The sequence below is a fragment of the Kribbella sp. NPDC051587 genome (assembly GCF_044453945.1).
Taxonomy (GTDB): Bacteria; Actinomycetota; Actinomycetes; order Propionibacteriales; family Kribbellaceae; genus Kribbella.
On sequence record NZ_JBITDE010000014.1, the window covers coordinates 113714 to 229056 of the forward strand.

The 115343-nt window shown below is 67.6% G+C and carries 99 protein-coding genes (2 of these 99 running past the window's edge); 52 read left to right on the plus strand and 47 right to left on the minus strand.

Annotated features, from left to right (window positions below; all coding sequences use genetic code 11):
* Nucleotides 1-36, plus strand: partial view of a fatty acyl-AMP ligase gene (locus ACIA49_RS35290; RefSeq protein WP_396382514.1) — the 3' portion only. Its footprint begins 1551 nt before the window's first position; only the last 36 of its 1587 coding nucleotides appear in the window; its start codon lies off the left edge, out of view; its stop codon occupies nucleotides 34-36.
* Nucleotides 37-143: 107 nt separating this feature from the next.
* On the opposite strand, the gene ACIA49_RS35295 is transcribed toward ACIA49_RS35290, so the two are convergent.
* Both ACIA49_RS35295 and ACIA49_RS35300 read right to left on the minus strand, forming a co-directional pair.
* Entirely contained in the window at nucleotides 144-665 is a 522-nt protein-coding gene (locus ACIA49_RS35295; RefSeq protein WP_396382516.1) for a GNAT family N-acetyltransferase, read from the minus strand.
* Complete coding sequence (locus tag ACIA49_RS35300) at nucleotides 652-1818, minus strand: hypothetical protein (RefSeq protein ID WP_396382517.1); 1167 nt, start codon at nucleotides 1816-1818, stop codon at nucleotides 652-654. The genes ACIA49_RS35295 and ACIA49_RS35300 overlap by 14 nt, the downstream gene beginning before the upstream one ends.
* Nucleotides 1819-2326: 508 nt before the next feature.
* On the opposite strand from ACIA49_RS35300, the gene ACIA49_RS35305 reads away from it, so the two are divergent.
* The 3 genes from ACIA49_RS35305 to ACIA49_RS35315 are packed head-to-tail and all read left to right on the plus strand — an operon-like array spanning nucleotide 2327 to nucleotide 4383.
* The gene (locus ACIA49_RS35305; RefSeq protein WP_396382518.1) at nucleotides 2327-3064 is read left to right on the plus strand and encodes a class E sortase; all 738 of its coding nucleotides are present in this window, start codon (nucleotides 2327-2329) and stop codon (nucleotides 3062-3064) included.
* A 16-nt stretch (nucleotides 3065-3080) separates the two neighbouring features.
* A complete protein-coding gene (locus ACIA49_RS35310; RefSeq protein WP_396382519.1) occupies nucleotides 3081-3740 on the plus strand; it encodes a ferritin-like domain-containing protein in 660 nt (219 codons plus the stop codon).
* A 13-nt stretch (nucleotides 3741-3753) separates the two neighbouring features.
* Complete coding sequence (locus tag ACIA49_RS35315; protein WP_396382521.1) at nucleotides 3754-4383, plus strand: ferritin-like domain-containing protein; 630 nt, start codon at nucleotides 3754-3756, stop codon at nucleotides 4381-4383.
* Between the two features lie 93 nt (nucleotides 4384-4476).
* On the opposite strand, the gene ACIA49_RS35320 is transcribed toward ACIA49_RS35315, so the two are convergent.
* The 5 genes from ACIA49_RS35320 to ACIA49_RS35340 form a co-directional block, all read right to left on the minus strand.
* A complete protein-coding gene (locus ACIA49_RS35320) occupies nucleotides 4477-5457 on the minus strand; it encodes a ferritin-like domain-containing protein (RefSeq protein ID WP_396382522.1) in 981 nt (326 codons plus the stop codon).
* Between the two features lie 228 nt (nucleotides 5458-5685).
* Nucleotides 5686-8853 carry a S8 family peptidase gene (locus tag ACIA49_RS35325; protein ID WP_396382524.1) on the minus strand — a complete coding sequence of 1056 codons (3168 nt, stop codon included), beginning with the start codon at nucleotides 8851-8853 and terminating at the stop codon, nucleotides 5686-5688.
* 126 nt (nucleotides 8854-8979) lie between these two features.
* On the minus strand, nucleotides 8980-9165 hold the full coding sequence (locus ACIA49_RS35330; protein ID WP_396382526.1) for a hypothetical protein: 186 nt from the start codon (nucleotides 9163-9165) through the stop codon (nucleotides 8980-8982).
* Between the two features lie 105 nt (nucleotides 9166-9270).
* On the minus strand, nucleotides 9271-10071 hold the full coding sequence (locus ACIA49_RS35335; protein ID WP_396382528.1) for an endonuclease/exonuclease/phosphatase family protein: 801 nt from the start codon (nucleotides 10069-10071) through the stop codon (nucleotides 9271-9273).
* A 104-nt stretch (nucleotides 10072-10175) separates the two neighbouring features.
* A complete protein-coding gene (locus ACIA49_RS35340) occupies nucleotides 10176-10526 on the minus strand; it encodes an ester cyclase (protein WP_396382530.1) in 351 nt (116 codons plus the stop codon).
* Between the two features lie 165 nt (nucleotides 10527-10691).
* Here ACIA49_RS35340 and ACIA49_RS35345 point away from each other — a divergent pair, with 165 nt between their 5' ends.
* From ACIA49_RS35345 to ACIA49_RS35415, 15 genes are all read left to right on the plus strand, one after another.
* Nucleotides 10692-10967 carry a hypothetical protein gene (locus ACIA49_RS35345; RefSeq protein ID WP_396382531.1) on the plus strand — a complete coding sequence of 92 codons (276 nt, stop codon included), beginning with the start codon at nucleotides 10692-10694 and terminating at the stop codon, nucleotides 10965-10967.
* Between the two features lie 200 nt (nucleotides 10968-11167).
* The gene (locus ACIA49_RS35350) at nucleotides 11168-11716 is read left to right on the plus strand and encodes a M23 family metallopeptidase (protein ID WP_396382532.1); all 549 of its coding nucleotides are present in this window, start codon (nucleotides 11168-11170) and stop codon (nucleotides 11714-11716) included.
* A 235-nt stretch (nucleotides 11717-11951) separates the two neighbouring features.
* Entirely contained in the window at nucleotides 11952-12662 is a 711-nt protein-coding gene (locus ACIA49_RS35355) for a flavodoxin family protein (RefSeq protein WP_396382534.1), read from the plus strand.
* A 25-nt stretch (nucleotides 12663-12687) separates the two neighbouring features.
* Nucleotides 12688-13377 carry an RNA polymerase sigma factor gene (locus ACIA49_RS35360; RefSeq protein ID WP_396382535.1) on the plus strand — a complete coding sequence of 230 codons (690 nt, stop codon included), beginning with the start codon at nucleotides 12688-12690 and terminating at the stop codon, nucleotides 13375-13377.
* Nucleotides 13374-13607 carry an anti-sigma factor family protein gene (locus ACIA49_RS35365; protein WP_396382536.1) on the plus strand — a complete coding sequence of 78 codons (234 nt, stop codon included), beginning with the start codon at nucleotides 13374-13376 and terminating at the stop codon, nucleotides 13605-13607. The genes ACIA49_RS35360 and ACIA49_RS35365 overlap by 4 nt, the downstream gene beginning before the upstream one ends.
* A 26-nt stretch (nucleotides 13608-13633) precedes the next feature.
* Nucleotides 13634-14827 carry a cation:proton antiporter gene (locus ACIA49_RS35370; protein WP_396382538.1) on the plus strand — a complete coding sequence of 398 codons (1194 nt, stop codon included), beginning with the start codon at nucleotides 13634-13636 and terminating at the stop codon, nucleotides 14825-14827.
* 175 nt (nucleotides 14828-15002) lie between these two features.
* Nucleotides 15003-15176 carry a hypothetical protein gene (locus ACIA49_RS35375; RefSeq protein WP_396382539.1) on the plus strand — a complete coding sequence of 58 codons (174 nt, stop codon included), beginning with the start codon at nucleotides 15003-15005 and terminating at the stop codon, nucleotides 15174-15176.
* A 169-nt stretch (nucleotides 15177-15345) separates the two neighbouring features.
* Entirely contained in the window at nucleotides 15346-18138 is a 2793-nt protein-coding gene (locus ACIA49_RS35380; protein ID WP_396382541.1) for a X2-like carbohydrate binding domain-containing protein, read from the plus strand.
* A 306-nt stretch (nucleotides 18139-18444) separates the two neighbouring features.
* Nucleotides 18445-21726, plus strand: a complete 3282-nt coding sequence (locus ACIA49_RS35385; RefSeq protein ID WP_396382542.1) for a LamG-like jellyroll fold domain-containing protein — start codon at nucleotides 18445-18447, stop codon at nucleotides 21724-21726.
* A gap of 29 nt (nucleotides 21727-21755) precedes the next feature.
* The gene (locus ACIA49_RS35390; protein WP_396382543.1) at nucleotides 21756-27878 is read left to right on the plus strand and encodes an RHS repeat-associated core domain-containing protein; all 6123 of its coding nucleotides are present in this window, start codon (nucleotides 21756-21758) and stop codon (nucleotides 27876-27878) included.
* A 239-nt stretch (nucleotides 27879-28117) separates the two neighbouring features.
* Nucleotides 28118-29143, plus strand: coding sequence for an AraC family transcriptional regulator (locus ACIA49_RS35395; RefSeq protein WP_396382544.1), 1026 nt, complete (start codon nucleotides 28118-28120; stop codon nucleotides 29141-29143).
* A gap of 62 nt (nucleotides 29144-29205) precedes the next feature.
* On the plus strand, nucleotides 29206-30606 hold the full coding sequence (locus ACIA49_RS35400) for a SidA/IucD/PvdA family monooxygenase (protein ID WP_396382545.1): 1401 nt from the start codon (nucleotides 29206-29208) through the stop codon (nucleotides 30604-30606).
* Between the two features lie 46 nt (nucleotides 30607-30652).
* Nucleotides 30653-32008, plus strand: a complete 1356-nt coding sequence (locus ACIA49_RS35405; protein ID WP_396382546.1) for an APC family permease — start codon at nucleotides 30653-30655, stop codon at nucleotides 32006-32008.
* Nucleotides 32005-32433, plus strand: a complete 429-nt coding sequence (locus tag ACIA49_RS35410) for a hypothetical protein (RefSeq protein WP_396382547.1) — start codon at nucleotides 32005-32007, stop codon at nucleotides 32431-32433. The genes ACIA49_RS35405 and ACIA49_RS35410 overlap by 4 nt, the downstream gene beginning before the upstream one ends.
* A 66-nt stretch (nucleotides 32434-32499) precedes the next feature.
* Nucleotides 32500-33966 (plus strand): SDR family oxidoreductase, encoded by a 1467-nt coding sequence (locus ACIA49_RS35415; RefSeq protein ID WP_396382549.1) that lies wholly within the window; start codon nucleotides 32500-32502, stop codon nucleotides 33964-33966.
* Nucleotides 33967-34023: 57 nt separating this feature from the next.
* Here ACIA49_RS35415 and ACIA49_RS35420 read toward each other — a convergent pair whose 3' ends face one another.
* The 6 genes from ACIA49_RS35420 to ACIA49_RS35445 form a co-directional block, all read right to left on the minus strand.
* On the minus strand, nucleotides 34024-34410 hold the full coding sequence (locus tag ACIA49_RS35420) for a hypothetical protein (RefSeq protein WP_396382551.1): 387 nt from the start codon (nucleotides 34408-34410) through the stop codon (nucleotides 34024-34026).
* The gene (locus tag ACIA49_RS35425; RefSeq protein ID WP_396382552.1) at nucleotides 34407-35786 is read right to left on the minus strand and encodes a DUF4331 domain-containing protein; all 1380 of its coding nucleotides are present in this window, start codon (nucleotides 35784-35786) and stop codon (nucleotides 34407-34409) included. Before ACIA49_RS35425 ends, ACIA49_RS35420 begins: the two co-directional genes overlap by 4 nt.
* Nucleotides 35786-36058: a twin-arginine translocation signal domain-containing protein gene (locus ACIA49_RS35430; protein WP_396382554.1), complete on the minus strand. Its 273-nt coding sequence runs from the start codon at nucleotides 36056-36058 to the stop codon at nucleotides 35786-35788. The genes ACIA49_RS35425 and ACIA49_RS35430 overlap by 1 nt, the downstream gene beginning before the upstream one ends.
* 154 nt (nucleotides 36059-36212) lie before the next feature.
* Nucleotides 36213-36677, minus strand: coding sequence for an SRPBCC family protein (locus tag ACIA49_RS35435; protein WP_396382555.1), 465 nt, complete (start codon nucleotides 36675-36677; stop codon nucleotides 36213-36215).
* Between the two features lie 72 nt (nucleotides 36678-36749).
* Complete coding sequence (locus ACIA49_RS35440; RefSeq protein ID WP_396382556.1) at nucleotides 36750-37760, minus strand: DNA topoisomerase IB; 1011 nt, start codon at nucleotides 37758-37760, stop codon at nucleotides 36750-36752.
* Nucleotides 37757-38104: a hypothetical protein gene (locus tag ACIA49_RS35445; RefSeq protein ID WP_396382558.1), complete on the minus strand. Its 348-nt coding sequence runs from the start codon at nucleotides 38102-38104 to the stop codon at nucleotides 37757-37759. The genes ACIA49_RS35440 and ACIA49_RS35445 overlap by 4 nt, the downstream gene beginning before the upstream one ends.
* A 185-nt stretch (nucleotides 38105-38289) precedes the next feature.
* Here ACIA49_RS35445 and ACIA49_RS35450 point away from each other — a divergent pair, with 185 nt between their 5' ends.
* Nucleotides 38290-38799 carry a hypothetical protein gene (locus ACIA49_RS35450; RefSeq protein ID WP_396382560.1) on the plus strand — a complete coding sequence of 170 codons (510 nt, stop codon included), beginning with the start codon at nucleotides 38290-38292 and terminating at the stop codon, nucleotides 38797-38799.
* Between the two features lie 19 nt (nucleotides 38800-38818).
* Here the strand turns inward: ACIA49_RS35450 and ACIA49_RS35455 are convergent, their stop codons facing one another.
* Complete coding sequence (locus ACIA49_RS35455) at nucleotides 38819-41302, minus strand: S8 family peptidase (protein ID WP_396382562.1); 2484 nt, start codon at nucleotides 41300-41302, stop codon at nucleotides 38819-38821.
* Nucleotides 41303-41652: 350 nt separating this feature from the next.
* On the opposite strand from ACIA49_RS35455, the gene ACIA49_RS35460 reads away from it, so the two are divergent.
* Together ACIA49_RS35460 and ACIA49_RS35465 are read left to right on the plus strand one after the other, a co-directional pair.
* A complete protein-coding gene (locus ACIA49_RS35460; protein ID WP_396382664.1) occupies nucleotides 41653-42978 on the plus strand; it encodes a PLP-dependent aminotransferase family protein in 1326 nt (441 codons plus the stop codon).
* 118 nt (nucleotides 42979-43096) lie between these two features.
* Nucleotides 43097-44014 (plus strand): NADP-dependent oxidoreductase, encoded by a 918-nt coding sequence (locus ACIA49_RS35465; protein WP_396382563.1) that lies wholly within the window; start codon nucleotides 43097-43099, stop codon nucleotides 44012-44014.
* A 520-nt stretch (nucleotides 44015-44534) separates the two neighbouring features.
* On the opposite strand, the gene ACIA49_RS35470 is transcribed toward ACIA49_RS35465, so the two are convergent.
* The 3 genes from ACIA49_RS35470 to ACIA49_RS35480 all read right to left on the minus strand — a co-directional run bounded on the left by ACIA49_RS35470 (nucleotide 44535) and on the right by ACIA49_RS35480 (nucleotide 47474).
* Nucleotides 44535-45287 carry a ZIP family metal transporter gene (locus ACIA49_RS35470; RefSeq protein WP_396382564.1) on the minus strand — a complete coding sequence of 251 codons (753 nt, stop codon included), beginning with the start codon at nucleotides 45285-45287 and terminating at the stop codon, nucleotides 44535-44537.
* Between the two features lie 308 nt (nucleotides 45288-45595).
* On the minus strand, nucleotides 45596-46105 hold the full coding sequence (locus ACIA49_RS35475; protein ID WP_396382565.1) for a GAF domain-containing protein: 510 nt from the start codon (nucleotides 46103-46105) through the stop codon (nucleotides 45596-45598).
* An 82-nt stretch (nucleotides 46106-46187) separates the two neighbouring features.
* Nucleotides 46188-47474, minus strand: coding sequence for an FAD-dependent oxidoreductase (locus ACIA49_RS35480; protein WP_396382567.1), 1287 nt, complete (start codon nucleotides 47472-47474; stop codon nucleotides 46188-46190).
* Nucleotides 47475-47555: 81 nt separating this feature from the next.
* Between ACIA49_RS35480 and ACIA49_RS35485 the strand changes: the two genes are divergently transcribed.
* Together ACIA49_RS35485 and ACIA49_RS35490 are read left to right on the plus strand one after the other, a co-directional pair.
* Nucleotides 47556-47891, plus strand: a complete 336-nt coding sequence (locus ACIA49_RS35485) for an ArsR/SmtB family transcription factor (RefSeq protein ID WP_396382569.1) — start codon at nucleotides 47556-47558, stop codon at nucleotides 47889-47891.
* A complete protein-coding gene (locus ACIA49_RS35490; RefSeq protein ID WP_396382570.1) occupies nucleotides 47884-48294 on the plus strand; it encodes an arsenate reductase ArsC in 411 nt (136 codons plus the stop codon). The genes ACIA49_RS35485 and ACIA49_RS35490 overlap by 8 nt, the downstream gene beginning before the upstream one ends.
* A 20-nt stretch (nucleotides 48295-48314) precedes the next feature.
* On the opposite strand, the gene ACIA49_RS35495 is transcribed toward ACIA49_RS35490, so the two are convergent.
* Nucleotides 48315-49505 carry an alpha/beta hydrolase-fold protein gene (locus ACIA49_RS35495; RefSeq protein WP_396382571.1) on the minus strand — a complete coding sequence of 397 codons (1191 nt, stop codon included), beginning with the start codon at nucleotides 49503-49505 and terminating at the stop codon, nucleotides 48315-48317.
* Nucleotides 49506-49649: 144 nt separating this feature from the next.
* Here ACIA49_RS35495 and ACIA49_RS35500 point away from each other — a divergent pair, with 144 nt between their 5' ends.
* Entirely contained in the window at nucleotides 49650-50714 is a 1065-nt protein-coding gene (locus ACIA49_RS35500) for a hypothetical protein (RefSeq protein ID WP_396382572.1), read from the plus strand.
* Between the two features lies 1 nt (nucleotide 50715).
* On the opposite strand, the gene ACIA49_RS35505 is transcribed toward ACIA49_RS35500, so the two are convergent.
* The 3 genes from ACIA49_RS35505 to ACIA49_RS35515 are packed head-to-tail and all read right to left on the minus strand — an operon-like array spanning nucleotide 50716 to nucleotide 55191.
* A complete protein-coding gene (locus tag ACIA49_RS35505; RefSeq protein ID WP_396382574.1) occupies nucleotides 50716-52044 on the minus strand; it encodes a hypothetical protein in 1329 nt (442 codons plus the stop codon).
* Nucleotides 52041-53987, minus strand: coding sequence for a hypothetical protein (locus ACIA49_RS35510; RefSeq protein ID WP_396382575.1), 1947 nt, complete (start codon nucleotides 53985-53987; stop codon nucleotides 52041-52043). The genes ACIA49_RS35505 and ACIA49_RS35510 overlap by 4 nt, the downstream gene beginning before the upstream one ends.
* Nucleotides 53980-55191, minus strand: coding sequence for a patatin-like phospholipase family protein (locus tag ACIA49_RS35515; RefSeq protein WP_396382576.1), 1212 nt, complete (start codon nucleotides 55189-55191; stop codon nucleotides 53980-53982). Before ACIA49_RS35515 ends, ACIA49_RS35510 begins: the two co-directional genes overlap by 8 nt.
* Before the next feature lie 268 nt (nucleotides 55192-55459).
* Between ACIA49_RS35515 and ACIA49_RS35520 the strand changes: the two genes are divergently transcribed.
* Genes ACIA49_RS35520 through hypB form a run of 10 tightly spaced genes read left to right on the plus strand, consistent with a single transcriptional unit; the run spans nucleotide 55460 to nucleotide 71067 of the window.
* Nucleotides 55460-56689, plus strand: a complete 1230-nt coding sequence (locus tag ACIA49_RS35520) for a neprosin family prolyl endopeptidase (protein ID WP_396382577.1) — start codon at nucleotides 55460-55462, stop codon at nucleotides 56687-56689.
* 19 nt (nucleotides 56690-56708) lie between these two features.
* A complete protein-coding gene (locus ACIA49_RS35525; RefSeq protein ID WP_396382579.1) occupies nucleotides 56709-56930 on the plus strand; it encodes a hypothetical protein in 222 nt (73 codons plus the stop codon).
* A 42-nt stretch (nucleotides 56931-56972) separates the two neighbouring features.
* Nucleotides 56973-59315 carry a hypothetical protein gene (locus ACIA49_RS35530; RefSeq protein WP_396382580.1) on the plus strand — a complete coding sequence of 781 codons (2343 nt, stop codon included), beginning with the start codon at nucleotides 56973-56975 and terminating at the stop codon, nucleotides 59313-59315.
* A gap of 8 nt (nucleotides 59316-59323) precedes the next feature.
* Nucleotides 59324-61327, plus strand: a complete 2004-nt coding sequence (locus tag ACIA49_RS35535; RefSeq protein ID WP_396382581.1) for a hypothetical protein — start codon at nucleotides 59324-59326, stop codon at nucleotides 61325-61327.
* A 28-nt stretch (nucleotides 61328-61355) separates the two neighbouring features.
* The gene (locus tag ACIA49_RS35540; protein ID WP_396382583.1) at nucleotides 61356-63545 is read left to right on the plus strand and encodes a hypothetical protein; all 2190 of its coding nucleotides are present in this window, start codon (nucleotides 61356-61358) and stop codon (nucleotides 63543-63545) included.
* 9 nt (nucleotides 63546-63554) lie between these two features.
* On the plus strand, nucleotides 63555-65816 hold the full coding sequence (locus ACIA49_RS35545) for a hypothetical protein (protein ID WP_396382585.1): 2262 nt from the start codon (nucleotides 63555-63557) through the stop codon (nucleotides 65814-65816).
* A 20-nt stretch (nucleotides 65817-65836) separates the two neighbouring features.
* On the plus strand, nucleotides 65837-68965 hold the full coding sequence (locus ACIA49_RS35550) for a hypothetical protein (protein ID WP_396382586.1): 3129 nt from the start codon (nucleotides 65837-65839) through the stop codon (nucleotides 68963-68965).
* Nucleotides 68962-69888 (plus strand): hypothetical protein, encoded by a 927-nt coding sequence (locus ACIA49_RS35555; RefSeq protein ID WP_396382587.1) that lies wholly within the window; start codon nucleotides 68962-68964, stop codon nucleotides 69886-69888. The genes ACIA49_RS35550 and ACIA49_RS35555 overlap by 4 nt, the downstream gene beginning before the upstream one ends.
* A 44-nt stretch (nucleotides 69889-69932) precedes the next feature.
* Nucleotides 69933-70262: a hydrogenase maturation nickel metallochaperone HypA gene (locus tag ACIA49_RS35560; RefSeq protein WP_396382588.1), complete on the plus strand. Its 330-nt coding sequence runs from the start codon at nucleotides 69933-69935 to the stop codon at nucleotides 70260-70262.
* Between the two features lies 1 nt (nucleotide 70263).
* Nucleotides 70264-71067 carry a hydrogenase nickel incorporation protein HypB gene (gene hypB / locus ACIA49_RS35565; RefSeq protein ID WP_396382590.1) on the plus strand — a complete coding sequence of 268 codons (804 nt, stop codon included), beginning with the start codon at nucleotides 70264-70266 and terminating at the stop codon, nucleotides 71065-71067.
* Between the two features lie 4 nt (nucleotides 71068-71071).
* Here the strand turns inward: hypB and hypE are convergent, their stop codons facing one another.
* The 5 genes from hypE to ACIA49_RS35590 all read right to left on the minus strand — a co-directional run bounded on the left by hypE (nucleotide 71072) and on the right by ACIA49_RS35590 (nucleotide 76512).
* Nucleotides 71072-72154: a hydrogenase expression/formation protein HypE gene (gene hypE, locus ACIA49_RS35570; protein WP_396382592.1), complete on the minus strand. Its 1083-nt coding sequence runs from the start codon at nucleotides 72152-72154 to the stop codon at nucleotides 71072-71074.
* Nucleotides 72147-73271: a hydrogenase formation protein HypD gene (gene hypD / locus ACIA49_RS35575; protein WP_396382594.1), complete on the minus strand. Its 1125-nt coding sequence runs from the start codon at nucleotides 73269-73271 to the stop codon at nucleotides 72147-72149. Before hypD ends, hypE begins: the two co-directional genes overlap by 8 nt.
* Entirely contained in the window at nucleotides 73268-73552 is a 285-nt protein-coding gene (locus ACIA49_RS35580; RefSeq protein WP_396382595.1) for a HypC/HybG/HupF family hydrogenase formation chaperone, read from the minus strand. Before ACIA49_RS35580 ends, hypD begins: the two co-directional genes overlap by 4 nt.
* A gap of 17 nt (nucleotides 73553-73569) precedes the next feature.
* Nucleotides 73570-75831 carry a carbamoyltransferase HypF gene (hypF, locus tag ACIA49_RS35585; RefSeq protein ID WP_396382596.1) on the minus strand — a complete coding sequence of 754 codons (2262 nt, stop codon included), beginning with the start codon at nucleotides 75829-75831 and terminating at the stop codon, nucleotides 73570-73572.
* Between the two features lie 174 nt (nucleotides 75832-76005).
* Entirely contained in the window at nucleotides 76006-76512 is a 507-nt protein-coding gene (locus ACIA49_RS35590) for a helix-turn-helix domain-containing protein (protein ID WP_396382598.1), read from the minus strand.
* A gap of 223 nt (nucleotides 76513-76735) precedes the next feature.
* Here ACIA49_RS35590 and ACIA49_RS35595 point away from each other — a divergent pair, with 223 nt between their 5' ends.
* From ACIA49_RS35595 to ACIA49_RS35635, 9 genes are all read left to right on the plus strand, one after another.
* A complete protein-coding gene (locus tag ACIA49_RS35595; RefSeq protein WP_396382599.1) occupies nucleotides 76736-77806 on the plus strand; it encodes a hypothetical protein in 1071 nt (356 codons plus the stop codon).
* Nucleotides 77807-77809: 3 nt separating this feature from the next.
* Complete coding sequence (locus ACIA49_RS35600; RefSeq protein ID WP_396382600.1) at nucleotides 77810-79621, plus strand: nickel-dependent hydrogenase large subunit; 1812 nt, start codon at nucleotides 77810-77812, stop codon at nucleotides 79619-79621.
* 1 nt (nucleotide 79622) lies between these two features.
* Nucleotides 79623-80486, plus strand: a complete 864-nt coding sequence (locus tag ACIA49_RS35605; RefSeq protein ID WP_396382602.1) for a NifU family protein — start codon at nucleotides 79623-79625, stop codon at nucleotides 80484-80486.
* Nucleotides 80483-81151 (plus strand): DUF5947 family protein, encoded by a 669-nt coding sequence (locus ACIA49_RS35610; protein ID WP_396382603.1) that lies wholly within the window; start codon nucleotides 80483-80485, stop codon nucleotides 81149-81151. Before ACIA49_RS35605 ends, ACIA49_RS35610 begins: the two co-directional genes overlap by 4 nt.
* Complete coding sequence (locus ACIA49_RS35615; protein WP_396382604.1) at nucleotides 81144-81776, plus strand: DUF6084 family protein; 633 nt, start codon at nucleotides 81144-81146, stop codon at nucleotides 81774-81776. Before ACIA49_RS35610 ends, ACIA49_RS35615 begins: the two co-directional genes overlap by 8 nt.
* Complete coding sequence (locus ACIA49_RS35620) at nucleotides 81773-83056, plus strand: hypothetical protein (RefSeq protein ID WP_396382605.1); 1284 nt, start codon at nucleotides 81773-81775, stop codon at nucleotides 83054-83056. Before ACIA49_RS35615 ends, ACIA49_RS35620 begins: the two co-directional genes overlap by 4 nt.
* Nucleotides 83053-83553 (plus strand): hydrogenase maturation protease, encoded by a 501-nt coding sequence (locus ACIA49_RS35625; RefSeq protein WP_396382606.1) that lies wholly within the window; start codon nucleotides 83053-83055, stop codon nucleotides 83551-83553. The genes ACIA49_RS35620 and ACIA49_RS35625 overlap by 4 nt, the downstream gene beginning before the upstream one ends.
* A gap of 83 nt (nucleotides 83554-83636) precedes the next feature.
* Nucleotides 83637-83852, plus strand: coding sequence for a HypC/HybG/HupF family hydrogenase formation chaperone (locus tag ACIA49_RS35630; RefSeq protein WP_396382607.1), 216 nt, complete (start codon nucleotides 83637-83639; stop codon nucleotides 83850-83852).
* Nucleotides 83852-84601, plus strand: coding sequence for a DUF6390 family protein (locus ACIA49_RS35635; RefSeq protein ID WP_396382608.1), 750 nt, complete (start codon nucleotides 83852-83854; stop codon nucleotides 84599-84601). Before ACIA49_RS35630 ends, ACIA49_RS35635 begins: the two co-directional genes overlap by 1 nt.
* Here ACIA49_RS35635 and ACIA49_RS35640 read toward each other — a convergent pair.
* From ACIA49_RS35640 to ACIA49_RS35650, 3 genes are all read right to left on the minus strand, one after another.
* Nucleotides 84512-84880: a helix-turn-helix domain-containing protein gene (locus ACIA49_RS35640; RefSeq protein WP_396382610.1), complete on the minus strand. Its 369-nt coding sequence runs from the start codon at nucleotides 84878-84880 to the stop codon at nucleotides 84512-84514. The two genes, ACIA49_RS35635 and ACIA49_RS35640, sit on opposite strands and share 90 nt — an antisense overlap.
* A 70-nt stretch (nucleotides 84881-84950) precedes the next feature.
* Nucleotides 84951-85211: a muconolactone Delta-isomerase family protein gene (locus ACIA49_RS35645; RefSeq protein ID WP_164602147.1), complete on the minus strand. Its 261-nt coding sequence runs from the start codon at nucleotides 85209-85211 to the stop codon at nucleotides 84951-84953.
* 37 nt (nucleotides 85212-85248) lie between these two features.
* Nucleotides 85249-85953: an SDR family NAD(P)-dependent oxidoreductase gene (locus ACIA49_RS35650; protein ID WP_396382611.1), complete on the minus strand. Its 705-nt coding sequence runs from the start codon at nucleotides 85951-85953 to the stop codon at nucleotides 85249-85251.
* Between the two features lie 80 nt (nucleotides 85954-86033).
* Here ACIA49_RS35650 and ACIA49_RS35655 point away from each other — a divergent pair, with 80 nt between their 5' ends.
* The gene (locus tag ACIA49_RS35655; protein ID WP_396382613.1) at nucleotides 86034-86387 is read left to right on the plus strand and encodes a winged helix-turn-helix transcriptional regulator; all 354 of its coding nucleotides are present in this window, start codon (nucleotides 86034-86036) and stop codon (nucleotides 86385-86387) included.
* Between the two features lie 104 nt (nucleotides 86388-86491).
* On the opposite strand, the gene ACIA49_RS35660 is transcribed toward ACIA49_RS35655, so the two are convergent.
* The 3 genes from ACIA49_RS35660 to ACIA49_RS35670 all read right to left on the minus strand — a co-directional run bounded on the left by ACIA49_RS35660 (nucleotide 86492) and on the right by ACIA49_RS35670 (nucleotide 89454).
* On the minus strand, nucleotides 86492-88060 hold the full coding sequence (locus ACIA49_RS35660; RefSeq protein WP_396382615.1) for a cellulose binding domain-containing protein: 1569 nt from the start codon (nucleotides 88058-88060) through the stop codon (nucleotides 86492-86494).
* 69 nt (nucleotides 88061-88129) lie between these two features.
* On the minus strand, nucleotides 88130-88957 hold the full coding sequence (locus tag ACIA49_RS35665) for a PHP domain-containing protein (RefSeq protein ID WP_396382616.1): 828 nt from the start codon (nucleotides 88955-88957) through the stop codon (nucleotides 88130-88132).
* A gap of 17 nt (nucleotides 88958-88974) precedes the next feature.
* Nucleotides 88975-89454, minus strand: coding sequence for a TspO/MBR family protein (locus ACIA49_RS35670; RefSeq protein WP_396382618.1), 480 nt, complete (start codon nucleotides 89452-89454; stop codon nucleotides 88975-88977).
* Between the two features lie 64 nt (nucleotides 89455-89518).
* Here ACIA49_RS35670 and ACIA49_RS35675 point away from each other — a divergent pair, with 64 nt between their 5' ends.
* On the plus strand, nucleotides 89519-90706 hold the full coding sequence (locus ACIA49_RS35675) for an NAD(P)/FAD-dependent oxidoreductase (protein ID WP_396382620.1): 1188 nt from the start codon (nucleotides 89519-89521) through the stop codon (nucleotides 90704-90706).
* 3 nt (nucleotides 90707-90709) lie between these two features.
* On the opposite strand, the gene ACIA49_RS35680 is transcribed toward ACIA49_RS35675, so the two are convergent.
* The gene (locus ACIA49_RS35680) at nucleotides 90710-91129 is read right to left on the minus strand and encodes a hypothetical protein (protein ID WP_396382622.1); all 420 of its coding nucleotides are present in this window, start codon (nucleotides 91127-91129) and stop codon (nucleotides 90710-90712) included.
* Between the two features lie 55 nt (nucleotides 91130-91184).
* On the opposite strand from ACIA49_RS35680, the gene ACIA49_RS35685 reads away from it, so the two are divergent.
* Complete coding sequence (locus tag ACIA49_RS35685) at nucleotides 91185-91862, plus strand: phosphatase PAP2 family protein (protein ID WP_396382624.1); 678 nt, start codon at nucleotides 91185-91187, stop codon at nucleotides 91860-91862.
* Here ACIA49_RS35685 and ACIA49_RS35690 read toward each other — a convergent pair.
* On the minus strand, nucleotides 91859-92686 hold the full coding sequence (locus ACIA49_RS35690; protein WP_396382625.1) for a saccharopine dehydrogenase: 828 nt from the start codon (nucleotides 92684-92686) through the stop codon (nucleotides 91859-91861). The two genes, ACIA49_RS35685 and ACIA49_RS35690, sit on opposite strands and share 4 nt — an antisense overlap.
* A gap of 149 nt (nucleotides 92687-92835) precedes the next feature.
* Between ACIA49_RS35690 and ACIA49_RS35695 the strand changes: the two genes are divergently transcribed.
* Nucleotides 92836-93027, plus strand: coding sequence for a hypothetical protein (locus ACIA49_RS35695; RefSeq protein ID WP_396382627.1), 192 nt, complete (start codon nucleotides 92836-92838; stop codon nucleotides 93025-93027).
* Nucleotides 93028-93095: 68 nt separating this feature from the next.
* On the opposite strand, the gene ACIA49_RS35700 is transcribed toward ACIA49_RS35695, so the two are convergent.
* From ACIA49_RS35700 to ACIA49_RS35750, 11 genes are all read right to left on the minus strand, one after another.
* Nucleotides 93096-95834: a bifunctional YncE family protein/alkaline phosphatase family protein gene (locus ACIA49_RS35700; protein ID WP_396382628.1), complete on the minus strand. Its 2739-nt coding sequence runs from the start codon at nucleotides 95832-95834 to the stop codon at nucleotides 93096-93098.
* A 3-nt stretch (nucleotides 95835-95837) separates the two neighbouring features.
* Nucleotides 95838-97190, minus strand: a complete 1353-nt coding sequence (locus ACIA49_RS35705; RefSeq protein ID WP_396382629.1) for an ABC transporter permease — start codon at nucleotides 97188-97190, stop codon at nucleotides 95838-95840.
* Nucleotides 97187-98116, minus strand: coding sequence for an ABC transporter ATP-binding protein (locus tag ACIA49_RS35710; RefSeq protein WP_396382631.1), 930 nt, complete (start codon nucleotides 98114-98116; stop codon nucleotides 97187-97189). Before ACIA49_RS35710 ends, ACIA49_RS35705 begins: the two co-directional genes overlap by 4 nt.
* Nucleotides 98117-98227: 111 nt before the next feature.
* Entirely contained in the window at nucleotides 98228-99136 is a 909-nt protein-coding gene (locus ACIA49_RS35715) for an alpha/beta fold hydrolase (RefSeq protein ID WP_396382632.1), read from the minus strand.
* A gap of 63 nt (nucleotides 99137-99199) precedes the next feature.
* A complete protein-coding gene (locus ACIA49_RS35720; protein WP_396382634.1) occupies nucleotides 99200-99973 on the minus strand; it encodes an SDR family oxidoreductase in 774 nt (257 codons plus the stop codon).
* 72 nt (nucleotides 99974-100045) lie between these two features.
* The gene (locus ACIA49_RS35725) at nucleotides 100046-101086 is read right to left on the minus strand and encodes an enolase C-terminal domain-like protein (RefSeq protein WP_396382636.1); all 1041 of its coding nucleotides are present in this window, start codon (nucleotides 101084-101086) and stop codon (nucleotides 100046-100048) included.
* Nucleotides 101083-101805, minus strand: a complete 723-nt coding sequence (locus ACIA49_RS35730; RefSeq protein ID WP_396382638.1) for a FadR/GntR family transcriptional regulator — start codon at nucleotides 101803-101805, stop codon at nucleotides 101083-101085. Before ACIA49_RS35730 ends, ACIA49_RS35725 begins: the two co-directional genes overlap by 4 nt.
* Nucleotides 101802-105032 (minus strand): discoidin domain-containing protein, encoded by a 3231-nt coding sequence (locus ACIA49_RS35735; protein ID WP_396382640.1) that lies wholly within the window; start codon nucleotides 105030-105032, stop codon nucleotides 101802-101804. Before ACIA49_RS35735 ends, ACIA49_RS35730 begins: the two co-directional genes overlap by 4 nt.
* An 87-nt stretch (nucleotides 105033-105119) precedes the next feature.
* Nucleotides 105120-106595, minus strand: a complete 1476-nt coding sequence (locus ACIA49_RS35740) for a cytochrome bc complex cytochrome b subunit (RefSeq protein ID WP_396382642.1) — start codon at nucleotides 106593-106595, stop codon at nucleotides 105120-105122.
* A gap of 125 nt (nucleotides 106596-106720) precedes the next feature.
* Complete coding sequence (locus ACIA49_RS35745; protein ID WP_396382643.1) at nucleotides 106721-107986, minus strand: serine/threonine-protein kinase; 1266 nt, start codon at nucleotides 107984-107986, stop codon at nucleotides 106721-106723.
* Between the two features lie 90 nt (nucleotides 107987-108076).
* Nucleotides 108077-108661, minus strand: coding sequence for a TetR/AcrR family transcriptional regulator (locus ACIA49_RS35750; protein ID WP_396382645.1), 585 nt, complete (start codon nucleotides 108659-108661; stop codon nucleotides 108077-108079).
* A gap of 77 nt (nucleotides 108662-108738) precedes the next feature.
* Between ACIA49_RS35750 and ACIA49_RS35755 the strand changes: the two genes are divergently transcribed.
* The 3 genes from ACIA49_RS35755 (at nucleotide 108739) to ACIA49_RS35765 (ending at nucleotide 112022) form a co-directional block, all read left to right on the plus strand.
* Nucleotides 108739-109689, plus strand: a complete 951-nt coding sequence (locus ACIA49_RS35755; protein WP_396382647.1) for a zinc-binding dehydrogenase — start codon at nucleotides 108739-108741, stop codon at nucleotides 109687-109689.
* A gap of 115 nt (nucleotides 109690-109804) precedes the next feature.
* Nucleotides 109805-111190, plus strand: a complete 1386-nt coding sequence (locus ACIA49_RS35760; RefSeq protein WP_396382649.1) for a hypothetical protein — start codon at nucleotides 109805-109807, stop codon at nucleotides 111188-111190.
* A gap of 10 nt (nucleotides 111191-111200) precedes the next feature.
* The gene (locus ACIA49_RS35765; protein WP_396382650.1) at nucleotides 111201-112022 is read left to right on the plus strand and encodes a hypothetical protein; all 822 of its coding nucleotides are present in this window, start codon (nucleotides 111201-111203) and stop codon (nucleotides 112020-112022) included.
* Here ACIA49_RS35765 and ACIA49_RS35770 read toward each other — a convergent pair.
* Entirely contained in the window at nucleotides 112019-114154 is a 2136-nt protein-coding gene (locus ACIA49_RS35770; RefSeq protein WP_396382651.1) for an RICIN domain-containing protein, read from the minus strand. The two genes, ACIA49_RS35765 and ACIA49_RS35770, sit on opposite strands and share 4 nt — an antisense overlap.
* A gap of 149 nt (nucleotides 114155-114303) precedes the next feature.
* Between ACIA49_RS35770 and ACIA49_RS35775 the strand changes: the two genes are divergently transcribed.
* Complete coding sequence (locus tag ACIA49_RS35775) at nucleotides 114304-115299, plus strand: LacI family DNA-binding transcriptional regulator (RefSeq protein ID WP_396382665.1); 996 nt, start codon at nucleotides 114304-114306, stop codon at nucleotides 115297-115299.
* Here ACIA49_RS35775 and ACIA49_RS35780 read toward each other — a convergent pair.
* Nucleotides 115296-115343, minus strand: the end of a protein-coding gene (locus tag ACIA49_RS35780; RefSeq protein ID WP_396382653.1) for an indolepyruvate ferredoxin oxidoreductase family protein. It continues 3429 nt past the right edge of the window; 48 of the gene's 3477 nt are visible here — the last part of the coding sequence; its start codon lies beyond the right edge, outside the window — the gene reads right to left on this strand; it ends in the stop codon at nucleotides 115296-115298. The genes ACIA49_RS35775 and ACIA49_RS35780 overlap by 4 nt on opposite strands.

The window sequence follows — 115343 nt, forward strand, 5'->3', positions numbered from 1 at the left end:
TCCGCAACCCGCGCCTGGTTCCTCGGCAACCACTAGCTGCAGCAGCGCCCTCCGCCCGGCGCGAGCGGGAACCTGGCTCAGATCCTCGGGGCGGGCCGGCCGTCCGGGACATCTCGCATCTCCTGGGTGAGTGCCCTGAAGCCTCAATCGTCCAGCGCGCGCATCATATGGATCTTCGTGATGGCGATGCCGTCGACGATCACCGCGCGGGGCTCGCTCCCCCAGACCTGGAAGCCGCACGAGCGGTAGAGGTGTTCAGCCGCGTAGTTCCCCGCTGACACTGTCAATCCGATCTGCAGGAGATCCCGGAGGCGGGCTTCGGCGAGAACACCCTGCACCAACTGCCGGCCGATCCCGCGACCACCGAGGCAGCCGGCGACCGCCATACCGAACAGCGTCCCCTTGTGACGTTCCTGCTGGCGTGCGGGCACGAACAAGCCTGCCGTCCCGACGAGAACGCCCGCCGCATCGAACGCTCCGAGAACAATGTCGCTGCTCAACCGCGCCACCCACGCCGACAACGGCATCGCGAGCTCCTCGCCGTACGACGAAGTAAACGCTGACGGCGTACGGCGCAGTGCCTCGAGGCGGAACGCACGGTACGCCACTGCATCGCCCGCACGCAGCTGTCGCACTGAGATCTCGACCTCGTCAGCGGGCGGCATCGACACAACCCTTCGCGACGACGTTGGTGGCGGACGGACCTAAGGCGGCGCGGCCCATCACGGCTACTCCGGCCCCCACAGCAGCGCTGACGCCGGCCAGCGCAAACGACTGAGGGACGCCGTAACGCTGAACAACGGCACCGGCGATCGTCGAGCCCACGGCGCTACCGGCAGCTATCCCGCTCACCAGCCACGAGTAGCCCTGCGTGAGCGAATCGCGCGGGGCGAGTTCGTCGAGCAGGGTGTAGGCAGTGATCATGCGGGGCGCAGCGAATATGCCGACGAGAGCCAGCAATCCACCCAGGATCGCCGCCGAGCCCGCGACGGCCAGCAACGAAACGGCGACCGCCGCAGCGATCGCCAGCCGGACATACCGTCGGCCGGGAGTGGCCGTCCACCCGACCGCGCCGTACCAGAGCCCGCCGATCATGCTGCTCGAGGCGATCACCGCCAGCAGCACTCCCCCTGCCCACGATTCCCCTTGCCGTTCGGCATAAGCCGGTACGGCGACGTTCAGCATCCCGGTCACCACGCCGGCGAACAGCAGTGTCGTCGTGAGAACGCGCATCCCCGGCACCCGTAGTCCTGCCCCTCGGGGGCCTGTCCCCCGCGGTCGCCCGTTGACTGATCGAGACGCCGCTGTGGTGGCGAACGTCGCGGTGCCAACCACTGCGGCGATCCCGGCGACACCGAGCACCGCGGGCGGCGACGCGACCACGACCAACGCCGGCCACAATGCGCGCATCGAACCGCCGAGCGTCGAACCGGTCGCCCCGACCAATGCGGCGAGGGCCAGCACCAGCACGACGTTCGCCCCGGCGAACGCGGCGAGGACCAGACCGGCGAGGGCGGCCGCCTGGGTCGATACCAGAGGGATCAGGATCCTCGACTGTCCCCAACGATCCACCGCTCTTCCCCGGAACGGGGCGCTGACCGTCGTCCCGACCATCAGGGCGGCCAGCACCGCACCCGAAGCCTCGTACGACCTGAGTCGTTCATTGATCAGGACCACCACACCGATCGGCAGCATTCCGTTGGGCAGCCGGCCGATGACCATGGCGGTCGCCAGCCGGCCCACCTGCGGAGCCCGCAGCACTACGAGATATCCACCCATGGCCACCCGGGCCCGAGCGGCAACGCATCCTGAGTTCACCAGCGCCTCCAGAAATCACCGCAGCCACACAGAGCTGAGTGACCTCAGGGCTTTTGTCCCGTCAGTTGCGACGCCGAGGTACGGCGCTGGCACCGCTCGGTCGCGGACCTCCCGCAGACTGCGCGGCAGCGGAACCCTAGGCACATCGCCGTGAGCCTACCAGCCCTTACCTTGACCAGCCAAGGTCATCGTCCGGGCCGGCGGAGCCGGGCGATACCCACAGGCGGGATCATCACAGAAGCCGCGCAGCCGGATGACATTCGGTGATCAGCGACCATCCGGCCGTTGGAGGGCTCCGAAGTCTTGGATCAGGCGACCCGGAACGCCTGACCAAGTGGCCCCAGATCTCCTGAGTGGATCGCCGGGCCACTGAGCTCGCCTTGCCGGACCGAGGAGTATCAGCCTCCGCTCCCGGCCGGCAAGGCGAGGCCCATCTTCACCCGACGGCGAAGACGACCCGAGGTCGAACACCTGATTCCTCACCTATCCGGTTCTCCGAGGGCACCGAATGACCCCTCGAGACCCCGGTGAGGAGGCGGTCGGCGCCATGAAGACCTGGAAACCGGTCTATCGATGGCTGGCAGCGAGTACGGGCTTTGCCGCGTTGGTTGCGGTGGGAGTCGTGGTGTTCGGGCCAGATGGTGACAAGGCGGTGTCCGGCAGCGCGGCACCGACAGCCAGTACGACGAGTGCGGCGCCGGCCACGAACGAGCCGGACGCGTTGGTGAATCGGATGCTCGATCAACTGCGAGACGGCAAGCCCGTCGAGCCCCAGTTCGCGCCTGGAGAAGGCAATCCGGCGGCTGGTGTCCCGATCGAGGCCATCAAGGCCAAGCCGGGTGAGCAGTTGCGGCTCGGCAAGCTCGTGATTCCGCGACTGAAGCTGGACACCGTGCTGAACAACGGAGTCGACGAGGCAGCCCTCGTCCACGGCGTCGGGCACTGGCCCGGTACGCCGTTGCCCGGTAGCGCGGGGAACTCGGTGATCAGCGGACATCGCAGCACCAACGAGAAGCCGTTCCTTTATCTCGACAGGCTCCGGCCGGGTGACCCGATCGCGGTCACCGCCGGTTCGCGAACCACGACGTACAAGGTCTTCAAGACCACGATCGTGCCGCAGGACGACTACGTGAAGTTCGTCCTTCGCCAACCAACCAAGTCCAACGACAAGGTCATCACCTTGTTCGCCTGCAATCCCATCACCGCCCACTACCAGCGCATCGTCGTCCAGGCGCGCGCCGGTTGAGGCACCAAGGAGAGTCATGGGTATCAAGGCAATTTTCGGGGGCCGTCCGGTTCTCGAGTTCGCCGACGAGCACAGCCGGCGCAGTTTCCTGCGCAACGCGGCTCTGATCGGCGTCGGAGCGACGTACGTCGCGTCCCGGATCGGCGATCCGATCGCCTTCGGGACCGCCGATCGTGGCTACACGGGCGAGGCCGCGAAGAGCGATCTCGACATCCTGAACTACGCATTGACGCTGGAGTATCTGGAGTCGGCGTTCTATACAGCGGGTTTGAAGGCGAAGCTGCTGAAGGGTCGTGAGCTGGAGCTGATCGAGCCGATCCAGCAGCACGAGGCCAACCACGTCACCGCGGTCCGGACGACGATCATGGACCTCGGCGGCAAGCCGGTCTCACAGCCGAAGGTGAAGTTCCCGGCCGGCACGTTCGCGAGCCGGGCGTCGTTCCTGAAGACCGCGGCCACGTTCGAGGAGCTCGGCGTGAAGGCGTACCACGGGCAGGTGCCGCTGGTGAAGGACGGCGCGATCCTGGCCGCGGCGGCGTCGATCGCCGGCGTCGAGTCGCGGCACGCGGCGATCATCGCCCAGATCAGTGGCGGGAATCCGTTCCCGGCACCGATCGAGGCACATCTCGGGATGGCGCCGGTCCTGAAGGCCGCGATGCCGTTCCTGGCGAAGTGACGAGGAGCAGACAATGACTGACACCATTCGTGATCTGGTCCACGGGAACTCCTCGCAGGTCGAGGCCGGCGCCGCGATCGGCGCGCTGAACCACGGCTTCCAGCTCTCCGCGGCCAAGGACTTCACCAGTGACATCGACGTCCTGAACTACGCGCTGACGCTGGAGTATCTGGAGGCCGAGTTCTACCGGCAGGGCAACAAGGCCGGGCTGCTGTCCGGCAAGGAGAAGCAGTACCTGATGCAGATCGGTGCTGACGAGGCGTCGCATGTCGCGACCATCACCGCCACCATCCAAAAGCTCGGTGGCAACCCGGTCGGTGCGCCCGCGGTCGACTTCGGTGGCTCGTTCGAGTCCCGGAAGAGCTACCTGACCACAGCGCACGTGTTCGAGAATAAGGGCGTCGGAGCGTATCTGGGCGCGGCCGGGTTCGTGAAGGACAAGATGATCCTCCAGGCCGCGGCCGGGATCTTCGGCGTCGAGGCCCGGCACGCCGCGGTCGTCGGCAACCTGCTCGGGCTCAAGGCCGAAGGCGGTGTCTACCTCGGCTCCACCGAGGTCGGCGTACCGAAGGCCGAGATCCTGAAGGCGGTCGCGCCGTTCCTGCAGGATCCGGACAAGGTGGTTGCCGCGATCACCTACTGACGCTCCCCCGCCGGGGCCAAGCGTCCGGCCCCACTCGGCGGGTCGAAGAGGTTGGTGGCCGGCCGAGTGAGGACGGCCGGCCACCGGGTCACATCAGTTGGCGCGGCTCGTGTTGATCGCGCCGTTCACACCGGCTGGGAAGAACCCACCCTTGGTGGCCTTCTTCGGCGTCAGGTAGACGACGTTCAGGACCTGGTCGGCGCCGCGGCTGAACGCGATACCGTTCGCGTCCGTCGGGACGATGTTGGTCCGGCCCCGGTACGTCGTGCCTTGGTCGAGGTCGGTCTTTCCGTCGAGGCTGTCGCGAGCGTTCGAGATCGCGACCGACGGCGCCTCGAGGCCCTTGGCGACCAGCGAGGTGCGGATGTTGGCAGCGTGGTAAGCCTCCACCGCGAGGATCCCGGCAGCAGCCTCGAGGTAGGTCTTGTTGCTGATCAACGGCGCCGCACCCTTGTACGCCGTCACGCCGACGTCCTCGAACACGTAGGCGGCGAGCAGGAAGTTGTTCTCGTTGGCATAGGCATCGAACTTCTGGCCCGGCTTGATCAGCCCCGCCGCGGTCGCCGCCGCCGTGAAGGCCGCGTCGATGTCGATCGCCGGCCGCGCGACCGCCGCCGTGCCGAGCGCCTTGCGCAGGAACCTCACGTGCGCCAGTTCGTCGGCCGCGATCTCATCGGCGTACGCCTTGACCGACTTGGTCTGGAACTTCACCTTACGGCCCCCGCGGACGCCGCCGGGCTTGCCCTTGCCGTAGACCTCGGCCGCGGACAGGCCGTAGCCGCGGACCGCACGCAGGTAGAACTCCGCTTCCAGGTACTCCAGGTTGAGCGCGAAGTTCAGCACCGCGCCGTCGCTGGGCTGAGCGCCCTTGTGCTCCTCGCCCAGGTTCAGGTCGAGGTCGAGTCCGTTGCTGTCGGCCGACGCGGCGTTGAAAGCACCACTGGCGAGCAGCCCGCCACCGGCCAGGCCCGCACCGGCGCCGACGACGCCGGCCGCGCGCAGGAACTTGCGCCGGTCGACGCCGTTCTCGGCGCTGCGATCGATCGCATTGCGAATGAACAGTTTGTCGAACATCTCATCTCCGAGTTCGAGTTCCGCCCGGCCAGGCGGCCGGGACGGTCTGCCGACGCACGCCTGCAGCAGACGAACCGTCGGCTCTCCGTCTTCGGCGCGGGGCATCGCCCGGATGGGCCAATTCGTGATGTTTACGCAATCGACGAAATCAGCTGCTCGTCTCCCGAGCGCCCTCTCAGACCGCGCCGAGCTCGCATGGGGCCTGCGGTGCATGCCTGGTACGTCGGTTCAGCCGAGTGGATAGGCGTCGATGACGGTCTGGTCAAGGCTGTTGCCATAGGCATCGATCAGCCGGGATCTGAGGGAGATCCTCGCGGCGTTGTCCGGCGTCGCGAAGGTTGCTTGGTACCTGCCGGCGCCGAGGGTCTGGACCTTGGCTGGTCGCCAGGTCTTGCCGCCGTCGCCGGAGACCTGGATCTCCAGCTTCTTGATCTGCGGGAGCGGCGTGCGGGGCTGGGGGTCGATGACGATCGGGAGCACGCTGATGGGCGTGCGCCGAACGACATTGTGACGGTCGACGTTCGCTTGGTAGCGGACGCCGAGCAACGGCAGCGTGGTCGCCGCGGCCGTCCTGGCCGAGCAGAAGGTCCAGATCACCTCCGTCCGGGTGCTGAAGGTCGAGGAGGTCTGCCGGGTCTGCGAGGTCTCGAGCCGGTACGACGCCTTGTCCGCGGGCAGCCCGGCGATGTCGATGTACCCGAAGGCCGGTGTCTGCGCGATCTTGATGCCGTCGCGGAACAGCGAACTGACGGCCGAGTCGGTCGGCGTCCGGCCGCTGTTGCCGTCGGCGTCACCGGTCGGTGCGATCTGGATCTGCAGCCGGTCCTGCGATCGGCGGGCGAGGGTCGGCGCGGGCACGAACGGGGCGGCGTTGAACCGCTCCGCGGACGACGTACCCGCTCGATAGGCCCGCTGGCCGGAGGCGACGCCGGCGAAGGTTTCCGGATCGATGACTGCTGTAATCCAGGAGAGCCCGGGCTCCAGGTATGCCCTCGTCGTGACCGGAGCGTCGAACGGGACACCAGGGCTGATGAAGCCCGCGCCGTCCGGTGTTCCGGCCGCGAGGACTCGTTGGACCGGCCGTTCGGAGGTGGCATTGATGGTCTGATCGACGACTGCCAGGTCCTTGGTACGGACCGTGCGGTCGAGGCCGGTGGGGAATCCACCGGCGGTCAGGTCGACTACGCCGTACAGGTAGGGCGTGTTGCGGAAGTCTCCCGCCGCGCCGGGCTCGCCCCATTGCGACGCGATGTGCCCGGTCATCGAGGCAGTGGAGGCACCGAGCTGGGCCAGGTGGAGATGGGACAGGTCGGAGGTCAGCTCGTTCAAACTGGTCTGGCGGGCCGGGTCGGAGGTGGTGCGGACATAGCCGACATCTCCGACGATCAGCCCGGCCTCCGGATCCGGAAGGCTGAGGTTGACGGGCTTGGTACGGCGGGCGTCCATGACGACCGTGGTGTCATGGGTCAGCTGCAGGCTCGGTTGCACCATCAGGTAGGAGTCCTCGCCGGTCTGCTGCCGGCCCTCGAGCAGGTACTCGCCCTTCGGCAGCCGCAGCATCTCCCTCGCACCCGCGAGCGACGAGACGACGTCCTGGTTGAGCCCCCACACTTCCGTGCGTCCCGAGTCAGCGAGTCCGCCGTCGGGTCCGACGTGCTTGATGGTGAGGTTGTACCGCTCGGCTTCTTTGACGACACCAATGGCCGATGTCACGCTTACTCCGTCGCCGGTCGCGGCGATCCGGCCGGAGTACTCCCCGACCGGGCCACTGTGATCCGTATTCGAGGTTGCCTGTACTGAGGCAGTCCCACCCGCGGCAACGGTAACGGTGCTCTCGCTCAGGGCGAGTGCACCGGCCGGGGCCGGAGCGCCGGTCGGGTCGTTCAGGGACGCGGTCAAGGTGAGCGTGACCGGCTCGTTGCCGAGGTTTCGGTAGGTCAGCGTCCTGGTCAGCGGGGTGTCGTCGTCATGCGGCCACAGTGCGGTACCGAAACTGACGTTGCCGGGCTCGGCGACGACGGTCTGCTTGATGCCATGGGCAACATCTACTCGGCCCGCGCCTTGCTCGTACGCCGTTTGACCGGCGATCGGCCGGGCCGATCCGATCAGTGTGCCCTTGAGCTCGGCGGCTTTCCAGTCCGGGTGCTCCTGCGCCAGGATCGCGGCCGATCCGGCCACGTGCGGCGTGGCCATCGACGTACCGTTGAGGCGGAGGTAGTCGTCGCCGACAGGTTCGCCGATGGTGGAGTCCTTCGCTTTCGCCGCGACGATCGAGACCCCCGGGGCGGTGAGGTCGGGTTTCACGGCGCCGCCGCTGGTTCCACGGCTGGAGAAGTCGGCCAGCTGGTCCTGTTTGTCCACGGCGCCGACGGTCAGTGCGGCCTCCGCGCTGCCCGGCGATCCGACGACGGCCTGACCATCGTTGCCGGCGGCAATCACAAAGAGGGTGCCCGTCTGTGCGGTCAGGCGGTTCACCGCCTCCTCGAGCGGGTCGATTCCCGGCGTCCCTGGGCTGCCAAGACTCAGGTTCACCACCTTCGCCCCGATCTCGTTCGCGGCCCACTCCATCCCGGCCAGAATCGCGGAGTCCTGGCAATCGCCGTTGTCGTCGCAGACCTTGCCGTCGTACAGCTTGGCGTCGGGGGCGACGCCCCGGTAGCGACCGCCCGAGGCGGCCCCGGTCCCGGCGACCGTGGAGGCGACATGCGTGCCGTGGCCGTAGTGATCGCCGTCCGGGGCATCGGTGAAGTTCTTCGCGCCGACGACCTGGGTGCCCAGGTCCGGATGCGACACGTCGATGCCAGTGTCCAGCACTGCCACCGACACGCCCTTGCCGGTATAGCCGGCCTGCCACGCCGCTGGGGCACCGATCTGCGGGACGGACTGATCCAGCGTGACCTTGCGTTTCCCGTCGAGCCAGATGTGGTCCGTCCCGGCCGATGCCGCCAGGAACCCAGCGGCAGCCGTCTTGTCGACCTTGACCGCCGCCGCACCAATCGACGGCAGCTCACGCGTCACCGTCAGCCCGCGCAGACTCGGCTGGTGTCCGCGAGACTTGATCAGCAACGGGATCGACGAACTCGACGCGTCGTCGGGCAATCCATCCACGTCGAACAGCCGCCGGTCCAGCCGCCCGGTATCGACCGCGGGCTGGACGTCGGAGGGAACGACGTACAGGTGGGCCTTCGAGCGGTGCACGCTGAACCTCACGCCACGGCGGCCGGCACCTGGCTCGACCGCTACCCGCCCGTCTCGCAGTACGACGATGTCTCCGGTAATCAACGTGATCTTGCGGACCGGGTTGTCCGGTCGCGTCACGGCCTCGGCCGGACCCGAATGGCCCGCGCCTACCAGCGCGAGCGAGATCACGACGCGCACCATCGATCGAAACACCACCACAGAACCTTCCGTCCGGCTGACCAGTCATTTGGTAGATGTCCGGCACCACCGACGGCGTCTCACCCGTACTACGCGACTCGGTCAACCTCGTCGTACCGGGCCGATCGCGGGCGTAGGGCGTTTCTAGCGTCGTTGCCGATAGGTCAGGAACAAGCTGGCAGCCACACAGGCGGACACGACGACGCGAGCCCAGTTGACCCAGTGAGGGTCGCTGATTGCGATGGCCAAAGAGACCAGGCCCAGCACGGCGGTGAGAAGGCTCAGCGCCAGATACAGCCGTGCGCGGTTCGCCGGGCGCTCGCTACTCATCTCCTGACCCTAACCGCGGTCCATGACGGCATCTACGTCTTTCGGGCAGCTCCGAAGACCTCCAGTCACACCGTGGTGGAGTCACACTGCCCGTTGGGGACGGCGCTAGTTCAGCGTCAGGTTGGCCCAGAGCTTCTTGTGGTCGGAGTTGGGAGTCGAGACCACGTCCGAGGAGTTCGCGGTGAAGGCGGAGGCCTTCATGAAGACGTAGTCGATCTTGTTGCCACCGTCGCCGGTCGCGGGGCCGCCGCGGGTACAGCACCCGTTCGCCTCGGTGTGGGTGCCGGTGGCGCCGCCGCCGTAGGCCGGTCGGTACATCACGTCGAGCGCGTCGTCGGTCGGAGTCAGATTGAAGTCGCCACCCACGAAGGCCGGGTGTCCGGCGGCCGCGTAGTCGGCGAGGATGCTCGCGACCTCGTCGACCTGGGCTCCGCGCGTTCCGTCACCGTGGAAGTCGATATGGGTCGAGCAGGCGATGAACTTCTGCGGTGACAACATCGCGCAGACCATCTTGCGCGGCTCGTTGTCGTGCGGGTTCGGCAACGTCCAGACCTTGTACCAGTCACGCGTCCCGCGGGTCACCAGCGCGATGCCGTAGTCAGTACCGTCGTCGCACTTGTGGGCAGTCGGCACATGCACGACCTGGTAGTCGCGGTCGGCCAACTGGTTGCGGATCCGGTTGGCCTGGCCGGCGCAGACCTCTTGCAGCGTGGCCGTGCGTGGGTTGCGGTTGATGATTGAATCAACCACCTCATCGGCCACCACGAGTCGGCCGTCGTTGCACTTGTTGCCACACAGATTGAAGCTGAGGTTGCCGAACGTGTAAGCGGCCGCGGCCGGTGCCGCGGTAAGACTCCCAGTGACCGCGACCACGGTCAGCACCGAGACAAGCAGACGACGAATCATGACCAAGCTCCCAGGGGCGGAAGGGCTCGTACCGAGCCCATGCTCCCACACACAAAGAACCTGTCACCTCCACTCCGTCTCGGCTTGCCCCCGCCACCACCTCACTAGCCAGGCCCGGCCACCTCTAGCCGGTCGCGATCCAGGTCACCCCAGACCTGAACGATCCGACCGCCACTCACGCGGTAGAACGCGAACTCCTGCAGGGCTCGCGGTCCATCACCCGCGGTGTAGGTATCGACCAGGCGCGCACTCATCCACTCGCCCTCCACCAGCACCTGCTGCAAATGCCAATGGAAGTCCGGATAGCTGTCGATGACGCTCTGCAGACCAGCGCCATAGCCGCCGAGATCACTCGGCACCCCGTTGATCTCGACCCGCTCGGCCACGAATTCACCGAGCTCGCCGAAACGATGGTCGTTGCAGCGTTGAAGATAACGCCGATAGAACTCCTTCACGCGTTCACTCCCTCCAGCGACATCTGCCTGTCCGTCGGTACCCGTCCACATTCCTGGATACCGGCTCACGCGGGATGCCATGCCCGCGAAGCTCGTCGCCACCATGCTCTCGTCGGTCGCTCTCGCCTGTCTCGGCGGTTGATGACTTAGCTGTGGGAGTTTGTGATGAGCCCCGGCGGGAATCGGGCGGTCTGGGTGGTCGTCGTCGTACTGATCGCCTGGCTGGTCGCCTTCATGGGCCGGCAAAATCTCACCCGCGAGACGGCGTCGATGCCGCAGGCGACCGGCGTACCGGTTACGGTGAGGACCATGACCGTGGCTCCGTCAGTCAAAGGCACCACGATGATGCCTGCACTGGCGCGGATGGATGCCGACCAGAACGGCATCCCCTGCGAGACGGTCTACTCAGGTGCCGTGGTCAACGACTTTTGGTTCCAGTGAGGCGGTCCGGCTGGGTGGCGTTCCTGTCCGCGGCGCTGGTCGTCGCGGGCAGCGGCGTGATCGTCCTCACCGCTACTGGCGCTTTCGACCGGTCCGAGTCAAGCAAGCCATCCGGTACGACGCCCGCGCCTAGCGCGCGTACCAAGACAGTCGCTACACCGCCTGACCAGCCACCGACGCCGAAGCGGCCTTCGAGGTCCGTGACTACACCGCCACCGGTCGCCACCAGATACGTGTTTCCGGTTGGTGGTTGCCGGTCGGATGCCTCGCAGAGTCATCATGACTATCCGGCGTCGGACATCTTCGCGGACAAGGGTTGTGAGTTCGTCTCGCCGGTGAATGGGCGGGTCGATGAGGTGACCCGGGTGGACACCTGGAACAAGAAGACGAACGTCGGGCCTGATCGTGGCGGGTTGTCGGTCTCCGTCGTTGGCGTCGACGGCGTGCGGTACTACGGATCGCACTTGTCGGCCATCGGAGCCGGCATCAAGCCGGGCCTCGTGGTGAAGGCCGGGCAGAAACTGGGCCTGACCGGGAAGACCGGGAGTGCCCAGGTGACGCCGCCGCATCTGCATTTCGGAATCAGTTGGCCGACGCCTGCCGGGCACTGGTGGATCCGGCGGGGAGCCGTCCCGCCGCAAACCTTCCTCAACGCCTGGCATTCCGGACGACAGCTCTCCCCTGTGTCATTGGTGGACAAGACCAGACGCGCGTACGGCGTCGACCGCGGCTGCCGGTCGTACTGCTGACGAAGAGCGCGGATGTCGTCGACCAGCACGTCGGGCGCCTCCAGGGCGGCGACGTTGCCACTTAGCGCGCTCTAGTCGGTTCTGACCTGCCGGTCTCCTTGTAACGCCTGGCTCGGTTGCCGGCACTGACCCTTCAAAGACATATCCCGGCTGGGCCGAGTACGCCCGCAGTTGCGGCGCGACCGGGCTACGGGTCGCTCGCCGTGACGACCTCGAAGAGCAAGGAGAAAGCGCCATGCCCGCAACCCGGTACGACGACCTGCGAGCGCTGTTCGTCAACTGCACCCTGAAGCGGTCACCCGAACCCAGCAACACCGAGGGTCTCGTCGACGTGAGCCGGAAGATCATGGAGAAGCACGGCGTCCAGGTCGAGGTGGTCCGCGCGATCGACCACGACATCGCCACCGGCGTCTGGCCCGACATGACCGAGCACGGCTGGACCGTCGACGACTGGCCGGCCATCCAGGAGCAGGTGATGGCCGCCGACATTCTGGTGATCGCCGGGCCGATCTGGCTCGGCGACAACAGTTCGGTCACCAAGCAGGTGATCGAGCGGCTCTACGGCAACTCCTCGATCCTCAACTCCGCCGGGCAGTACGCGTACTACGGCCGCGTCGGCGGTTGCCTGATCACTGGCAACGAGGACGGCGTCAAACACTGCGCGATGAACATCCTGTACAGCCTCCAGCACCTGGGCTACACCGTCCCGCCCCAGGCCGACGCCGGCTGGATCGGCGAGGCCGGGCCGGGACCGTCGTACCTCGACGAAGGATCCGGTGGACCGGAGAACGACTTCACCAATCGCAACACCACCTTCATGACCTGGAACCTCCTGCACCTGGCCCGGATGCTCAAGGACGCGGGCGGGATCCCGGCGTACGGGAACCAGCGCTCCGAGTGGGATGCGGGCTGCCGCTTCGACTTCGCGAACCCGGAGTACCGCTGACCGCGCCAGAGGTAAGGCAGGAGTAATGACAGGAACGCGGTACGGCGGGAGTCTGGTCCGTTACCTTCGAGCTGTGATCGTGGCATTGCCTCCGGACGATGTCCTGGTCGCCGGCCTGAGAGCCGGCGACGAGGAGGTGTTCGCGCGTCTGCTGGACGGCTGGTCCTCCTCGATGCTGCGGCTCGCGCGGACTTTCGTGTCGACGAACGCCAGCGCCGAGGAGGTCGTCCAGGACACGTGGCTGGCTGTCTTCCAAGGCGTCGGCCGATTCGAGGGCCGGTCGTCGCTGAAGACCTGGGTCTACCGAATTCTGGTCCGTACCGCCCGCAAGCGAGGCGACCGTGAGCAACGCACGGTGCCGTTGACGAGCCTGTCTGTCGAAGACGCACCGACCGTCGACAAGGGTCGCTTCCGCGGCCGGGACGACCGGTACGCCGGTGGATGGCTGGTGTTCCCCCAGGCCTGGCCGACCACCGAGAGCGAGGTGCTCGCGCGGGAGGTACGGAGTGTCGTGGCCGCAGCCCTCGATCTGCTGCCAGTCCGGCAGCAGGCCGTACTGACCCTGCGGGACATCGACGGACAGAGCGCCGACGAGGTCTGCAGTCTGCTGGAGATCTCGTCGGCCAACCAACGCGTCCTCCTGCACCGCGCGCGGGCGACCGTCCGTAACCACCTTGAGCGGTACTACGAGGCGACGGCGGGAGGTCCCTTGTGACCTGCGCCGAACTGGTCGAGCTCATCACCTCCTTCCTCGAAGGAAGCTTGGACGACGAGACCGAACAACGGTTCGTCGAGCATCTCGCACTCTGCGACGGCTGCGAGATCTATCTCGAACAGATCCGCCGCACGATCGGCGAGATCGGGCAACTCCCGGCCGGCAGCCTGTCCGATCAGACCCGCGACCGGCTGCTCGACGCGTTCCGCAACTTCCCTCGCGACCAGTAGCACCCTCCGCCTCGAGAGGCGCAATCATGCCGGATGTTCATTTCACCAATCTTTTCGCTGTCGCCCTGGTCGCCCTGCTGGCACCATTACTTCTCGGACTCGTACCGGCGCTGCGGATTCCGGCCGTGGTCCTCGAAATCGTCGTCGGCATCGCAGTCGGACCACATGCGCTCGGCCTCGTCGACGTCGACGTCCCCGTCCAGATCGTCGCGCTGCTCGGCCTCGGGTTCCTGCTGTTCCTGGCCGGTCTCGAGATCGACGTCCACCAGCTCCGTGGACGGGTGCTGCGAACCGCCCTGCTCGGTTACCTGATCACGCTAGCGCTAGGTGGTCTCGCCGGCGCCGGATTCTCCGCGGCGGGCTGGGTCCACAGCCCGTATCTGCTGGCGGTCACCTTGTCTGCGACGTCCCTCGGCCTGGTGGTTCCAGTACTCAAGGACGCCGGTCAGGTCGACGGGCAGGTCGGCCAGTCGACGATCGCGGCAGCATCGATCGCCGACTTCGCCGCTGTGCTCGTCCTCTCCCTGTTGTTCTCAACCGAGGGCGGCGGCGCCGGCGAACGGCTTGTCATGGTCGCGCTGTTCGCGATCCTGGTCGCGGTCGCAGGCTTCGTCGTCTCGACCGCCGGCCGGTCGCAGCGGATCGGAGCAGCGCTCGTCCGGCTCCAGGACACCACCGCAGAGATCCGGGTCCGGGCAGCTGTGGTCCTCCTGGTCGCCTTCGTCGCCCTCGCCGAGCAGTTCGGTCTCGAGACCATTCTCGGTGCGTTCCTGGCCGGCGCCGTCGTCGGACTGGTCGACCGCGACTCCAGCTCGCACCCGCAGTTCCGGGTCAAGCTCGCCGCCCTCGGCTACGGCTTCCTGATACCGGTGTTCTTCGTGACCAGCGGATTGCGCCTGGACCTCCGCGGCCTGCTTGACGATCCAACGGCGCTCCTGCGGGTTCCGCTCTTCCTTGTCGCGCTCCTGGTGGCGCGCGGCGTACCGGCGTACCTGTCGATCCGGACCGTCGGTCCGCGCGCCACCGCGGCCGTCGCGTTGCTGCAGGCAACTTCCCTGCCGTTCATCGTGACGGCCACCCAGATCGGTGTAGCCACCGGACTGATGTCCGCAGTCACCGCCGCCGCATTGACCTGCGCTGGACTATTGTCGGTCCTGATCTTCCCCGCCGCCGCCCTGCTTCTTCTCAAGCAGCCCGCCGACGGAGCGGCGCCGGTGTGAGCCGGGTCGTCACAATGTTCCGTGCTTCCTCACGCCTGGTGGGTGTCAGTTCGAACCCTTCAGGAGGAGGACATCATGCCGAGTGCGAATGCGATCAGTACGCCGGTCGCCATCGACGATCCGCAGATCGTGGCCCGGTACGCCCAGCTGGGCGACTACACCCGCCCGGATTGCCGTGAAGAAAGCCATCACGGCCGCCATCGATCGCATCGCCACCACCGACGAGCCCCTCGCCCATCACCTCCGGACCGCTGTCCACACGGGACTCCTGTGCACCTACGAGCCCGGCCCCACCGACAACCCCCAGTGGATCCTCGCCCCGGCCCACCAATCCCCCGACGCAGGCTGACCCCGACAACGAAGCGCTGGACGAGTTGCCGGTGAGGCATAGCCAGGCTGCGCGGTGGAGTGCAGACTTTCTGAACGCCGTGAATTAACGTCCGGCGATGTCCGGCCGGTCCGGACCGACAGAAAGGTCACCTGCCATGGCCATCTCCCCTGGACGCAGACGCCTTCGCGTGTCTGTGTCGACGCTGATCGTTGCCGCGCTCATCCCGTTAGGACTGTCGTCGACGTCGGTCGCTGCGCCGACAGAGAGGGCGGCGGCCGCGGTTGTGCAGCCCCTGACGGGCCCCGCGGGTGAGGCCGCGCGAACGCCGTACATGGGTTGGAGCAGTTACAGCATGCAGGTCTACTCCCCCACCGGCGGGAGCTGGATCAACGCCGCACAGCTCAAGGCACAGTCGGATGCGATGCACCAGAAGCTGCAGCCGTACGGGTACAAGTACATCAACATCGACGCCGGCTGGAACGACGGTGTGGATGCCTACGGCCGCCCGAAGCCCAACGCGGCGCTGTTTCCGAACGGGTTCCAGGAAGTCATCGACTACATCCACGCCAACGGCCAGAAGGTCGGAATCTATAGCATCCCCGGCATCTCACCCGCCCTCGAACAGGCCAACCTGCCCGTCTTCGGGCATCCGGAGTGCCGGACTGGTGACCTCGCACTCCAGCCACTGCAGCAGGCTGACTATTGGGGCTTCGGGCACCGCATCGACATGGCCAAACCCTGCGCGCAGGCCTACCTCAACTCGATCGCAGACCTGTACGCCGAATGGGGTATCGACTTCCTCAAGTTCGACAGCGTCACGCCGGGATCAGGGCACAACGATCTCTCGCTCGACGCGCGCGCCGAGGTGGCCGGCTGGTCGCAGGCGTTGACCCCGCACGGGATCTGGCTCGAACTGTCCTGGGCACTCGACATCAACTATGCCGACTACTGGAAGCAGTACGCGAACGGCTGGCGGATCGACTGGGACGTCGAGTGCTACTGCCCCGGCCAGGCCCTTACCGCCTGGCCGAACATCAGCAGGCTGTTCCCGAAGCTCGCCGAGTGGTGGCGGCACGGCGGTCCCGGCGGCTGGAACGACCTCGACTCACTGGACGTCGGCAATGGCGCGATGGATGGCCTGACCCAGGACGAACGACGTACGGCGGCGACGCTGTGGGCAGTGTCGGCCGCGCCGTTCTACGTCGGCAACGACCTCACGCAGCTCGACCAGTTCGGTCTGAGCCTGCTGACGAACACCGAGGTGCTCGCGGTCAACCAAGCCGGCCGCCCGGCACAGCCGGTGTCGACCGCGACCGACCAGCAGGTCTGGTACTCGCTGAACGCGGACAGCAGCTACACCGTTGCCCTGTTCAACCTCGGCAGTTCACAGTCCACGGTCACCGCGAACTGGTCCGACCTCGGTCTGGCCGGTGGAGCGCAGGTGCGTGACCTGTGGGCCAAGCAGGATCTCGGCAGCTTCGCGTCAGGATTCACAGCCACGGCGGTACCTGCGCACGGCGTACGGCTGCTGAAGGTGACACCGCAGACAGGCTCGACGATCAGCGTGAACGACGACGACCAGCGGGTCGGGTACGCCGGAACCTGGCAGCGCAACGGTGGTCGGGAGGTCACCACGATCACGGACTCGCTCGCCGTCACGACCGTAGACACCACAGCCGGCGGTACGGCGCCCGCGGCCGGCGTCCGTACCACCGAGGTGAACAACGACAACCCGGCGATCAACTACACCGGCACGTGGAACCGTAGTTGCAGCCGCGGACTCGGCGACTACCAGGACGACGTCCAGTACGCCGAAGCGAACGGCGACGCGTTCTCGTACAGCTTCACCGGGACCGGCGTCGACTACGTGACCGAGAAGCACGCGTCACAAGGCGACGTGGACATCTCCATCGACGGCGTCTTCAAGCAGACCGTCAGCACCTACCAAGCCAGCGGGCGCGGCGCGCAACAGGTCGTCTACGGCATCTCCGGCCTCACCAACGGAATCCACACGATCCGAGGCGTGAAGAAGACAGGCCAGTTCATGCTGCTCGACAAGTTCAACGTCCGTACGCCGGGCGGTGTGCGCACCGTCTCGCTCAACAACAACGACGCACAAATCACCTACACCGGGTCGTGGGGCAACAGCACCGGCCGCGGCTTCGGCGACTACCGCGACGACGTCCAGTACGCCGAAACGAACGGCGACGCGTTCGGCTCCACCTTTGTCGGGACGGGCGTCGACTACGTGACCGAAACGCATGCGTCACAGGGCGACGTCGACATCTACATCGATGGCGCCTTCAAACAGACCGTCAACGCCAGCCAGGCCAGCGGCCGTGGTGCCCAGCAGGTCGTCTACAGCATCTCCGGGCTGACGAACGGCACGCACACCATCCGCGGGGTGAAGAAGTCCGGCCAGTTCATGCTGGTCGACCGACTCGACGTACGGCAGCCCAGTCTTCTCACGCCGGACACCGCGGTCTTCGACAAGAAGACATCCGCTCAGGCGGACGTCGTCATACAGCTCGGCCGACCGGCGAGCGACCTGACCTCCATCCAGCGCGGCGGAACGACGCTGATCAACGGCACCGACTACACCACATCCGGCGCGGTGGTCACGATCAAGAAGAGCTACCTCGCTGCCCAACCCACCGGCTACAGCAACCTGGCCTTCACCTTCAGGAGCGACTACCGCAACGACATCCACGCGGCAACCGCGAACGGCGCCTCCCTCGAGTTCGGCTTCAAAGGCACGAGCGTGACCTGGCTCACCGCCGTAGCTCCCGACCAAGGCGAAGCCGACGTGTACGTCGACAACGTCCTCATCCAGCGGGTCAACCTGCAAAGCGCCTCCCGCGGCACGCTGCAAAGCGTCTTCACCCGATCTGGCCTCAGCAACACCGACCACACCCTGCGCGTCGTGAAGGTCTCTGGCACCCTCCTCCGCAACGACCTGATCCGCTACACGCTCGCCTAGCACCACCCGGTGGTCTGGGACCCCAGACGGCCCCGGACCACCCACCTGCCTGATTGAGCGCTCGTCAGGTTGTCCTGAATGCGTCAACCGTCCGGTTCTGGACATCACATGCGCAGGCATGTTGCGGGTATGCGCAGGATCGGGGAGCGCTTCGTGGACGCGGCGGTGCCGGAGCGTGTTCCTTGGCACGGGGACTCAGATTTCCTTCGTCGCCGGGAGGCCGTCATGCCGGGCAAGTTCGTTCTGTCGCGTCGCAGTCGTGTGGTTGGAACAGGTAGGTCTCGTGGGCCGGATGTCGGTTGGGCGATGGGCTGTGCGCTTGCGCTCGTTGGAGGTTTGCTGGTCGGCACCGCATCGGTGCCGGATGCTTCCGCGGCGACGGTGCTGGATGAGGTCGGGGCGCGCGGTGTTGCCGCCAAGACGGGGCGTCAGGTGGAGGTCGCCACGCTGACCACCGAGACCGGGCAGGTGGTGGCCAATCCGGACGGTTCGTTCACCCGGCACGAGTCGGCGTTGCCGGTTCGGGTACGACGGCCGTCCGGGTGGGTGCCGGTGGATATGACGTTGCGGGCCGGGGCGCACGGGACGGTGGCGCCCGCCGCGGGGCCGGTTGATGTGGCGTTCTCCGGGGGCGGCGAGACGCCGCTGGTGCGGCTTCGCGAGGGTGGGCGTGAGCTGGCTGTTGGTTGGCCGGGCACGCTGCCGCAGCCGGTGTTGGCCGGCGACACGGCGACGTACCGGGAGGTCTTTCCGGGGGTTGACCTCGTGCTGACCGCGTCGACTGTCGGTCTGTCGCAGATCCTGGTGGTCAAGAACGCGGCGGCCGCGGCGAATCCGGCGCTCGGGTCGCTGCCGTATCGCCTGACCACCAAGGGATTGGCGGTTCATTCCACGGCGGCAGGTCTGACCGCGACGGATGCGGCGGGCGAGGTCGTGTTCAGTGGACCAGCGCCGTACATGTGGGATTCGTCGGGCCGCGGGTCCGCCGTACAGCCCGGGGGCCGGGTGACGGCGGTCGGCGCCCGGATCGTCGGGGACCAGCTGTCACTCGTGCCGGATCGGGCGATGCTGACCGCCAAGACCACCCGGTACCCGGTCTACATCGACCCGTCGTGGTCGGGCGTCAAACAGGCCTGGACCCAGGTGTGGAGCAACTACCCGAACACCTCGTTCTTCAACGGCGCGAACCTCGGGACCTCGGAGAAGGTCGCTCGCGTGGGGTACGACGGCACGGACCAGAAGCGCACGCGCTCGTTCTTCCAGTTCGACACCAGCGGCGTGAAGTACAAGCACATCCTCAAGGCCACGCTGCAGACCTTCTCGAACTGGTCGTGGTCCTGCACGGTGCGCGAGGTGCAGGTGTGGGCGACCAATCCGATCTCGTCGGCGACGACCTGGAAGAACCAGCCGACCTGGGCGTACCAGATGGAGAAGAAGAGCTTCGCGAAGGGCTTCTCGTCGTCGAGTTGCCCGGCCGGCGGGGTGGAGTTCAACGTGACCAGCCAGATCACGAACGCCGCGGCCAACGGCTGGTCCAACGTCACGCAGGGACTTCGGGCGTCGACGACGGCGGAGAGCAAGAACGACTCGTACTCGTGGCGGAAGTTCGCCAACAACCCGAGCGTCACCATCGACTACAACACGATTCCCGACAGCCCGGCGAACCTCACCACCGAAGGCTCGGCGTCGTGTGTGACGGGCTCCGATCGGCTGGTTGTCTCCACGGTGACGCCGACGCTTCGAGCGACTCTCCACGACGTGGACAACTCGGTCCAGGCGCACTTCGAATGGTGGACGGCCGACGGTACGGCGCCTGCCGGGCAGTACGTCTCACCGGTCGTCGCGGGTGCGACGCCGACGCTCGTGGCGACCTCCGTCCCATCAGGTGCCTTCGGCAACGGTGTGGTCGGCAAATGGCGAGTGCGCGCTGAGGACGGCATCGACGTCAGCGAGTGGAGTCCATGGTGTGAGTTCGCCGTGGACGACGCGGCGCCTGAGGCACCGACTGCGGTGTCGTCGGGGTTCCCGGACAACGGAACCGGCAACGCAGTGATGGGGACAAGCCTACCGGTCACCTTCGGAGCGAACGGCGAGTCCGACGTGGTCAGGTACGAGTACACCCTGAACGGAACCTCGACCGCCCTGAACCAGACCGCGACACCAGCACAGCCGGGAGGCGAGGCATCGATCGCGGTCCTGCCGGATCGCTACGTCAACTGGGTGCACGTCCGCTCAGTCGATGCCGGAGGCAACCGATCCGCGGTGGTGACCGCGGTGTTCTACGCGGCCCAGGCGCCGGGACCGGTCGCGGACTGGCCACTGGACGAGACCGGTGACGGCACCGTGGCCGTCGACTCCGCTCCGGTCAAGCACAACGCCACTCTGGGTGGCGGTACATCCTGGGGCGACGGCCGGCAAGGCGGTGCCCTGACCCTGAACGGCACAACGGGTTACGCGGCGACGACCGCAGCTGTGGTCAACACGCTGAACTCGTTCTCCGTGTCCAGTTGGGTGCGACTGACCGACACCTCGCACAACGCCGTGGTGGCCAGCCAGGTCGGAAGCCAGGCCGGCGCCTTCACTCTGTCCTACTCGAGCTCCTCCCAGCGGTGGATCTTCAGCCGAACCTCGGCGGACGTCGCCTCTCCGACGTCCGTCAAGGCCATCTCCACCACGGTGCCCGCGGCGGACGGCAGGTGGGTGCACCTGACCGGTGTGTACGACGCTCCGAACACCCAGATCCGGCTCTACGTCAACGGCGTTCTCGAGGCCACCACGGCGTACACAACGCCCTGGAACGCGACCGGCTCGTTCCAGATCGGGCGGTCGAAGGTGAACGGCACGTACGGGGAGTACTGGCCGGGTGACCTGGACCAACTGCAGGTGCACAACCGGGTGTTGCTGCCGGGCGAGATCCAGCAGGTGGCCCGGCGCGACGGTCAGTGGCTGATGGACGAGGCCTCCGGTACGACGGCCGGTGACGCCAACGGGGCGCATCCGGCGAGCTGGTCGGCCAGCGGCGTGTCACGCGTGGCCGGCAAGACCGGCAACGCGGTGCAACTGAACGGCACCACCGGTGTGCTGACGGCGTCCGGGCCGGCAGTCCGCACCGACGGCAGCTTCACAGTGGCCGCCTGGGTGAAGCCGTCCGCGGTCGGCAAGAGCGAAGTAGTGATCAGTCAGGACGGATCGCAGGTGAGCGGTTTCCGCCTCGGATACGCCTGGGACGACCTGTACGGCGGCTACCGCTGGTCGGTGGCGATGCCAGTCGCGGACTCCGCGTCTGCAGAGGTGCACACGGCGGTCGGCCCGTTCGACGAGCCGGTGGCCGGTGCGTGGACGCACGTCGCGGCGGTGTACGACGCGAAGGACCAGACGCTGCGGCTGTACGTAGGCGGTCAGTTCGTGGCCGAGACGTATCACCGCAGCGCATGGCACGCGGCCGGGGCCTCACGTTTCGGAGCGGGCTGGACGTCAGCAGCCGGTCTGCGTGACTTCTTCACCGGCGCGATCGACGACGTACAGATGTATTCCGGTGTGCTCACGGATCAGCAGATCTCCGACCTGTACCTGCCGTCCCAGCTATGACCCACCCGCCCCAGGAAAGGAGTGGCGCCATGCTGGTGCCGTTCACCGGAATAGTCACGGCCGTCGCGTTAGCTGCCGGCAGCCTGGTCGCCGTGCAGCCCGCGCAGGCCGATGTCAGTACGTCGGACGCGTGGCGGCCGAAGGCGCAGACCGAGTTCTCGGTGCCTGGACACGACTACGCCCCCAAGTCGCGTCTGGCCGATCCGAAAGCCGCGTCCGTGCTGCGCCAACCTCCACAAGTGAGTCGACCAGAACCCGGTACGGCGGAGGTGTCGCTCCCTGGCGACGGCACCATGACGCAGGCCGGCCGGTTGCCGGTCCGGGTGGGCGCGACCCAGGTCCAGGGCGCTGCGTCGACGCGCGTTGAGCAGGTGCGCGTCCAGGTCCACGACCGTGAGGCCGCCGCCAAGGTGGGCGCTTCGGGGATGCTGTTCACGGTCAACAGCACCGACGCGCAGGCAAAGAGCAGTGGCCAGGTGAAGGTCGAGGTGGACTACTCGGCGTTCCGTTCGGCGTACGGCGGTGACTGGGCTAGCCGGCTGCGCCTCATGCGGCTGCCGGCCTGTGCGCTGACCACACCGGACAAGGCCGGGTGTTCGGACGGGCAGGTGCTCAAGTCCAAAGCGACCGGCGACAACCGGATCGCGACCGAGATCGCCGCCTCGAGTCAGGACACGGTGCTGGCGTTGTCGTCGGCGCCGTCGGGCAGCGCGGGGAGCTTCAAACCGACCGCGTTGTCGGCGTCGGCCTCGTGGAACGCGGGCGGCTCGTCGGGTGCGTTCACCTGGGGCTACCCGATGGACAGCCCGGACGGGCTCGGCGGCCCGGAGCCCGATCTGGATCTGGGCTATTCGTCGGGTGACATCGACGGCCGGGTCGCGTCGACGAACAACCAGTCGTCGTGGGTCGGTGAGGGCTGGGGCCTGGACGAGGGATTCGTCGAGCGCCGGTACACGTCATGCTCCGATGAGGTGAAGACGACGCCGAAGCCGCAGGATCTCTGCTGGGAGACCGACAACGCCTACCTGGTGTTGGGCGGGACCGCCTCCGAACTGGTCCATGACGACGCCACCGGTACCTGGAAGCTGCGGGATGACGACGGTTCACGGCTGGAGCGGTTGACCGGTGCGGTGAACGGCGACAACGACGGCGAGCACTGGCGGCTGACGTCACGCGACGGCACGCAGTACTACTTCGGGCTGAACCGGCTGCCGGGCTGGGCGGCCGGCAACGAGGAAACCGGTTCGGTCTGGACAGCGCCGGTGTTCGGCAACGACACGAGCGAGCCATGTCATGGGGCATCGTTCGCGACGTCGTACTGCACGCAGGGCTGGCGCTGGAACCTGGACTACGTGGTCGACCCCAACGGCAATGCCATGTCGTACTTCTACGGCAGCGAGACGAACTACTACGGCCGGAACCTCACCGCGACCGCCGGCACCCAGTACGTGCGCGGCGGCTACCTGAAGCGGGTCGACTACGGTCAGCGGTCCACGTCGATGTACTCGGCGCCGGCTCCGATGCGGGTGTCGTTCGCGGTGGACGAGCGCTGCGCGGCGGGTGCGACCTGTGGCACTGGCGACATCACGGCGGCCACTGCTGCGAACTGGCCGGACGTGCCGTACGACCAGAACTGTTCGGTGGGAGCGAAGTGCACAGGGCTGTATTCGCCGACGTTCTGGACACGCAAGCGGCTCACGTCGGTGACGACCCAGCTGTGGGTGTCCGGGACGACGTACCGGGATGCCACGACCTGGTCGTTGGGCTACGCATTCCGTGACCCGGGAGACGGTACGTCGCCGGCGTTGTGGCTGGCGTCGATCACCGCGACCGGCAAGGTCGGCGGGACCGCGTCGCTTCCTTCGGTCTCGTTCCAAGGCGTCCAGCTGGCCAACCGCGTGGACGCCGCGGAGGGCATCCCGCCGATGTACAAGTGGCGGTTGACCGACGTGTACGACGAAGCCGGCGGGCATCTGCACGTGAACTACTCGGCGCCGGACTGTACGGCGGGTTCGTTGCCGACTCCTGACCAGAACACCAAGCGGTGTTTCCCGCAGTACTGGCAGGCCGAAGCGTCGGACACGCTGACGCAGGACTGGTTCCACAAGTACGTGCCGGTCACGGTGCTGGAGGATGACCAGGCCGGTGTGGCCGGGATCGAGCGCACCGACTACGAGTACGTCGGCGGCGGCGCCTGGCACTACGACGACAACGAGCTGACCCCGGCGAAGTACCGCACGTGGGGACAGTGGCGCGGCTACGGCAAGGTCCGGCAGCTGCACGGCAACCCCGGCGAGACCCGCTCGCAGGAGGAGAGCCTGTACCTGCGTGGCATGGACGGCGACAAGCTCCCCAACGGCGGCACCCGCTCGGTGACCGTCACCGACTCCCTCGGCGGCACGATCGTCGACCAGCCCGCGCTGGCCGGGTTCGAACGCGAGTCCCTCACCTACACCGAGGCGGGCGGTACCGTGCTGGAGGGCGCGATCACCGACCCGATCGTCTCCTCCCCCACCGCCACCCAGGTCACCCGCAACGGCACTCTCAAGGCCTACATGGTCAACGAGGCCGCCGAGCGGTCCCGCGAGGCTCTGTCGACCGGCGGCTTCCGCAACTCCGAGACCCGCACCACCTACGACTCCTACGGACTCGAGGTCGAGGAGAACGACCTCGGCGACACCGCCAAGACCGGCGACGAGCAATGCACCCGCACCAGCTATGCCCGGAACACCTCGTTGTGGCTGATCGATTTCGAGGCCCGCGAACAGGTCGTGTCCGTTCCCTGCACCGCGACACCGTCGTACCCGGACGACGCGGTGTCGGAGGACCTGACCTACTACGACGGCTCCACCACTGTGGGGGCAGCGCCGACCAAGGGCGACGAGACCCTCACCAAGGAGCTCGCCTCCTACTCGGGCACCACCCCCGTCTACACCCAGGAGGGACGCACGGTCTACGACTCCTACGGCCGGCCGATCGAGACCTACGACCAGCTGGACCGCAAGTCGTCGGCCGTCTATGCCCCGGCCAGTGGCGCGGCCGTCACCACCATCACGGTGACCAACCCGGCCGGGTTCGTGACCACGACGACCGTCGAGCCCGCCTTCGGTGAGTCGACCGCCGAGGTCGACCAGAACGGACGCCGTACCGACACGACCCGGGACCCGCTGGGCCGAGTCACCGCGGTCTGGCAGCCGGACCGCTCCAAGTCGGGCGGGAAGACCCCGAACACCAAGTACACCTACCTGATCCGCCAAGACGCGCCGTCGGTGATCACCACCGAGGAGGTCCGCGACGACGGCAGCTACGAGGCCAGCTACGACCTGTACGACGGCCAGCTGCGCGAGCGGCAGACCCAAGACCCCGCGGCCGACGGCGGCCGGGTCGTGACCGACAAGTTCTACGACTCACGCGGTCTGGAGGTGAAGTCGAACGGCATGTACTGGAACAGCGGCGCCCCCGGTACGACGCTGCTGACCGGGGTGAGCGACAGCGCCGTACCCGGGCAGGACGTGAGCATCTACGACGGAGCCGAACGCGAAACCGTGGAGATCTTCCGCTCGCACGCGTTCGAGAAGTGGCGCACCACCACGACGTACGGCGGCGACCGCGTCAGCGTGGACCCGCCGGACGGGGACACGGCCACCACCTCCATCACCGATGCCGACGACGCGGTGGTCGAGCTGCGCCAGTACACCGGCGGCTCACCGACCGGTTCCTACGACGCGACCACCTACACCTACAACGACCGTGGCGACGTGGTCGCGACGACCGACCCGGCCGGCAACACCTGGAACACCGCGTACGACCTGCGCGGCCGCGTCACTCAACGGGACGACCCCGACACCGGGACGAGCAAGTTCACCTACGACAACGCCGGTCAGGTGCTCACCAGCACCGACGCGCGCGGAGCCACGCTCGCCTACACGTACGACGCCCTGGGCCGCCGTACCGGTATGTACGACGGGTCCACGTCCGGTACCAAACGCGCGCAGTGGACCTACGACACGCTCACCTCGGGCACAACCGTCAAGGGCCAGCTCGCGACCTCGACCCGCTACGTCAACGGCAACGCCTACACGAAGTCGGTCGACGCCTACGACATCCGGTACCGGCCGTTGACCAACACAGTCACGATTCCCGCATCCGAGGGCGCGTTGGCCGGGTCGTACAAGACCAACACCGGCTACACCACCACCGGGCTGCCGTCGCTGGTGTCCTACCCGGCAGCGGGTGGGCTGGCGGCTGAGACGCTGCGGTACGGCTACGACACGGCCGGCAGGTTGCAGACCGCGAACAGTGGTCTCGGGACGATGCTCACCGCGGCGACCTACACGCCGTACGACGAAGTCTCCCAGTCGACGCTGTCCGCCACGGCCGGCAGGCAGCTCGTCCACACCGCGTTCTACGACGACGCGACCCGGAGCCTGGACCGCGTCCTGGTAGACCGCTCCACGGCCCCCGAACACCTGGCGGACGTGAAGTACACCTACGATCCGACCGGCAACATCACCAAGATCGCCGACACACCACAAGACGGTGTGAGTGATGTCCAGTGCTTCAGCTACGACTACCTGCGTCGGCTCACGGAGGCATGGACCCCTGCTGCCGACTGCAGCACCCAACCCAGCGCAAGCGCGCTGGCCGGAGCTGCGCCGTACTGGCAAGGCTGGAGCTATGACAAGACCGGCAACCGGCTCAGCGAGACCAACCACGACCCGGTCACCGGCACCGCCACCACCTCCAACTACACCTACCCAGCCGCCGGAGGAACCAGGCCGCACGCACTGAGCGGCGTCACCACCGGTACCCGGACCGACAGCTTTACCTACGATGCCGTCGGCAACACCACCGCTCGCACCGTCGCCGGGAAGGCACAGACCCTCACCTGGGACGCCGAAGGCAATCTGGCCACCCTGACCGAGAACGGCAAGGTCACCAGCTATCTGTACGACGCCGACGGTGAGCGGCTCATCGCCCGCGACACCGACGGCAGCACCCTCTACCTCGACAACTCCGAACTCCAGCTCAGCCCCACCGGCACGGTGACAGTCACCCGCTACTACGACCTCGGCAGCACCAGCGCCGTACGGAACGGGTCGGGTCTCACCTTCACCGTCGCCGATCACCACGGCACCAACACGCTGTCTGTCAACGCCGCCGACCTCAGCCAGGAGCAGCGCCGCTTCACGCCCTTCGGTGTGGACCGCGGTACAAGACCTACGACCTGGCCCGACGAACACGGCTACGTCGACGGCGTCGATGACCCGACCGGACTCACCCACCTCGGCGCCCGCGAATACGACTCCGCCCGCGGACGCTTCATCTCGACCGACCCGGTCGCCGACTTCGACAACCCGCAACAGCTCAACGGCTACGCCTACGCCGACAACACCCCGATCACGGCCAGCGACCCCGACGGTCAGTGGCGCGTGCTGCCGGGCGGCCATTACTGCGACGGCTGCGGCGGCTACAACCACGCCCCCAAGAAAAAGAAGAAGAAGGCCACGAAGAAGGCCAGCCACTACTGCGACGGCTGCGACTACCAGCGGTACCTCGCCAAGAAGAAGAAGGAGAAGATCGCGGCGGCCAAGCGGGCCGCGAAGAAGGCCGCGGCCAAGAAGGCCCGCGAGAAGGCGGCCAAGCTCAAGAAGAAGAAGGCCAAGAAGGCCGCCAAGAAGCCCAAGAAGAAGGAGCAACGGAAGCGGCCGAAGAAGGGCGGGCTCCTCGGTGGTGAGGACTACACGCTGGTGAAGGTCGCCGGTGCCGGCTACGCGATCTGCCGGTTCATCCGGGGCACCCCGGCCAACACCTGCGCCGTCCTCGGCTCGGCGATCGCGAAGGGGAAGACCGATGGTGGCGGGTGGTACTACGTGAAGTGGTACGTCGTCGCCCGGGGCAGCTGGACCGTCTACCGGGCCGGCGAGATCTGGAAGAAGGGTGGCGTCACCGCGGGAGGGCAGCTCGGCAAGGTCAAGGGCGAGTTCAAGGCCGACCGAACGGCCACCAGACGAGGCGTCGGCCTGTACTTCCTCTACGAGATGCTCGGCGGCGACACCCGCTCTCCGCATCGCAACGACAAACCCAAGCAGAAGACGAAGTGCGTGGTCTCGTGGAAGGTCTGGGGCCACAACGTCTTCAGCATCTGCTGACCATCTGAACACGTTCCGCGACGGCACCGTCGTGGTCGGAGGATCCTCTTCGGCCGCGGCGGTGCCGCCGTGTTCAGCGGTCCCGGCGCCGGGGCTTAAGGCCCGGTAAGGATGCGGCGGCGGGGGTTGTGGGGTCTTGGGGAACTGAGGATTCTTCGAAAGAATCCTTCAGAGGATGCAGCTCACGCCGTCAGAAGTGACCGCCCCAGGCTCTTCGTGCCCGACCAAGGTGAGGCCCCATGTCAACCGCGCCCCCGGTTTCGCCCTATTCGATCGACTCGTGGACGACGGACGACGTCCGGCCACCGGAACGCGTCGAGTACTGGATGAGCGTCGTCAGCGCGGCCACCCGCTACCGGGTGGATCCGGCCTGTTCCCCGGGCACCTTCCGGGGCCGGGTGCTTCGCATCGGCACGGTCGCCTACACGCTCGGCCGGGCGTCGGCCGACTGTGCACAGGGACATCGCACCGCCGCGATGGCCTCCGCGGATCCGCACGACAGCCGCACGCTGATGTGGACGATCCGCGGTGAAATGCTGGTGCGCCAAGATGGTCAGGAGCTGCGCGTCGGCCCGGGCGCGGCGTTCCTGGCGTCGTCGAACTCGCTGTTCGAAGCGAAGCTCGACCACGCCGACATCGCGCTGCTGACGATTCCCGGGGCGGAGATGGACAACCGCCTGCGCCGCCGGTCGGCGCCACAGATTCTCGACATCAACCGGGGCCTGGGCCGGGTCCTGGCGGGCATGCTGGCCGAGCTGTTCGCTCAGCGGGCGCACTTGTCGGCAGCAGACTTCGATGCGGTCTGCGATCGGCTGGTCGATCTGCTGGGCATGCTCGCCGTCGGCGACGACCGACCGGTCACCGAGGGCGGCCTGGTCGGGGTCGAAGCGATGGCCAGACGCTACGTGCGCGAGCACGCCACCGATCCAGGCCTGACCGGCGCCACGATGGCACATGCCCTGGGCTGGTCGCTGCGGCAGGTTCAACTGGCGCTACAGCAGGCCGGTACGACGCCCCGGGAACTGATCCGGGATGAACGACTCGCGCTTGTCCACGAACGCCTGCGCAGCCCCGTTCACCTCGTCATCGGCGACCTCGCCCAACGGTGCGGCTTCTCCTCCAACAGCGTGCTGAGTACCGCGTTCCGTCAGCGCTACGGCATGAGCCCGCGGGAATTCAGGGCGTATTACCTGGCGAACCAACCGGCGGGAGCGAGCCAGCCACTGCGAAGCGCGATCGCCCACCTGGCTGCCGTACCGCACTGAGGCCCCACAGCGTGGCAGAGTGGGCGGCCGAGTGACTGTGCAGCTGCCGGGGAGGTATGTGAGTGCACACGGCCGCCATCCTGCGCCGGTTCGGGCCTGATCCCGACAACTGGGTACGCCCGACGTCCGCTGATCACGACGTGGTCGTCGTGGGTGCGGGGCAGGCGGGGCTCGGCATCGGGTTCGCGCTACGCCGGGCCGGGATCGCCCGTTGCGCTGTCATCGACACAGCGGCACCTGGCCAGGCAGGCAGCTGGATGACCACCGCACGGATGCACACGCTCCGGACTCCGAAGACCTGGCCACAGCCGGAGTACGGACACGCGGAACTGAGCTTCCGGGCTTGGTACGAAGGCCTCTACGGCCAGGCCGCCTACGACAGTGTCGAAAACATCCCCCGGACTGTCTGGGCGCAGTACGTCGCCTGGTTCGGGCACACCGTCAACGTTCCCGTTCGTCACCAGACCCGGTTGGTCGGAGTCGCCCCAGCCTCGGACCACCTTGTCCTCCGACTCGCGGTGACCGGTACCGACGGCCACGTGGACGAACGGGTCGAGACGACTCGAAAACTGGTGCTGGCCACGGGTGTCGAGGGCACCGGAGGGCCCGCGCTGCCGCCGTACTTCCGCGCGCTTCCCGCGCATCTGGCCGCCCACACAGGCGATCGGATCGACTTCACTCAGCTCGCGGGCAGGAGCGTCGCCGTACTGGGAGCTGGTGCCTCGGCTCTGGACGCTGCGGCCGTGGCGCTGGAAGCCGGTGCACAAGAGGCGCATGTGTTCACCCGCAGGTCTGACCTTTTCGTTCAGGGACCGAGCCGCAACATCGGGCGCAACGTCGGCGCCAAAGAGAACTTTCACCGGCGCACCGACGCCGATCGATGGCGAGCCCAGGTCCTGGCCGCCCGCGTCGGACGCAGTTGCACGCTGGAGTCCTTGACGCGAGCCAGCGCCTTTCCCGGGTTTCATGTCCATCTGTCAGCACCATGGCGGCACGCGTGCGCCGACGGCGGCAAGGTCCGGGTCGACGCGGCCGACGGCTCACATGTCTTCGACTTCGTTGTTGCCGGCACGGGATATCAATACGATCCACGAACCCGGCCCGAACTGGCCGAGCTCGCCCCGCACATCGCCTTGTGGCGAGACCGGTACGAACCGCCCGCCGAGCTCGCCCATGCGGATCTGGCGCGCTTTCCCTACCTCGGTCCTGGCTACGAGCTCGTCGAGAAGGAGCCGGGCACGGCCAGCTTCGTCGGACGCACTCATGCCTTCTCCGCGGCTGCCGGTCTCAGCTTCGGAATTCCTGCGGGAGACGCACAAAGCCTGGCCACCGGGATCCCTCGCCTGGTCGATGCGCTGAGCCGAGATCTGTTCTTCGAGGACCAGAACCACCAACAACCCACCAAGCCACGACTGCCGGACAATCACCGGTCGGTCTACGAACACGCCATCTGGAGCCAGTGAGCGCCTCACGGACAGCGAGGCCAAGGGATGGCACGCTGAAGGCACGATGACGACAACAGCTGATTCACGGTCCCGCGGGCGCAGTCTGCGGCGGGACGCGCTCGGGTTGGGACCGTCCACCGCGATCGGGATCTCCTCCTCCGCGCCGGCGTACTCGGTGGCGGTTGCGGTCGGGCTCCTGGCCGCGTACGTCGGTACCGCCGCTCCCCTGGTCCTGGCGCTGTCGGCCGTCCCGGTCGTCCTGGTGACGCTCTGCTTCCGCGAGCTGAACAGGACCGAGCCAGACTGCGGTACGACGTTTCCCTGGACCGAGAAGGCGTTCGGAATCGGTGTGGGCCGCATGGTCGGCTGGACCACCGTGATGGCCTGCGTGCTCGTCATGAGCAACCTGGCCCAGGTCGCCTCGGTCTACACCTATCTACTGCTCGGCCTGGACGACCTGGCCGACTCCCGACCAGCACAAGCTGCTCTGGGGACCGTGTTCATCGCTGTGATGGCAGTGCTCGCCTACCGCGGTATCCGGATCGCCGCCTGGACGCAGGCGATCCTGCTCACGGTGGAGGTCGTCGCACTGCTCTGGTTCGCCGTCAACGCCTTCCGAGAGGCCGGCACCCTCAGCCTCGCGACGAACACCGGCGACGGCAAGTGGGCCACCGGCGTACTGGTCGCGGTGTTCCTCTACTGGGGCTGGGACTCGTCCTTCAGCGTCAACGAGGAGACCCGCGAGCCGCGCCGTACTCCGGCCGTCGCGGCGCTCATCGCCAACGGCTTCCTGATCGTCCTGTACGTCGTGGTCGCCTGGTCAGCGCTTGTGTACGCAGGGGTCGGCCCGCTGACCGAGATCGCGGACGACGACTTCTTCTCGGTCCTGAGCAACGACCTGCTCGGTACGGCGGGCGGCAAGCTCCTGATCGGCGCAGTACTCGTCTCCGCCCTCGCCTCGACCCAGACGACCATCCTGCCGACCGCCCGGACGATGCTGTCGATGGCCCGGCGCGACGCGTTCCCGGGGCAGTTCGCGCGGATCTCCACTCGCTTCCACACACCCAGCGTCTCCACTCTGGTCTTCGCAGTGGCCAGCGTGCTCATCTACGTCACCCTGGTCCTTACGTCGGACGCAGTGCTCGCCGACGCCGTCGGGGCCGTCGCGGTGCTGGTGTCGCTCTACTACCTCGCCACCGCGATCGCCGTACCGGTGTATTTCACCGGCCAGCTCAAGGGCCGGGTGCTCCAACGGGTAGTCGTCCCACTGCTCGCGGCGGCGTCGTTCGCCGTCGTACTGGTGCTGGCCGTCTCCGACGTGGGTACAGGTCCCCTGGTTGTGGTAGGTGTGACCATGGTGGTGGGCGCGCTGATCATGTACTCGATGAAGCCGCCCGCTGAGGGGGAAGGCAGGGTATGACGCAATCTGGGCCGATCAGGCGGATGCGCAGTGCCGGTATCACGCTCGGACTGACCGCACTCGTCGCCGCATCACTGACCGGGTGCAGCAACGACGGCGACACGGCCGACTACGCAGCGATCTGTGTCGACCCTCAGACGCAGCAGCGGACCGACGACGACCAGTGCAAGGACGACCGCGAGTACCACGGCTCCGGGGCCGGCTTCTTCTGGTTCTACATGGCCACCCGCGGCGGCTTCCTGGTGCCGCCGGTCGGCGGCCGCTACAACACCGGCGACGGCAGCTACACCACCTCGAACCTGCGCAACACCTCTGGCGGTACGGCGACCATCCAGCGCGGCGGCCTCTCGACCAAGGGCGGCAACATCGGCACCATCGCGCGCGGCGGCTTCGGCAAAGCCAGCAAGGGAAGTTCCGGCGGCTGACGTGCCGAAGACCACCGCTGAGCGTTAACAAACCGTAGCGGCGGGCACAGGGCGGTGGTGCAACAGATGAAGCGGCAGTTGGCGTTGGTCACCGGGGTCACTGGGTATATCGGCGGAAGGCTGGTGCCGGAGCTGGTGCGCGCCGGGTTCGCCGTGCGGGCGATGGCACGGAACCCGCAGCGTCTGCGGGATCGGCCGTGGTACGACGCGGTCGAGCTGGCCGATGCGGACGCGGGTGACGCGGATCAGCTGCGGGTCGCCATGGAAGGTGTCGACGTCGCGTACTACCTCATTCATGCGCTGAACACCGGGAGCCGGTTCGAGGCACGGGATCGGCACAACGCGTTGACGTTCGCCCAAGCCGCCCGGGAGGCAGGGGTCCGGCGCATCGTCTATCTCGGCGGCCTTTATCCGGAAGGTGAGGAGCTCTCACCCCATCTGGACTCCCGGCGTGAGGTCGGCGAGATCCTGCTGGCGTCCGGCGTACCGGTCACCGTCCTGCGCGCCGCGGTGATTCTCGGATCGGGATCCGCGTCCTTCGAGATGCTCCGCCACCTGACCGACCGGCTGCCGGTGATGGTCACCCCGCGCTGGCTGAGCACGCGAATCCAGCCGATCGCCGTCCGCGACATCCTGCACTACCTGGTGGGTAGCGCCTCGATGCCGTCCGACGTGAGCCGTGGCTTCGACATCGGCGGGCCGGACATCCTGACCTACCGCGAGATGATGCAGCGCTACGCGAAGGTTGCCCACCTCAACCAACGTCGCATCGTCACGCTGCCACTGCTCACCGTCTCGCTGTCGAGTCATTGGGTCGGTCTCGTCACACCGGTGCCCAGCAGCATCGCGCGTCCTCTGGTCGACAGCCTTGTCCACGAGGTCGTCTGCAAGGAGCACGACATCGCCAAGTACGTCGCGGACCCGGAGTCCGGCCTGATCGGGTTCGATCGCGCGGTCGAGCTGGCGCTGAAACGAGTCCAGGAACTGGATGTCACGACCACCTGGGCATCGGCCTCCACTCCCGGCGCACCGAGTGATCCGTTGCCGAGCGATCCGCAGTGGTCCGGTGGATCCCTGTACGTCGACGAGCGCGAGAGCGTCGTACCGGCAAGCCCGGAGCGGCTCTGGGCGGTGATCGAGGGCATCGGTGGCGGCAACGGGTGGTATTCCTGGCGGCTCGGTTGGTGGGCGCGCGGCCTGCTCGACCGTCTGTTCGGCGGCCCGGGGCTGCGCCGGGGCCGGCGGAACCCTCACGATCTCTCAGTAGGTGATCCGCTCGACTGGTGGCGGGTGGAGGAGGTCGAGGACTTCAAGCTCCTGCGGCTGCGGGCGGAGATGCGACTGCCCGGCCTCGCCTGGCTCGAGCTCATCGTCGATGACGACGACGCCGGCCACACAGTCTTCCGGCAGCGTGCCTTGTTCCACCCGCATGGGCTGCCCGGACACCTGTACTGGTGGGCGATCAAGCCGTTCCACGGCATCGTCTTCGGCAGTATGCAACGCAACATCGCCGAGTCGGCGCGCAAGGGCTGAGCGGTCCGCCGCCGGGCGTGGCCCCTGTCCACTCCCGACGGCGTCACGCCTCTCGTGCTAGCTCGGCCAGTCGGCCTCGGTGACCCGACCGCCGACCACGTCGACGGTCAACTGAACCGGCCCGTCAGGCATCACGTACAGCTCATAGCTGCCCTCCGGGACATCGAAGAACACTGCCGAGTGGACGATCTCGCCCTCGGGTGAGGTCCGGGGAACGACCGCCACATGCGGGAAGCCGTGTCCATGACCGTGGCCGTGGCCGTGACCATGTCCGTGACCGTGGTCTCCTGTTGCACCGACCGGGCGCCGTTCGATCTCGATGTCTTCCAGCTCGGCCGGCATCGTGATCACCATCGCGCCGACACCGTCACCGATGTCGAGCAGGACCGACGAGCCCTTCCCCGCGTGCGGGTTCTCCTCGGCATTCGTGAGTGGTTTGGTCATGATGCGGCCGGGACGCCCGGCTTCGACTGGTATCCCCCGCCCGGCGTCCCCAGGTACGGGAACACCTTCAGATAGTCGGAGTTCGTGTTCGAGGTACCGTCCTTGACCGCCGAGGCGGCCCCGTCAGGCTTGTACGACGGATCGACCAGCGGGATCGTCAACCCGGCCACCGCGCGAATCTCCACCGTGACCACATCGTCGAAAACCCTGCGTCCGTTGGGGAATCCGGCCGCATCGCCGGCTACCAGACCCAGCGGGTTCGGCGTCTTCGCCGGCGGTACGGCGACATTCAGCCGCAGCATGTCGGCCTGAACGGGGCCGGTGTAGTTCTGGAACCCCGGTACGACGCCCTTCGGGATACCGGTCAGCAGGATCGCGGCCAGGTCCGCCCGCGGTTTCTTGTACGCCGCCAGATTCGGGAACACGCCCGGATACAACGCCGGCAGCAGTCCCGCGAGCTCGGGCTTGGTGACGTACTGCGCGTACTTCTTGTCGTCCGACGGCGGCCGGCTGTTCCACTTGTCCTTCTCGGCCATCGGCACGATGACCTCGTTGAACAACGGGTTCCCCAGTCGCGAGACCTGCTTGTACGGCCCGTGCCACACCGGGATCCCGAGCAGGTCGTCGAGGATGCGCGACTGCTGACGGCTCGCCGACGCCCAGACCCCGATGACGGCCTTGGCGTCCATCACATCGGTGGGCTTCTTGCCACCGCGGGTCAGGTCGGTGATCGGGACCTGGAGCGCGATGGTGTGCACGTTCGAGCCCTGCAGCCCGTTGACGCCCATCGCGGCGGCCGACGGGATCAGGTGCGCGGCCTGGAACGGACGCAGCGTGCCGAGGTCGAAGATCGATCCCAGGTCGGCGAAGAACCCGTCCGCGCGCTGACCGGCGAACACCTTGCGGTTCGTACCGATCGTGTGGATCGCCTCTCCCGCGAGCTTGGCGTAGTTCGGCGTACTGCGGATCCCGACGTTGACCGGCGGCGCGGCCAGCTCCCGCGCGAGGATGCGGGAGCGGCCGTTCTCGACCCGGGTCACCGAGTAGTACTGCGGCCGGTTCCAGGTGGTGTCCTTGATCGAGGTGATCGGGCCGGTGTTGTACAGGAACGTCTTCTTGTTCCGGATCTCGGCGTGGAAGCGGAACTGGTAGCTGATGTCCGCCTTCCCGTCCCCCTCGTTCGAGATGTGGATCTGGTACAGCACGTCGTCACCGAACTCGTAGAAGTTCGGCCCGCCGAACGGGTTCTGGAACGGGATGAAGTTGGCGATCAGCGTCACCGTGTCCGGCTTGTCCGGGCTGACGAACGCGTACACGTCGGTGTTGTCGGCCACCGGGTCCTTCGAGATCTCCGGGGCTTCGCGGTGCGATGACATCAGGCGGTCCTCACTCCGGCGAGGCGGGACGCGAGCTCGCGATCGGTGATCAGCACTTCGCGCTCGCCGACCATGATCGCCATCTCGCCCTTCCGCACGTCCTTGACGTGCACGACGAACGACTCCGCGTCCGTCAGATCCGCCGCCCCGAGCTGCGGCGCGGCCTCGGCAGGCCGTTCGTCGAAGATCTTCGGTACGGCGAGCGCTCCGGCCGCGGCCGCGGTCCCCGCTCCCGCGAACACCAGGAACCCGCGGCGTGTTGCGTCACTCATGCTTGTCCTCCCTGCTCACGACCGCCCCGTCGACATCAGGTGCAGATGCGAACCCGTCGCATCTGTTGTGATCTGGATCACAACCACGGTCGCCCTTCCTTCGGAGCCGTCGAGGGCGCGGATAGGTGGCGACTCGATGGGGAAGACCAGGTGGTCAGCTGTCGCTACGGAAATGCGCTGCGACGTTACGGACCGACTTCGCCACGTTGCCGCGGTGACCGGCGGGGAGGCCGATCACCCGGAGCGCCGCGGGAATCTTGGCCGTTCCCAGGTCGAAGGTCTCGCGGACCCTGGTCCGGCCAGGTCCGAGCGGCTCGAGCTCCCAGCGCCAGCGGTGCCCGAAGAAGTGACACCACGCGATCAACCGATCCTGCTCGAACTCGACGACCCGCGACGTCACCCGGTACGGCAGCTTGATCCGCATCGCCATCCCGAACGAGTCTCCCGGCCCGAGAGCCTCCGGGCCCGTCATCGCTCCGCGCACGGTGTGGTCCCCACTGATCACCACATGATTCGCCGGCCGACGGAGAAACTCGAACACCGCACCCGCATCGGCCTCGACCACGGCCTCCGCGGACACCCGGTCCGCACCCAACTCAACTGCGACGTCGTCGCCCATCGATTCCTCCTGTAGACCGAGCCCGTGAGACTGCTTCGGAGCCGGCCCCCGATCAGATGGGCAAGACCCGGCTCAGCCGTCCTTCAGAAGGCGGGCTACCGACGGTTCGAGCTTCTCGCGGACCTTCTGACTGTCGAGGTCGCCGGAACCGGTCCGCTTGATCGCGCGGGCGATCGTGCGACCTTCTTCGTACTGCGAGATTACCCGCGGGTCGACGTACGAACTGCGCGCGACCGCCGGTGTATTACCCAGATGGCCGGAGACCTCGGTGAGCATCTCCCGGACGGCCTTCTTCGCGGCCTTCTTGGTCTCCGGTGGGTCGGCCTCGGCTAGATCGGCTGCGGCGTGCACGGTCGCGGTCCAGGTGCGCAGGTCCTTCACGGTGTACTGGTCGCCGACGATCTCCTGGAAGCGTTCGTTGATCAGCCCCGCGTTGATCTCGTGCCAGCCGTCCTTGTCTCGGTAGACCAGCAACCGCGGGTTGTCATGCCGGCCGCGCTTGAGCGCGGTGACCGCTCGCACGAGCTTGTCGTCCTCCAGCTCGAAGGTCCGCTGGATACCACCCTTGGCCACGTAGTCGAACACCAGCAAGCCCTGGCGGACGCGCACGTCCTTGCGCAACAGAGTCGCGGCTCCGCGGCTGCCCGACTCAGCGGCGTACCGGTCGTTGCCGGTCCGGAAGACGCCGTGGTCGAGCATCCTCAGCGCAGCCGCCAAGACACGCTCCCGAGTCAGGCCCTTGGCCCGTAGATCGCGCTCCACGGCCTCACGGAACTCCGGCAGGCGGTTGGCCAACCGCCGTACCCGGTCGTGTTTGTCGGCGTCCTTCGTACTGCGCCACTCCACGTGGTACAGGTACTGGCGACGACCGGCCTCGTCGGTCCCGACCGCTTGGATGTGACCGTTCGCGTGCGGACTGATCCACACATCCTTCCAGGCCGGTGGAATGACCAGCGCCCGAATCCGGTCCAGTACGGCGGCATCGGTGATCACGTTGCCGTCGGCATCCAGATAGCTGAACCCCTTCCCGCGCCCACGTCTACCGAATCCCGCGCCGTCCGGGTCGCTGCGCCTCAACCTCATCGACGCGTCACCGCACCCCACCCGGCCGCGGCAAGAGCGTCGCAGGCGCCAGGATCCGTTGCCGTCACATCGAGCCGGCAACTGGCCGCCCAGCAACGCCGCTGAGCCACGTCCACCAGGTGGCAGAGGTCGTCGTAGCCCGCCGGATCGACGGTCGCCTCGATCGCGAGTACCAAGCCCGCGAGGTCCGGCGTACAGACATCCAGCAGCAACTCCCGCGCCGCGGCCGTCGTCGCCTCACAGAACGCGCCGCGAACAACGATGCGCGCCGTCCCCGCCTCGACTTCCCAACTGACCGCTCCGAGTCCACTCGAGACCTCGGAAGAACCATCGATGACAGTCATGAGCAGACCCTTCGCCAAGCAGAACACGATGACTCGCACGCTTCCTGACGAGTGACCACCCAGTGCCCACGAACACCCCCTCCGAACCACTCAGTGGCAATTGCACCTTGTTGCAGCTCGACAGCCGCATCCCGGCCACGCAACGGGGTACTTGATGAGACCTTGTGGCAGTGAGGAGACGGCACATGGACGAATCCGGACGAGAGGGACCAGCCGATTGGTCGAGGGCCTGGGAGGAGCAGGGCTACCTGCAGTTTCCGCAACGCCGACGGCCGCTGTGGTGGCGAGCAGCCTTGACCTTCTTCCTGGCAGTCAACGCAGCCCTTCAACTCGCAGCTAACCTGCACGATGCCGAGCCCGTGATCATCACGGTGCTGGCCGGCGCGGCACTCCCCTTCTGGGCCTGGCTGTTCGCTTACACCACCTGGCAGCTGATCACCCGACGTCCGCTGCTCCGCATCGACCACGTCGGCATCCACTACGGAACCAGCAGCCGCCTGCGCATCCCGTGGAACCGCGTCGACACGATCAGCGACCCCATCGGCAAATGGCTCTTCGCTCACGTCAACGTGCGCCCGTACGACGACAAGCCCCGCCGCGTGCCCATCACCCACGTGCACGTCGGCGAACTGCGGCCCTTCGCCATCTGGCTACGTGCCAGGCTGGACGACCAACGAAGGACCGCCGACCGATGACGGCGACGCGTTCCTTCCGTCAGCGAGGGTGCTGGCGGGGGTTGAGTGGGGGGACGATGCGGAGGTCGCTGATGGCGGCTTCGTCGGGGCGGGATATCTGAAGCATGTAGGGACCGGGTTCGAGGCCTTCGGTGTCGAGGAGAAGACGGTCGTCGGTGGTCCGGGCTTGGCGGACGATCTCGCCGGTGCGATCGATGAGCTCGATCCGGAGGTCCTCGCCGGGGTTGTCGAATGCCAGCGCCGGTCCCTCGCCACGGTCTTCGCCTAGTTCGTAGAGGTAGTGCGTCACCGGGTCGGTGAGACGCAGCGGCGGCGGATCGCCCCACCACTTCGGGAACACCTGCACCTCCTCCCACGGTCCGGGGATGATCCGGCTGTCGGTCTCCATCCGGGTGGAGATGCGATAGCGGGTGACCTGGCCACCTTTGACACGCAGGTAGCAAGTCGACTTCGGGGGCGGGTAGAGCGTCACGTGGCGGAGGCCCGACCGGCTTTCGATGACGTTGCGACTTTCGTCGTACAGCGTCACGTCGATCAGTTGGTCGGAGTCGAAGACGGCGACCGCGGGACGGCTGAAGATCTTGCGGTCCGGCACGTCCAGCCGGAAGTAGTCGACGTTGACCGAGCCCTTCGCGCCACCGCCGATGTACGGCGAGAACAGCAGGTCGCGGTGCAGCGTGGCGTCGTACGTGCCGGGACCCCAGGTGCGGGTGAAGAACGGGCTCCATTTGTTGGTCTCGAACAGCATGACCGCCGCCGATTCGAACGAGTCGTTCTTCTCGAACATGTCCCGCGGCAACGTGGCCGGACGTTGTGCCACGCGCAGGCTGTACGCCGTCACTCCGCCGCCGGTGATGCGAATCCGGTAGCCGCCGGGAGGGAGCAATCCGGTCAGAACGACTCCACCCGCGGTGGCCGTTCTGGTCAGGTCGTCGGGGCCTCGGACGTCGGGGTCCTCCCCTTCGACGAGGACGCCGAGCGTGCTGAGGCGTTCGTACCAGTCGACGGTCACGGTCACCGTCGAGAACCGCTCCACCCGGAACTTCCAGTAGTCGGTGTCTCCCGCCTTCGACCGCGCCGTGAACGGGCCGAGCCCTGGCTGCAGCGCACCTCCCGGACCGGTCGGGATGAGCTGGGCCGCGGTTGCCGCGGTGTTGTTCGGCTCGTTGTTGTCGGGGATCGTCGCGCCGATGGCCGCGAACAGCGCGGCGAACGCGTCCAGTCCCTTGGTCACCCGGCCCGTCCCCTGCCAACCGGTGTCGACCAGGATGCGGCGGATGTCGTGTGCGCTCAGGCTCGGGTTGGCGCTGCGCATCATCGCGGCGACTCCGGCCACGATCGGCGCGGCGAACGACGTACCGCCCTTGGTCGATCCGAGCGGAGCGGCTCCGTCCGGCGCGACCGGGATCGCCGTACCGGGTGCCCAGAGGTTGACCGATGAGCCGTAGTTCGAGAAGCCGGCCGCGTTGTCGGAGGCATCGAGTGCGCCGATCGTGAGCACGCCCGGCGTTCTGGTGGCAGGCCGGACGTGGTCATCGGCATCGGGCAGGTCCAGGCTGCTGTTGCCGGCGGCAGCGATCATCACGACGTCGTTGTCCGCCGCGAACTGGAACGCCCTGTCCCACGCCGTGGTCGGGAACCAGATCTCGGCCTGGCCCCAGAACCCGATCGACATGTTCAGGACGTCGAGCCCCCAGGCCGCGCACATCCGCGCGCAGCGCATCAGCTGGTCCACGGAGATATCGGTCCGGAACAGCATCGGCGAGGCCACCGTGCCGCCGCTGCCCGCCGCCCCGGCCGCGTTGTTCAGGATGCCCGCGCCCGCGCTGGCCACCGAGTTCCCGTGCCAGCCGTTCGACGGCGACATCCCGCCCGCGGGAGTGCCTTCAGCCATCAGATTGAGCTGCATCACCCCGACGCCGAGGTCCGAACCGGACTGCCCTGGCGCGACAATCGGTACGCCGTTGGCATCGAGCCAGAATCCGTTGTCCAGAACGGCGAGTACGACGAACGGGTTGCTGCGCATCCGCCGGATCGAGTCCATCAACTGCCAGGCCTCGACCATTCGGGTCCGGCCGCTGAACGCCGCGTAGGCGAACGGGTTCGCCCCCGCGCCCGGTATCGCGCTCTCCGTCGCCGTGGACAACGGCATGGCGAGTGGTTCGCCGAACAGGTTGAGCCCGATCGGCCTTCCGTCCAAGGCGAATCGCGCGGTCAACGCCGCGACGGCCGCGCCCATCTCCGAACTCGCGAACACCTCGTCAGCGGTATCACCGACCGCCCGTTCCAACAGCTCGTCCTGCCCGTCGACCGCGGGCACCTCGCGAAACCGCGCCCGTACGGCGACCGGCCCGCGCAAGCCCTCCTCGCGAACGCGAATGCCATCCGGCGGCTCGGGCAGTTCCCGATCGTCGATCACCTCCGCGCCGTACCGGCCGACGAGTTCGTCGATCAGCTCGCGGTCCTCCTCGTCAACGATCACCTCGTCCGCGACATACGCCATCGCCGACAGATCCGTAGGCCCGAGCGCCGCAACCGCTCTCCCAGCCGTCCGACTCCGCCAGTCGGCGTAGTGAGCGAGTACTCCACCCTCGTCAACACGCACTGGTCCTGTCATGCCATCCCCCAACGTCCTTACGGCCCTGGCTTCGACACAGCACAGAGCACCCCCACCACCGAGTCTGCTCCCACAACACCCGCCCGACCAGCCCTCACCTCCATCCAGCTTTGGTCGGTTGGGCCGTATCGTTGGGCGACGTGGGTGAGCCGGCGAGCCGTGGTGCGCGAGTGGCGGGGCTTGACCTGCATTTGGGGGCTGTTGGCGGCGGTGGGCGGAATGTTCGGGCCGGTCTGATGGACGCGTTTCGGGAGGCGATTCGGAGCGAGCGGTTGGCGGCGGGGACTCGGTTGCCGCCTAGTCGGGTGTTGGCGGCGGATCTTGGGGTGGGGCGCAGCACTGTTGTTCGGGTCTACTCCGAGCTGATCAACGAGGGATGGCTGACGGCGCTGCATGGCTCGGGGACCGAGGTGTCGCGCCGGTCGGCGGAGCTCACGACGAAACGGGCGCGGCCGCGGGTTCCGGCGAGCCGGCCGCGGCTGGTGCATGATCTGCGGCCTGGGTATCCGGATCTGTCGTCGTTCCCCCGGGATGAGTGGGTTCGGGCTGTGAAGCGCACGGTGAGCAACGCACCGTTCGAGGCGTTCGGATACCTCGATCCGCAGGGGCGAAGTGAACTGCGCGAGGCTGTGGCCCGGTACCTCGCGCGGGCCAGGGGCTTGCAGGCGCACGCGGATAACGTCGTGGTGTGCAGCGGGGCTGCGGAAGGGCTGCGGCTTGTTGCTGCGGTGCTCGCGAAGGCCGGGGTTACCAAGGTCGCGATCGAGGAGTTCTGCCTTCACACGCAGCGGCCGGCGCTGCTGAAGGCTGGGCTCGAACCCGTGCTGCTTCCCGTCGACGCCGACGGTGCCGAGCTGGCTGCCCTGGACGAGATTCCCGATGTGGGCGCGGTGGTGCTCACGCCGTCGCACCAGTTTCCCTTGGGCGTGGCTCTGCAGTCCGATCGGCGGGCGGCGGCGGTGGACTGGGCACGTCGGCGGGGCACGCTGATCATCGAGGACGACTACGACGGTGAGTTCCGGTACGACCGATCCCCCGTCGGTGCGTTGCAAGGGCTGGACCACGATCGTGTCGTGTACCTGGGGACCGCGAGCAAGTCGCTGGCTCCTGGGCTGCGCGTGGGCTGGCTCGTCGTACCGGATCGGCTGGTCGGTCCGATCGTCGAGGAGAAGGGGTGGGCGGAGGAATCCGTTGGATTCGTCAACCAACTGGCGATGGCCGACTTCATCGAGTCGGGGGCTTACGACCGGCACATCCGCGCTATGCGCACGCAGTACCGGCGCAGGCTCCAGCAGTTGGTCGAGACCATCGGCCGGGAGTGCCCCACGACGCGCGTGACCGGGATGTCCGCCGGCCTGCATGTCCTGCTCGAACAGCCCGGTCGCAGCGGTGCAGAGCTTGTACGGCGTGCCGCGCGTGAACAGCTCGCGGTCGAGCCCCTCGCACTGTTCCGCAACCCTGGATCCGCATCGGACCGCGATGGCGTGGCCGTCGGATTCGCTGCGCCTTCGGCCAGCGGCTGGTCAGGTGCGCTGGACGCTTTGGTGCGAGCCCTCCGCTAGCCCGATTGGTTCCCGTTCGGCGGCTTGAAGTGGATCCAGATCCGCCGGTGCGGGCGGATTAGCGTTCAAACGCCTGGACTGACACGCGTTCAGGGGGCTGGACAGAGGAAGGTGCGCGATGAAGGCGATCCTGGTGACGGATCAGGCCGCAGGAACGGCCGGGATGAAGCTGGCGGAGCATCCGCAGCCGGAGGCCGCGGGGAACGACGTACTGGTTGAGGTTCACGCGTCGGGGTTCACTCCGGGCGAACTGGACTGGGACACCACGTGGACCGACCGTCTGGGGCGGGACCGGACGCCGTCGGTTCCCGGGCACGAGGTCGCGGGTGTGGTCTGTGCGCTCGGTTATGGCACCAGGGGTTTGTCGGTGGGCCAGCGAGTGTTCGGACTCGCGGACTGGACGCGTGACGGAACGTTGGCCGAGTACGTCGCAGTCGAGGCACGGAACCTCGCTCCCCTGCCGGGTGACCTCGACTTCGCGGTGGGTGCGAGTCTTCCGATCTCGGGATTGACCGCGTGGCAGGGTTTGTTCGTGCACGGTCGCCTTCAGGTGGGGCAGAGCGTGCTCGTCCACGGCGCCGCAGGTGGTGTCGGCTCGATGGTGACGCAGTTCGCCCGCGATGCGGGCGCGTACGTGATCGGCACCGGGCGTGCCGGTGATCGGCAGACCGCGCTGGACCTCGGTGCGCACGAGTTCGTCGATCTGCAGGAGGATTCGCTGGCCGACGTCGGTGCCGTGGACTTGGTGTTCGACATCTTCGGTGGTGAGATCCAGAAGCAGTCCGCAGGTCTGGTCCGCGCGGGCGGAACGCTGGTGACCATCGCCGGGCCGGCCGAGACACCGCCGGCTGACGGTCTGGCGATCGATTTCGTCGTCGAGGCCGACCGTCTGCAGCTCAGTGAGATCGCCCAGCGGGTGCGGGCCGGGCGGCTGCGCACGGTCATCGGGACGGTCGCGTCCCTGGACGACGCGGTGGCTGCTTTCAACCCGTCCGAGCGGGTCAAGGGCAAGACCATCATCCAGGTCCGCCCCTAACACCACTACATTGCTGGTCTAGCTCGCCTTCCGGGGGCCCAGAGCCATCCCGGTTGGCGGGCGGCCCGGCGGGACCTGGACCGTCGATCGGGAGGTGCCGCCGAGTCAATCCGGGGCAGGGTCAGCAGCGCATCGGCCGCTTCGTCATCAGGGTTGCTGGCAATGTAGCGCTGAGTGTTCGCGGCGACGACCCGGATGCGCGGCCCACGGCTCCCGTCAGCCTGCCTGACGTAGGCGATCCCGGCACTGTGCTCGAGCCATCGGATGACGTCGTCGATCGAGCTGTCTTCCGACTCACCGTGAGGGGCCGACCACTGAACGCGAGCGATATCACGCAGGTCATTCCGCTCCTGCGACATCGCGATCGCAGTCACCGTCACCGCGGGATAACTCGCAAGGCTCATCGACCGACACGCGCCTCCTGATATGCCAACGTTCGCATGGTGACACCGGCCCCTACCGGCCCGGAAGTGCCAGCCCACCCCTTGGACGCCGTGCCTCCCTGCAGGTGGAGGGCCGCCTAGCCCAGTCGCTCGACGGTGAAGGCGGTGATGAATCCGATGGTGGCGATCAGGCCGGTGTAGAGCTGGGTTCGCTCGAACGCCTCGGGGATCATCGTGTCCGCGATCATCGCGAGGATCGCGCCCGCGGCGACGGCGGTGATGACGGCCACGGTGGCCGGGGATGCGCCGTCGAGCAGGAGCACCCCGAGCAGGCCCGCGAGGCCGCTGGCGACCGCGATGGCCACCCACACACCGAAGACATAGCTCGCGGGCCGGCCGCTTCGCTTCATTCCGGCGGCACTCGACAGACCTTCGGGCAGGTTGGAGATGAAGATCGCGACGAGGACGGCGACCCCGATGCCTTGACCGCTGAGCAAAGACAGGCCGAGCACCACCGATTCCGGAATGCCGTCCAGCAGGGCACCGACGGCGATCGCGGCACCGCTCCCCCGCTGCTCCGCCTCCGACGGTTGCTGGTCCTGCGACCGCTTGCGGTGCCGTCCACCCCGCCGAGCCAGTACGACGTTGGCGGCGACGTACACGCCGGCTCCGCCGAGAAACCCGATGACCGTGGGCATCAGCCCACCGGTGGTCTCGGCTTCGTCGACGAGGTCGAAGGCCAGCGCGGAGATCAGCACCCCGGCGCCGAAGGCCATGATGCCGGCGACCACTCCCCGGGGAACGGCGAGGAACCAGGCCGCAGCAGCGCCGATCACCAGCGCACCGCCCGCAAGCAATCCCCACAGACCGGCCTGCAACCAGACCGCCATCCGGCTCTCCTTCTCTCAGCTGTCCAAGCGCCGTGATGGGTACCCGGCCGCCACGAACTCTATTCGTGGTGATCCGCAGCAGCCGGGGCGGACCGCCACCACTCATCAACTCTGCGCGGACCGCGTCGTTCACGCTCAGCGCACACTGTGGGGACAGCTCTGGACGGGTTGGTGAGTGGCTCAGGTCCGCCTCAACCAACCTGCGCCCGATCCGCGCGAGTCGCGTTGTGCCGGCCCACCTCACAGCGTCCGAAAACACGCCGACCACGCACTGCGGGTCTTCGGACGTAAGGACTCGCGAGGGCGGGTCAGTCGGCTGGGGTGGGGTGGAGGGCGAAGTTGGGGGCCCAGGGGGCGGTGGTTAGGTCGATGCGGTTCATGGCTGTGGCGGTTAGGGCGGCGATCTGTTGGAGGGCCGCGACGGCTGCGGCGGGTGGGCGACGAGCCCGGGACCAGTAGGCGCCGATCGCGGCGACCGGCAGTGGCGAGCCCACGGGCACCATGGCCAGGCTGCGCACGAAGGTCGGCCGGTACGCCGCTTGCGGGATCCGTGGGTCCAGCGTGATGTCGGGGATCACCGCGGTCGCATCGTTGAGCATCGCCCAGCCGCTGATGCACGTGGACAACGGAAAGCGCTGCCCCTTCCAGAGCGGCGCTATCGCGTCCTCGTCCGCGTAGAAGCAGTTGCCGTCCTCACGCAGCACGAACGTCACCCCCTGAGCGCCGGTCATCGCCCGCGCGACGGTTCGGACGACGACCGCGATCGACGGTAGATCCCGCGCTGCGGACAGGTCTCTTGCGGCATCCAGGTGGTGCATCAGCCCTCTTCCTGTTCAGTTCAGGATGACGCAGCAGTTGCGGAAGGTACAGACCACCGGTACGGCGAACCTGCTGCCGTGGTCAGTTGCAGCAGCCTGATTGGTTGGCTGTGTTGTTGTCGATGACTGGCAGAAGGAGGTTGGAGGAGCAGACGCCGGTTTCGGGGAGATCGAGCTGAACGTCGCGGGCTGCCTGCCAGTCGCCGGCCAGGGCAGCCACGATCGAGCGGGCCTGTTCGTAGCCGGTGGCCAGGAGGAAGGTCGGGGCGCGGCCGTAGGACTTGGCGCCGATGGCGTAGTAGCCGGGTTCGGGGTGGGTGAGTTCGTCGACGCCGTGCGGGGGCACGGTTCCGCAGGAGTGCTGGTTCGGGTCGATGAGTGGGGCGAGGGCGCGGGTGGAGCCCAGGATCGGGTCGAGATCGAGGCGCAGTTCGGCGACCATGTCGTGGTCGGGGCGGAAGCCGGTCGAGTTCACGACGGTGTCCACGACGACGCGCTGATCGCCGGCGACAAGCTCCACGCGGCCGTTAGTGGTGGGTACCAGTTCCTCGGTGCGGAAGCTGCTGACCAGCGTGATTCGGCCGGACTGCACCAGCTTCTTGAGGCGCGTCCCCAGTGCCCCTCGAGCGGGTAGTTCGTCGGCCTCGCCGCCGCCGTACGTGCGCGCCTGGTCAGTGCCGCGCACGACCCACAGCACCTCGGTTCCCGCTACCTCGTCGGCCAGTTCGCCCAACTCCAGCAACGTTGTCGACGCCGAGTGCCCGGCACCGAGGACCGCCGTACGGCGTCCTGCGAAGCGCTCACGGTCGCGACCCAGCACGTCGGGCAGCGCGTGGGCGATGTGATCCGCGGCGGCCGCCTCACCCCGCGCGGGGATACCGGAGCCGCCGAGGACATTCGGGCGCCGCCAGGTCCCGGTCGCGTCGATCACCGCGGACGCCAGCAGTTCGGTGCCATCGGCAAGGCGGATCAGGAACGGCGCCGTGTCGCGACCGTCGGTGCGGATCCGGTCGAACCCGACCCGCGTGACCGCGGCTACCTCAGCGCCGTACCGGATGCGGTCGGTCAGTTGGGGAGTCTTGGTGAGCGGTTCGAGATAGGAATCGATCAGGTCGCCGCCGGTCGGCAGCGTGCCGAGGTCGGGCTCGCTCCAGCCACCGGCCTGCTCCAAGAGCCGCCGCGCGGCCGAGTCGATGTCATAGCGCCACGGACTGAACAGCCTCACGTGCCGCCACTCCTCGATCGCCGCCGCGACTCCCGGCCCCGACTCCAGTACGACGAAGTCAACCTCCCGCTCGGCCAGATGCGCAGCGGCGGCCAGGCCGACCGGACCCGCACCGATGACCACCACCGGATTTGTCTCACTCACGATCGCTCTCCCCACATGACTGTCTTGATGTTCATCTAATCAACAGTTGCATCCTGATTAGACAGAAGTCAAGATAGACACATGTCGAAACAGCAGGCCTGCTGCACCCCGATCTCGGTGGCACCCCTGAACGCCACGGCGGCTGGTGACGGCGCCGCGATCTTCAAAGCACTGGCCGACCCGATCCGGTTGCGGCTGATGTCGATCATCGCCTCGGCCGGTCAGGAAGTGTGCGTCTGCGACATCACGCCCCACTTCGACGTCTCCGGCCCGACCATCTCGCATCACCTGCGCGTCCTGCGCGAAGCAGGTCTCGTCGACTGCGAGCGGCGCGGCACCTGGGTCTACTACTGGCCCATCCCCGCGCGGCTGGAGTGGATCTCACAACTCCTCGCCGTACCGGAGCACCATGCCTGACATCCCTGAGGTCCTCTTCGTCTGCGTCCACAACGCAGGTCGCTCCCAAATGGCCGCGGCACTTCTCGACCACCACGCGGCAGGGCGCGTCGTCGTACGGTCCGCTGGATCTCAACCCGCCGACCAGCTCAACCCGGCCGTCGTCGAAGCCATGGCGGAGCTGGGCCTCGACATCTCCAAGGAATACCCCAAACCCCTCACCGAGGACGCGGTCCAAGCCTCCGACGTCGTCATCACCATGGGCTGCGGCGACGAGTGCCCCTACTTCCCGGGCAAGCGCTACCTCGACTGGAAACTCGATGACCCCGCCGGCCAAGGCGTCGACGCCGTCCGACCCATCCGCGACGAGATCGACACCCGCGTCCGCGTCCTCCTCCACGAACTGCTCCCCAACCAACCCTGAGCAGTCCCCACGAGACGAGGTCAACGGCCGAGTACGGCGATCAGGCCGTCCGCGAAGGTTCGTCGCCAGTTGACGTAGTCGTGACCACCGCGGTACTCGGCGTAGGTCACGTCGTACCCGCGGTCCAGCAGGGTGTCGCGCATCGTGCGGTTGACCTCGAGCTGCGAGGGTCCATCACCCGGACCGGGCCGTGTCTCTCGATCGCCGATGTCGAGGTAGATGCGGAGGGGCTTGACCGGCTCGGCGGCGTACCGGCGGATCAGCCAATGGGGCTCGCCGTTCTCGGGAGCGGGCCACCAGAAGCTTCCGGACTGGGAGATGACCGCACCGAAGATTTCGGGGGCACGCAGGCCGATGAACGCTGCGGTCAGTCCGCCGAGGGAGCAACCGCTGATGACGCACTGGGCCGGATCCTCGCTGACGCGCCAGCGGCGGCGGGCCCAGGGCACCAGTTCGCCAGTCACGAAGTCGAGGATCGGCCGAGTGGGCGTGAGCTCGTCGGTTCGCTGGTCGGACCGGCCACCGACGAGCAAGGCCACCAGCGGCGGAATCTTGCCGGCCGCAATGAGGTTGTCGAGCGTCTCCGGGATCCGCAGCAAGGTCTTTCCGAGGTAGCCGTCGAAGACCACCAGCAACGGCAGTCCGTCGGTCGGGACACCCGGTGGGAGATAGACCGACACACCACGAGTCGCGTCGAGCGCCGTACTGGGCAGGAGCTCGTCAGTCATTGAGCCGTGCGGAGCGTCCGTCCGCACGGACCAGGCATCGTCCGGCGCGCCAGGCAGCTCGAGCAAGGAGGCCCAGGCGTCGTAGTCGGTCTCGTCCCGAGGATCCCCAGGAAAGTAGACGGTCTCCGGATTGAGAGCGTCGACGTGAGCCGCGCCGCTGCCGGTGTCTTCCTTCGGTACGTCGTCTGTGCCGTCGTGACCGATGAAGTAGATCGACCGCAGATCCAGGGGCAACCGCACCGACCCGTACCAGAGGTCCGTCTCCCCGAACCGCTCCAGCGACAGGTCGACACCCCAGTAGACCTTCGTCGACTCGGCTGAACCACGCCAGACGAACGTGACCAGCGCGCTGTCCTCATCAGGCGCTTCGATCAACGGCGTACCGCTCGCAGTCACCTCCCGCCAGAACTCGTCGACCGCGTTCGCCCCACTGTCGCGGTACTCATCGAACAGCCGGTCGATGCGCGGACTGCTGTCGGTCATGGAGGACTCCCCCGCCTTGGTCGAAACCGTGCTGCCCAGTCTTCACCATCGCGGTCTCACCGCAACGCGGCTCGAGCCGGTCCCAAACCGTCAGAACCGCCCTAGCCTGGGGGCAAGGGGCGGGACAAGCATCAGGGGGCGGCGATGGAGCACGACGAAGGGCATGAGTACGAACTGCAGGATCTGGCTGCGGAGCTGTTGCGGACGCACAGCGATTTCAGGGGGCGGTTGAGCGAACCTGTCGACGATCCGGCCTTCCTGACGGAGATCGCAGCTGATCTTGGTGGAGTGCTTGTGCACCTGTCCCGGGACGACCGGCTGCGCTACCTCACGCGAGGCGCCGGTGGATCGTGGCGAGATCGTTCGCTACGGAGCCAGCTCGGCCAACTCCTGTTGATCGACTGGACAGGGCTCCTGGACAGGTCGGGCTATCAGGGAGATCCGTCGGCCGCAGAGTTCGCCGACGACCTGTTACGCGCCACTGCTGCCTTCGCGACCAAGCCCACTCCGGACTCCTACGAAGTGCTGAGGTCCTACTTGTTCGACCTGGGGACGCGGCTTCTCGAACTGGGCGACGAGGTCCCTTCCACGGTTCGACGCAGGGACCGCCTTGCCCGGGCTGTCGGGCGGGGCTTGTGGGTTGTCGGCCGCGTAGGTCTGGCCGCACTTGTCGGCGGTCTGGTCGCTACCGCGATACCGCCTGCTGGCCCGTTGGCCGGCGCCGCGGTGTATGCCGTCCTGGGGGAAGTTGCCAAGGAGGTGTCCAAGACATTAGTGGAGGAGGTCATCCCGAAGCCGGGTGAGGGCGTCGCCACGGCGACCCGCGAGGCGCTCGAGTTCGACGAACGCGCGACCATCCTCAGCGAACTCCTGAGGGCCGGCAGCCTGGGCAGGCTCGGTGTGGACTGGCAGACCGCGGCTCAGGCAAACCTCTCCGGAGACGACCTGCGCGAGCTGCGGCAGCACACGCAGGCATGGTGCTCAGCAGTGCAGGCCGCGACCTTGACGATGCGCTCACTGGGCGCCGCGCTGTGGAACGGCCTTGGCGACCAGGTACTCGAGCATCTCGCGCGGGAACTGACCGACTTGCAGTGGGCGGTGCGGCGGGAGGAGACCGGCGACGCTGTCCAGATCATCGACAGGATCGACAGCGTCGGCTTCGAGGTGCAGCGCCTGCTGGAACAGCAGGCTTATCGGAACCATCCGTAGGTCAGGTGGGCATGCTCGGGCCCGCGGTGTAGGTGAAGGTGGCTTTGCCGCGGGTGGGGGCTTCGAGGTCCATCCACCAGACGTCGGGGTCCAGGTCGTCGGTGCTGTGCACCGGGCCGAACTTGGCGAGGCCGTCGATGAGCTCTTGCTTGGGTACGGCGCCTTCGATGCTCTTCTCGAAGACACCTTTCTTGGTCGAGAGCACCGAGACGACCGTGTGGCCGGCTGGTGCGAACTGTTCCCAGTGCCGGGTCAGGCGTTTGGGAGTGGCGTTGCGGCTGCCGTGGTGACCGACCTTGTAGAGATCGACCTTGCTGAGTGCGGTCGCGAGTGGGCGGCCGTCGCGGCCCGCGATCTGATCGAGGGTGAGTGACCAGTTCTCGGCCTGGGCGTCGCCTGGCAGCAGCAGGCGGCGACTGCCGATGGTGATGAGCAGGATGACGCTGGTGTTGTTGAGGACGTCGTCCAGGGCCTCGACGATCTCCAGGCCTTGCGAGATCCGGCGTTCGTTGAGGTTCCGCAGCAACCATTCGGCCGAGCCGGCACCGCCTGGCTCGGCAAGAACACGCCGGGCGCGCGAGAGCGTCGCCGTACCAGCTGGCTGCACCATGTTGGCCAGGTCGCCGTCTCCGGCCAGACCGAGCCAGTACTCCTCCGACTCCTTGGCGTACCGGGTCAGGTTGGGCACGTCGTGCAGGCTCGGCGGCCCCAGCACCTGGATTTTCACACCTGGCAACCGATCTGCGAGGTCCAGTGTGTCGCCGGCCGTGACGTAGTGCCCCTGTCCCTCCCCGGCCCAGGTCTCAAGGCGAGCAATGGCTTCGGCGTTGCTGAACCCGAGTTCGGTCAGGATCCCAGCCCGCTTGGCCTGCGCTGCACTGTCGAAGGCCAGCGCACTCAGACGTTCGGCCTGGGCGGGCAACTGATCCAGTACGCCGAGCAGGTGCCGCTGGTTGTCGTCGAGCCCGTGACGTGGGTCTTCACGATCACTTTCCGGTACGTCGGTCCAGGGCCGGATGACGATCCCCGGGTTCAACCCGTCAAGGGTCTTGCCGGCGATCCGGTCACCGAACCCGGCCACATGATCGCGATGCCGATGCGTTGCCACCACAGCGTCGAGCCGGCCACCGCAATGCTCGGAGATGCACTCGGCCACCTGCGTGAGCCGGGGGCCGTCATCAGCTCTCGAGACGCTGCCGAAGTCGATGAGCATGTGCCGCTCCCGGCCCCCGTCCGGCAGCGGCGACCCGTAGGTCACGGTCAGCAGGAGGCAGTCGCCGAACCCCACGTTGTAGGCGCGCAACCGGACGCTGCGCGCTTGCCCGCTCATTGCTCGTCCATGTCGGTGTCGTCGTGCAGCAAGGCGAATCGTCGCTTGTCCCCTTGCCCGTCGGAGGTTCCGAGGCCTCCGTCGCGGTCCAGGATCCCGTGCTCGAAGAGGTACTTCAGCCGCCGGTTCTGCCGCTCGATGTCGAGCACGGGCTTGCGCTGATGCAGCCGGAAGCGCCCGAACTGGTCGAAGACCAGCACTCCCCCACCCAGCAACTCGATCGGGGCATCGTCGGGGAATCCCTCCGGCGCCTCGATCCCGGGCGGCAGGTTGGCGGCCGTCGTATGGATGACCTGGATGTAGTCGGCGATGGTCTCGGTGAGGATCAGACCGTCCGGCCCGGCCCGGGTACTGCCGAGAACTCGCTCGACCCGTGTCGTCAGCCGGACGTCGATCTGCAGCGCGCCGGCGTTGTTCCAGATGAACTGGTAGATCTCCTCGGGCGAGGTGCGCAGCGCCGCCAGGTTGAGGTGCTCGTAGCGGATCCCCACCTTCGCCTTGGCGTCCGGGTCTGCCTTGTACGGCGCTTTGCCGTTCGCCTGGGCCTTGTCCGGAGTCGGCGCGGCGACGCCGTCCTCGTCGACCATCTGATGCGACGGCGGGACGATGCCGAAGCTCGCGAACGCCGCGGACAGCTTGTCGCGGTAGCCGTGTTCGTCGTCGGCCGCCAGGCGGGTGTCCGCGGTGAGCACCGCGTCGATCACGTCGGCGAACTCGAGCTCGACCGGCGGGAGATAGTCCAGTGCTCGCAACACCATGCCGAGCAGGTGCTGCGCGGACTTGATGCCTTCTTCGGCGACGCGGGCGACATCGACGCCGTCCGGGTCGACCCGCAGTGGGTCCAGCCGGGCGGCCCACATGGAAACCATGGTCTGCAGGAAGGCGGCAACCAGAATCTCGGCCCGGCGATGCGGTTCGTCGAAGGCGGGATCGGTCAGCCAGGCAGTCGATGCGGGCAGGTCGACCGAGCGTCGCAAGGCCGGATACCGGCCGGGGGTGGCGCCCTCGGCCGCAGCTGGCTTGGCGCGCCGGCCACCGATCTGCTCGGCCAGCCTGGCCAACGGCGAGGCCTTCAGTTCGGCCGCGCGCCCCTCGGCCAGCTGCTGCCGTCCCAGCTCCTGATCGGGATTGCGGATCGCCTCGGCGTCGGTCTCGAACTTGATCTTGCCGTTGCCGTCGTCAAGCAGTCGACGGGCGACATCCTTGAGGCTGAACACCGACAGCAGGGCCACGATGTCGGCCAGCGCCTCGTGGAACGCCAACTGGTCCGCAAGCCCGGGCTCGGTGTAGCGCGGCCGGAGTCCGTCGAGGATCGCGTGACTCACCTCGTGCGCGATCACGTCGTACGACAAAGCGGTGTACAGACTCGGCCGCTCCCCGATCGGGGGCAGCCAGCCGAAGAGCACCGCGTTGTGTTCGCGCGAGTAGAACGCGTTCGCCTCGACCCGTGCGCGGGGAACCAGGTAGAGCTGCGGATAGCCCGAGTACCAGGGAATCGGCCGGCCCAGATGCTGCTCGTAGAGGGCAAGCGTGTGAGCGGCGACGGCGAAGAGGTTCTGCGCCCGGAACTCCGCATCGTCGACGAGCTGCGCAGGATCCGCGGGCCGATGCTCGGTGTCCCAGCGATCGCTGTAGCTCCACGGATCGCCGTCGGTCAGCACAACCGGCGGGCTTGCGAGATTCGTCCCGACGCCGACATCGACCACGTGGAACCGATGCCCACGCGGCCCACGCTGCAGGCGTTCAGCCGGTACGGCGATCTGTGCGAAGAGCGGGCCGAGTTGGGCGTCCATGACGATCGGGTCCTGGGCGAACGCAGTCATCAGCACCGTGTCGTGAACCAGCAGGTTCCGCGCCGGCTGTGGTCGCGCGGCCCGGGCGCGGCCGGTACGGACCGAGTCCTTGAGGTCGACGGTCTCCGCCACCTGGACGAACCTAGGCATCGTGGGCCTCTGCCAGCGGACGGTTCGGATAGGGCAGCTCAGCGGGCGGCAGGTCCTCGTCGACGAACGCCAGCAGACCCGCATCGGCCGCGGCGAATCCCCAGTTGATCAACAACTCCTGCTGCTCGTCCGGCATGTCGGTCAGCCGGGTGCTGATCTTGGCGAGCCGCCCGGTGATCACCGGGTCGACCTTCGGATAGGGGCGCTTCGCAGGCTTCGGCCAGGTGGACAGATCGCTAAGCGTACTGATGAAGAACCCGTCGTGCGGGTCGTGCTTGCTCTTGAACGCACTGACGACGGCGCTCCGGCGCAGCGACCGGACCTGGGAGTCCAGCAGGTGCAGAACGCGGATGATGCCGTGCCCCCAGTCGCGGCCCGGATCCGGGTCACCGTCGATGTGGCCGCTGGCGTCGCTGATCAGGACGGTCCGGCATCGCTTCCAGACCGCTTCGATGCCGAGGTTGTCGTAGACACCGCCATCGGTCAGCAGGATGTCCGAGCGGTACCCGGCACCCGTGTACACGTTGCCGGACTCGGTCTTCCAGCGCGCATCGGAAAGGTCGAGTTCGAACGGCGACAGAAACGGCGGAAAGGCCGACGACGCGGCCACGGCATCAGCCAGCGGAACGGTCGGATTGTTGACACGGCCGACTTTGTAGTCCGCGACGTACGCCCGGGTGAAACGGAGCAGAACGCCGGACTCGAGATTGGTGGCATTGATGACGAAACGCGGTGCGACCGGCAGACTCTGCAGCGTAGCGTCGCCATAAAGATGCTTTTTCAACTTTCCGACCACCCGGTCGGAAATGGAAAGGTACGGCAGTAGCGCGCCGACCGCGACGGCCGGCAGATCGACCTTGGTATGAGCGAAGGCCCGCAACGGCTCGGTGATCAACTCGTCGAAGTTGGTGGCGACCTCTGCCTCGAAGTTCAGCTTGCTCCAGCGCAGCCCGAGCAGACCCGCCGTGATGGACCCACCGGACACACTCGAGATCCGGTCCAGGGTCCGGAGCCGGCCGGCGGCGTTCAGCCGCTTCAGCACGCCGACATGGAACAGCATCGCCCGGAAACCACCGCCGGACAGGCAGAGTCCGACGCCTTCCTTCGGTGCGGCGTGGGCCTCGTCCGGTCCTGGCCGCACCGGGCTCGCCGCTGTGAAGTCCTCGCCGTCCGGGCGCGCGTCAGCATCCGAAGTGTCGGTCATGCGATGTTTCCCCCTTGGTGCCCTGCTCTGTACGGCGTGCCGCCCGGCCCCCCGGCGCGGACCCGCTCCCCAGACCCGAGCATGCCACTCGCCGACGGTATTGGCGAGATCTCGGGCAGTGCCCTTTCGGGCCCTTTCGGGTGATTCATACAAATCGTTGCTTGAACTATTCCGGCCCCTTTCCACCGCCTTGACGCGCCCGGTGCCGGGGAGGAGGATCGCTGAATGAGTGAATCCTGAGGGGGGCTCACTCGGGGGAGGATTTGTCATGGATATCGGCGTCATCGAACGCAATCCAGCAGCAAAACCGGCGAAGGCGGGAAGTGGCCGGTTCGGGCTGGCCGGCCCCGAGGCGGACGACGATCCGGTCGCCGCCGCCGAGCGGCTGGAAGAGATCCGTCAGTACCATCTCGACGTCTACGCCAAGCGGGACGTCATCACGCAGACCACCACCGCGGCCGGCGACCATGTCGACTGGGTGCCCGCGGCATCGCAGACCGACGGAGCTCCGGCCGGGCCGCCACCGCTGAAGGAGACGGACCACGATCCGGAGCGCCCCGCCGTACCGGCTGCCCGTGGGCTGTTCGCGCTGGCCGACGAGCAAGGACCGCCGGAGTGCGTCCCGGTCCTGCGCAAGGACGTCGACAAGCTGCGGCCGGTCGGCACGCTGCAGGATTACCTTGCCAAGGGCCCCTATCGGCGTGAGTTCACGCCGCCGGACAACCCGCACCCGCCGGCGATCGGCGCGGCCCACAAGTACGCCCACGCGTACCAGTTCGTGAACAACTACGGCACCGAGGGCTACATCAACACCTGGAAGCCCTACGTGCAGTGGTCCAACGAGTTCTCGCTCGGTCAGCTCTGGACCGTCCGCGGCAGTGGCGCGGCCCTGCAGACCCTTGAGGTCGGAGCCCAGACCTACAAGGACATCTACGGCGACTGGGAGCCGCACCTGTTCCTCTACTACACGACCAACGCCTACTCCCAGAGCGGGGACAACCTCGGCGGCTACAACACCGACGTCAAAGGCTGGGTCCAGGTCGGCACCTCCTCGTTCCCCGGTATGCGGGTGGCCGAGAGTGTCGCCGGTGGCGACCAGTACGACCTGCTGATCAAGGTCCAGCTGTACCAGGGCAACTGGTGGGTCCGGATCGGCGGCGAGTGGATGGGCTACTACCCGGCGAGCCTCTACAACGACACCGGTCTGCGCTCGATGGCCGACCGGGTCGACTGGGGTGGCGAGATCGTCGACGACGCGGACAACCACCCGGAACCGACCAGCACCCGGATGGGCAGCGGGGCCTTCCCCGCCGCGGGCTGGGGCAACGCGGCGTACATGCGCAACCTCCAGTACCAAAGCGACGAGGGCGGTACGATGATCGGGCTCCAGGGCGTGCCGCAGGTGACCAACGCCGCGGCGTACGACATCACCACCGACTTCACCGGCACCACCGGCTGGGGCTCCAACTTCTACTGGGGCGGACCTGGAGGCGTGTGACGTGACGGCAGGGGACGACTTGCCTCTGGTTCTGCCCTCGGCACCCGACGACGAGTACGAGTGCGTGCTGGCCGATCCCGAGGCCGCCCGGGCCCCGTCGGCACCCGAGCCCGGCGAGTCGAAATGCCCGCCGGGCTACGTTCCACGGCTCAAGCGGCGTCCGTCGTACCGGCTGCAGGGCAAGGAAGTCCTGCCCGACCAGCCACCTGAACAGAATCCGGCTCCGCCGCCCAGCGGCTGAACGGGGCCACCGGCAACCAACCTGACCGAGGGGGACAGGGCGATGCCAGGAGCTGAACCAGGGCGATTCTCCCGCCTGAGCGCGAATCTGGAGACCATGCGCCGGATGGGGCCGCTCCGGCCCGGCGTTCCACGCTCGCAGATCACCGTCCCGATCAGCCCCGATGGACGGGTCGACGACACGGTCCTGTTCGAGGACCCTGCCGACCCCGCGAAGGTCTACTACCTCCCCCGCTACCGGCTCCGCGTCACGCCGGCCACGGGCCACTACGAGATCACCACGTCGCTCGTGGACGGACGCTGGCGGATGACGTTCGGGCTGGAGAGCTTCGCAGCACCGGAGATCGCGCGGGCCGATGCACTGATCCTGCCGCACGACCTCACGGTCAGCGTGTCGTCGGCCGGAGAGTTGGCGCGCGACTACCCGGTCGCCGAGGTCACACCAGGGTTCGGCACCACACAGAACCGGCCCGAAGTCGTTCTGCTGCTGACGTTGCCGGAACGCGACGCCCTGCTGCGCGCCTTCCTCCGCGACGAGGAGAACGCCCGATTGGTGGTCCATCGCGCCATCACCGTCGCGGTCCGGGCCGCCGCGGTGCGGCCGCGTCCGGACGTGATCTTCGTGGCTCAGCCCGATCAACTCGGGACGCACGTGGTCCTGCCGGACTTGGTCATCAACGCCCTGCCGAGTCCGATCCCCGAACAGTTTCAGCCCGTTCCGATCCCGGACCCGGATCCGGATCGACCGGATCCCCGCCCCGAAGAGCTGGAGCGACTGATCGAGCGGCACCGCGACGAGCGCGTCGTGGAGCGCGTCGACGATCACGTCGGGGAGGCCGTGCAGCTCGAGGGGCAGGGCCGGCAAGTCATCCGGGACGCCGTCCAGCTGAACCAGGTGAACTTCCGTCAGCGGCTCGCGGTCGACCGGTCCTTCCAGCGCCTGCTGGTCCAGCCGGAGGTACCGGCCGCTCCCCTGCTCCGCGCAACCCTGCGCCGTCCCGACATTGGCGTGTTGTCGGACGGGGACGGTCCGTTCTCGGAGGTCTTCAGACGCAGACACTTCCCCGGCCGCTTTCCCGTTCCAGATGAGCCTGACCCAGTCCCGGTACCCGAGCCCGAGCCCCGGTTCGTCCTGGTCAGCAACACGCAGGACATCGCCCTGCAGCTCCGGTTCGACATCGAAGCCCATCCGTATCTGTTCCCGTCCGGGCAGCCGCCGGCCACCAAGGGATTCACCACGCTGGTCGTGCCATGGCCGGCCGACGGACCCTCGTCCCGCAACCACGTCTACTTCCAGGATCAGAACGCCGGCAACGTCTTCTACTTCCTGCCTGACGTCTTCCTGATCGGCCAGCGCGAGGAAGCGCCGTACGGGCCGGAACTGTCCTTCACCGTCGGCCGCTCCATCGATGCCCAGACCAACGCCGAGCGGGCGCTGGCGCTGATGGGCGTCCACCTCGTTCCCCAGACCTCGCCGGCCCGGCTGTTCGCCGCAGCGGCCGAGCTCGCCAAGCACATCCCCGGTGGCGGTGTTGCGGAGCTACGACCCGCCGTTCATCAGGCGACCTGCACGCTCGACCTTCCTGGTGGTGCGATCACCACCCATGCGGCTCCGGATCTGGTCCGCGGCTGGTGGGTCTCCGAGAGCTTCGACTTCGACGCGCTGCGCGACGTGTATGCCGTCCTCACCACGAGCGGTCCTGGCGCCGTACTGCGTGGACGCGTCGACGTCAGCGTGGACGACGACAAGCACCAGGTGCCCGTCGAGCTGCGGCTGGACAGGCCCGCCGTACCGCCGTTGTCCTGGACCGAGAAGCCCGGAGCCGACGGATCCATCACGGTCACCCTGCTCAACGTCGGCGAGGTCGACCTGGCCGTCCCGGTACTACCGGCTTGGACCGACGGGCTTCCCGCCGCCGTATCCGGAGCGCTGCCTGCCAAGCTCACTGCTGGTACGACGCTCGACCTCACCGTCACGCCTGCCCAACCGGGCGGGACCGACGTGACGCTCGACGTCAGCGGCGTCCGCGTCATCGTGGACCCGGAGAAGGCCGTCAGCCAGACCCTCGACCGCCGCGTCGAACGCCTTCCCCGAGTGATCAAGCTCATCACCACCGCCGGCGGTCTCGGCACCTCGGGCGATCCGGAACGCGACCTGTCGTGGATCGGCATCCAGTTCGAGGGCGTGGCCAGTGCTGTCGTCATCGATCACACGACCTTGCAGTCCGACGTCGCCGTGCCGGTCCCGCTCCTGGATTGGTTGCTCAACCGTGGACTCGGGTCGTTCCGCTTCCGGCAGACCCTCGTGCACGTCTCGGGACGCAGCACCCAGGACACCGACTGGCGCTCCACCGACAGCAACCTGCTGGCGCTGCCGCAACCCTAGGAGGAGCCATGTTCACGGGACTTCCGGACTTCGGCCAGGCCCACAGGTCGGGTGTTGCCGAGGGGTATGTCGCTTTCGAGCAGCCCGGCGTGTTGTCCGTCGTACCGGCTTCGCTGAACGCGGAGCCACTGCAGGTCGACGAGTATCTGCAGGAGCGCGACGACCGCATCGAGCAGTTCACCCTGGTCACCGCCGGCTTCACCTTCGACACCGCGATGGACACCACCAGCCGGGTTCCTGGGCAACCAGAGTTGAGGGCTCGGCCCGCTCCGCTGGGCGAGGGGTGGGTCCGGCTGGTCGCCCCGGCCGATCTCGACCTGCCGGCCGACGTACTGGCCGCACAATCTTGTGACGCCACGGCCGGAGAAGTATTGCCGACGCTGGTTCGCCTCGACGGTGTCGCCGGCGAGCTGTTGACCGGCAGCCTGCGGGCTGGGCTGCGCACGCTCGGCGCCGTCGTCCTCGTGACTGTTCGTGGGGTCGCTGCCCGGTGCCCGGGCACATTGACCGTGGACGTCGACGCTCTGGCGCAAGGGATCGGGATCTCGCCGGTCCGCCCAGAGGACCTCCGCGACCGGATCCGTGCCGGGCTGCCTGGCATCAAGGTCAGCAACGGCCCGGACGATGACGAGCTGTTGACCGCGGCGGTGATGGACCGCCTCGTGACGCGGCTGGCCGCGCCGGTGTTCGTCGATGACACGGAGGCCGGTTGGCAGTTCCCCGACGTCCGGCCAGGAACCTTCACCTGGGAGCTGAGCGAGCCCGTGATGGCCACTCGGCTACTGCGTCTGACCTGTGATCCGATCCTCGGCGAAGGCGGGGCCGAAGGCATTCGCCGCCACGAGGTGCGGCCGCTGACCGACGGCCGCGAACAAGTGACTGTGTACAGCACGCTGCCCGCGATGCCGGCCGGTCTGGTTGCGGCCACAGTTCGCCTCACCGCTCCCCCGGTTCCGCCGGCACGCCCGTTCGCAGCCGAGGCCAACGCCACTTTGTTGCCCCCGGCACCGGCTTTGGCGACCCTGCAGCTCGCGTCCGGCGAGGCGCTCTCCTACGACCTCGAAGGCTCCGCAGTCCTCGAAACCGACCGGGTGCCTAGGACCGTCAGTGGAGAAGGTCGCCAGGTGACAGGCGATTCCACTCCCGTAGTCACCCCGGCCGATCTCGGCGTACGGCTGATCTCTGTCTTCGCCACCGACGACCTGCTCGAGCTCGCTGACGTGACGGTGTCCACTCGCGCCACCCGGCTCACCCGGGATCCGTCGGTCTTCGTCAGCCAGACGTCACTGTCGGCGGCGCAGAGCCGAGCCTGGCTCGCTGTTCCACGAAATGCCTTCGAGGTGATCATCGAGGCCACGGCGACCACTCGCGGCGCTGCTTCCCGCAGTACGCGACAATTGTTGCCTGACGCCCCCATCTGGCTCGACCTGTTCTCGTTCACCGACCCGCCGTGGGCGGCGCCCGACGAGCAACCGCAGGTGGTCGAGGCCGACGGCCTGCGCGCCGTCGGTCTGAAGGACGAGCCGGACTGGCGCTTCCTGCCGCTGACGGCAGGCCCTGCGGTGAGCCCGGGCAGCGCACCGCAGCTGTCGCTGATCGAGGCCGGCGGAGTGGCGATGCTCATGGTCACCACTTCGTTGCTGGTCACCGATGCCGCCCAGGAAGCGGTGCGGCAGCTGTGTCTGGCGGCTGGAGCCGCTGCTGACGTCCGCCTCTCCCCCGCGCCGTTCGAGGTCGAGGGCGCGGCCGAACTCGTCGTACTGCGCGACGGGCAACTGACGACCCTGGCCGCGGCGGGGACGTCCAACACCATCACGCAGGAAGCCTCGTTCAGTACGGCGCTCACCGGGGCCGACCTTGCCACTGTCAAGCGAGCGCTGTCCGGTGCGACCGGACTGCTCGCCGTTCGCTACTTGCTCAGGGTCGCGGTCTCCGGACCGCTGGCGCTGGCCCTGGCCGGGGGACCCGGCCCCGTGCTCGTCGTCACCGACGCCGGCACCTGGCGGCACTGAACCACATCCAGGGGGAGAGGACCTTCCAATGCTCAAGCTCGACAACGTCCGCACACTCGAGAACCACCAGGTCCACGGCGACGACGACCCGGCCCGCTCGCACGTCTTCTACCTGCTCCCCCGGTTCCCCCGGATCGGGCGCCTCGAGAACGGCGGGCTGGCGCTGCGGTTCGTCGAGTACGACGCCATCCGGGTCGCCGGGGAGAGCCAGTTCGGCGGGTTCGTCGCCTTCGACACCGATCTCAGCGTGCTCCCGGAGACCGAGGACAAGATCCGGCAGAAGCTGCAGGAGGAGGTCAACAACCGGATGGGCGGCAACGGCCCGAAGGTGGAGCTGCAGACCGTCCCCTGGCTCAAGGGCGCGGTCCGCCTGGTCCTGCAGCAGGACGGCAAGATCGTCGAGAAGATCTCCGGATCGACCAGCCCGTCGCTCACCGGCGAGAACACCGCCTGCTTCTTCCTCGAACTCTCGGTCCTCGGTACGGCCATCTTCAAGGAGACCCTCAGCAAGGGATCGTCGTCGGCGATCCAGGTGCTGTACGACCTCGACCACTACTGCCGGCTGCCCGAGGCGAAGGCCTGGGGCACCTGGCATGCGGACGCGTTCTACTCCTTCTGGCAGGACGTCGACATCGAGGACAATTTCTGGAGCGAGGACAGCTACACCGAGGTCACCAAGAGCGAGCGCTACCAGCACGAGGTGACCGAGACCCACTTCCAGCCCGTCGACGACCCGAACCTCACACCGGACCAGCGCGTCCAGTTCGACGCCTGGGTCCACGAGCTGATCACCAAGCAGCTCGAGGCCGGCGTCCAGCGCAACCTGCTCCAGGCGTTCCAGGCCGTCGACCCCAACGTCAAGCAGCTGACCGAGGACCAGGACTTCGAGAACGTCCACCGCGAGGTCTCCAACAACCAGATCAGCGACGTCCGGGTCGAGTGGACCGAGGCCAAGGCGATCATCCGGACCATCCACCCGAACGGCAGCCTGCCGACCGTGACGAGTCTCAAGAACGCCGACGGGCAGCAGCTGAAGTGGGAGGACTACTACTCCAAGGTCAGCGTCGACGAGTTCCTCCGCTCGCTCCGGCTCAGCATCCGCGTCGACGCCGATTTCGCGGCGTACGGGATCACGCTCGTCGAGGTCAAGGTGCGCTACCCGCACGGCGACAACGCCAAGACCGTCGAGGCCACCTTCGGCAAGGACGACGTCGGCAAACCGCAGAAGGCGGAGTTCATCGTCGCCGACAAGATCCGCAAGTTCTTCTGGTCGTACACGGTGCAGTTCGAGGGCGACACCCCGGCGTGGACCTCGGCCGAGCAGGAGGACGACGGCACCGACCTCAACGTCAAGCTCAGCAACCTGCCAGTGCTGAAGCTTGACATCGTGAACGGTGACATCAACTTCGAGCAGGTCAGCCGGGCCCGCGTCCGGGTCCGCTACGAGGGCGGCGCCCACCCGATCGAACGGTTCTTCAACTTCACCAAGGACGGCGAGGAGCACAAACTGCTGGAGGTGATCGGCAAGCCCCGCACCGGCGACGTCAGCTACCAGACCACCTACACGATGAAGGGCGACGGCCGCGAGATCACCGGCCCCGAGCTCACCACCGACGCCGACATCATCTCGATCGACGACCCCTTCCGGGCGCTCAAGACGGTCACCTTCGTGGCCGTCGGCGACCTGCAGGCCGACATCGCCGACATCTCCGTGCAGGCGACGTACACCGAACCGGACAACGACTACCAGCAGACGTTCGGCGTGAACCTGAGCGGAACCGGCAAGACGTTCGAGACCTGGACCTTCCCGACCATCGACGAGGCCAAGGGCACGCTGTCGTACCAGGCGACGATCGGGCACCAGGACGGCACCAGCGAGGACGTCGACGTGAGCGACGCCAAGGGCACCAACTTCAAGCTCGGCCGGACCTTCGCGGACAAGCTCGACGTCCGGATCGTCCCCGAACTGCTCGACTGGACGAAGCTCAAGCTGGTCAACATCTCGCTGCGCTACGAGCACAGCGTCCCGCCCAAGACCGACGACTTCCTGTTCCGGTCCGGCGACACCACCAAGCAGACCTGGACGGTGTTCCTGCCGACAGGTTCCCCGGCCACCTACTCCTACACCGCCACCTACTTCCTGCTCGACGGCACCCGGAAGACCGAGGAGCTGAAGGACGTCACGGCCGAGTCCGTCTTCCTCGAGATCCCGGCCTGAGGCCGCGCCATGTTGCTGCTCGACTCACGCTGCGCCGTCCTGGACGGCATCTCGATCTTCCCCGACCACGTCGACCCGCTGCAGTGGTACTACCTGCCGACCCAGCCGCACCTGACGGTCCTCGACGGTACGCCGATGTTCCAGCTGATCGGATTCCGCGGCAGCAAGCAGGGCGGGCTGCTCTCGTTCGACTGCAACGTCGGTCTCGAGCAGGCCCGCATCGACGCCCTCAAGCAGCGGATCCGGTCCCAGTTCGACCTCGACGACGATCCCCGGCTCGCCCCGGTGCCGCTGGAGGACGGCACCGTGCACCTGATCATCATGGGCACGGACACCTCGGCACCGGCTCCTCCCGACGGGGAGCCGGTGCCCGATCCGCAGTTCGTGGTGAAGGCGGTCCACAACGCCAAACCCTCGCTGTACAACGAGAACCAGGCCTCGTTCTCGGTCCTGCTCGACGAGCCGGGCTACGCACTGGTCCGGGCCACGCTGGATGCCGCGATCCTGCCGATCGCCGTCGTCTACTCGCTGGACTACCTCGCGCTGCGGCCGGCGTACCAGGTGACGTTGACGATCGACTGGGACCGGGTGCAGAAGCATCTCGACGAGTCCTTCGGCACCAAGGCGTGGATCTTCTCGGCCGACATCTCCAAGGTGGTCGACGAGCTGGACGAGTCCAAGGCGATCGACCTGCGCGCCGACACGTTCGTTGCCGAGGACACCGAAGGGGTGATCGATCGCCGCGATGCCGCCCTCGCGCAGGTGAAGGCGATGATCACCACAGCCTTCTTCGAGCCGAGTCTGCCGCCATGGACGCCGGAGAAGCCGTCGGACTGGGAGCGGGCGTTGAAGGCGATCGGCGACTTCGCCACCCAGCAGGCCGCCTGGGCAGCGGGCGGTCCCGCGGTCCAGAACCAGCCGGTGACCTTCAGCTACAAGAAGACCGACTACACCCGGATCGATCGCAAGCACCTCAACGTCAACTTCTCCGAGCGCACCACGGTCCGGCGCTCGATCTATCCGCAGGGCCACCTCGCCTCGCTGTTCGCGGCGATCGCCGCGTCGCCCGAGCTGCTCGGGCGACTGGTGCGGGAGGTCCAGCCGAGCGAGTTCTTCGCCCGGCGCAAGCTCCAGGCGTACTACCGGCCGAACCGCGGCGCGCCATACATCGACAGCATCGAGGTCCGAGCCCAGTACGGCGGCATCGTGCGCAACGGGCTGCTCGCGCCCGACACGTGGAGCACGAGCTTCGAGTGGATGAGTGACCTCGACGATGCCGGGGTCATGCGGCCGGAGGTCGACTACTCCTACAAGGTGCGGTTCAAGGACGTCGACACCTCGGAGCGCCCGGGTGAACTGAGCAGCGGTCACGAGACCGCCCTCGCCGAGACGGCGTCGCTGCTGCCCGAGGACGACGTGTTCATGATCAGGTCCGTGAGCCTGGTGGCCGAGCGGATCCCCTGGAAGCGGTTCGACTCGGTCGAGGTCCACCTGCGGCATCGCGACGAGCCGCACAAGATCGACGAGCAGGAGGTGTTCCGGCTCACCGAGAAGGCACCGACCGCCGGTTGGCCGATGTTCGTGGTCGACCGGGACAAGACGTCGTACGAGGTGCGCACTGTGATGCGGGCTGTCGACGGCAACGACGTCGACAGCGGCTGGGCGATCAGCGACGAGCCAGAGGTCGCTGTCCGCAACCCGTTCCGGGCCCGGACGTTCAGCGTGCTCGCGAGCGTGTCGTGGGACGAGATCCGGGACGTGTTCGTCGACGTGCGCTACGCCGACCCCGACAACGACGTACTGATCGAGGACACCCTGCATCTGAGCCGCGGGGTGGACGCGCCGCCGTTCGTCGTCGACCTGCGCGACCCGACCCGGACAGCCATCGAGTACACGGTCACCTTCAGCTATGTCGACGGCCGGGTGAAGCAGCTTCCGCCTTCGGTGACCTACGAACCGCGGATCATCGTCGATCCCAAGATGCACGGGCACCGAGTCGTCGAGGTCCGCCCTCCCCACGACTGGAAGGCGCGCGGCGTCGAGAAGATCTCCCTGGAGCTGCGCTTCGAGGACTTCGTCGAGAACCTGAACAGCGCCGCCCTGCTCGAGCTCGACGGACCGGACAGCCGGGCCCGGTTCGAGTTCGACTACGCCGACGCCACCCGGAACCGCTACGAGTGGAAGTCGGTCGTCCTGTTCAGGAACGGCCTGCGACACCTCACGAACTGGACGGCGTCGGCCGACCCCGTTCTGACGCCCCGGCTCCCGTAGCCGGCGATCGGAGAACGACGATGCTCAGCCTCGAGAAGCCCATGGTGGTGGACGGCATCACCGTCTACCGCGACCATGCCGACCCCAGCCGGTTCTGGTACCTGCCCGGCCGGGTCGCCCTGGCCCACCGCAGCGACGGCGCGCCCGCACTGTCCCTCCTGACCTACCGGCCGGCCGAGGCCGGCGGGGTCTCGAAGGGCGGCGGCTACATGATGTTCGAGAGCACTCTCGAGTTGCCCAAGGCAACTCTTCGCAAGATCGAGTCCAAGGTGAGCTCGGAGCCGGGAACCGTCCTTCCGGTCACCATCTCTCCCCCGCCGTTCGAGGAGGGCACGGTGCAATGCATCGCGCTCGACCTGCAAGGCTCCGGCGGTACGACGGCCACGGCGCCCCCGGCTGGCTCGTTCCGGGCGACCGAACAGATTCTCGGCGCCACCGTGCCGACCATGGACGCAGCCAACCGGGCAGCCTTCAACCTCGTGCTCAGTCAGGAGGGAGCGATCATCATGGAGCAGGCCCTCAAGGTGGGCCTGACACCCGTCGGAGTCGTGTATTCGCTGCAGTACCTGGCCTTGCGGCCGACCCTCGACGTCACGATCACGGCGCGGCTCGACCAGGTGTACACGGCGCTGACGGCCGGCATCGAGGGTCAGTACATGTACTTCAAGGTCGGTCTGGAGGCCGCACTGGAGTGGCTGCACTCCACGGGCGTGATCGACATCAAAGTGAACAGGTTCACCGACGACGCCGACCAGAAGGAGCAGGAGAAGTGGGCCCTCCAGCTCTTCACCGACCACCTGCTCGGCGACTGGTTCAAGCCCACCCTCTCCCCCGGCAAACTGCCCGCCGGGACGACGCCTACGCCTACGCCTACGCCGACCCCCACGCCGACGCCGACTCCGACGCCCAATCCAACACCGAACCCGACTCCAACACCGAACCCAACTCCGACGCCCAACCCGAACCCCGGCCCGAACCCCGCGCCCGCTCCCAGCCCGAACCCGACTCCGGCCGGGCCTGCCAAGCCGGCACCGCCTCCCGGCGGGAACCCGCAACCCAATCCCGGGCCACCGCCGGTCGTCGCCGCAGCTCAACCCAGTGGTGGCGTCACGGTCGCGATTCCCGAGGCGCCGATGCCGGCCGCCGTACTGCAGCAGGAGTCGAGCTCACCGAACCCACTGCCGGCCGGGCTGGCGGTAACGCACACGGCGTCGACCGCGGGCAGCACCGAGACGCTCCGGATCGCCGGTGCCGGTGCACACGTTCGTCTGGCCGGGCAAGACACGCCGCTGGCAGCAGACGGCACGGTCACGCGCGTCGTGAACCCGGGCGACTCGGTCCGCGTCGACGTCAGCTGGGATCAACCCGGCGCCGGCGAGATCTTCTGCCTGTACTTCGACATGGACAAGCCCGCCGTGAACGGCTGGTCCACCCAGCCTCCGAACGCCGAATTCCGTGCGTACGTGGAGAACACGACCACCGACCCGCGCTTCCGATCGGCGACCGGCATCCAGCAGATGCAGGGCGACGGCGCCTGGACCGGTCCCGAACAGGGTGCCGACCGGCTGGCCCGATGGATCGCTCAGTTGCCACCACCCCGGCAGGTCGAGGTGCGCGGCTACGCGAGCCACGAGCACACGAGTCCGGAGGCCGATCCCGTCCGGGCCGCCTACAACCTGCGGCTCTCCCAGCGTCGGCTCGATGTGGCGCTTGCCCTGGTACGGCGAGCCGGCGGCGACCCCGTTGTCCAGCAGGCACTCGGTGACACCGTGGCCGCGGCGCGACCGGGTAGTCACGGTCCCTTCGGCGGCGATCCGGACAACAGGGTCGCGCAGATCCAGCTCCACGGCGCTCCCACCGGACCAGCCTGGACCGGCACCCTCCAACGCGCAGCCGCGCCCGCACCCAACCCCGGCCCGAACCCGGGTCCCAACCCCGCGCCGAATCCCAACCCGGGTCCGAATCCAGGGCCGAACCCCGCGCCCAATCCCAACCCGGGACCGAACCCCAACCCGACTCCGACTCCCACGCCGAACCCGACCCCGGGGCCCAACCCCGCACCCAATCCGAACCCCGGGCAGACCCAGCTGCCGACGCTGGCGGCGTTCAAGCTCCGCTTCGTCCGGCAGGAGGAGCGCCGCGAACTCACCCTGCACTACCAACGCACCGAAGCGGTCCGCAAAACCCTGGCCCCGCAGGGATTCGTCGGTCTGCTCGCCGGTGACCTGGACGCCGCGGAGAAGGTCGTCACGCTGATCGACCTCGACCACAAGTTCTTCCGCCAGCTGGACGTCACCGCCCGGATGCCCGGCGACATCAGCGATCTCGGCCTGACCGAGGCCCAGCTGTCCATTGACTACGGGCCGGCCAGCCACATCCGTCACGGCGACCTGGTGTTCACGCCGCAGCAGACCGCCGCGCAGACGTTCACCACGTTCCTCGACGACAAGCTGACCCTCTCGTACGACGCCCGCCTGGACCTCACGTTCGACGCGACCACCGGCTGGGAAGGTGACGCGCTGCGGTACTCGATCCCGCTCCCGGGGTCGACCGACCGCGACATCGTCATCAACCCGTACGAGCACCTCGACCTGCGAACGATCCGCATCGAACCGGGTGACATCGACTGGGACGTGGTCGACCTGATCGACGTACAACTGAAAGCGACCGGGTACGGCGATCGCGACCTGCGGCATCTGGTGACGCTGCGCCGCGACAGCGCGAATCAGGTCTGGCGGCTGCGCGGAGCACTTCCGGCGCCGGCGGATCGCAAGATCACGGTCGCCTTCGTCCAAACGCTCAACGACGGCACGGTCGATCGCACCGAAGCCATCCCGGTCGAGGACTCGCTGGTCCGGGTCGACGATCTCTTCACCGACGCGTTGAACCTGGTCCTCGTTCCGTCGTTCCCGGCCGCCGGGGTGGACCGCGTCATCATCGACATCGAGTACCACGACAAGCCACACAAGTACGACCGCGTGCTGCGCCACGAACTACCCGGAACCACCACTGAGCCGTTGCGCCTACGCATCCCGCTCCGCGATCCGGCCCTCCGCGAGTACAGCGTGCGCTTCACCTTCACCGGTCCGGCCGGCTTCGACCAACGCGCCTTCGTGAAGACGACGGAGGAGGTGATCGCGATCCGATGAGCGCCCCCGCGGTGCACAGAGCCTTCGGTCGGTTACGCACCATCCGGACCACGGATGCCGATGCGGCCGAGGACGCCGTACTGCAGGCGCTCCGCCCGCTCGCCAGCTCAACCTGGCCGGAGATCGCCTGGCGGTACGGCGTACTGACCGCCACCGGCTATCCGGTCGAACTGGCGTGGGCGTCACGCGACCTGGCCCTGCGATGGACGTGCGAGGTCGCGGGTCCGGAGGTCCCCGAGGCTGACCGGCTCGCGATCGCGGAGAAGCTTGCGCTGAACCTCACAGGAGCACAGCTAGACCTGGCGCGCTGGGGTGAGCTGCAATCGGGCCGGCCTTTGCGCTGGGGTGCATGGTTGGGGCTGCGGCAGCTCGACAACGCGCAGCGGGCCAAGGTCTACCTCGAACTTCCGGCCGGCAAAGTCGCGGCTGGCCCGTGGTCCGAAGCCTGCGCGCAGTTGGCCGCACGGATCGGCAACGTGACGTGGCGGATGGCCGGCATCAACGACGACGGCTCGGTCGAGCTCTACGCACGGACGCCCGAGCTGACCTGGCCCAACCTCACCGCGGCCGCCAGCCTCATCGATGCCGAGGGCAACCTCTCCTCCCTGGTCCGCGACCTGATCGAGCGCAACGGCGCGGCGCCACCACGACCGTCCGGGCTCAGTCTGGTCCTGGATCCGTCCGGCACGCCCATCGCGGTGACCTGGTTCGCCATCGCGAAGCTGATCTGGCCCAACGACACCGCAGTCCAGGCGGCTGTCCTGAGAACAACAGAGCTCCTGAACCCCGCACCAGGCTCGGTCGAGCTGTACCGAACCCTGGCCTCCGGCCCGGACGACGGCCGCTGGCGCCACGGCATGGTCGGCATCGGAGTCGACCGAGCCGGTGGCACCTGGCTCCAGACCGGCCTCCGCCCAACCTGAACCACTGCTTGCCGGGGGTGGGGATCGGGCTTACCGTCGCAAGGGTGCATGAGCTCGCCATCACGGAGAGCATGGTCGAGGCGATCGTCGCGAAGGTCGGCGACGGAGCGGTCGATGTGGTGCGCCTGGAGATCGGCCGGTTGTCGGGGCTGGTGAGCGACTCGGTGCGGTTCTGCTTCGAGATCGTGGCCGCCGGCACCGGGCTGGAGGGGGCGCGGCTGGACATCGACGAGCCGCCCGGGCGGGCGTACTGTCGAGAGTGCGGTGAGGAGTTCGCCCTCGACGAACCGATCATGCTGTGCCCGTGCGGTAGTGCGAATCTTGACATTCTCAGTGGCCGGCAGCTGCGAATCATCTCGGTGGAGGTGCGATGACATGTGCAGCACCTGTGGTTGCGGGCAGCCCGGCGACGGCGGGACCCGGCTGACCGTCGTCCACGACCATCATCATGATCACGATGACGCGGGTCATGGGCACGGCCATGGACACGGACACGGACACGGCGTCGAGGTGGAGCTGGAAGCCGATCCGGCGCAGACCCGGACCGTCCTGCTGGAGCAGGAGATCCTGGCCAAGAACGACGGACTCGCGGCCGCGAACCGGCATCGGTTGCAGGAGCGGGGCATCGCCGCCATCAACCTGATGAGCTCGCCGGGTTCCGGCAAGACGACGCTGCTCGAGCACACGATCGCGGCGATCGGCTCGCGGCGCCAGGCCCTGGTGATCGAGGGCGACCAGGAGACCCTGTACGACGCTGAGCGAATCCGCGCGACCGGTACCAAGGTCGTGCAAATCAATACCGGCGCGGGCTGTCATCTCGACGCGCAGATGATGAGCGCCGGACTGGCCGAGCTCGCGCCGCCGGACGGATCGCTGGTCTTCGTCGAGAACGTCGGGAACCTCGTCTGCCCGGCGCTGTTCGATCTGGGCGAGGCGGCGCGCGTGGTGATCATCTCGGTCACCGAAGGCGCCGACAAGCCGGCGAAGTACCCGTACATGTTCCGGACGGCCGATCTCGTGCTGCTGAACAAGATCGACCTGCTCCCGTACGTCGATTTCGACGTGGACCTCTGTCTGCGGCTGATCGGGCAGCTCAAGCCCGGCGCCCGCATCCTGCAGGTCTCGGCGACCAAGGGCACCGGGATGGACGCTTGGTACGACTGGCTCGACCAGCTCTGAGCCCTCAGCAGATCCGCGGGAGTTGTTCTCCGATCGGGGTATCGACGACGCGCGTGGCGCCGAAAGTGGTTCGGGTGGTGACCATGCCTGGATGGTTGGCCACGCAGGTGCCGATGACGGCGGCGTCGGCACCCAACGGGTGAGCTCGCATCGCAGCGAGTACGGCGTCCGCGTCCCCGGCGTCCACGATGGCCAACAGCTTGCCCTCGTTGGCGACGTACAGAGGGTCCAGGCCGAGGAACGAGCACGCGTTGGCGACCGCTTCGGGGATCGGCAGGTCGCTCTCGACGAGTTCGATGCCGACACCGGCCGCCTTGGCGATCTCGTTGAGCGAGGTCGCCACTCCCCCACGCGTCGGATCGCGGAGAACATGAACATCCTGTACGGCGTCCAGCATCGCACCGACCAGCCCGTTGAGTGGGGCGCAGTCGCTGACCACCTCGGTGCCGAACGAGATCCCCTCGCGCACACTCATGATCGCGATGCCGTGGACCCCGATCATCCCGCTGATGATCACCACGTCGCCGACCGCCGCACGCTGCGGGCGGATGTCCACACCGTCGCGAACCAGCCCGATCCCGGCCGTGTTGATGTAGACGCCGTCACCGTGCCCGGAGTCGACCACCTTGGTGTCGCCGGTCGCGATCACCACGCCGGCCCGCTCGGCCGCCGTACCGAGGTCCTTGGCGATCCGGCCGACGACCGACAGCTCGACGCCTTCGGTGAGGATGAATCCACACGACAGGTACGCCGGTTGTGCACCCGACATCGCCAGGTCGTTGACCGTGCCGTTGACGGCCAGATCGCCGATGCTGCCACCGGGGAAGAACAAGGGCTGGACGACGAACGAGTCCGTCGAGAACGCGATCCGCGCGCCGCCCAGGGTCACCACTGCCGAATCCGTCAACCCCGCCAGCAGCGGATTCGAGAACGCCGGGACGAACAGATGCTCGATCAGCTCAGCCGACAGCTGCCCGCCGCCCCCGTGACCCATCACGATCGTCTGGTGATCGCGTAATGGCAGCGGGCAGGTCCAGCCGTCGAAGTTCGGAACCACCGGATCCGGAAGCATCACCTGCTCAGCCAACGGAACTCACCGCCCCGGCAGCAGCGGGTGTGTCGAGACGGCGGTAGAGGTAGTACGCGGCGCAGGCGCCCTCGCTGGAGACCATCGTCGCGCCGAGCGGGTTGCGCGGCGTACAGAGCGTCCCGAACGCCGAGCACTCGTGCGGCTTGATGTGACCCTGCAGGACCTCGCCGCTACGGCAGATCGTCGACTCCTCGGTCCTGATGTCGCGCACCGAGAACCGGTACTCCGCGTCGTACTCGCGATACTTCGGTGCCAGCCGCCAGCCGCTCCGCGGGATGGTTCCGATCCCCCGCCAGGCCCGGTCGGTGGTCTCGAAGACGTCGGCGAGCATCTCCTGTGCGACCAGGTTGCCCTCGTCGGCGACCGCTCGCCGGTAGGCGTTCTCGACGTAGTGCTCACCGCGCTCCAGTTGCGTGACGGTGCGCAGGATGCCGGCCAGGATGTCGAGCGGCTCGAAACCGGTGACGACGATCGGAACCTCGTATTTCGCCGCGAGCGCGGGATACTCCGAGACACCCATCACGCTGCACACGTGGCCGGCCGCGAGGAACGCCTGGACGCGGCAGTTGGGCGACTCCATGATCGCCGCGATCGCCGGTGGGACCTTCACGTGCGAGACGAGCAGGCTGAAGTTCTGGAGCTGCTGCCGTTTGGCCTGGTAGACCGTCATCGCGTTCGGCGGCGCGGTCGTCTCGAAGCCGATGCCGAAGAAGACGACCTGGCGGTCCGGGTTGTCCTTGGCGATCTTGAGCGCGTCCAGCGGTGAGTAGACGACCCGGACGTCGCCGCCTTCGCTCTTGATCCGGAACAGGTCGCGGCCGCTGCCCGGCACCCGCAGCATGTCACCGAAGGAGCAGAAGATGACGCCCGGCTGGGAGGCGATCTCGAGGGCCTTGTCGATGATCTCCAGCGGCGTCACACAGACCGGGCAGCCCGGGCCGTGGATCATCTCGACGCCGTCCGGCAGCAACTGGTCGATCCCGTGCCGGACGATCGTGTGCGTCTGCCCGCCGCAGACCTCCATCATCGCCCAGGGCCGGGTGACGGTGGAACGGATCTGGTCGACCAGCTTCCGGGCGAGCTCAGGATCGCTGAACTCGGCGAGATACTTCATGACATCGTCTCCTCTGTTCCCGGTGGGCGCCGCTCCCCGGCCTGCCGGGCCGCGATCCCCCACTGATCACCGAACTCCTCCTCGAGCGCGCCGAGCGACCGGTACAGCTCGAGCGACTGCATGGCCGACTCCTCGTCCAGCCGCTGCAGAGCGAACCCGACGTGGACGATCGTGTACTCCCCCACCTGCAGGTCCGGCAGGTACGCCAGACAGACGTCCTTGATCACGCCACCGAAGTCGACCTTCCCCATCCGGGTGTCGTCCTCCTCGCGGATCTCCACCACTCTCCCGGGGACCGCTAGACACATAGCCCTTGCTCCTTCCGTTGCGGGAGACGGGCCGCGACGGCCAGCTGCCCGAGTGCGAGACCGGCATCCGTCGGCGGAACCCGCCGATGCCGCAACACCACGAAGCCGGCCGCCGCCAGCCGCCGACTACTTGCTTCCAGCAACAACTTGTTCACGAACACCCCGCCGGACAACGCGACAGTGCTGATGCCGCGCTCGGCCCTGATCCGCTCCGCTGTCCGCACCATCAGGTCGGCCACCCCGAGGTGGAACCGCAGGCTGATGACTCCCACGTCGACCCCGGCCAGCACATCCCGTACGACGGCGTGCAGCAGCTCGGCCGGTTCCTCGAACTCGAAGTGATAGGGGGTGCCATCCCCTGTGGCGGCACCCTCCAGCTCGATGGCGGCCTGTGCCTCGTACCCGGCTCGATGGCAGATCCCGGCCAGCGACGAGACCGCGTCGAAGAGCCTGCCCATGCTCGACGTCGGTGCGCAGGCCAGGTTGCGAACCAGCTGGGCGTTGAGCAGCCCGCGTTCGTCCTCGGAGCAGGCTTGTACGGCGGGAAGCCCAGCCCCCCAAGGAATCCCAGCCGCGAACAGATGAGCCAACGCCATCCGGCACGGGTTCTGCACACCGGCATCGCCACCAGGAAGCGGGACATAGCCAAGATGGGTCCACCGCTCGAAGGACTCATAGCTGGTGAGCAGCACCTCCCCGCCCCAGACAGCACCGTCGTCGCCGTAGCCCGTGCCGTCGAAAGCGAAGCCGATGACAGGTGGTCCGACATAGGCATGCTCGGCCAGCACCGACGCCAGATGAGCGTGATGATGCTGTACGCCGATGACCGGGCGACCCGCCGCGTGCAGCTGCGCCCACTGCCGAGACCGGTACGACGGGTGCTTGTCGACCACGAGCAGCTCTGGACGGACCCCCGTGAGCACCTCCAGATGCTCCTCGGCCTTGGCAAAGGCATCGAGCGTGGCCAGGTCATCCATGTCGCCCACATGACCGGACAGCCAGGCGTAACGACCCTCACCCAGGCAGAAGGTGTTCTTCAGGTCTCCGCCGACCGCGAGCGCGGGACGAACCGGCGTCGCCAGATTGATCGGGTACGGCGCATAACCGCGCGAGCGTCGTACCGGCAACTCGGCACCGTCGGCGACGCGAACCACCGAGTCTTCGCACGGGACGTGGATCGGGCGGTCGTGGCCGAGCCACCCGTCGGCCAGTGCGGCAAGCCGCTCGAATGCCTCTGCGTCGTCCACGACGATCGGCTCACCCGACACATTGCCACTGGTCATCACGAGGACCGTGGGACCGGGCTGGTCGAACAGCAGCCGATGCAGCGGCGTGTACGGCAGCATCACCCCGAGATCCGGGTTGCCTGGGGCAACCAAGAGGGAGACAGCTGTGCACGCGGTTCGGCGCAGCAACACGATCGGGCGCTGATACCCGGTCAGCAACGCCTCTTCTGCCGCCGAGATCTGCGCGATGCATCGTGCCGTCGCCAGATCGGCCGCCATCACAGCGAACGGCTTGCCGCCCCGATCCTTCCGCTTGCGCAAGGTGGCGACCGCGTCCGGATCCGACGCGTCGCACACCAAGTGGAAGCCACCGATCCCTTTGACAGCGAGGATCGCGCCGGACATCAGCAGCTGATGAGCCGCCGCCAACCCGTCCTCGCCGGACAAGGGCGGAGCACCGGCTTGGGTGAAGGTCAGTCGCGGACCGCAGGAAGGACAGGCGATCGGCTGCGCATGGAAGCGGCGGTCGCCGGGATCGGCGTACTCGGCCGCACAGTCGGGGCAGAGCGGGAAGCCGGCCATCGTGGTGGCCGGCCGGTCATAGGGGAGGCCGGTGATGATTGTGAAGCGCGGTCCGCAGTTGGTGCAGGTGATGAACGGATGCCGGTAGCGCCGGTCGGCCGGGTCGCCGAACTCTGCCCAGCAATCGGTGCAGGTGGCGACATCCGGCGAGACGAGAGTGCGACCGGCACCGGCGATGGAGTCCTGAATGACGAAGGCAGTCCCGCCCCGTGCCGGCAACTCCGCGCGTTCGACCGCCTCCACCACGGCCAGTGGCGGAGCATCCGTCCCGACCCGGGCGCCGAACGCGAGCACGGCCGCGGGCGATCCCTCGACCTCCACGATCACGCCGGAGGCGTCGTTGCAGACCTGACCCGACAACCCCAGCTCCCGGGCGAGGGCGTAGACGAACGGCCGGAAGCCGACACCCTGGACCACCCCGGATACCGTGAACCGGACGCGCACGCGGGAGACCGAAACGGCCGTGACACCCACCACCAGTGGATTGATTTGTCAGGTACGGCATCGTACGGGCCGATCGCGAATGGCGAATTCGGTCATGAACGGACTCTTCGCAGCCTAAACCCGAATCCGGCCGGCCACCAGAGTCGGGAAATACGGGACCCGAAACAATGGAATTCAATCACCGGGCGCGGCGCCGAAGATGGCGTGCACGCGACGGAGATCGCGGAGCCGGGGTTCGGTGACGCCACTCAACCACCGGCTGACGGTCCGCACCGAGACACCGATCCGCTGCGCCGCGGCCTGCTGGGAAAGCCCCTGACGACGCAGTACGGCGGTCAGCCACTCGGCGAACGGTTCATCACCGACGCGTGGCGTCGTCCCCAACCGCCGACTCGCTGCCCCGTGCAGGACCTCCACCTCAACGCCGTCGGGGAAGAGCCGCACCGTCACGTCGAAGGCAGCATCACCGGGTCCGGCCGCGGCGAGCAGGGCGCTGGTGATCGCGTCGTACAGCGCTCGGCTCTCGACCGGCTCGAGCTCGACCGGCTCCAGCGCCTCCCGGACGAACAGCTCGGCATCCGGAAGTGCGCCCGGCCGGGCCGGGAAGGTATGGCTGACGACTACCACCGGCGAGACGAACAAGCCGCCGTCGGCGCCGTCCGGCAGGGGAAGGTCGGACATCTCGGCACGGGCTCTCAGAATGCGTCGGTGGTCCACCGTAACCGCCCACGGGACGGGCGTCGACGTTCCGGACCAATGGTTCCGGAAGCGATCCGGAAATCCCGGAATCGCCGATTTCCGGAAAGCCCCATTAATACCTGACACAAGTGTCTGTTCGGGCGCCGATTCCAGACGTACCGTCCGAAGCAGGATCCTCAGCCAACCTATGGAGGCGGCTCGGACGATGTCGACGACCGTGGAACCGGAACAGGCGCAGGAGACCGCCGACGAGGGCGTGGTCCACATCCTCTGGATGAACGGCGGGCTGAGCTGCGACGGCGACTCCGTCGCGCTGACGGCGGCGACCCAGCCGAGTATCGAGGAGATCGTCCTGGGCGCGTTGCCGGGACTGCCGAAGATCGCGGTGCACTGGCCGCTGATCGACTTCGAGTGCGGCCCGGAGACCGGCGCCGACAACTTCATCGAGTGGTGGCACAAGGCCGACCGCGGTGAGCTCGAGCCCTTCGTCCTGGTGGTGGAGGGATCGATCCCGAACGAGGCGATCAAGTCCGAGGGGTACTGGGCCGGCTTCGGCAACAACCCGGCGACCGGGCAACCGATGAAGACCTCGGAATGGCTCGACCGCCTGGCCCCCAAGGCCACCGCGGTCGTTGCCGTCGGCACCTGTGCGGCGTACGGCGGGATCCACGCCATGGCCGGCAACCCGACCGGCGCGATGGGGGTCCCCGACTATCTCGGCTGGAGCTGGAAGTCCAAGGCCGGGCTGCCGATCGTCTGTGTGCCGGGCTGCCCGATCCACCCCGACAACCTCTCCGAGACCCTCGTCTATCTGCTGTACCAGGTGGCCGGCCAGGCCCCGATGATCCCGCTCGACGCCGAGCTACGGCCGCAGTGGCTGTTCGGCGCGACCGTGCACGAGGGCTGCGACCGCGCCGGCTACTACGAGCAGGGCGACTTCGCCAAGGAGTACGGCTCCCCCAAGTGCCTGGTGAAACTCGGCTGCTGGGGTCCGGTCGTCAACTGCAACGTCCCCAAGCGCGGCTGGATCAACGGCGTCGGCGGCTGCCCGAACGTGGGTGGCATCTGCATCGCCTGCACGATGCCCGGGTTCCCGGACAAGTTCATGCCGTTCATGGACGAGCCACCGGGCAGCAAGGTCTCGGTCGCCGCGAGCACGGTCTACGGCACCGTCATCCGCAGGCTCCGCAAGATCACCCAGAACACCGCCAACAAGGAACCCAAGTGGCGGCACAAGGGCCCCGAACTCGCCACCGGCTACAAGAAGGTCTGGTAAGCCATGACCACCACCGACCCGAAGATCGGCCAGCACCTGGAGCCCGATGCGGGCACCGACTCCGACGTCGTCGAGATGGCCTGGGACCCGATCACCAGGATCGTCGGCAGCCTCGGCATCTACGCCAAGGTCAACTTCAAGAACAAGACCGTCGAGGAGTGCCACAGCACCTCGTCGATCTTCCGCGGCTACAGCATCTTCATGAAGGGCAAGGACCCGCGCGACGCGCACTTCATCACCAGCCGGATCTGCGGCATCTGCGGTGACAACCACGCCACCTGCTCGGTCTACGCGCAGAACATGGCGTACGGCGTCGCGCCGCCGCACCTCGGCGAGTGGATCGTCAACCTCGGCGAGGCCGCGGAGTACATGTTCGACCACAACATCTTCCAGGAGAACCTGGTCGGGGTGGACTACTGCGAGCGGATGGTCAAGGAGACCAACCCGGGCGTGCTCGAACTGGCGAACCGGACCGAGGCACCGCATGCCGGCGACCACGGCTACCGGACCATCGGCGACATCATGCGCTCGCTCAATCCACTCGAAGGCGACTTCTATCGGGAGGCGCTGCACGTCAGCCGGTACACGCGGGAGATGTTCTGCCTGATGGAGGGCCGGCATGTCCACCCGTCGACGCTCTACCCCGGTGGGGTCGGCACGGTGGCGACGATCCAGCTCTTCACCGACTACCTGACCCGGCTGATGCGCTACATCGAGTTCATGAAGAAGGTCGTCCCGCTGCACGACGACCTGTTCGACTTCTTCTACGAGGCACTGCCCGGGTACGAGCACGTCGGCGAGCGGCGCATCCTGCTCGGCTGCTGGGGCAGTCTGCAGGACCCGGCGATCTGCGACTTCGACTACAAGACGATGGATGCCTGGGGCAAGCGGATGTTCGTCACCCCCGGCGTCGTGGTGGACGGCAAGCTGGTCACCAACAACCTGGTCGACATCAACCTCGGCCTGCGGATCCTGCTCGGTAGCTCGTTCTACGACGACTGGGCCGACGGCAGCCACGAGAAGTTCGTCGACAAGGACCCGCTGGGCAACCCGATCGACGTCCGGCACCCGTGGAACCAGCACACCATTCCGAAACCGCAGAAGCGCGACTTCGCGAACGCGTACAGCTGGACGATGTCGCCGCGCTGGTTCGACGGCAAGGACCACCTCGCCCTCGACACCGGCGGCGGCCCGATCGCCCGGCTCTGGTCGACCGCGCTGTCCGGCCTGGTGAACACCGACTACGTCCAGGCGACCGGCCACAGCGTGAAGATCCAGCTCCCCCGGACGGCGCTGAAGCCCGCGACGGAGTACGAGTGGAAGATCCCGCAGTGGAGCAACGCCCTCGAGCGCAACCGGGCGCGCACCTACTTCCAGGCGTATGCGGCCGCGTTGGCGCTGCACTTCTGCGAGAAGGCGATGGCCGAGGTCAGGGCCGGCCGGACCGAGACCTGGACACCTTTCAAGGTTCCGGACAACGCGATCTCGTGCGGCTTCACCGAAGCGGTCCGTGGCGTGCTCTCGCACCACATGGTGATCCGCGACGGCAAGATCGCGAACTACCACCCGTACCCGCCGACGCCCTGGAACGGGAGCGTCCGCGACTCCTACGGGACGCCCGGTCCGTACGAGGACGCCGTCCAGAACACGCCGATCTTCGAGGAGAACCCGCCGGATCGGTTCAAGGGCATCGACATCATGCGCGCGGTCCGCAGTTTCGACCCGTGCCTGCCCTGCGGGGTCCACATGTTCGTCGGCAACGGGAAAGAGAAAACGCACCTCCAATCGCCCACCCTCGCGGTGAAGCCCTACTGAGATGGACCGCCGCGACGTCGCCGCCCTGAGCGAACGGATCGACGTGCTGCTGGACGAAGTCCAGCGGCGGGCCGAGCCGGAAGTGACGGACAAGGTCGAAGAGCTCGTCCGCGCCGTGTTGTCCCTGCACGGTGCGGGCCTGGAACAGCTGCTGACGCATCTGGACCAGGACCAGGTCCGAGGCGTCCTGGCCGACGACCTCGTGGCCGGGATGCTGTTGCTGCACGATCTGCATCCCGACGATGTGGCCACCCGGATCCAGGCGGCGTTGGACAGCGTCCGGCCGTACCTGGGCTCACACGCCGGCGGGATCGACTATCTCGGCATCGATGCCGACGGCATCGTGCGTCTCCGCCTGCAGGGCAGCTGCGAGGGCTGCCCCGGTTCGACGGCCACCGTCCGCCTGACGGTGGAGAACGCCGTACTGGACGCTGCCCCCGAGGCGATCGCTGTCGAGGTGGAGGGCATGGTCGCCGCGAAGAAGCAGAACCTGCTGACGATCGAACCGTTCCGTCCGAAGCAGAGCAGCGAAGGCTGGCACGAGGTCAGCCTGGTCACGGCACCCGGGCAGATGCAGAAGCTGGTCGTGGCCGATCTGGAGTTGCTGGTGGCGAACCTGGCGGGGACGTTCTTTGCCTATCGCAACAACTGCCCGACCTGCTCCTCCGCACTACAGCACGGCGACCTGACGGGCGACCAGCTCACCTGCCCACGTTGCACCGCCGTGTACGACGTACGCCTGGCGGGCCGAGCGCTCACCCCCGTCGGGGCTCCTGCCCTGGAACCGTTGCCGCTGCTGCCCGACGGTACCGACTGGAAGGTCGCCCTCCCTGATAGTCAACCGTCGGGAAGGCAGTCCGCGTGAGGACCTCGTCGACGCTGCGCGCACTCGCCCGCGACAAACCGGCACCGGTGGTCGATCCGGTGGCGATCCTGCGCGGCTTCACGGGTGGTGTGCGTCAGCAGTTGGCACCCGGCGAGCAGTGCGAGATGTGCGCCGTACCGATCGGGCCGCAGCACCCCCACATCGCCGACGTACCCGACCATCGACTGCTCTGCACCTGCCGGCCGTGCTACCTGCTGTTCAACGCCGAGGCCGCGTCGCGCGGGCACTATCGGGCGGTTCCGGAGGAGTACCGCTTCAACCGGGACTTCTCGCTGTCGGCGGCACAATGGGAGTCGCTCGGGATCCCGGTCGACCTGGCCTTCCTCTTCCACCAGACCGACCAGGACAAGACCGTCGCGTTCTACCCGAGTCCTGGTGGCCCCACGGAGTCGTTGCTCGATCTGGCCGGCTGGGACGAGGTGGTTGCGAACGATCCCGTCCTGGGCACGTTGATTCCGGATGTCGAGGCGGTGCTCCTGCGGCGCCTCGACGGCGGATTCGAGTGTTACCTGGTGCCGATCGATTCCTGCTACGAGCTCGTCGGGCTCGTCCGGCAGTACTGGGAGGGCTTCGCGGGTGGCGAGGAGGTCTGGAAGCGGATCGACTCGTTCTTCGCCGGTGTGAAGGAGCGGTGCCGTGGTTGACCTCGAGTTCACCTGTACCGGCGCGGACGCCGATCGGTACGCCGCGACGCCGACCGTCCTGCTGCATCTGCACGTCACCGAGACGACCGGTACGCCGGTCCACGCGCTGGCCCTGCGTTGCCAGATCAGGATCGAGCCGATCCGCCGCCGGTACTCCGACGAGGAGGGCGACGCGCTCGCCGACCTCTTCGGCGATCGTGCGCGCTGGGGCGAGACGCTGAAGCCGCTGCAACTGGCGTTCGTCACGCAGATGGTCCCCGGCTTCACCGGTTCGACCGACGTCGACCTCGCACTGCCCTGCAGCTACGACTTCGACGTCGCGGCGAACAAATACCTTTACGCGGTCCGCGAGGGTGGTGTCCCGTTGCTGCTGTTGTTCAACGGCACGATCTTCACCGGACGCGCCGGCACGCTCTCGGTGACCCCGGTCGCCTGGCAGAAGGAAACGTCGTACACGCTGCCGGTGCCGGTCTGGCGGCAAGCGATGGACCAGCATTTCCCTGGCGCGGCGTGGCTGAAGCTACGGCGGGAGACGTTCGACAAGCTGTACGACTATCGCGCCCGGGAAGCCTTGTCCGGTTGGGACGACGCGATCGAGCGACTGTTGAAAGAGCAGCTCGAATGACGTCCTTCGACAGCATTCAGGGCGTGGCGGACGCGTTGTTGTTCGAGGGCTATGTGCTGTACCCGTATCGCGCGTCGAACAGCAAGAACCAGGTGCGGTGGCAGTTCGGTGTCCTGATGCCACCCGGGTACGACGACCCGTCGGAGCGCACGTGGTCGCAGACCGAGTGCCTGCTCGACGGCGGGTCTGCGGCTTTGACCATCCGGATCCGGTTCCTGCAGGCACAACGCCGTACGGTGCTGGATGCCGATCGATCGGAAGTAGCAGCGTTGCAGGTGGGCGACACCACCTATGTGCCCTGGGACGAGGCGGTCGAACAACACGTCGACGTCAGCGTGGCCCTGTCCGACCTTCCCTGTGAACGCTCCTTCGAGGTGGCCGGCGGCGTCGAGGTGGAGGGCGCGGGCGCCGGCCTGCTCCAGCGGATCCGGGAGCCGTTGAGTGGTGTGCTCATCCTGAGCGCAGAGACACTGCCCGGCCCGTACGGCGTTGTCCGGCTGCGGCTTCGCGTGGAGAACACCAGTGCCGGTAGGGACACTGAGCGGAGCAGCGCGTTGCGGCACGCACTCATCGCGCATCACCTCCTGGTTGCCGCCAACGGCGCCCGGTTCATCTCGTTGCTCGAACCGCCCGAGTGGGCGACCGGCTATGTGCCCGCCTGCGAGAACGTCGGGATCTTCCCGGTTCTGGCCGGCGACCTGCTGCTGAGCTCGCCGATCATCCTCTACGACCACCCGGAGATCGCGGCCGAGTCACAGGGCGACCTGTTCGACGCCACCGAGATCGACGAGATCCTCAGCCTGCGGACGATGACGCTGACCGAGGCGGAGAAGCGCGAGGTCCGCGGTACCGATCCGCGCGCGGCGGCGCTGCTCGATCGGGTCGACTCGATGCCGCAGGAGATCCTCGACCGGCTGCACGGCACGGTCCGCTATCTCCGCAAGGTGACCGCACCCGAGCCGGCTCCCTCCGACGCGCCCTGGTGGGATCCGGGCAACGACGCCACCGTCGACCCCGAGCACGACGCCGTCCAGGTCGGCACGGTTGCCGTTGGCAACGGCGTACGGGTTCGGTTACGGCCTGGCGTCCGGCGAGCCGATGCGCAGGACATGTTTCTCGCGGACCGGATCGGGACCGTGGTGGCGGTGCTGTCCGATGTGGACGGCGAGACGCACATCGCCGTCGCTCTGGATGGTGCGGAGGGCGAGGTCCAGCGGTCGCACGGGCGGTACCTGTACTTCAGCCCCGACGAGATCGAGCCGTTGGTGGGTGCCGGATGATTCTGGTCGCCGGACTGGGCAACATGTTCAGCAGCGACGACGCCTTCGGGGTCTCGGTGATCGCCGAGCTGGCCAAGCGGTCGTGGCCCGATCACGTGCGGGTTCAGGACTTCGGCATCCGCGGGATTCACCTCGCGTACCAGCTGCTCGAGCCGTACGACCTCGTCGTACTGGTCGATGCTGTGCAGCGCGGCGGTCCGCCGGGATCGCTCTATGTGCTGGAGGCCGAACCGGACGCCGAGCCCGGACCGGACGTGAGCATGGATGCTCATGACCTGGGACCGGACGCCGTACTCGCGCTGGTGCCGCGACTGGGTGGGACCCTGGGCACGGTGATGGTGGTCGGCTGCGAGCCCGCCGATCTCGGTACCGGTATCGGCCTCAGCCCGGTGGTACAGGACGCGGTGGAGACCGCAGCTCAGCTGGTGACCGACCTGGTCGTCGGACAGGAAGTCAGAGAAGGGACATCGTCATGCGCTGGGTCATCCTCGCAATAGTGCTGCTGATCGTCGTCGGGCTCGGATACTTCGGCCTTGCCGACCTGCGCCGGTACCTTCGGCTGCGGGACATGTAGGTCGCCGTGTGTCTCGGGATTCCGGGCCGGATCGTCGCGACGACCCCCGGCCTCGACCTCGGACAGGTCGAGGTGGCCGGAGTGGTTCGTGAGATCAACCTCGCGCTGCTCGACGGGCCGTTCGTGCCGGGTGAGTACATCTTGATCCACAGCGGGTTCGCGCTCGAGCGGATGTCGCCGGAGCGTGCTGCCGATGCACTGGCCTTCTTCGGCGGCGACTGATGACCACCTCGGACTCCGGGCCGCTGATGTTCGTCCGGTATGCGATGGCGCCCAACCTGCTCGGGTACTGCGGCCCTGCCGACGGTCAGGCACTGCTCACGTCGGGAGCGCGCGGCGCGGTGGATGAAGTACGTGATCTGGCGCGCCAGTTCGAGGGTGCTTGGCCGTTCCTGGAGCTGATCGCTCGGACTGCCGGCCTCAAGGATCCGCTGGATCACCGGGTGGTGGAGGCGTACTGGCTGGGCAATGTGCTGCTCGACAGTGCTGGGCCCCGGTTCACCGCCGGTGGGATGCCGCACCACAGCTACCAGGTCTTCTGCGTCTACCCCTGGACCGCTCTGCTCAACGACGAACGCGCAGGTGCGCACGCTCTTCACGTTCTCGACCAATGCCGGATCCGTTGGGGCCGGGTCGTCGCTGTTGCCGGTGCCCAGGTGGTGGTGAAGTCGCGACCGCTCGCGTGGGACGGCCGGACGCTCGCGCTCGGCCCCCTTCGCCAAGAAACCGTCGGAGGTCATGACCTCCTTGGTCCGGTGCACATCGGCGACTGGGTCTCGCTGCACTGGCAGTGGATCTGCGACCAGCTCGACCTTCGTCGGCTGACGGCCCTGCGGCAGCGATCGGCGTACCACCTCGCGATCGCCAACCAGCGCCTGGCGTCAGCTGTGGTTGGCCCGAACCGGTACGTCGGGGCCGAGGATCCAGTTGCCGGTGACCGGCGTAGCGGAGCTGGGTCTCACCAGCGGTGAAGGCTGGTCGGGCGTCCATCGCGTCGGGTCCTCGGTGAGCCCGAGCAGGTAGGTGACCGTGCAGTCGAGGGCCACCGCGAGCTCCGGGAGGCGGACGACGTCGACGCCCGCACCATGCTCGAAGCTGCTGAGAGTCTTGTTCGTGGTCCGGACTCCCCGACGGGCCAACCGGCTGACCACCTGCTTCTGGGTGAGGCCCAGCTCGACCCGGCGGCTGCGCAGCCGGTGTGTGAGGACCAGGTGCCGGTCGATGGACAGATCGCCCTGTTCAAGGAACATGGGGACCTCCTCCCTGCCAGTCACGATCCTCTGGGTCCGGTTGTCCGTCAATCGCCGACCGGTCGCGACTTCAGGTCATCTCGGCGAGTGCGTGCACCGTGTACCGGGCGAAGTTGAACACCGGCGCCCGGCCGAGCAGCCGCTCGAACTCCTCGTGCGAGTCCACCTCGTAGATCCACGCACCACCGTGCGAGCCGACCACGTGATACCGCGCCAGCACCTTGCCTTCGCGCTGCAGGCGCTCGCCGTACTCGGGCATGGCGCCGACCGCCCTCGCCATCTCGGGCGACAGCAGGCTCAGCTCCATCTGCCACAACACCAGGAACTTCATGACAAGACGTCAGTCTACGGCTTGTCATCGCTGCGCATCAGGCGGATTTGTGGCGGGCTCCGCCCTCGACGTGGATCGTCTCGCCGGAGACGAAGCCGGCGCGGAGGAGCCACATCATCGCGTCGACGATGTCGTCGGTCTCGCCATGCCGTCCGACGAGGGTTCCGGCCGCGCTCTTGTCCAGCAGGCCGGACTTCTTGTCACCAAGGCGATCCCAGGCGCCGGAGTCGATGACGCCAGGCGAGATGGCGTTGACCCGCACCGGCGCGAGGTCGGCCGCCAGGTGGCGCGCGGCGTACTCGACTGCACCGTTGGTGATGCCCTTGACCAGTGAGCCCGGCCCAGGCCGCCACCCGACAACGCCGGAGAACATCACCACCGATCCGGTTGGCCGTAGTACCGGGGCGAAGTGCTTGGCGACGAGCAGTGGGCCGACAACCTTGGCGGTGAAGGCGGCCACCAGTTTGTCGTGATCCAGGTCAGTCGCCCGTACGTCGTGCGGCGCGGAACCGGTCATCACGAGGTGATCAATTCCGTCCTTCAGCTGCTCCGCCGCGGCCGCGATCGTCGACTCGTCCTGCAGGTCGATCCGCACCGCGGTGCTGCCGAGCTCACCCGCCAGTATGTCGGCCGCCGCCAGATCGCGTGCACCGACGACCACGTCGTACCCGTCCTTCGCCGCCCGCCGTGCCACGGCCGCGCCGAGCGCCCGTGCCCCGCCGATGACCAGGATTCGCTTCATGTCCGTTACTCCCTCTCGTAGGATCGGGGGTAACGGTATGGTTTTGATACCGGTATCTTCAACGGAACTGGGAGCACCCAATGGGCAAGGCGTACAACGTGATGGCAGCGACCTGCCCGAGCCGCACCGTGCTGCACCGCATCGGCGCCCGCTGGACGGTGTTCGTCGTCAACGCCCTGGACGACGGGCCGCGCCGCTTCACCGAACTGAAGGCGCACATCCAGGGCATCACCCCGAAGGTTCTGACCGAGACGCTGCGTTCGCTGGAAGCCGACGGCCTGATCAGCCGGCACGAGTACGACGAGAACCCGCCGCGCGTCGAGTACGCCCTCACACCTCTGGGCCGCTCCCTGCTGATCCCCCTCCGCGCCGTACGGCTCTGGGCCGAACAGCACGTCCCCGACATCGAAGCAGCCCGAGCACGTCAGCCGTGAACAGACCCCGCCACGCGGGCCTCCTGAAGCTCCGATCAGAATCAAACCAGATAACGTCCGAAGAACCGGAGACGGGCCCTCCGATCATTCGGACGTTACGCGGATCAGCCGGTGTAGCCGGCGAAGATCTGACTGAACTGGTACGGCGTTTGCGGGACGTTGGTGCAGTTGACGAGCGAGCCGTTGCAGGCGTTGCGGTCGCGGGTCATCTCCCAGAACGACAGCATGCCGAGGTGTTTGGTGCGGGCGAAGTTCACCAGTTGGGTGGAGTGGGTCTGGTTGAAGGTGCCGCCGTCGTCGTTCTTGCCGAGCATCGGCGTGACGCCGACCTTGAGCCAGGCCTGGGCATCGGTGAGGGCCGGCCAGAGCGACTTGATCTGGCTGAAGGTGCTCTGCGCGGCCTGGACGGCGAAGTCTCCGTAGTTGCCGGAGGACCGGTTGTAGTCCATCGCCATGATGTTCACCACGTCGAGGTTGATGCCGTTGTCGCGAGCGGACTTGAGGACCGCGAACCCGTTCGCGTCGAGACCCTCGGGCAGCACCGGCAGCGTCAGCGAGATCTTCAGCGCGGGCCGGTTGCTCTGCAGGATGGCGAGCGCCTGGGAGCGCCGGGCGATCGAGGCCGGATCGGCGACCGCGCCGCCTTCGATGTCCACGTCCAGGTAGCGCAACTGGTAGGCGTCGACGACCGCCTGGTACTCGGCCGCGGTCGCCTGGGCGGACGAGCACACCTGGGCGAGTTCGCTACCGGCCGCACCACCGAAGGAGATCTTCACGTCGCCGCCGCGGGCCCGGATCGCATCGATCTGGTCCTTGCCCCAGCCGGTCCGGGGGTCGTAGGCGCCGAACCAGCTCGCCTTGCAACCACCGCTCCCGGTGACAAAGCCGAGCGTGAAGGACCGCAGGTTGCCTGCGGTAGCCATCGCCGTGAGTGAAGGCGTCGGCCAAGCACCCATATCGACGTACGGCGCAACTGGTACCAGCGAACCGGCCGGACCGGACACGGTCGTCGCACTGACCGTGTTGGAAGCCGCCGACGAGTTCCCGGCCGCATCATGGGCCTTCACAGTGAACGTGTACGCCGTACCAGGGTTGAGGCCGCCGACCGTGCCGGTGGTTCCGTCCGTGGTGATCAGCACCGCGCCGCCGGAGTAGACGTCGTACCCGGTGACCCCGACGTTGTCGGTGGATGCGTTCCACGCCAGCGACACCGTGCTGGTGCTGGTCGCGGTGACCCGGGCGTTGCCGGGCGCGGTCGGCGCGCTCGTGTCGCCAGCACCGCCGGCACAGAGGCCGCCGTTGACCCGGCAGTTCGCCGGCCGCGCGGGACCGTGGGCGATGAACCCGAAGGTGGCAGATTGGCCGGCCGCCAGCGGAGCGTTCCAGCTCGCGTTGTTGGCGACGACATGATTCCCGCTGCGGCTGATCACGGAATCCCAGGAGCTGGTGATGTCCGTTCCGGTCGCGAGGTCGAACTCGACCCGCCAACTGCTGATGGTGGCCGCGGTGCCGTTGGTGATCGTGTAGGCGGCTTGGAAGTTGCCGTCCCACTCACCGGTCAGGGAATACGCCGCTGTGACCGATCCAGCCGCCGTCGCCGGCGGCGCGACAGCGAAGGGAGCGAGCAGGAGGGCGAGGACAGCGAGCAGAACACGTGATCTGGGGCGGATCATGGGTGCCTCCGGGCAACTGTTCAAATATTAAGAAGCAATGTTCTCTAAAGGTTCCTAACAGTCAAGAGCTCACCCGATCCAGGGTGCTTCGGGCTTGGCGTCGGGGCCGAAGCCGAGAGACTCGGCCAGTACGGCGGCGGCGGGCAGACCGAGGCCGAGAGCCTCCGGGAAATGGGCGTCGCTGCCGAACGTCACGCGGCGTCCACCGACCTCACGCCACCACTTGAGGATCGTCGGATGTAGTGGGACTCGGGTGTTGATCTCGAGGACGCGCTCGCCGACGGCCAGTGCGGTGAGCGCGTGCCGCAGTTCGTCCTCGAAGTCCTCCGGCCGGAAGGCGTCGCTGCCACCGGGCCAGGACCGGATCGGGTAGTCGATGTGGGTGAACACCTCGAAGACATCGGATCCGTCCACCATCCGCGGAATCTCCAACAGGTACTCGCGGAACACGTCCTCGGCCTCACGATGCGTGTACAGCTCCCACGGCTCGGCGTACGCATCCCCGTCGAGCAGACAGTGCAGCGAACCGATCACCCGCTCAAAGGTGCCCTGGGCAAGCAATCCGGCGATCTCGGCCCCATGGAGATGAGGTTGCCCGACCTCCATCCCGGTGAGGATCCGCAGCTCTGGAAACTTCTCGCGGCACTCCGCCACTGTCTCCTGGTAGCCGGCAACATCCAGCACCGGCGCGTTCAGGATCCCGTCAGTGACGAGGTCGCCGAACGTCTCCGCGAGGAAGCCGGCCCGGAACGGCGTGAAGTCGACATGCTCGGTGAACGCGATCGCCGGCAACCCGAGCTCGACCGCCCGCGCACAGGTCGCCTCCATCGCGCCCTGCTTCGCATCCCACGACCACTCGCTGTGAACGTGCCCGTCGGCCGGGCTGATCATCGTCATTCCCCGACCCTACGGGCTCAGTTCATCGACCAGATCGCTGCGTTGAGGGCGGTCGCGAAGGTCACCCACAGCCAGTACGGCGCGAGCAACAACGCGGCCGGCGGATGAACCGCACGGAACCGAAGGACCGTCCATCCGATCGCCAGCCACATGAGCACGATGTCGATCAGGGCGAGGCCACGCAGCCCGGCCCCGAAGAACAGTGGCGTCCATGCGGCGTTGAGGACGAGCTGAACGCCGTACGGGATCAACTCCGCCGACCAGCCGGTACGGCGCCACACCAGCCAGCCGCTGATCGCGATCATCACGTAGAGGACGGTCCACACCGGTCCGAAGAGCCAGCTCGGTGGTGCCCAGGACGGCTGGTTCAGGCCGCCGTACTGGTCGGCGGTGCCGGTGACGGCGAGGACGCCGATCAGGGCGGCCGCCGCGGCGGCGATCCCGAACCCGGCGAGGCCCGCGACGGGCCGGAGGGCATGGTCGGACGTTGTGCTCATGGCGCTCCCGGGGATCGGTGGTCCAGGGCCGGTACCCCGGATCGCGGGTGGTTACCCTGACCGTATGGAAGATGCGGATGTGATCGTGGTCGGCGCGGGGCTCGCCGGGCTGGCGGCGACGGTTCAGCTGCAGGCCGCCGGACTGCGGGTCGTGCTGGTCGAGGCCGCGGACGGTGTCGGCGGCCGGGTACGGACCGACGAGATGGACGGGTTCCTCCTCGACCGCGGTTTCCAGGTGCTGCTGCCCGCCTATCCGGAGGTACGGCGCCTGCTCGACCTGGACCGGCTCCGCCTGCAACCCTTCACCCGCGGAGTGATTGCCGGGGGCAACGAGCTCTCCCTCGACGACCTCACCGGCCCGGCGCGTTTCGCCGTACGACGTCCGGGCGATGCGCTCGCGGTCGCGGCCATGTCCCTGCGTGACGTCTTGCTGCCTGGCCGCCGGCTCCGGACCGCACCGCCGAAGTCGACCGAGCGAGAACTGCGGCGCTGGCGCATCTCCGAGCAGACCGTCGACGAGATCTTCCGGCCCTTCCTCGGCGGGGTCTTCCTCGACCCGGAGCTGACCACGAGTTCGCGGCTCTTCCATCTGATCTGGCGATGCTTCCTGCGCGGAGGCGCCGCCGTACCGGCGAACGGCATGCGCGCCCTGCCGCAAGCTCTGGCAGACCTCGTCGCCGACGACGCGCTGCGCCTCAACACCCACGTCGAGTCGGTCTCGCCGGGCACCGTGGAGACCTCGAGCGGGACGCTGACCGCGCGAGCCGTCGTGGTCGCCACCGACGGAACCACCGCCGCCGGCCTCGTCCCGCAGCTCACCGAGCCGACCTGGAACGCCGTCACCACCTGGTACTTCGCGGCTCCGGAATCACCTCTGCGCCGCCCCATCCTCCTACTCGACGGCGACCTCAACACCGTGGTGATGAGCGAGGTCGCCCCCACCTACGCGCCGCCCGGCCAGGCCCTGATCAGCGCCTCGATCCCCACCACCCAGCAGGCCGACGTACGCCCACGCCTGGAACGCCTCTACGGTACGTCGACCGCCGGTTGGGACCTGATCGCCGAGTACCAGATCCCGCACGCCCTCCCCCGCATGACCAGCGACCACCTCTTCACCAGCCCGGCCAAAACAGCCCCCGGCCTGTACGTCGCCGGCGACCACCGCGACACCAGCTCCATCCAGGGCGCCCTCGTCTCCGGCCGCCGCGTCGCCGCCGCAGTCACCACAGACCTACGGCGGCGCAAGTCCTGACGGTCAGTCTGACGAATCACCAGCAGGCACGGGGTCGCGATCGAAGTACGCGACGGCGAACAGGATCAGGGCGGTGATGATGCTGACGCCGGAGTTGATGACCAGGTCGGAGGTGGCCATGCCGATCTTGTGACCCCAGTAGACGAGCTGGGAGGTCGCGTCCCAGAGCAGGTACATCAGGGCGTTGGTGATGATGAACTTGCGGCGGTCGGCGGCGCGCGACAGCGTCATCGCGACGATCGTGACGGCGATGATCACGACGTGATAGCCGGCGACGGCGTACCACTGGAACTGGCGGGTCGGAGTCATCTCGCCGCCGAGGTAGGCGCGATCAGTGAGCTCGGGGTCGAAAGTGAGGATCAGGGCCTGCAGCAGGTTGAACGCGACGTAGAGCCAGAGGACCACGCGCAACGGAAGTCTCATCCGCAAACTGTGGCAGAACCCAGCACTCAGCGGCTCGACGAGTACGGTGGGTGACATGTCCAAGGTGCGGATCGCGATCGGCTTGGTTGCCGTCGGCCTCGGTACGGCGGCCTTCGCCGGGCTGGCCGATGCGGCCACCGAGGGCGATGATCTGGCCGCGTTCGACCCGCACCTGACGGCGGCCTTCGTGAGTCATCGGGTCGCTGAGCTCACTCCGGTGGCGCGGGCCGTCACGTTTCTCGGCGAGATCCCGGTCCTGACGGGGCTGACCCTTGTCGCGGCGTTGCTACTGCGGGCGGGGACTCGTCGCTGGCGGCCTGCCGTCATCTTGGTCGTGGGCATGCTCGGCGCCGCCGGACTCACCTACGGCTTCAAGGTCCTGATCGGCCGGCACCGCCCCGACTCCTCCATCGTCGTCGGGACGGTGAACACCGGCTTCTCGTTCCCGTCCGGTCACAGCCTCAGCTCACTGGTCTTCTTCGGCCTGCTCGCGGCACTGCTCTGGTACTCGAACGCATCCCTCGCCATCAAACTCGCGGGCACTGCGCTCGCCTTGCTCTTCAGCGTGGCGATCGGCCTCAGCCGCATCTACCTCGGCTACCACTGGGCAACCGACGTACTGGCCGGCTGGACCCTCGCCCTTACCTGGCTGGCCCTGCTCGCGTCCGTCCTTGGCTTCATCGGGCTGCGGCGCGATGCTTCACCAGCCGAGGATTGCGAACTGAGCCGCTAACCGGCGGGTTCCAGTTCGACGAACTTGGCACCGACCTCCAGGAGTCGCTGGGTGGCGTAGGCCGGGTCGACCAGGGACTCCGGGGTATGGACGCCTGGTGGAACCTGCGCGCCACGGAGGCCGAGCAAGCGCTCGACGGTCAGCGCGATGCCGAGCGCGGTCAGTGGGCGCTGCCCCGCGTCGTGAGTGAGCGCGTGGGTGGTGTGGAGCGACGTACCGGCCGGATCAGTTCCTTCGAGGTCGATGCGGACCTCGGTGGGGGGCTCGGTGCCGCTCTCGCTGACGGCGAAGTCGACCTGGACGTTGGCTGCGCCGGTCGCGAAGGCAAGGCCTGGGATGTCGAGGCCGGCGACAGTGTCGGCGGCGAGGGTGGTGCCATCGACGCGCGTGATGTCAGTCGCAGTGTCCAGCACCCAGGTGAAGACCCCATCTCGCCGTACCAGTCCGGCAGAGCTGACCGTCGCCCAGCGCGCCAGGTCCGACAGCGCAGCAGGCCCGCCGATGTCTTGTTCGGCCTGTACGGCGCGCAGGTGGATGCTGTCGACGCGCCCGAACCCCTTGGCCGCCTGCAGCACCGCGAGGGCGACCGTTCCGGCGAAGAAGTGGCTGGCCAGCACGACCGGGGACGCGTTCGGGCGGTGGGCGACCGCGAGAACTTCCGGCGCGATCTCCAGCGGACCGGTGGAGATGCTGAAATACGGCAGGCTGTGGTCCTGGGCGTAGGTGAGCCCGTTGAACTTGTCGTCACGCAATACGGCGACCACGGCCGAGTAACTCCGGCCGGCGGGGAGTCCGAGGTCACTGCGGTGCAGGTCGACGGTCACCGCGTCCGCGCCGCCGAGTTCGTCGGCGACCCGCTGGGCACGACCGAGATCGCGGCCCGCGACGGTGATCGGCAGCCCCGGATGCCACCGCCTCAGCAGGGCGGCTGGAGCAGACCCAACACACCCTGCTGGCGGCCTACACCACCACGATGGCCACGGCCCTGGCGCCGTACTCCACCCTCCCGCCCGACGCGCTCCACCTCCGCTGCACCGCCCTGCTCGGCGCCGCCGAGGCGCTGGCCACCGAGCTGACTCACGGGCGAGCCACCCCCGCCGCCGTCACCAGCGCCCTGACCAACCTGATCACGGGCCAGTCGGATCCGCCGCACAAACCACACTGACCGCGACAGTACGACGCCCCGCCGTCCACACGAGGAGAACGGCGAGGCGTCGTACAGGTGGAGATCCGTCAGCCGTCGGACTCCGGAGCCGGGATGGCGGCGCCGGGGACGTCGGCCGGGGCGAAGAGCTGGGTCTCACCCGGGTACGGCGTTGACCACTCGTGGGCCTGGTACCAGTCGAAGTGGTTCATCTGGGCGGGGTTGGCGAAGTCGGCGCGGGCATCCGGGCCGGTCAGTCGCTGCTGGGATTTCCAGCTGTCCCACTGGGCTGCGAGTGCCTGCTTGTCGGCGGGCACGGTCGCGGTCGGCGCGGGCGCGGCCGCCGGGTTCTGTGCGGCCGGGACGTCCGGTCCACACGGCGGCGGAGTCGCGAGTCCCGCGGTCAACGACGTGCGGTTCGGCAGGACGGCGTACGGGGTGTAGTTCGGCTTGGCGGTGAAGGCGGTCGCCATCGGGCTGGCGGCGCTGTCCTTCTGGTTCATCGGGTGGATGCCGAGGATCTGCTCGATCGTCCGGATCATCGTGATCTGCGTGTAGTACCGGCTGTCGACCGCGGCGTGCTGGGCGTACGGGCTGATGATCTGGATCGGCGCCCGGTGCCCGTCGATGTGGTCGAGGCCGGCCTGGGAGTCGTCCTCGACGACGAAGATCGCCGAGTCCTTCCAGTACTTGCTGTGCGAGATCGTGTCGACCATCTTGCCGACCGCGAGGTCGTTGTCGGCGACCTGGGCGGCGCCGTTCGGCGGGCCGCCGGTGTGGTCGCTGGACAGCCAGAACATGTTCAGGTTGGCCGGCCCGTGCTGCTCGAAGTCACGCTTCCAGATCTCATAGCGGTAGATGTCCGGTACGGCGGTGTCGAACTTCGGGAAGCCGGGGACCGAGACGTTGTTCAGCGACGGGATCGGCGACGACGAGATCAGCGGGTACGCCGTGTTCGCGCCGGTGGTCGCCATGTTCTTCGTGTCGCAGTACAGGTTCTGCCAGCTCGCACCGGCCGGCTTGGTGAGGAACTGGTGGAACTCACCGAAGTCGCGCACGGTCTTGCCGGCCGCCTGGGCTCCGGTCCAGAGGAAGCCGGTCCGCTGGTGGCCGAGCGCGTCGTCCTCGGTGTCGTAGCTGCGCAGGTACTCACCGGCCGACGACTCGGTGTACTCCGGGTTGTCGGCCTGCATCAGCCAGTTGTGCCCCTCGGCGGAGTTGGTGCCGATGTCGTAGGTGTTGTCGTAGAGCCCGAACTGCTTGGCCAGCGCGTGCTGGTTGGGCGTCACGTTCTCGCCGTACTGCGCCAGCGCGGGATCACCGTTGCCCTGCGGAATGTCGCCGTACAGCTGGTCGTAGGTCCGGTTCTCCTTGACGATCAGGAAGACGTGCTTGATCGTCGAGGGCTCGCCGAGCCGGCTCGGTACGGGCACCGGCTTCTGATGGCCGCGGCCGGTCTGGACCGAGCCCTTCGTCCAGCCGTTCTGCTGGAAGACCTGGGAGGTCAGCTTGCGGATCGCGCGGTCGTCCGGCAGCTTGAACCGCTGCAGGCTCGAGGTCGTGTCGTGGGTGGCGTGCCCGGCCGCCGTCGTCGGGCGGCGCGCGTCGATGCCCCGCGTGTTCGAGACCAGTACGTCGTTGCCGACCGTGGTGATCTCCGCCGGGAAGTAGTCGGTCGGAATCAGGCCGAGGTAGCTGACCGGCTCCTGCGCGGTCCGGTACTTGTAGACCGCGACCGCGTTGGCCCGGCCCAGCGTCACCAGCAGGTGACCGTCATCGGTCAGCGTCACCGCGTCGGGTTCGTAGCCGACGGATGCCTCCGGCCACGGCTGCGTCGCGATGGTCTGCACGACCTTGTCCTTGCGCGTGTCGATGACCGAGACGTCGTTCGTCGCCGTGTTGGTGACGAACACCGCGCCGTTCTTCGCGTACAACGCTGTCGGGTGCAGGCCGACCTTGATGGTTGCCGGTACGGCGTTCGCCGCGGCCACGTTGATCACGCTGACCGTGCCGGTCGTCGTCGCGCCGGTGAACGAGCTCGCCGGGACCTGGGTGTTGTAGGAGTTGAGCGTGCTCTCCCCTGGCTTGGCCGGCCGACCGCCTTCGTTGCTCACATAGAGTTTGTCGCCGACCAGCACCAGGTCGCGCGGCGCGTTGCCGACCGCCCAGCTCTGCCGGATGGCGCCGGAGGCGGTGTCGATCGCGACCACGCGGTTCTGCCCGTTGACGGCGGCGTACGCGGTGGCACCATCGGCCGTGAACACCGGCTCGGCGACCAGCGCGTGCTTCGCGCCATCAGCCGGGATCGCCACGAACGTCGGGTTGCTGAGGCTGCCGTCGGCGTTGACCGTGAACCGGCGATAGCCGTCGGTCTGGCCCAGCCACAGCTGCGATCCATCGGGCGAGTACGTCGGGCCTTCCTGGCCGATGTCATTCCCCGGGATGCGCAGATTGGCGGCAGCGTTGTTGCCGATGGTCTGCTGGACCTTCCACGCCTTCAGATCGACGATGGCCAGCGCCAGCCCACCGTCGGTGATCGAGGCGGCCACGTGCGTGCCGTCCGGACTGACCGAGGACGACATGATCTTGCCGTTGTTGATGACGAGGCGTTCACCGAGCGGCTTCAGGTACTGGTCGCTGGACACGACCAGACCCTTGTCCGTGGTCTCACCGACGTGCTCGGTGCCGAACATGTCGGTCTTCGCGACGGCGAGGCTCGAGCCAGCGGCCGCGAGCGCGACCGCCGTCGTACCGGCTGTGAAGCGCGAGATCCGGCGGCTCGTCCGAGCAGTCGGCAGACTCGCTCGCCTGCGGCGTCTCACCTGCATGGGTTATCCCTTCGAGCGGACGGAGAGCAGTTCGACAGAACCGTCGAACTGCCAGAGCGGGTTCGGCTGGTCACCGGCGGGCGTCTGCACGAGGAAGTAGCCGTTGACTTCCTTCGGCCCGTCGCCATCGGCGACGTACCGCCCGTTCGGTGTGAGGTCGAGCTGGTAGATGGCGGTTCCGGCGGCGTCGATGCCGGGGAGGTGCCAGGTCACGACGCAGCGCCAGTCGTTGCCCGGGCCTTCCGCGACACGCTGACCACCGCCTTTGGTGCAGGCCGCCGTCGTCTGCAGTTGTGCTTCCGTGACGTCGGGGCGATTCAATTCCTTGGCCTGCAAGCGATACAGGTGCGCGAAGGCGGTGGCGACCGACTGCTGCACCTTGTCCTGAGTGATACCGGAACCGGTCCCGCCGGCCGCGGCGAGCACTCCGGTCGTCAGACCGCCCAGGACGAGGAGCGGTACGACGCCGCCGAGGATCGCTCGGCGCGCTGACCCGTCATCGATCAGGTTGGTGAAGTCGCGACGCAGGAACAGCCGGTACGCCAGGGCGGTCGCGACTACGGCCCACGCCAGGCTGACGGCGATACCGATCAGCAGCGGACCGACCTGCGCCGGGCTGGTGAAGAGACCGTTCCAGGAGATGAAGGCGTAGCCCGGCAGCGCGAGACGCACCCCGACCGGAATCGGCAACTGCTGGGCGAGCTGCATGGCGATCGCGACGATCGCCGGCACCAGCAGACCCGTCGGTGACCGGCCGAGCGCGATCGATCCGAGCAACCCGATGGCGGCCAGCGCCAGCGTGGGGGCAAGCACGCAGACCCAGGCGAGCAGGACCCGCCCGGCCGCGTCCGCCGGGCTGAGCAGATGCCCGTCCAGGCCGATCAGCGGTTGGTTGCCCACCGCAAGGAGTCCGCCGACGATGCTGGAGGCAACCAATCCGGCCACCAGGAGCAGGATGACCGTCAGGCCGGCGAGCGACTTCGCGGCGAAGATCCGGCGCGGCGACCGGACTGCGACGAGCAGGTGCCGCCACGTCCCGAGCCGGTCCTCAGCGGCGAACACATCGCCGGCCACGACCGAGGTCAGCAGGGGCAGCGCCCAGATCCCGGAGAAGCCGAGCACGACCAGCGGCCCGGCCCAAGCGGTGGCATGCATCCAGCGACCGAACAACGTGTCGGCCGGCAGCGAACCCTGCTGGCTCACGGCCGCGACGAAGACGCCCGGAGCGATCCAGCACGCCAGCACCAGCAGGCGAACCCGCCACTGCGACATCAGCTTGACCAGCTCGAAGCGGTAAGCCCGCCCGACGGAAACCTGACTGGCAACCGGTACGGCGGCCTCGGCGATCGCGGTCATCGGGTCGGCTCCTGCTGATCGGTGATGGCGAGGAACGCGGCCTCGAGTGGCGACACCACCGGCGCGAGCTCGCGGATCGCAACTCCCGCACCAACGAGCCGGACCACCAGTTCGTCAAGGGCCGGTACGTCGGCGTGAACCACCAACCAGGTGGTCTCGTCCGCGACCTTGATTCCGGGGGTGCCCGTTGCGACCTTGCGAGCAGCCTCGCCGTCGGAGGTGACGAGCCGGTAGTCGAGTTCACCGGTCTCGGCCGCCAACTTGGTCAAGGGGCCGGAGAAGACGACTCGCCCGGTCGAGAGGATCGTGACCTCGGAACACAGCTCCTCGAGGTCGTCCATCCGGTGGCTCGACACCACCACCGCCGTACCGTCGGCTGCGAGTCGTGTGAGGACGCCGTGCACGTGCCGCTTGCCCGCTGGATCGAGTCCGTTGGACGGCTCGTCCAAGACAAGAAGTCGTGGTTTGGTCAGCAGCGCAGCCGCCAGTCCGAGCCGTTGCCGCATCCCGAGCGAGAAGCCGCGGACCCGGTCGTCGGCGACATCCGTCAGCCCGACCTCCGCAAGCGCCTCGTCGATCCCCGCCGACCGCGCATCGAGTCCACGCAGGGCAGCCAGCGCCGCGAGATTCTTCCGCGCCGTCAGCGACGGGTAGAGCCCGGGCCCATCAACGAACCCGGCGACTCCACCGGGAGCAGCCAGCGCCCGGCCGACCGGCGTACCCAAGATCTCAAGCGTCCCGCTGTCAGCCACCGCCAACCCGAGCAGGAGCCCGAGCAACGTCGTCTTCCCCGCCCCGTTCGGTCCGGCCAGCCCATGCACCCGGCCCGGCTCCACCTCCAACTCGACCCCGTCGAGCGCCACGACCTCCCCGAAGCACTTGACGATCCCCCGGGCCCGAACGGCCAGGGGCGAGGCGGACTTCATCGAGGTACTCCCGGGGGCTGGGAACTTTGTGGCGGGCTACGGAACAACGTTGTCACCATTTGCCCGACCCGTCACTACCCCGGAAGGTGAACAGTTGTTGACCCGCTCCCGTCAGGTACCGCCGGCAGCGACCGAAGAGCTGAAGAAGTCGGTGAGTTCCCGGGCCACGGCCTCCGGCTGCTCGATGGGCAGGAAGTGGCCGCAGGCTTCGATCATCGCTACGCGTACGTCGTCACCCTGCTGGGTCCAGACTCCTTGCATGGCGGCGAAGTTGTTCGGTGAGGCAAGGCCCAGCATCGGCGCGGAGACCTTGCCGTAGGTCTTGAAGTCGGCAACGTCCTGGTCGAAAGTCTGGAACCAGCCATCGCCGGCCCGGATCGCATCGGCTGTGTCGTACGCCTGCGCGTAGGCCTGTCGATCAGCCTCGCCGACCTTGGTGCGGTCGACCAAGTGGGCCTCGAAGATGTAGTCCACGACGTACCGCATCCGGCCGGCGAGCAGCTGCTCGGGGAGGCCGTTCAGCTGGTTGAGCGCGAACCACCACAGGTTCGGTGCACCGTCCGACGGGAGCAGCTTGAGCCCGTACAGGCTGGCATCCGGGTGGCCGACCTCCATCATCGCCACCTTCGCGATGGCCTCCGGGTGGTTGACCGCGTAGCTGAACGCCACCATCGACCCGATGTCATGGCCGGCGATGCTGATCTTCGAGTAGCCGAGGTGGCGTGCCAACTGGTAGATGTCCTCGGCCATCGTCTTCTTGTCGTAGCCCGACTCCGGCTTCGCCGAGAGCCCCATCCCGCGCAGGTCGACCGCGATCACCCGAAACCGCTGTGCCAGCAGCGGCATCAGGTGGCGAAACTCCCGCCACGTGACCGGCCACCCAGGCAATAACACCAACGGCTCCCCCACGCCTCCAGCCACGTAATGCAGCGTCGTCCCGTTCACCTCGGCAAACGCGCTCCGGAAGTCCCCCGGCAGCTCCGCAGCCAGTACGGCGTCGTCTGCTTCTCCCACTGACACAGCTCACTCCCTGTCCATCGACGACTGTGTCAGCTAAGACAGGGCTGACCGCGACCTTGTGACTCAGAGACTGTGGACCAGACCGCCGTCGCACCGGACCGCTGTTCCCGTCACATAGGAAGCCAGGTCGCTGCAGAGGAACGCCCCGACGGCAGCGAACTCGTGGACAGCGCCGAACCGACCGATCGGGACCTGAGCCGCCTCCTCGGCCTGGATCTCCCCCGTGGGCCGACCCGTCCGTTCGGCCTTGGCAGCTTCGACGGCATCACGGCGCGCGGTCCGGAAACCCCCGGCCAGGAGCAGGTTGACGGTCACCCCGTCGGCCGCGACCTGCGTCGCGAGGGTCTTGAGGTAGCCCGCCAGCGCGGGCCGGCCGATGTTCGACAACGCCAAGGCCGGCAACGGCTCCTCGACGTTCGTGGCCGACACCGCCAGGATCCGCCCCCAACCACGCTCGCGCATCCCGTCCAGCACCAACGACACCAGCCGCTGCTGTGGCCCGACCAGCGAGGCGATCGCCGTACCGATGTCTTCGGTGGTGACGTCCAGCGCGGTCGCCGGCTTCGGTCCCGGGCCGTTCAGGACCAGGATGTCCACCGAGCCGAAGGCCGCCGTGGCGGCTTCGACGATGCGCTCCGGGCCCCCTTCGCTCATCAGGTCCGCGGCAACACCGATTGCCGACGGCAACTGCGCCGCGATCAGCTTGGCCAGCTCCTCCCGCCGCCCGGTCACCACGACGTTCGCCCCTTCCGCGGCGAGCGCCCGGGCGATGCCCTCGCCCAACCCCGAGGTGGACGCGCACACCACCGCCGTACGTCCTGCAATCTTCAAGTCCACGAACCTGCTCCTCTGTGGTCGACGCTCAATGCATTGACCAGATTCACCAGGGAGTTGTGACAGGTGGATTCCCTACTGAGGGGCGGCGGACAGGCCGGGGGCTTCGGCGGCGTGGAGGAGGCCGTTCTTGTCGACGGCGTCGTCGGTGATGATCGGATTGCCCCAGACGAGGGCTTCGTAGGCGGTGGTGTTGGGGATCGCCATGCAGAGGTGCTGGTTCGGGATGCCCATACCGTGCACCTCGGCGCGGAGACCGAAGCTCTCGGCGAGGTGGGCGATCCGGAGGGCGCCGGTGACGCCGCCCTTCAGGCCGGACGACGTGCGCACGTAGGTCGCCGTACCGGCGTGGATGAAGTCGGCGGTGTTGAAGTGGGCGCCGTCGCTGGTCTCGCCGACCAGGAGCGGTACGCCGACGCGCTCGGCGAGCCAGCGGTGGCTGGTGATGTTGAACTCACGCATCGGCTCCTCGTACCAGCGGAAGTCGAGGTCGGTCAGCACCTTGCCGAGCTGGATCGCGTCCGGGAGGTCGAAGCCGGCCGAGCCGTCGTACATCAGGTCGATGTCGTCACCGACGTGCTCGCGCAATCGCTTGCAGAGCAGGGCGTCCCGCCGTACGTCGCCCCACGCGTGCAGCTTGATCGACCGGAAGCCACGTTCGAGACACTGGTCGGCGATGTCGAGGTACTCCTCGATCGAGCCGTAGGTGACGGTCGAGGCGTAGGCCGGAATCTCGGTGCGGTAGGTCCCGAGCAGCGCATGCACGGGCAGGCCGGCGAGCTGACCGGCGATGTCCCACAACGCGATGTCGACCAGGCCGAGGAAGTACAGCGGGAACTCCTCGATCCGGTCGAGCTCCCACATCCGGTGCCACAGCCACTCGCGGTGCAGCGCGTTCTGGCCGATCAGGTCGTCGCGCACCCGCCGTTCGACCAGGTCTTTCGCGATCACCCCGCGCGGGGTGGACGCCTGGCCGACGACGCCGTCGCGGGTGGTGATCTTCAGTATGCCGCCCTGCAGCGCGGGCTCGGATCCGGGTAACCCGTCCCGCCAGCGGAACGGATCCATGGCCGGTACGTCAACCAGTTCCACCTCGACGCGGTCGATCAGACTCACTGCGGTGCCGCCTTCAGCCGGTCCCGAATCCGCTGCTCGAACTGGGACTGGGTGGTGTCGATGTGCTGGATCATCGCCGTACCGGCCTTGTCCGCGTCGCCGGTCGCGATCGCCTCGGCGATGTGCACGTGCTGCTGCGCGGCGACCTCGAGCGAGCCGGGCAGACCGCCCGCGAACAGCAAACGGTCGGACTGTTCCTTGAAGTCGCGCAACGACGTGACCGCCGCCTGCAGGAAGACGTTGGCCGAGGCCTCAGCTACCGCGTCATGGAACAACCTGTCCTGTTCCCGGAACGCAGCATGATCCCGGAGCGCCTCGACGGACGCCTCGGCCGCAGCTCGGATCGTCCGGACCTGAGCCGGCCGGGCGAGCGTCGCTGCGAGCCGGGCAGCCTCGGCCTCGATCAGTCGCCGGTGATCGAACAGCATCGCGACGTGGGCCAGGTCGGTCGGCTGGAAGTAGCCGACCTGGCTGTCCGCCTGCGCGTTGGAGGGCACGGACACATAGATGCCAGCACCCTTCCGTACGGCGACGCGCCCGACCGCCGCGAGGACCTTGATCGCCTCGCGGGTGACCGACCGGCCGGTCCCAAGGATCTCGGCCAGTCCCTTCTCGGTCGGTAGCCGATCCCCCGGCCGGAGGTCCTGCTCGGCGATGTACGCGAGCAGTTGCTCGGCCACCACCTCGTAGCCCGGCCGATAGCTGGGTGTCTCGTTCATCCATACACCTGGAGTTCGTAGATGCTTCCACCGTTGAAGTTGGATCCGGTAATTGTCAGGCGAACATATCTCGCCTGGACGGGTGCCGTGCGGATCGACGGGTTGCGGCGGACGCTCGTGGCGACGGCGGTGTGGTCGTCGAACATCGACCACGCGGTGCCGTCGAGCGAGTACTCCAGTTTGTACGTGTAGCCACTCGGCAGCTCGAAGTTCGTCACGATGCTCTTCACCGCGGTCGGTGCGCCGAGGTCGACCTGGAACCACGACGGGTCCGGCAGCCCGAGCCCCTGCGCCCAGCGCGTGGTCAGATCGCCGTCAACGCCGAGCGCCGGGACGTTCGGTTCCGAGTACGACGAGACCGTGACCGGCTTGCCGACCGCGAGCCCGGCCTCGGCCGGCATGGTGACCGTCGCCGGAGGGCTGGCCGCGGACGCGTTCAGGTTGGCGTCGCGTGCCACCACCGTGAAACTGTGCTGCGAACCGGCCGTCAAGCCATCCACCCGCAACTGGTTCAGCGGGGTCGACGCGATCTTCTGACCGTCCTGGTAGACGACGTAGCTGGTCACGCCGACGTTGTCGGTGCCGGTCGGCCAGCTGAGGTCGAGCATGGTCGGCAACAGCACGTTCACGGTCGGCTTCGGCAGGGCGGCCGGAGGCTCTTGATCAGGCGTGGTGGGAGCAGGCTTCCCGTACGCCTCGATCTCGTAGATGCTGCCGCCGTTGAAGTTCGATCCGACGACAGTCAGCCGGAGATAGCGGCCGCGAACCGACGTCGGCACCGAGGCGTAGTTGTCCGACTGGGTCGTCGCCGCGGCCGTGTGGTCCTCGAAGGTGATCCAGTCGCTCCCGTCGGCGGAGACCTCGAGCTTGTAGCGATACCCGTTGCTCAGCTCGAACGTGGTGATGACCCCACTGACGTCGTACTGGGCGCCGAGGTCGACCTGCAGCCAGGACGGATCGGGGAGACCGAGGCCCTGGGCCCATCGGGTGGAGAGCTTGCCGTCGACCGCCAGCGCCGGGACGTTCGGTTCGGAGAACGAGGAGACGGTGACGTTCTTGCCCAGGGCAATGTCCTCGCTGGCCGGCATGGTGACGCTGACCGCTGAGCTGACACACGATTCGTTGCCCGCGGCATCGCGAGCGGTGACGGTGAAGGTGTAGCGCTGTCCGGAGATGAGGCCGGTGACCCTTGCACTTGGGTCTTTGGACGCGCTGACCAGTTTGCCGTTCGCGTAGACGGAGTAGCCGGTGACGCCGGTCTGGTCGGTCGACGCGGGCCAGCTCAGGTCGGCGATCGCCGGGAAGCTCGTCCGTACGACGGGCCTGCCGGGGGCGGTCGGCGCGATCCGGTCGGTCGGCGCGGGCTGCGGGTCGAGATACCGGTACGCCGGTTCGAGGCCGGCGTTGGTGACGATCGATGCCGGCAGTTGGTCGCAGCCCGGAACCACGGGGTTGTTCGCGATCGTCGAGTCCAGGCTGTTGGCCTGGGTCGCCGAGCGCGGCTGGGTGCTGAAGTTGCGCTGGGCATCGATGTTCAGGCCGTGGTTCAGGAACAGCCACAGGCCCTCCACGTTGCACAACGCGTTCCCGGTGGTGGTGAAGTCGCGACTGCCTTCGTCGTGGTAGATCGCGCCGTACGCCGGACTCGGGGTGTCCTTGATGTAGTTGCCGGTGACAACGCTGTCGGGCTGCATGCTCAACGTGTAGATCGCGCCACCGTCGGCCTGGCGCTTCATGATGTCGCTGATCGCGTTGTCCCGGATCACGTTGTTCTTGGCCGTGGTCGGGGTGTCGTAGATCGGGATCCCGAAGTTACCCGGGTAGTTCGTGTCACCACCGACATCGGTGTTGCCCCAGCCCCAGCCCACCGAGATCCCGCTGTACGGCAGGTCGCGGATCGTGTTGTGCTCGATCACCGTGTGCTCGGTGTAGCCGGCCATGATCGCCAACGAACCCGAGTAGTCGGCCGCAGCCTTGGTGATGAGGTTGTTGCTGACCAAGTTGTCCTTGGTGATCGCCCGTGCGTCGTCCGGGTGGTGGTCGATGATGTCGGTGCCGCCGACCTGGATGCCGGTCGCCGCGATGTCGCGGAACACGTTGCCGCGGATCGTGCTGCCCTGCGAGCCGGTGTTCAGATTCAGGCCGACCGCCCCGAGATGGGTGAACGTGCTGCCGGTGAACGAGATGTTCCGGCTGTAGCCCACGTTCACCGCGCCGGGCGTCTTCTCCCAGTACAACCGCGAGTGGTCGAAGTCGGGCCAGTTCGGGCCGTTGATCCGGAAGCCCGCCTGACCTTCGACCATCCCGTCGTCGCTGCTCGGGTCGAGCCAGTTCGAGTAGGCGAACGTGATGCCGTCGAACCTGATGTTCTGCACCGGGTCCGTCAGGGTCCCGGTGACGTTCACCAGATCCTGCACCTGCGGAACCACCACGGTCGCGTTGGCAGGGTTCTGCCCGAGGCAGTAGACGTCGCCCGAGCTCTTGTCGAGATACCACTCGCCGGGCGTGTCCAGCAGCTCGTACGCGTTCTCGATCCAGCTCGGGTTCTGAATCTCTTCACCCTTGTGCAGGTTCGCGTTCCAGTAGCACGGCTGCTGCATCGTGACCGTCGTCCCTTCGACGGACTGCACCGGGCACCGGTAGTGCATCCAGCCCCACCGGCTGTCGACCTCGATGTCGCCCTGGTTCTTCCAGCCGACCATGCTCCGCGTGCTGTCGGTGTAACCGGTCGCGGTCTTCGACCAACCGGGCGGATTCTCGGGACCGCGAGCCCGCTGCTGACGTTCCCCGTTCACATAAAGCTGACGGAAGTCGATCGCGCCGACATGCGCCTTGTAGATGCCCTTGGCCGGATCGGAGAGCGTCCAGCCGGTCACCAGCCGGCCGCCGTCCACCGTCACCTTGGCCCCAGGCTGCGCCTGGTAAATCACCTGATGCCCGTTCCGCCCAGAGTCTGCACTCGTCAACTGAAACGTGCTGGTTCGCCGGTAGTCCCCACCCAGCAGTACGACGCGAATGTCCGCGCGCTGGTTCTTCGTGAGCTTGCGAACCCGGTCACGCGCCTGCTCCAGCGACCCGAACGGCCGGGCCAGCGTCCCGGAACCCGAGCCACCGGACGGAGCGACGTACAAGGTGGTCACGCTGGCGGCTGAAGCGACGGGAACGACGGTTGCGGGCAGCGCAAGGCTGGCCAGGACGGCAAGAAGCCGGCGGGTGGAACGCGGCATGGCGGCACCTGTCTGGACGGATAGATCAGATCAATCGGTGCGCATACTGTGCCATCTCTACTCAGCTTTGGGAATAGATCTGATCCTTCAGCTGATCTCCCGGTGTTTGGGGTCCGTGGCGGGCGGGGTGAGGTGGTCCTGGTTCAGGAGGTTGGCGAGTCGGGTTTGTAGGCGGTGCGCATGAGAAGTAGCGGGGGCTTGGGTGTAGCCGGCGAGATTCCAGCGTTTGTAGGGGTCTAGTGAACGGTGATCCTCGAGGTAGCCGCCGTCGGGGAGGCGGACGATCCGGCCGGTTTCGACGCCGTGGACTGCCTCGTCCAGGGCGCGGGTCTGCAGGCTGATGCAGATGCGGCGGGTCAGCAGCAGTGCGGCCGGCGGGCCGGCGATCAGGAGGAGCTGGAAGGCGTGGATCAGCGCGTTGAAGGACAGGTTGAACTTGAGGGCGATGGTGTCGGCGCCGGCCGCGGCCCACAGGACGCCGTAGAAGGTGATGCCGGCGACGCCGAGACCGGTTCGGGTCGGATTGTTGCGCGGGTGTTCGAGGAGGTTCTGGTCGCTCCGGTCGCCCAGCACCCAGTCCTCGATGAAGGGGTAGAGCGCGAACAGGACCAGGAACAGCGTGCACAGCGTGACCGGCAGCAGGACGGCGAGTGTGAGGGTCCTCCCCCACACGTCGACCTCCCAACCGGGTGTCAGGCGGAGACCGCCGTCCAGGAACGCCAGGTACCACGCCGGGCCGATGCCGGCCGAGGCGTCTGCGGGGTCGGCCGGGCCGTACAGCCAGATCGGGTTGATGGTGGCCGTTGCGCCGAGCAACAAAGAGACGCCGATCACGAAGCAGAACAGGCCTGCACCCTTCACAACGGCAACGGCCGCAGGCTGGCCCACGATGTTGCCGTTCGTCCGACCGGGTCCCGGGTACTGCGCGGGTCCGCGCTTGACGGCCAGTACGCCGGCAACGACGAAGAGCCCGATGATCACCGCAGGCAGAACGTAGACGTGCAACGGATAGAACAGCTTGATCACGTCACCCGGGAAGTCCCCACCGAACGCGAACATCGAGAGGTAGGTCCCGACGAACGGGATCGACTTCAGTACGCCGTCGATGACCGCCAGGCTGGATCCCGACAGCATGTCGTCCGGGAGCGACGTACCGGTCTGGGCTGCGCCCAGCGTGGCAAGGAACAATCCGAACCCGACCAGCCAGCTGAGCCGCCGGGGCCGACGGAATCCGCCGGTGAAGAACAGCCGCAGCAGATGCAGCATGATCATTGCCACCATCAACAATGAGGCCCAGTGATGGATCTGGCGCACCAGGAGGCCGGCCCGCATCTCGAAGCTGATCGCCAACGTCGAGTCCAGCGCCTTGGACATCGTCACGCCATGCAGCGGCGTATACGGTCCGTCGTACACGACCGGATCCAGCGACGCGTCGTACGGGACCATCAGGATCAGGCCGGTGACCAGCACCACGACGAAGCTGTAGAAGGCGATCTGGCCGAACATGAGCGACCACTGGTCGGGGAACGCCCTCCCCCGCAGGTCTTTCCACGAGCGCTGCATCGACTCGCTCCTCTCGGGCCCCGCAGAATGCGGACACCCTCAAGACAACGCAGCACGCCGTTTCGTGACAGTTCACAGGCCGGATGTGACCTGTCAGACAGAGCGGATGCCTTCGGTACGACGTTCTACGGCGTCGGGGTGTCCGAGGGCGTAGGCGTGTCCGACGGCGTCGGGGTCGGGGTGGGAGTCGGCGTGGGGGTCGGCGTCGGCGTGGGAGTCGGCGTCGGGGTGCGAGACGGCGTCGGCGTTGGGGTGGGGGTGGGTGTCGGCGTCGGCGTGGGGGTCGGCGTCGGAGTCGGCGTCGACGACGGCTTGGTGGTGGGAGCCGTGGTGGGTTGAGTAGGCGCGGTGTTGCTGGGAGTGTTCGACGTACTGATGCTCGACGACGGCTGGGGGCCCACGTCGGTCGTCGGCGGCTGGTCGGTCCCGCGGTTCTGCAGCAGGATGGCTGCGGTGATGGCGCCGGCGATGACGAGGGCGCTGCCAGCGGCGATCAGCCAGGTCGTCATCGGGCGCGGCGCCGGCTTGCTGGCAGCGACCACCGCAGCGGGCACGAGCGGCTCGGTCGGACGTTCGATGATCAGCGGCGTGGGCGGCGCCCAGTTACCGGAGACGAGCTCGGCGGCGGTCGGTCGCTGCGCCGGGTCCTTGGCGAGCATCTGGAGCAGCAGGGCCTCGGACGGGCCGGCCAGCTCCGGCCGCGCCTCGCTCGGCGGGACCGGCTCGGCGTCCACGTGCTGGTAGAGCACTGCCGTCGGGTGGTCGCCCGTGAACGGTGGCCGTCCACTGACCAGCTCGTAGAGGACGCAGCCCAGCGCGTAGATGTCAGCCTCGGGACCGGCCGGCAGACCCTGCGCGCGCTCCGGCGACAGGTAGTAAGGGCTTCCCAGGATCTGACCGGTAACCGTGAGTTCGCTGGCCTCTGCTCCAGGTAACTGCGCGATACCGAAGTCGGCGACCTTGACGGTGCCACCCGCTGTGACCAGCAGGTTGCTGGGCTTGATGTCGCGATGGACGACGTCCACGGCGTGTGCCGCCATCAGACCGGTCGCGGCCTGCTTGATGATGTCGATCGCCCGCTCCCACGGCAGTGGGCCTTCGGCGGCCAGCTCACCGGCGACCGATCGACCCTCGACCAGCTCCATCACCAGGTAGAACGAGTCCTCGTACTGACCGAAGTCGTAGACCGCCACGATGTGCGGATCGCTCAGCCGCGCCGCCGCCATCGCCTCGCGGCGGAAGCGCTCGGTGTCGGCCGCGTCGGTCCGGGAGCGCAGCATCGTCTTCACCGCCACCACCCGGCCCAAGGCCTCGTCGGTGGCGCTGTGCACCTCTCCCATCCCGCCACGCCCCAGTGACGCGCCCAGCCGGTACCGCCCTGCGATCAGCATCCGTTCCTCGTACCCACCCCGTCGACACGGCAACCCGCTCGTCCGGGCACCAAACCTCGAGGTTACTCGGAGCGATCAACGCACGGCGAATCAAGCGCGGAACGCGTCGATGACCAGCTCCGCGAACCGACGGGACGCCGTACGGCGAACTTGTGGTGACCGGCCGGGGACGCCGCGGTGCGCCGAGAGCATGAGCAGCAGGTCGTCGACCGCGAAGTCCGCGCGCAGCCGACCGCTCTGCTTCGCCCGCTGCGCAAGTTTGGCGACGACGCCGAGCGTGTATTCGCGGTGTGTCCGCAGGTCGGCCAGCTCCGGATAGGTCGCCAGGAACGCCTCGGTGAAGCCGCGGCTTTGCGCGTTCAGCTCGCAGATCCGCTCGATCACCTGACAGAACCCGAGCCACGGATCGGACTCGGCCTGTCCCTCCTCGACGACCGTATGACAGAGCCGCACCTGCTCGGCGAAGGCCTCGACGGCGAGATCCTGCTTGGTCGGGAAGTGCCGGTAGAGCGTGGCCGGACCGACACCGGCGTGCCGGGCGATCTCCCGCATCGTCACTGTCATCCCCTCGGCCGCGAACAGCCGGTACGCCGCCTCGACGATCCGCTCGCGGTTGTCAGCGGCATCCGCACGCAAAGGCTGAGTAGCTCGGGACTGGGAGACTTCGACGCTCATATCTCTCACTCTACCTAACCGGACGCGGGCGTCCGTTAACGTCCGAAGTACCGGTCCAGACATGAAGGAGAGCAGCGGTGAAGGCAGTAGCGGTACAGACATTCGGAGCCCCGGAGGGCATGGCGGTCATCGACATCCCGGAGCCCACCCCCGGCCCGGGACAGGTGGCCATCGCGATCGAGGCGATCGGGGTCGGCGGCGTCGACGCCGTGATCCGCCGCGGGACGATCGGTGGCTACGGCTTCACCACCGGCCACATCCTCGGCTCGGAGGTCGCCGGCACCGTGACCGCCGTCGGTCCCGAGGTCGACGCGTCCTGGATCGGGGAGCGGGTCTGGGCCTTCACCGGCCAAGGCGGCGGGTACGCCGAACAGGCCGTGGCCGCGGTCGAACACCTCGAACGAATCCCGTCCGGCCTCGCCCTGGAGACTGCAGTCGCCCTAGGCAACTCCGGACCAGTCGCTCATTTCGCCTTGCAGCATGTGCACTTCTCCCCCGGTGAGTCAGTCCTGATCCGCGGAGCTGCTGGCAGCATCGGCCTACTCGCCGTGCAGCTCGCGACAGACGCCTCGGCGATCGCCGTGACCACCTCGTCCCCCGAGCGCGGCCGCCGGCTCCAGGAGCTGGGCGCGACCCACATCCTCGATCGATCCGGTGCCGGCGACGGACCATCGACGTACGACGTCATCTTCGACGTGATCGCCGGACCCGAGCTCCCCGCGTTCATCCCGAGGCTCTCCCCCAACGGCCGGCTGGTCCTGCTGGGCGTGGTCGCCGGGATGCCGCCCGCCGATCTGACCAGCCGGCTCATGCAGGACTTCCGGAAGTCGTTGACCCTGGCAACCTTCAGCCTGGACACCGTTCCGCAGGCGGCCATCCAGCCGGTACGGCGTGAGCAGTTCGCGGCGGCCGCCCGTGGCGAGCTGAACGCCGTCGTCCATGACGTCCTCACCCTGGATCACGCCGCCAAGGCACACGAACAGATGGACGCCGGTCAGGTCTTCGGACGGATCGTCCTCAAGCCCTGATGTGCATTGGCTGTCCGGTATTGGACGGCCGACTCACTACGTTCTGCGCTGAAAGGATTGCACTGCGCCACTGCTTCGGCTGTTCTGGTCTGCGTCGCGACCAGAGAGAAGGAGCATGATGATTCCTGAACACAAGGTGGCCACTGGGGTCGGCCGGCGGGCGGTACTTCGTGGCGCCGTTCTCGGGGCGCTGGCCGCCGCACCCGTCGTACCGTTCGCACAGCGGCTGACCGGCTCCGCCGCCGTCCCGGCCCAGGCGATGGCGCCGGCGGCCGCGTGTGTGGACCTGCCGCTGGTCGGCGGGACCGAGTTCCCGATCGGCGTGTTCTGGCCACCGCCGCCGTACCAGACGACGGTCGAGCGGTACGGCGAGATCCGCGAGGCGGGCTTCACCTTCCTGATCACCGGCAACTACCTGGACGACCAGGCGATCATCAAGCACACGCTGGCGATCGCCGAGCAGGTCGGTCTGAAGGTGCTGGTCTCCAGCGATCCCGACGTGCAGAACCTGGCCCGCCGGTTCACGATCAGCGACGACCGGTCGGTCCCGATGTCGATCACCACCGCGGACGCCCGAACTCTGTTCATCAACGCGATGAACAGCTACCGGGGCTTCGATTCGTTCGCCGGATTCAGCCTCGGCGACGAACCGCGGGACGATCAGATTCCCTCGCTGGGCAAGGCGTTCGCGATCGCCCGCGAGAAGGGGCCCACCTATACGCCGTACTCGAATCTCGTCCCGGGCAGCGGCAGCGGCTACCAGGCGGCGGTCCGCAAGTACGTCGACACCTGTCACCCGCCGATGCTGTCGTTCGACCGGTACCCGATCCTCAGCTCCGGCCAGGACCTGCAGTACTTCGAGAACTGGGCCATCATCCGCTCCGAGGCGCTGCGCGCGAACATCCCGTCCTGGGTGTTCGTGCAGAGCGTCGAGTACAACGGTCACCGGTTCCCGACGCAGGCCGACCTGCTGTGGAACATCAACACCAGCCTCGCCTACGGCTGCAAGGGCATCCAGTACTTCACTTACTGGCAGCCCGACATAGCCCGTGGCGAGGGCTTCGGCCGGGCGATCACCACTCTCGACGGCACGCACACTCCCCTGTACGACGCCGCCAAGTCCATCAACACGGGTTGGCTCCGCCCGGTCGGTGCCGAGCTCAAACCACTGATCTCCGAGATCGCCGTCCATGCCAACGAAACCCCACCATCCGGCACGGTCGGCTTCACCCCGGACAGCTACCTCAGCAGTACGGCGGGCAGTCCCGCGGTGCTAGGGCGGTTCCGGCCAACGGATGCGGCCAAGACCCGCTGGCTGCTGGTCGTCAACCGGCAGGCTGGTGCAAGCGCGACCACGACGGTGTCGATGAACCAGGCAACGGTCACGAAGGTCTCGGTCTTCGACCCGGCGACCCGCACCTACACGGCCCAGGCCGACAAGACCAAGATCGTCGCCACCCTGGCACCCGGGGCCGCGGCCCTGTACCGGCTCGACGCGTAAGGGGGACGAGATGCGCACCCAGCTCCTCAGCCAACTGATCACCGGTGGCGTCGCGGCCGCCGTCGCAGCGACTGTCATCGCGGTTCCGCGGATCTTCTCCGCAGAAGCCGCTCAGACCGCGGCGCCCGCCGCCATCTGCACCTACAACTGGTACCTGTCGAACAGCAGAACGTCGGGCACGGCAACCATCCCGGCGTTTGCCTACGGCAACACTCCGATGACGCCCCTGGCCGGCAACTGGGACGGTGCCGGCGGCGACACGCCAGGCGCCTACAGCCCGGACGACCACAAGTTCTTCCTCAGCAACAACTTCAACGGCGGCGTCGGCCAGATCACCATCACCCTCGGAACCACCGGCGACCGCCCGATCGTCGGCGACTGGAACGGCGACGGCACCGACGAGGTCGGCACCTACACCCCGTCCACCGGTACCTTCACCAAACGCGCGGCCGACGGTACGACGACCGCCCTCGCCTTCGGCGGTCCGTACCGGACGCCCGTGGTCGGCGACTGGAACGGCGACGGGATCGACGACGTCGGCGTCTACCGAGCCGCCGACGCCGCCTTCGACCTCCGTTTCGCCGACGGCACCACCCGCTCCTTCGTCTACGGCGACCCCTACTGGAAGCCGCTGATCGGCGACTGGAATGGTGACGGCCGCGACGAGCCAGGTCTCTACAACCCCGCCGACACCTACTTCTACTTCCGCGTGAGCGGCATCGACCCGACCGAGACCACCGAGAAGATCCGGTACGGCGACCCCGGCGACCGCCCTCTGGTCGGCGACTGGGACGGTAACCGCACCAGCACCCAAGGCGTCATCAAGACCTAGCTGATGGTCCACTGCTGCAGAGCGGAGTTCGTGTTGGGTTGCTGAGTGACCTTGGCGCCGTCGGTACCGGATGCGGTGGTGAGCAGCAGACCGCTGCCGACGGAGGTCAAGGTGTAGTTGCCATTGGCAAGTTTGGTCGCGTTCCAGCGCTGGTTGGCGCCGTTGGTACAGGTCCATTGGATGATGGCCGTGCCGGCGCTGGTCGCACCTCCGTTGACATCGGCGCACAGACCGGAGGAGACGTTCTTCAGGGTGTAGGAACCGTCGGCCTGCTGAGCGAAGGTCCATTGCTGGTTGGTGTAGCCGTTGGTCGTCCAGGTGATCAGCTGGGTTCCGTTCGCCGTGCTGCGATCGGGATCGTCGAGGGCCTTCCCGCCGGTCGCGACGGTGTGCACGCCGTTGAGATTCTGCGGTGCGGTTCCGACCGCGGTGAGCGTGAGGGTCTGCTCCGCTCCGGTGCGAGTGCCGCCGACAGCGTTGCCGGTTGTGTTGGTCCAGTCGCGGGTCGGCGTGGTCTCGGCTCCGGAGCTCGCTGTTAGACCGAGGGCGAGACCGCTGTACCGGTTGACGAAGCGGAAGGTACCGCCGGTGTTCTTGATCAGCCACCACTGCTGACCCACGCTCGCACCGGACGCCGTGGCCGTCGGCTTGGTACCCCAGGCACGGCCGGCCGTCGTACCGGCGTCGACGCCCAGGGCGTTGCCTGTCGACGCGTCGCGGATCTGGTACGAACCGTCGCCGGAGGCAACGAAGTACCAGCCGCTGGCGGCCGGGAGGACGCGGCCGTCACCGTTGGCGATGCGGTAGGTCTTGGTCAGGTCGACCGGTACGGCGGCGGGGGCTGTCGAGGTGATCGACAGATTGACGTACTCGCCGGACGCACCACCGGAACAGCCGAAGGAGCAGTATGAGCGGAAGTTCTTGCCGATGATGGTGGAGTTGGTCTTGTTCGCGGAGTCGACGAACCAGCGGTACCAGGAGGCCGTGCCGTAGCTGCCGGTGTTGCCGATCGGGTACCACTTCTGGCTGGTCAGATCTTCGGTGGCGTAGAACTGCTGCGACGCGTTGCCGCTCTGGTCCACGACCTGCGGCTCGCCGATGTACAGGCCGAGGTAGGCGTTGTAGGCGATGTCCATCACGAACAGCGGCGAGGTCGGCGACAAGGTGCCTGCGGCAACCTGTTGGTCGGCGGTACCGGTGTTCGTGGGCTTGTAGTCCTTCGCCAGCGGCGTGTACCCGTTCGGGTTGGCGGCGTCCACCGGTACGAGGTTGCTCTCGCGGCCGCCGACACCCGGTTCCGACCAGGCGCCGTCGTACCACTTCTGCCAGGAGGACGGAGCCATCTTCGAGGACATCTTGGCCCGGGCGACATGCTCCCGGAAGTTCTTCCAGCCGCCCGCCTTGTCGACGATTCGCGAGCCGTAGTACACGTAGAAATAGCCTGACGCGGTGTCGACGAACAGCCGCTGGTCACCGTCGCCGTACGAATAGGTCTGGTTCGGGAACGCCGTGCTGTCGTTGCGCTTCGTGCTGTACGGCGAGGTGATGACGTGGCTCTTGATGGTCCACGTCTTGCCCTGGTTCGTGGAGACGGCGTAGTCGATGGCGTCGTAGTGCAGACCGTCGCCGAAGGGCTGCGGTGTGAACTCGTTGTGCACCAGGCCGTACCAGTCGCCCGTGTCCGGGTCGACCCACACGCCGGCCAGATCGCAGTAGTTCTTCTGCGCATACCCCGAGCCGCTCGGGGCGAACGTCGACTCCAGCCCGGTGGGGCTGTTGTTGCAGCGCCACGTGGTGTCGTTGTTCTTGTCGTTCGCGTTGGCCGGGTTCACCGCGTTGCTGATGGCTGACGACTTGGTCGCGGTGTCGAAGTTCGTGCCGGTGTAGAAATCCCACTTCCGCGGGTCCGAGGCGCCGTACAGAGCGGCGGACTGCTGGAAGTAGAACGTCCCGTCCTTGTCGATGTACGGCGCGGCCGGGGTGTCGGTCGGCGTCGACCACGTGCCCTTCGCCCCGACCGTGATCGTGTACGACGCGTCCGGCGGCGCGGCCGAGGCAGCAGGGGCCAGAGCACCGGCAGCGAGCCCGAGGGCCAGCAACGCGACGACGGCCGGCTGACGAGAACGTGACATCGGAACTCCTCACATCGGGGGTTGCCGGAACAGTAGAGTCCATTTGACCGGTAAACAAGACTTTGTCGCCATTGACGTTGGCGTGAGGGCGGCCGATACTCGGAGATTCAGTTGACCGGTCCAAAGGATGAGGTACGCCTGTGGTGACGATGCAGGACGTGGCCGAGCGCGCGGGCGTCACCAAGCAGACGGTCTCGAACGTGGTGACCGGCCGCGCCGCGGTCCGCCCCGACACGGCCGCCCGGGTCCGGGCCGCGATCGCTGATCTGGGCTACAAACCGAACCTGGTCGCACGCTCGTTGGCGACCGGTACGACGATGACGGTCGGACTGATCGTGCCGACCGTGGCCAGCCCGTTCTACTCCGAGATCGTCGAAGAGGTCGAGAACGTCCTGGAACAGCACGGCTACCACCTCGTGCTGGCGACCACGCGAGCCGACGGCGACCGGGCCAAGCGGCAACTGGCCGGGCTGTCGAGCCGGCTGATCGACGCCCTGCTGATCGCGGGCGACCGGGATCTGACCGATCCGCTCGCGCTGCTTCCGGATCCGCGGTTCCCGATCGCCTTGTGTGCTTGGGAGACCGAGATCCCCGACTCGCTGCCGGTCGTCACCATCGACTACGAGCACGCAGGTTTCCTGGCCGGCAAGCACCTGCGCAGCCTGGGCCACCGGCGAGTCTCCGCAGTGGTCGAGCTGCCGACGCACCAGCGGCGGCTGGACGGTCTGCGGTCCGCGTTCGCTCGACACCGGCTCCGGATCGGCGATGACAGGGTGTTCGCGCCCACCGAGGCCACACCGGCCGGAGGGTTCGCCGCGGCCCAGGCGGCGCTGGCCGCAGATCCGTCACTGACGGCCATCTTCGCTTCGCATGACCTCCTGGCGCTGGGCGTACTCGAGGCGGTGAAGGAGTCCGGTCGCTCGGTCCCCGGTGACGTCTCGGTGATCGGCTTCGACGACACCGCTCCCGTTGCCCTCACCCACCCAGCGTTGACCGCGATCGCGATCCCCGCCCGGCAGATGGCCCAGCAGGCGACCTCTCTCCTGCTGCGGGCCATCACCGAAGGTGCGCCCCCGGTCAACTCGGCTCAGCTGCTGCGCACCTCGCTCGTGATCCGCGACAGCACCGGGCCTGTACGCCGCTAGAGCCGGGGGCCTTCGACACCCAGTTGGGCGAGAGCCTCGACGTA

Coding starts and splice junctions, on each gene's coding strand:
- ACIA49_RS35550 (WP_396382586.1), top strand. CDS start 65,837: ATGCTCAGCCTCGAGAAGCCCATGGTGGTGGACGGCATCACCGTCTAC.
- ACIA49_RS35605 (WP_396382602.1), top strand. CDS start 79,623: ATGGACCGCCGCGACGTCGCCGCCCTGAGCGAACGGATCGACGTGCTG.
- ACIA49_RS35430 (WP_396382554.1), bottom strand. CDS start 36,058: ATGAGTGACGCAACACGCCGCGGGTTCCTGGTGTTCGCGGGAGCGGGG.
- ACIA49_RS35495 (WP_396382571.1), bottom strand. CDS start 49,505: ATGACCGACAGCAGTCCGCGCATCGACCGGCTGTTCGATGAGTACCGC.
- ACIA49_RS35685 (WP_396382624.1), top strand. CDS start 91,185: ATGTCCAAGGTGCGGATCGCGATCGGCTTGGTTGCCGTCGGCCTCGGT.
- ACIA49_RS35465 (WP_396382563.1), top strand. CDS start 43,097: ATGAAGGCGATCCTGGTGACGGATCAGGCCGCAGGAACGGCCGGGATG.
- ACIA49_RS35405 (WP_396382546.1), top strand. CDS start 30,653: ATGACGACAACAGCTGATTCACGGTCCCGCGGGCGCAGTCTGCGGCGG.
- ACIA49_RS35600 (WP_396382600.1), top strand. CDS start 77,810: ATGACCACCACCGACCCGAAGATCGGCCAGCACCTGGAGCCCGATGCG.
- ACIA49_RS35675 (WP_396382620.1), top strand. CDS start 89,519: ATGGAAGATGCGGATGTGATCGTGGTCGGCGCGGGGCTCGCCGGGCTG.
- ACIA49_RS35345 (WP_396382531.1), top strand. CDS start 10,692: ATGAGCCCCGGCGGGAATCGGGCGGTCTGGGTGGTCGTCGTCGTACTG.
- ACIA49_RS35740 (WP_396382642.1), bottom strand. CDS start 106,595: ATGCAGCGCTCGTGGAAAGACCTGCGGGGGAGGGCGTTCCCCGACCAG.
- ACIA49_RS35475 (WP_396382565.1), bottom strand. CDS start 46,105: ATGCACCACCTGGATGCCGCAAGAGACCTGTCCGCAGCGCGGGATCTA.
- ACIA49_RS35455 (WP_396382562.1), bottom strand. CDS start 41,302: ATGGCGTATGTCGCGGACGAGGTGATCGTTGACGAGGAGGACCGCGAG.
- ACIA49_RS35695 (WP_396382627.1), top strand. CDS start 92,836: ATGGCCACGGCCCTGGCGCCGTACTCCACCCTCCCGCCCGACGCGCTC.
- ACIA49_RS35760 (WP_396382649.1), top strand. CDS start 109,805: ATGATGATTCCTGAACACAAGGTGGCCACTGGGGTCGGCCGGCGGGCG.
- ACIA49_RS35310 (WP_396382519.1), top strand. CDS start 3,081: ATGGGTATCAAGGCAATTTTCGGGGGCCGTCCGGTTCTCGAGTTCGCC.
- ACIA49_RS35515 (WP_396382576.1), bottom strand. CDS start 55,191: ATGACCGACACTTCGGATGCTGACGCGCGCCCGGACGGCGAGGACTTC.
- ACIA49_RS35620 (WP_396382605.1), top strand. CDS start 81,773: ATGACGTCCTTCGACAGCATTCAGGGCGTGGCGGACGCGTTGTTGTTC.
- ACIA49_RS35295 (WP_396382516.1), bottom strand. CDS start 665: ATGCCGCCCGCTGACGAGGTCGAGATCTCAGTGCGACAGCTGCGTGCG.
- ACIA49_RS35450 (WP_396382560.1), top strand. CDS start 38,290: ATGGACGAATCCGGACGAGAGGGACCAGCCGATTGGTCGAGGGCCTGG.
- ACIA49_RS35665 (WP_396382616.1), bottom strand. CDS start 88,957: ATGACGATGATCAGCCCGGCCGACGGGCACGTTCACAGCGAGTGGTCG.
- ACIA49_RS35590 (WP_396382598.1), bottom strand. CDS start 76,512: ATGTCCGACCTTCCCCTGCCGGACGGCGCCGACGGCGGCTTGTTCGTC.
- ACIA49_RS35650 (WP_396382611.1), bottom strand. CDS start 85,953: ATGAAGCGAATCCTGGTCATCGGCGGGGCACGGGCGCTCGGCGCGGCC.
- ACIA49_RS35320 (WP_396382522.1), bottom strand. CDS start 5,457: ATGTTCGACAAACTGTTCATTCGCAATGCGATCGATCGCAGCGCCGAG.
- ACIA49_RS35670 (WP_396382618.1), bottom strand. CDS start 89,454: ATGAGCACAACGTCCGACCATGCCCTCCGGCCCGTCGCGGGCCTCGCC.
- ACIA49_RS35485 (WP_396382569.1), top strand. CDS start 47,556: ATGTCGAAACAGCAGGCCTGCTGCACCCCGATCTCGGTGGCACCCCTG.
- ACIA49_RS35420 (WP_396382551.1), bottom strand. CDS start 34,410: ATGACCAAACCACTCACGAATGCCGAGGAGAACCCGCACGCGGGGAAG.
- ACIA49_RS35770 (WP_396382651.1), bottom strand. CDS start 114,154: ATGTCACGTTCTCGTCAGCCGGCCGTCGTCGCGTTGCTGGCCCTCGGG.
- ACIA49_RS35510 (WP_396382575.1), bottom strand. CDS start 53,987: ATGCCTAGGTTCGTCCAGGTGGCGGAGACCGTCGACCTCAAGGACTCG.
- ACIA49_RS35645 (WP_164602147.1), bottom strand. CDS start 85,211: ATGAAGTTCCTGGTGTTGTGGCAGATGGAGCTGAGCCTGCTGTCGCCC.
- ACIA49_RS35490 (WP_396382570.1), top strand. CDS start 47,884: ATGCCTGACATCCCTGAGGTCCTCTTCGTCTGCGTCCACAACGCAGGT.
- ACIA49_RS35640 (WP_396382610.1), bottom strand. CDS start 84,880: ATGTTCCTTGAACAGGGCGATCTGTCCATCGACCGGCACCTGGTCCTC.
- ACIA49_RS35655 (WP_396382613.1), top strand. CDS start 86,034: ATGGGCAAGGCGTACAACGTGATGGCAGCGACCTGCCCGAGCCGCACC.
- ACIA49_RS35360 (WP_396382535.1), top strand. CDS start 12,688: ATGACAGGAACGCGGTACGGCGGGAGTCTGGTCCGTTACCTTCGAGCT.
- ACIA49_RS35435 (WP_396382555.1), bottom strand. CDS start 36,677: ATGGGCGACGACGTCGCAGTTGAGTTGGGTGCGGACCGGGTGTCCGCG.
- ACIA49_RS35415 (WP_396382549.1), top strand. CDS start 32,500: ATGAAGCGGCAGTTGGCGTTGGTCACCGGGGTCACTGGGTATATCGGC.
- ACIA49_RS35440 (WP_396382556.1), bottom strand. CDS start 37,760: ATGAGGTTGAGGCGCAGCGACCCGGACGGCGCGGGATTCGGTAGACGT.
- ACIA49_RS35745 (WP_396382643.1), bottom strand. CDS start 107,986: ATGCTGATCGCAGGGCGGTACCGGCTGGGCGCGTCACTGGGGCGTGGC.
- hypB (WP_396382590.1), top strand. CDS start 70,264: ATGTGCAGCACCTGTGGTTGCGGGCAGCCCGGCGACGGCGGGACCCGG.
- ACIA49_RS35355 (WP_396382534.1), top strand. CDS start 11,952: ATGCCCGCAACCCGGTACGACGACCTGCGAGCGCTGTTCGTCAACTGC.
- ACIA49_RS35545 (WP_396382585.1), top strand. CDS start 63,555: ATGTTGCTGCTCGACTCACGCTGCGCCGTCCTGGACGGCATCTCGATC.
- ACIA49_RS35445 (WP_396382558.1), bottom strand. CDS start 38,104: ATGACTGTCATCGATGGTTCTTCCGAGGTCTCGAGTGGACTCGGAGCG.
- ACIA49_RS35625 (WP_396382606.1), top strand. CDS start 83,053: ATGATTCTGGTCGCCGGACTGGGCAACATGTTCAGCAGCGACGACGCC.
- ACIA49_RS35700 (WP_396382628.1), bottom strand. CDS start 95,834: ATGCAGGTGAGACGCCGCAGGCGAGCGAGTCTGCCGACTGCTCGGACG.
- ACIA49_RS35750 (WP_396382645.1), bottom strand. CDS start 108,661: ATGAGCGTCGAAGTCTCCCAGTCCCGAGCTACTCAGCCTTTGCGTGCG.
- ACIA49_RS35635 (WP_396382608.1), top strand. CDS start 83,852: ATGACCACCTCGGACTCCGGGCCGCTGATGTTCGTCCGGTATGCGATG.
- ACIA49_RS35680 (WP_396382622.1), bottom strand. CDS start 91,129: ATGAGACTTCCGTTGCGCGTGGTCCTCTGGCTCTACGTCGCGTTCAAC.
- ACIA49_RS35425 (WP_396382552.1), bottom strand. CDS start 35,786: ATGTCATCGCACCGCGAAGCCCCGGAGATCTCGAAGGACCCGGTGGCC.
- ACIA49_RS35460 (WP_396382664.1), top strand. CDS start 41,653: ATGGACGCGTTTCGGGAGGCGATTCGGAGCGAGCGGTTGGCGGCGGGG.
- ACIA49_RS35385 (WP_396382542.1), top strand. CDS start 18,445: ATGGGCTGTGCGCTTGCGCTCGTTGGAGGTTTGCTGGTCGGCACCGCA.
- ACIA49_RS35710 (WP_396382631.1), bottom strand. CDS start 98,116: ATGAAGTCCGCCTCGCCCCTGGCCGTTCGGGCCCGGGGGATCGTCAAG.
- ACIA49_RS35705 (WP_396382629.1), bottom strand. CDS start 97,190: ATGACCGCGATCGCCGAGGCCGCCGTACCGGTTGCCAGTCAGGTTTCC.
- ACIA49_RS35505 (WP_396382574.1), bottom strand. CDS start 52,044: ATGAGCGGGCAAGCGCGCAGCGTCCGGTTGCGCGCCTACAACGTGGGG.
- ACIA49_RS35735 (WP_396382640.1), bottom strand. CDS start 105,032: ATGCCGCGTTCCACCCGCCGGCTTCTTGCCGTCCTGGCCAGCCTTGCG.
- ACIA49_RS35335 (WP_396382528.1), bottom strand. CDS start 10,071: ATGATTCGTCGTCTGCTTGTCTCGGTGCTGACCGTGGTCGCGGTCACT.
- ACIA49_RS35660 (WP_396382615.1), bottom strand. CDS start 88,060: ATGATCCGCCCCAGATCACGTGTTCTGCTCGCTGTCCTCGCCCTCCTG.
- ACIA49_RS35535 (WP_396382581.1), top strand. CDS start 59,324: ATGTTCACGGGACTTCCGGACTTCGGCCAGGCCCACAGGTCGGGTGTT.
- ACIA49_RS35540 (WP_396382583.1), top strand. CDS start 61,356: ATGCTCAAGCTCGACAACGTCCGCACACTCGAGAACCACCAGGTCCAC.
- ACIA49_RS35500 (WP_396382572.1), top strand. CDS start 49,650: ATGGAGCACGACGAAGGGCATGAGTACGAACTGCAGGATCTGGCTGCG.
- ACIA49_RS35530 (WP_396382580.1), top strand. CDS start 56,973: ATGCCAGGAGCTGAACCAGGGCGATTCTCCCGCCTGAGCGCGAATCTG.
- ACIA49_RS35730 (WP_396382638.1), bottom strand. CDS start 101,805: ATGAACGAGACACCCAGCTATCGGCCGGGCTACGAGGTGGTGGCCGAG.
- ACIA49_RS35330 (WP_396382526.1), bottom strand. CDS start 9,165: ATGAGTAGCGAGCGCCCGGCGAACCGCGCACGGCTGTATCTGGCGCTG.
- ACIA49_RS35395 (WP_396382544.1), top strand. CDS start 28,118: ATGTCAACCGCGCCCCCGGTTTCGCCCTATTCGATCGACTCGTGGACG.
- ACIA49_RS35765 (WP_396382650.1), top strand. CDS start 111,201: ATGCGCACCCAGCTCCTCAGCCAACTGATCACCGGTGGCGTCGCGGCC.
- ACIA49_RS35595 (WP_396382599.1), top strand. CDS start 76,736: ATGTCGACGACCGTGGAACCGGAACAGGCGCAGGAGACCGCCGACGAG.
- ACIA49_RS35305 (WP_396382518.1), top strand. CDS start 2,327: ATGACCCCTCGAGACCCCGGTGAGGAGGCGGTCGGCGCCATGAAGACC.
- ACIA49_RS35555 (WP_396382587.1), top strand. CDS start 68,962: ATGAGCGCCCCCGCGGTGCACAGAGCCTTCGGTCGGTTACGCACCATC.
- ACIA49_RS35410 (WP_396382547.1), top strand. CDS start 32,005: ATGACGCAATCTGGGCCGATCAGGCGGATGCGCAGTGCCGGTATCACG.
- ACIA49_RS35370 (WP_396382538.1), top strand. CDS start 13,634: ATGCCGGATGTTCATTTCACCAATCTTTTCGCTGTCGCCCTGGTCGCC.
- ACIA49_RS35390 (WP_396382543.1), top strand. CDS start 21,756: ATGCTGGTGCCGTTCACCGGAATAGTCACGGCCGTCGCGTTAGCTGCC.
- ACIA49_RS35775 (WP_396382665.1), top strand. CDS start 114,304: ATGCAGGACGTGGCCGAGCGCGCGGGCGTCACCAAGCAGACGGTCTCG.
- ACIA49_RS35520 (WP_396382577.1), top strand. CDS start 55,460: ATGGATATCGGCGTCATCGAACGCAATCCAGCAGCAAAACCGGCGAAG.
- ACIA49_RS35470 (WP_396382564.1), bottom strand. CDS start 45,287: ATGGCGGTCTGGTTGCAGGCCGGTCTGTGGGGATTGCTTGCGGGCGGT.
- ACIA49_RS35315 (WP_396382521.1), top strand. CDS start 3,754: ATGACTGACACCATTCGTGATCTGGTCCACGGGAACTCCTCGCAGGTC.
- hypD (WP_396382594.1), bottom strand. CDS start 73,271: ATGAAGTATCTCGCCGAGTTCAGCGATCCTGAGCTCGCCCGGAAGCTG.